93 protein-coding genes, 1 tRNA gene, 1 other RNA gene and 1 riboswitch (2 of these 96 cut by a window edge) are annotated in these 115343 nt (G+C 53.0%); of the genes, 58 read left to right on the forward strand and 37 right to left on the reverse strand.

The window, feature by feature from the left end; translation table 11 throughout:
- From ACP3PW_RS11790 to ACP3PW_RS11800, 3 genes are all read left to right on the forward strand, one after another.
- Positions 1 to 728 carry the 3' portion of a hypothetical protein gene (locus ACP3PW_RS11790; RefSeq protein WP_426416895.1) on the forward strand. Its footprint begins 685 nt before the window's first position, so the window shows 728 of its 1413 coding nt (coding positions 686-1413); its start codon lies beyond the left edge, outside the window; the stop codon is at positions 726 to 728.
- 115 nt (positions 729 to 843) lie between these two features.
- The gene (locus ACP3PW_RS11795; protein ID WP_426416896.1) at positions 844 to 2238 is read left to right on the forward strand and encodes a hypothetical protein; all 1395 of its coding nucleotides are present in this window, start codon (positions 844 to 846) and stop codon (positions 2236 to 2238) included.
- A gap of 56 nt (positions 2239 to 2294) precedes the next feature.
- Positions 2295 to 9566: a lipase family protein gene (locus ACP3PW_RS11800; protein ID WP_426416897.1), complete on the forward strand. Its 7272-nt coding sequence runs from the start codon at positions 2295 to 2297 to the stop codon at positions 9564 to 9566.
- Between the two features lie 25 nt (positions 9567 to 9591).
- On the opposite strand, the gene ACP3PW_RS11805 is transcribed toward ACP3PW_RS11800, so the two are convergent.
- Positions 9592 to 10482 (reverse strand): DMT family transporter, encoded by an 891-nt coding sequence (locus ACP3PW_RS11805; protein ID WP_426416898.1) that lies wholly within the window; start codon positions 10480 to 10482, stop codon positions 9592 to 9594.
- Positions 10483 to 10879: 397 nt separating this feature from the next.
- Positions 10880 to 11587, reverse strand: coding sequence for a sortase-associated OmpA-like protein PdsO (gene pdsO / locus ACP3PW_RS11810; protein ID WP_426416899.1), 708 nt, complete (start codon positions 11585 to 11587; stop codon positions 10880 to 10882).
- 173 nt (positions 11588 to 11760) lie between these two features.
- On the opposite strand from pdsO, the gene ACP3PW_RS11815 reads away from it, so the two are divergent.
- Positions 11761 to 12264 (forward strand): DUF2244 domain-containing protein, encoded by a 504-nt coding sequence (locus tag ACP3PW_RS11815; protein ID WP_426416900.1) that lies wholly within the window; start codon positions 11761 to 11763, stop codon positions 12262 to 12264.
- Positions 12246 to 12524, forward strand: a complete 279-nt coding sequence (locus tag ACP3PW_RS11820) for a DUF503 domain-containing protein (RefSeq protein ID WP_426416901.1) — start codon at positions 12246 to 12248, stop codon at positions 12522 to 12524. The genes ACP3PW_RS11815 and ACP3PW_RS11820 overlap by 19 nt, the downstream gene beginning before the upstream one ends.
- 31 nt (positions 12525 to 12555) lie before the next feature.
- On the opposite strand, the gene cobN is transcribed toward ACP3PW_RS11820, so the two are convergent.
- From cobN to ACP3PW_RS11865, 9 genes are all read right to left on the reverse strand, one after another.
- The gene (gene cobN / locus ACP3PW_RS11825) at positions 12556 to 16425 is read right to left on the reverse strand and encodes a cobaltochelatase subunit CobN (protein WP_426416902.1); all 3870 of its coding nucleotides are present in this window, start codon (positions 16423 to 16425) and stop codon (positions 12556 to 12558) included.
- Position 16426: 1 nt separating this feature from the next.
- Positions 16427 to 17509, reverse strand: coding sequence for a cobalamin biosynthesis protein CobW (gene cobW, locus ACP3PW_RS11830; RefSeq protein WP_426416903.1), 1083 nt, complete (start codon positions 17507 to 17509; stop codon positions 16427 to 16429).
- Positions 17510 to 17515: 6 nt separating this feature from the next.
- Positions 17516 to 18340 (reverse strand): precorrin-4 C(11)-methyltransferase, encoded by an 825-nt coding sequence (cobM, locus tag ACP3PW_RS11835; RefSeq protein WP_426416904.1) that lies wholly within the window; start codon positions 18338 to 18340, stop codon positions 17516 to 17518.
- Positions 18337 to 19137 carry a precorrin-3B C(17)-methyltransferase gene (gene cobJ, locus ACP3PW_RS11840; protein WP_426417042.1) on the reverse strand — a complete coding sequence of 267 codons (801 nt, stop codon included), beginning with the start codon at positions 19135 to 19137 and terminating at the stop codon, positions 18337 to 18339. The genes cobM and cobJ overlap by 4 nt, the downstream gene beginning before the upstream one ends.
- Positions 19138 to 19270: 133 nt before the next feature.
- Positions 19271 to 20038 (reverse strand): cobalt-precorrin 5A hydrolase, encoded by a 768-nt coding sequence (locus ACP3PW_RS11845; protein WP_426416905.1) that lies wholly within the window; start codon positions 20036 to 20038, stop codon positions 19271 to 19273.
- Complete coding sequence (cobI, locus tag ACP3PW_RS11850; protein ID WP_426416906.1) at positions 20035 to 20766, reverse strand: precorrin-2 C(20)-methyltransferase; 732 nt, start codon at positions 20764 to 20766, stop codon at positions 20035 to 20037. Before cobI ends, ACP3PW_RS11845 begins: the two co-directional genes overlap by 4 nt.
- Positions 20759 to 22093, reverse strand: a complete 1335-nt coding sequence (gene cbiE / locus ACP3PW_RS11855; protein WP_426416907.1) for a precorrin-6y C5,15-methyltransferase (decarboxylating) subunit CbiE — start codon at positions 22091 to 22093, stop codon at positions 20759 to 20761. Before cbiE ends, cobI begins: the two co-directional genes overlap by 8 nt.
- The gene (locus ACP3PW_RS11860) at positions 22093 to 22731 is read right to left on the reverse strand and encodes a precorrin-8X methylmutase (RefSeq protein WP_426416908.1); all 639 of its coding nucleotides are present in this window, start codon (positions 22729 to 22731) and stop codon (positions 22093 to 22095) included. The genes cbiE and ACP3PW_RS11860 overlap by 1 nt, the downstream gene beginning before the upstream one ends.
- A 67-nt stretch (positions 22732 to 22798) precedes the next feature.
- Positions 22799 to 23734 (reverse strand): sirohydrochlorin chelatase, encoded by a 936-nt coding sequence (locus ACP3PW_RS11865; protein ID WP_426416909.1) that lies wholly within the window; start codon positions 23732 to 23734, stop codon positions 22799 to 22801.
- Between the two features lie 75 nt (positions 23735 to 23809).
- Between ACP3PW_RS11865 and ACP3PW_RS11870 the strand changes: the two genes are divergently transcribed.
- Positions 23810 to 23956 (forward strand): hypothetical protein, encoded by a 147-nt coding sequence (locus tag ACP3PW_RS11870; protein ID WP_426416910.1) that lies wholly within the window; start codon positions 23810 to 23812, stop codon positions 23954 to 23956.
- On the opposite strand, the gene ACP3PW_RS11875 is transcribed toward ACP3PW_RS11870, so the two are convergent.
- Both ACP3PW_RS11875 and ACP3PW_RS11880 read right to left on the reverse strand, forming a co-directional pair.
- The gene (locus ACP3PW_RS11875; protein WP_426416911.1) at positions 23953 to 24705 is read right to left on the reverse strand and encodes a precorrin-6A/cobalt-precorrin-6A reductase; all 753 of its coding nucleotides are present in this window, start codon (positions 24703 to 24705) and stop codon (positions 23953 to 23955) included. The genes ACP3PW_RS11870 and ACP3PW_RS11875 overlap by 4 nt on opposite strands.
- Positions 24706 to 25797, reverse strand: coding sequence for a cobalt-precorrin-5B (C(1))-methyltransferase (locus tag ACP3PW_RS11880; RefSeq protein WP_426416912.1), 1092 nt, complete (start codon positions 25795 to 25797; stop codon positions 24706 to 24708). It abuts the gene before it with no gap.
- Between the two features lie 353 nt (positions 25798 to 26150).
- On the opposite strand from ACP3PW_RS11880, the gene ACP3PW_RS11885 reads away from it, so the two are divergent.
- Entirely contained in the window at positions 26151 to 27452 is a 1302-nt protein-coding gene (locus ACP3PW_RS11885) for a cobyrinate a,c-diamide synthase (RefSeq protein ID WP_426416913.1), read from the forward strand.
- 28 nt (positions 27453 to 27480) lie between these two features.
- On the opposite strand, the gene cobO is transcribed toward ACP3PW_RS11885, so the two are convergent.
- From cobO to ACP3PW_RS11915, 6 genes are all read right to left on the reverse strand, one after another.
- Positions 27481 to 28083: a cob(I)yrinic acid a,c-diamide adenosyltransferase gene (cobO, locus tag ACP3PW_RS11890; RefSeq protein ID WP_426416914.1), complete on the reverse strand. Its 603-nt coding sequence runs from the start codon at positions 28081 to 28083 to the stop codon at positions 27481 to 27483.
- Positions 28080 to 28853, reverse strand: a complete 774-nt coding sequence (locus ACP3PW_RS11895) for a vWA domain-containing protein (protein WP_426416915.1) — start codon at positions 28851 to 28853, stop codon at positions 28080 to 28082. Before ACP3PW_RS11895 ends, cobO begins: the two co-directional genes overlap by 4 nt.
- Positions 28775 to 29830 (reverse strand): ATP-binding protein, encoded by a 1056-nt coding sequence (locus ACP3PW_RS11900; protein ID WP_426416916.1) that lies wholly within the window; start codon positions 29828 to 29830, stop codon positions 28775 to 28777. Before ACP3PW_RS11900 ends, ACP3PW_RS11895 begins: the two co-directional genes overlap by 79 nt.
- The gene (locus tag ACP3PW_RS11905; RefSeq protein WP_426416917.1) at positions 29827 to 30582 is read right to left on the reverse strand and encodes a CbtA family protein; all 756 of its coding nucleotides are present in this window, start codon (positions 30580 to 30582) and stop codon (positions 29827 to 29829) included. The genes ACP3PW_RS11900 and ACP3PW_RS11905 overlap by 4 nt, the downstream gene beginning before the upstream one ends.
- A gap of 16 nt (positions 30583 to 30598) precedes the next feature.
- Positions 30599 to 30790 (reverse strand): CbtB domain-containing protein, encoded by a 192-nt coding sequence (locus tag ACP3PW_RS11910; protein ID WP_426416918.1) that lies wholly within the window; start codon positions 30788 to 30790, stop codon positions 30599 to 30601.
- 44 nt (positions 30791 to 30834) lie between these two features.
- A riboswitch (cobalamin riboswitch) is annotated at positions 30835 to 31020 on the reverse strand.
- A 102-nt stretch (positions 31021 to 31122) separates the two neighbouring features.
- On the reverse strand, positions 31123 to 32106 hold the full coding sequence (locus ACP3PW_RS11915) for a GlxA family transcriptional regulator (RefSeq protein WP_426416919.1): 984 nt from the start codon (positions 32104 to 32106) through the stop codon (positions 31123 to 31125).
- Positions 32107 to 32272: 166 nt separating this feature from the next.
- Between ACP3PW_RS11915 and ACP3PW_RS11920 the strand changes: the two genes are divergently transcribed.
- On the forward strand, positions 32273 to 34105 hold the full coding sequence (locus ACP3PW_RS11920; protein WP_426416920.1) for a beta-ketoacyl synthase: 1833 nt from the start codon (positions 32273 to 32275) through the stop codon (positions 34103 to 34105).
- A 77-nt stretch (positions 34106 to 34182) separates the two neighbouring features.
- Here ACP3PW_RS11920 and ACP3PW_RS11925 read toward each other — a convergent pair whose 3' ends face one another.
- Positions 34183 to 34602: a CBS domain-containing protein gene (locus tag ACP3PW_RS11925; protein WP_426416921.1), complete on the reverse strand. Its 420-nt coding sequence runs from the start codon at positions 34600 to 34602 to the stop codon at positions 34183 to 34185.
- 307 nt (positions 34603 to 34909) lie between these two features.
- On the reverse strand, positions 34910 to 35638 hold the full coding sequence (locus ACP3PW_RS11930) for a glutathione peroxidase (RefSeq protein ID WP_426416922.1): 729 nt from the start codon (positions 35636 to 35638) through the stop codon (positions 34910 to 34912).
- A 209-nt stretch (positions 35639 to 35847) separates the two neighbouring features.
- On the opposite strand from ACP3PW_RS11930, the gene ACP3PW_RS11935 reads away from it, so the two are divergent.
- The 5 genes from ACP3PW_RS11935 to ACP3PW_RS11955 all read left to right on the forward strand — a co-directional run bounded on the left by ACP3PW_RS11935 (position 35848) and on the right by ACP3PW_RS11955 (position 42083).
- On the forward strand, positions 35848 to 37128 hold the full coding sequence (locus ACP3PW_RS11935) for an efflux RND transporter periplasmic adaptor subunit (RefSeq protein WP_426416923.1): 1281 nt from the start codon (positions 35848 to 35850) through the stop codon (positions 37126 to 37128).
- Complete coding sequence (locus tag ACP3PW_RS11940; RefSeq protein ID WP_426416924.1) at positions 37125 to 40286, forward strand: efflux RND transporter permease subunit; 3162 nt, start codon at positions 37125 to 37127, stop codon at positions 40284 to 40286. The genes ACP3PW_RS11935 and ACP3PW_RS11940 overlap by 4 nt, the downstream gene beginning before the upstream one ends.
- A gap of 2 nt (positions 40287 to 40288) precedes the next feature.
- Positions 40289 to 40990 carry a Sir2 family NAD+-dependent deacetylase gene (gene cobB, locus ACP3PW_RS11945; protein WP_426416925.1) on the forward strand — a complete coding sequence of 234 codons (702 nt, stop codon included), beginning with the start codon at positions 40289 to 40291 and terminating at the stop codon, positions 40988 to 40990.
- A gap of 276 nt (positions 40991 to 41266) precedes the next feature.
- Positions 41267 to 41354: transfer RNA gene (locus ACP3PW_RS11950), tRNA-Ser, on the forward strand.
- A gap of 366 nt (positions 41355 to 41720) precedes the next feature.
- A complete protein-coding gene (locus ACP3PW_RS11955) occupies positions 41721 to 42083 on the forward strand; it encodes a hypothetical protein (protein WP_426416926.1) in 363 nt (120 codons plus the stop codon).
- A 251-nt stretch (positions 42084 to 42334) separates the two neighbouring features.
- On the opposite strand, the gene fic is transcribed toward ACP3PW_RS11955, so the two are convergent.
- On the reverse strand, positions 42335 to 43453 hold the full coding sequence (gene fic / locus ACP3PW_RS11960; protein WP_426416927.1) for a protein adenylyltransferase Fic: 1119 nt from the start codon (positions 43451 to 43453) through the stop codon (positions 42335 to 42337).
- A gap of 437 nt (positions 43454 to 43890) precedes the next feature.
- Positions 43891 to 44256, reverse strand: a complete 366-nt coding sequence (locus ACP3PW_RS11965) for a hypothetical protein (protein ID WP_426416928.1) — start codon at positions 44254 to 44256, stop codon at positions 43891 to 43893.
- On the opposite strand from ACP3PW_RS11965, the gene ACP3PW_RS11970 reads away from it, so the two are divergent.
- From ACP3PW_RS11970 to ydiJ, 7 genes are all read left to right on the forward strand, one after another.
- Entirely contained in the window at positions 44255 to 44380 is a 126-nt protein-coding gene (locus ACP3PW_RS11970) for a hypothetical protein (RefSeq protein WP_426416929.1), read from the forward strand. The genes ACP3PW_RS11965 and ACP3PW_RS11970 overlap by 2 nt on opposite strands.
- Before the next feature lie 33 nt (positions 44381 to 44413).
- Positions 44414 to 45262 carry a hypothetical protein gene (locus ACP3PW_RS11975; protein ID WP_426416930.1) on the forward strand — a complete coding sequence of 283 codons (849 nt, stop codon included), beginning with the start codon at positions 44414 to 44416 and terminating at the stop codon, positions 45260 to 45262.
- A 149-nt stretch (positions 45263 to 45411) separates the two neighbouring features.
- Complete coding sequence (locus ACP3PW_RS11980) at positions 45412 to 46596, forward strand: thiamine pyrophosphate-dependent dehydrogenase E1 component subunit alpha (RefSeq protein WP_426416931.1); 1185 nt, start codon at positions 45412 to 45414, stop codon at positions 46594 to 46596.
- The gene (locus ACP3PW_RS11985) at positions 46589 to 47566 is read left to right on the forward strand and encodes an alpha-ketoacid dehydrogenase subunit beta (RefSeq protein ID WP_426416932.1); all 978 of its coding nucleotides are present in this window, start codon (positions 46589 to 46591) and stop codon (positions 47564 to 47566) included. The genes ACP3PW_RS11980 and ACP3PW_RS11985 overlap by 8 nt, the downstream gene beginning before the upstream one ends.
- 12 nt (positions 47567 to 47578) lie before the next feature.
- A complete protein-coding gene (locus ACP3PW_RS11990; protein WP_426416933.1) occupies positions 47579 to 49186 on the forward strand; it encodes a dihydrolipoyllysine-residue acetyltransferase in 1608 nt (535 codons plus the stop codon).
- A gap of 28 nt (positions 49187 to 49214) precedes the next feature.
- Complete coding sequence (locus ACP3PW_RS11995; RefSeq protein ID WP_426416934.1) at positions 49215 to 51035, forward strand: protein kinase domain-containing protein; 1821 nt, start codon at positions 49215 to 49217, stop codon at positions 51033 to 51035.
- A gap of 123 nt (positions 51036 to 51158) precedes the next feature.
- Positions 51159 to 54209, forward strand: a complete 3051-nt coding sequence (ydiJ, locus tag ACP3PW_RS12000; RefSeq protein WP_426416935.1) for a D-2-hydroxyglutarate dehydrogenase YdiJ — start codon at positions 51159 to 51161, stop codon at positions 54207 to 54209.
- 8 nt (positions 54210 to 54217) lie between these two features.
- Here the strand turns inward: ydiJ and ACP3PW_RS12005 are convergent, their stop codons facing one another.
- From ACP3PW_RS12005 to ACP3PW_RS12015, 3 genes are all read right to left on the reverse strand, one after another.
- Positions 54218 to 55078 (reverse strand): patatin-like phospholipase family protein, encoded by an 861-nt coding sequence (locus tag ACP3PW_RS12005; RefSeq protein WP_426416936.1) that lies wholly within the window; start codon positions 55076 to 55078, stop codon positions 54218 to 54220.
- A 95-nt stretch (positions 55079 to 55173) separates the two neighbouring features.
- Positions 55174 to 57408: a bifunctional diguanylate cyclase/phosphodiesterase gene (locus tag ACP3PW_RS12010; RefSeq protein ID WP_426416937.1), complete on the reverse strand. Its 2235-nt coding sequence runs from the start codon at positions 57406 to 57408 to the stop codon at positions 55174 to 55176.
- Positions 57405 to 59681, reverse strand: a complete 2277-nt coding sequence (locus ACP3PW_RS12015; protein WP_426416938.1) for an ATP-binding protein — start codon at positions 59679 to 59681, stop codon at positions 57405 to 57407. The genes ACP3PW_RS12010 and ACP3PW_RS12015 overlap by 4 nt, the downstream gene beginning before the upstream one ends.
- Before the next feature lie 153 nt (positions 59682 to 59834).
- Between ACP3PW_RS12015 and ffs the strand changes: the two genes are divergently transcribed.
- The 5 genes from ffs to ACP3PW_RS12040 all read left to right on the forward strand — a co-directional run bounded on the left by ffs (position 59835) and on the right by ACP3PW_RS12040 (position 64462).
- Positions 59835 to 59931, forward strand: an RNA gene (gene ffs, locus ACP3PW_RS12020) — signal recognition particle sRNA small type.
- Positions 59932 to 60088: 157 nt separating this feature from the next.
- Positions 60089 to 62185, forward strand: coding sequence for a DNA polymerase III subunit gamma/tau (gene dnaX / locus ACP3PW_RS12025; RefSeq protein WP_426416939.1), 2097 nt, complete (start codon positions 60089 to 60091; stop codon positions 62183 to 62185).
- 27 nt (positions 62186 to 62212) lie between these two features.
- The gene (locus tag ACP3PW_RS12030) at positions 62213 to 62539 is read left to right on the forward strand and encodes a YbaB/EbfC family nucleoid-associated protein (RefSeq protein WP_426416940.1); all 327 of its coding nucleotides are present in this window, start codon (positions 62213 to 62215) and stop codon (positions 62537 to 62539) included.
- Positions 62540 to 62558: 19 nt separating this feature from the next.
- Positions 62559 to 63155 (forward strand): recombination mediator RecR, encoded by a 597-nt coding sequence (recR, locus tag ACP3PW_RS12035; protein WP_426416941.1) that lies wholly within the window; start codon positions 62559 to 62561, stop codon positions 63153 to 63155.
- 161 nt (positions 63156 to 63316) lie between these two features.
- Positions 63317 to 64462, forward strand: a complete 1146-nt coding sequence (locus ACP3PW_RS12040) for an acyl-CoA dehydrogenase family protein (RefSeq protein WP_426416942.1) — start codon at positions 63317 to 63319, stop codon at positions 64460 to 64462.
- Between the two features lie 20 nt (positions 64463 to 64482).
- On the opposite strand, the gene ACP3PW_RS12045 is transcribed toward ACP3PW_RS12040, so the two are convergent.
- Positions 64483 to 65556: an SMP-30/gluconolactonase/LRE family protein gene (locus ACP3PW_RS12045; RefSeq protein WP_426416943.1), complete on the reverse strand. Its 1074-nt coding sequence runs from the start codon at positions 65554 to 65556 to the stop codon at positions 64483 to 64485.
- A 135-nt stretch (positions 65557 to 65691) separates the two neighbouring features.
- Between ACP3PW_RS12045 and rnd the strand changes: the two genes are divergently transcribed.
- From rnd to ACP3PW_RS12060, 3 genes are read left to right on the forward strand one after another with little or no spacing between them, the layout of a single operon-like run.
- Positions 65692 to 66834, forward strand: a complete 1143-nt coding sequence (gene rnd / locus ACP3PW_RS12050; protein WP_426416944.1) for a ribonuclease D — start codon at positions 65692 to 65694, stop codon at positions 66832 to 66834.
- A 4-nt stretch (positions 66835 to 66838) separates the two neighbouring features.
- Positions 66839 to 67132, forward strand: a complete 294-nt coding sequence (locus ACP3PW_RS12055; protein WP_426416945.1) for a YcgL domain-containing protein — start codon at positions 66839 to 66841, stop codon at positions 67130 to 67132.
- A 10-nt stretch (positions 67133 to 67142) separates the two neighbouring features.
- The gene (locus ACP3PW_RS12060) at positions 67143 to 67592 is read left to right on the forward strand and encodes a YcgN family cysteine cluster protein (RefSeq protein WP_426416946.1); all 450 of its coding nucleotides are present in this window, start codon (positions 67143 to 67145) and stop codon (positions 67590 to 67592) included.
- On the opposite strand, the gene ACP3PW_RS12065 is transcribed toward ACP3PW_RS12060, so the two are convergent.
- Positions 67584 to 68144 carry a hypothetical protein gene (locus ACP3PW_RS12065; protein ID WP_426416947.1) on the reverse strand — a complete coding sequence of 187 codons (561 nt, stop codon included), beginning with the start codon at positions 68142 to 68144 and terminating at the stop codon, positions 67584 to 67586. The two genes, ACP3PW_RS12060 and ACP3PW_RS12065, sit on opposite strands and share 9 nt — an antisense overlap.
- A gap of 103 nt (positions 68145 to 68247) precedes the next feature.
- Positions 68248 to 70299 carry a S9 family peptidase gene (locus ACP3PW_RS12070; RefSeq protein ID WP_426416948.1) on the reverse strand — a complete coding sequence of 684 codons (2052 nt, stop codon included), beginning with the start codon at positions 70297 to 70299 and terminating at the stop codon, positions 68248 to 68250.
- Between the two features lie 66 nt (positions 70300 to 70365).
- On the opposite strand from ACP3PW_RS12070, the gene ACP3PW_RS12075 reads away from it, so the two are divergent.
- The 4 genes from ACP3PW_RS12075 (at position 70366) to ACP3PW_RS12090 (ending at position 74446) form a co-directional block, all read left to right on the forward strand.
- Positions 70366 to 70740 (forward strand): hypothetical protein, encoded by a 375-nt coding sequence (locus ACP3PW_RS12075; protein WP_426416949.1) that lies wholly within the window; start codon positions 70366 to 70368, stop codon positions 70738 to 70740.
- A gap of 183 nt (positions 70741 to 70923) precedes the next feature.
- Entirely contained in the window at positions 70924 to 71592 is a 669-nt protein-coding gene (locus tag ACP3PW_RS12080) for a YEATS-associated helix-containing protein (protein WP_426416950.1), read from the forward strand.
- Between the two features lie 115 nt (positions 71593 to 71707).
- Positions 71708 to 73648 carry a VWA domain-containing protein gene (locus tag ACP3PW_RS12085; RefSeq protein ID WP_426416951.1) on the forward strand — a complete coding sequence of 647 codons (1941 nt, stop codon included), beginning with the start codon at positions 71708 to 71710 and terminating at the stop codon, positions 73646 to 73648.
- 30 nt (positions 73649 to 73678) lie between these two features.
- Positions 73679 to 74446, forward strand: coding sequence for a class II glutamine amidotransferase (locus tag ACP3PW_RS12090; protein WP_426416952.1), 768 nt, complete (start codon positions 73679 to 73681; stop codon positions 74444 to 74446).
- Between the two features lie 87 nt (positions 74447 to 74533).
- Here ACP3PW_RS12090 and cysK read toward each other — a convergent pair whose 3' ends face one another.
- Positions 74534 to 75505, reverse strand: coding sequence for a cysteine synthase A (cysK, locus tag ACP3PW_RS12095; RefSeq protein ID WP_426416953.1), 972 nt, complete (start codon positions 75503 to 75505; stop codon positions 74534 to 74536).
- Between the two features lie 225 nt (positions 75506 to 75730).
- Here cysK and ACP3PW_RS12100 point away from each other — a divergent pair, with 225 nt between their 5' ends.
- Positions 75731 to 76582 carry an AAA family ATPase gene (locus ACP3PW_RS12100; RefSeq protein WP_426416954.1) on the forward strand — a complete coding sequence of 284 codons (852 nt, stop codon included), beginning with the start codon at positions 75731 to 75733 and terminating at the stop codon, positions 76580 to 76582.
- A 3-nt stretch (positions 76583 to 76585) separates the two neighbouring features.
- Positions 76586 to 77764 (forward strand): vWA domain-containing protein, encoded by a 1179-nt coding sequence (locus ACP3PW_RS12105; protein WP_426416955.1) that lies wholly within the window; start codon positions 76586 to 76588, stop codon positions 77762 to 77764.
- Positions 77765 to 77793: 29 nt separating this feature from the next.
- Here ACP3PW_RS12105 and ACP3PW_RS12110 read toward each other — a convergent pair whose 3' ends face one another.
- On the reverse strand, positions 77794 to 80697 hold the full coding sequence (locus ACP3PW_RS12110) for an HD domain-containing phosphohydrolase (RefSeq protein WP_426416956.1): 2904 nt from the start codon (positions 80695 to 80697) through the stop codon (positions 77794 to 77796).
- A gap of 158 nt (positions 80698 to 80855) precedes the next feature.
- Between ACP3PW_RS12110 and ACP3PW_RS12115 the strand changes: the two genes are divergently transcribed.
- Positions 80856 to 81755 carry a TIGR01777 family oxidoreductase gene (locus ACP3PW_RS12115; protein ID WP_426416957.1) on the forward strand — a complete coding sequence of 300 codons (900 nt, stop codon included), beginning with the start codon at positions 80856 to 80858 and terminating at the stop codon, positions 81753 to 81755.
- 262 nt (positions 81756 to 82017) lie between these two features.
- Here the strand turns inward: ACP3PW_RS12115 and ACP3PW_RS12120 are convergent, their stop codons facing one another.
- Positions 82018 to 82428: a PA2817 family protein gene (locus tag ACP3PW_RS12120; RefSeq protein WP_426416958.1), complete on the reverse strand. Its 411-nt coding sequence runs from the start codon at positions 82426 to 82428 to the stop codon at positions 82018 to 82020.
- A 199-nt stretch (positions 82429 to 82627) separates the two neighbouring features.
- Here ACP3PW_RS12120 and ACP3PW_RS12125 point away from each other — a divergent pair, with 199 nt between their 5' ends.
- The 3 genes from ACP3PW_RS12125 to queF are packed head-to-tail and all read left to right on the forward strand — an operon-like array spanning position 82628 to position 85164.
- The gene (locus ACP3PW_RS12125) at positions 82628 to 83557 is read left to right on the forward strand and encodes an ABC transporter ATP-binding protein (RefSeq protein WP_426416959.1); all 930 of its coding nucleotides are present in this window, start codon (positions 82628 to 82630) and stop codon (positions 83555 to 83557) included.
- Positions 83554 to 84330, forward strand: a complete 777-nt coding sequence (locus ACP3PW_RS12130; RefSeq protein ID WP_426416960.1) for an ABC transporter permease — start codon at positions 83554 to 83556, stop codon at positions 84328 to 84330. Before ACP3PW_RS12125 ends, ACP3PW_RS12130 begins: the two co-directional genes overlap by 4 nt.
- 12 nt (positions 84331 to 84342) lie before the next feature.
- Complete coding sequence (gene queF, locus ACP3PW_RS12135) at positions 84343 to 85164, forward strand: NADPH-dependent 7-cyano-7-deazaguanine reductase QueF (RefSeq protein ID WP_426416961.1); 822 nt, start codon at positions 84343 to 84345, stop codon at positions 85162 to 85164.
- 65 nt (positions 85165 to 85229) lie between these two features.
- Here the strand turns inward: queF and ACP3PW_RS12140 are convergent, their stop codons facing one another.
- On the reverse strand, positions 85230 to 86594 hold the full coding sequence (locus ACP3PW_RS12140) for an adenylate/guanylate cyclase domain-containing protein (RefSeq protein ID WP_426416962.1): 1365 nt from the start codon (positions 86592 to 86594) through the stop codon (positions 85230 to 85232).
- Positions 86595 to 86686: 92 nt separating this feature from the next.
- Positions 86687 to 87388 carry an endonuclease V gene (locus tag ACP3PW_RS12145; protein WP_426416963.1) on the reverse strand — a complete coding sequence of 234 codons (702 nt, stop codon included), beginning with the start codon at positions 87386 to 87388 and terminating at the stop codon, positions 86687 to 86689.
- 309 nt (positions 87389 to 87697) lie between these two features.
- On the opposite strand from ACP3PW_RS12145, the gene prsK reads away from it, so the two are divergent.
- The 6 genes from prsK (at position 87698) to ACP3PW_RS12175 (ending at position 97265) form a co-directional block, all read left to right on the forward strand.
- The gene (gene prsK, locus ACP3PW_RS12150; RefSeq protein WP_426416964.1) at positions 87698 to 89773 is read left to right on the forward strand and encodes an XrtA/PEP-CTERM system histidine kinase PrsK; all 2076 of its coding nucleotides are present in this window, start codon (positions 87698 to 87700) and stop codon (positions 89771 to 89773) included.
- Position 89774: 1 nt separating this feature from the next.
- Positions 89775 to 91154, forward strand: a complete 1380-nt coding sequence (gene prsR, locus ACP3PW_RS12155; RefSeq protein WP_426416965.1) for a PEP-CTERM-box response regulator transcription factor — start codon at positions 89775 to 89777, stop codon at positions 91152 to 91154.
- Positions 91151 to 93847: a tetratricopeptide repeat protein gene (locus ACP3PW_RS12160; protein ID WP_426416966.1), complete on the forward strand. Its 2697-nt coding sequence runs from the start codon at positions 91151 to 91153 to the stop codon at positions 93845 to 93847. Before prsR ends, ACP3PW_RS12160 begins: the two co-directional genes overlap by 4 nt.
- Before the next feature lie 280 nt (positions 93848 to 94127).
- The gene (locus tag ACP3PW_RS12165) at positions 94128 to 95081 is read left to right on the forward strand and encodes a sulfotransferase family protein (protein WP_426416967.1); all 954 of its coding nucleotides are present in this window, start codon (positions 94128 to 94130) and stop codon (positions 95079 to 95081) included.
- A 110-nt stretch (positions 95082 to 95191) separates the two neighbouring features.
- Positions 95192 to 96325, forward strand: a complete 1134-nt coding sequence (locus ACP3PW_RS12170; protein ID WP_426416968.1) for a hypothetical protein — start codon at positions 95192 to 95194, stop codon at positions 96323 to 96325.
- Positions 96318 to 97265, forward strand: coding sequence for a glycosyltransferase family 2 protein (locus tag ACP3PW_RS12175; RefSeq protein ID WP_426416969.1), 948 nt, complete (start codon positions 96318 to 96320; stop codon positions 97263 to 97265). The genes ACP3PW_RS12170 and ACP3PW_RS12175 overlap by 8 nt, the downstream gene beginning before the upstream one ends.
- Before the next feature lie 195 nt (positions 97266 to 97460).
- Here ACP3PW_RS12175 and ACP3PW_RS12180 read toward each other — a convergent pair whose 3' ends face one another.
- A complete protein-coding gene (locus ACP3PW_RS12180) occupies positions 97461 to 98372 on the reverse strand; it encodes a THxN family PEP-CTERM protein (RefSeq protein WP_426416970.1) in 912 nt (303 codons plus the stop codon).
- Positions 98373 to 99099: 727 nt separating this feature from the next.
- On the opposite strand from ACP3PW_RS12180, the gene ACP3PW_RS12185 reads away from it, so the two are divergent.
- Complete coding sequence (locus ACP3PW_RS12185) at positions 99100 to 99675, forward strand: hypothetical protein (protein ID WP_426416971.1); 576 nt, start codon at positions 99100 to 99102, stop codon at positions 99673 to 99675.
- 47 nt (positions 99676 to 99722) lie between these two features.
- On the opposite strand, the gene ACP3PW_RS12190 is transcribed toward ACP3PW_RS12185, so the two are convergent.
- On the reverse strand, positions 99723 to 100586 hold the full coding sequence (locus ACP3PW_RS12190; protein WP_426416972.1) for a ThiF family adenylyltransferase: 864 nt from the start codon (positions 100584 to 100586) through the stop codon (positions 99723 to 99725).
- A 15-nt stretch (positions 100587 to 100601) separates the two neighbouring features.
- A complete protein-coding gene (locus ACP3PW_RS12195; protein WP_426416973.1) occupies positions 100602 to 101381 on the reverse strand; it encodes a PEP-CTERM/exosortase system-associated acyltransferase in 780 nt (259 codons plus the stop codon).
- 190 nt (positions 101382 to 101571) lie between these two features.
- Between ACP3PW_RS12195 and ACP3PW_RS12200 the strand changes: the two genes are divergently transcribed.
- The 13 genes from ACP3PW_RS12200 to ACP3PW_RS12260 form a co-directional block, all read left to right on the forward strand.
- The gene (locus ACP3PW_RS12200; protein ID WP_426416974.1) at positions 101572 to 102222 is read left to right on the forward strand and encodes a GNAT family N-acyltransferase; all 651 of its coding nucleotides are present in this window, start codon (positions 101572 to 101574) and stop codon (positions 102220 to 102222) included.
- Positions 102223 to 102390: 168 nt separating this feature from the next.
- On the forward strand, positions 102391 to 103023 hold the full coding sequence (locus ACP3PW_RS12205; protein ID WP_426416975.1) for an XrtA/PEP-CTERM system exopolysaccharide export protein: 633 nt from the start codon (positions 102391 to 102393) through the stop codon (positions 103021 to 103023).
- 21 nt (positions 103024 to 103044) lie between these two features.
- Positions 103045 to 104598: an XrtA system polysaccharide chain length determinant gene (locus ACP3PW_RS12210; RefSeq protein ID WP_426416976.1), complete on the forward strand. Its 1554-nt coding sequence runs from the start codon at positions 103045 to 103047 to the stop codon at positions 104596 to 104598.
- A 25-nt stretch (positions 104599 to 104623) separates the two neighbouring features.
- Positions 104624 to 105607, forward strand: a complete 984-nt coding sequence (locus ACP3PW_RS12215; RefSeq protein WP_426416977.1) for an XrtA-associated tyrosine autokinase — start codon at positions 104624 to 104626, stop codon at positions 105605 to 105607.
- Positions 105594 to 107144 (forward strand): TIGR03016 family PEP-CTERM system-associated outer membrane protein, encoded by a 1551-nt coding sequence (locus ACP3PW_RS12220; protein WP_426416978.1) that lies wholly within the window; start codon positions 105594 to 105596, stop codon positions 107142 to 107144. Before ACP3PW_RS12215 ends, ACP3PW_RS12220 begins: the two co-directional genes overlap by 14 nt.
- Positions 107145 to 107156: 12 nt before the next feature.
- On the forward strand, positions 107157 to 108164 hold the full coding sequence (locus ACP3PW_RS12225; protein WP_426416979.1) for an XrtA/PEP-CTERM system-associated ATPase: 1008 nt from the start codon (positions 107157 to 107159) through the stop codon (positions 108162 to 108164).
- The gene (wecB, locus tag ACP3PW_RS12230; protein WP_426417043.1) at positions 108164 to 109270 is read left to right on the forward strand and encodes a non-hydrolyzing UDP-N-acetylglucosamine 2-epimerase; all 1107 of its coding nucleotides are present in this window, start codon (positions 108164 to 108166) and stop codon (positions 109268 to 109270) included. Before ACP3PW_RS12225 ends, wecB begins: the two co-directional genes overlap by 1 nt.
- The gene (locus tag ACP3PW_RS12235; protein WP_426416980.1) at positions 109263 to 110081 is read left to right on the forward strand and encodes an XrtA system polysaccharide deacetylase; all 819 of its coding nucleotides are present in this window, start codon (positions 109263 to 109265) and stop codon (positions 110079 to 110081) included. The genes wecB and ACP3PW_RS12235 overlap by 8 nt, the downstream gene beginning before the upstream one ends.
- Before the next feature lie 12 nt (positions 110082 to 110093).
- Positions 110094 to 111125 carry a FemAB family XrtA/PEP-CTERM system-associated protein gene (locus ACP3PW_RS12240; RefSeq protein ID WP_426416981.1) on the forward strand — a complete coding sequence of 344 codons (1032 nt, stop codon included), beginning with the start codon at positions 110094 to 110096 and terminating at the stop codon, positions 111123 to 111125.
- A 3-nt stretch (positions 111126 to 111128) separates the two neighbouring features.
- The gene (locus ACP3PW_RS12245; protein WP_426416982.1) at positions 111129 to 112337 is read left to right on the forward strand and encodes a TIGR03087 family PEP-CTERM/XrtA system glycosyltransferase; all 1209 of its coding nucleotides are present in this window, start codon (positions 111129 to 111131) and stop codon (positions 112335 to 112337) included.
- Positions 112331 to 113803, forward strand: coding sequence for an exosortase A (gene xrtA / locus ACP3PW_RS12250; RefSeq protein ID WP_426417044.1), 1473 nt, complete (start codon positions 112331 to 112333; stop codon positions 113801 to 113803). Before ACP3PW_RS12245 ends, xrtA begins: the two co-directional genes overlap by 7 nt.
- Positions 113793 to 114941 (forward strand): glycosyltransferase, encoded by a 1149-nt coding sequence (locus ACP3PW_RS12255; RefSeq protein ID WP_426416983.1) that lies wholly within the window; start codon positions 113793 to 113795, stop codon positions 114939 to 114941. The genes xrtA and ACP3PW_RS12255 overlap by 11 nt, the downstream gene beginning before the upstream one ends.
- Positions 114920 to 115343 carry the 5' portion of an XrtA/PEP-CTERM system amidotransferase gene (locus ACP3PW_RS12260; protein ID WP_426416984.1) on the forward strand. It continues 1481 nt past the right edge of the window, so the window shows 424 of its 1905 coding nt (coding positions 1-424); it begins with the start codon at positions 114920 to 114922; the stop codon falls past the right edge of the window. The genes ACP3PW_RS12255 and ACP3PW_RS12260 overlap by 22 nt, the downstream gene beginning before the upstream one ends.

The following is a 115343-nucleotide window of genomic DNA, read 5'->3' on the forward strand; positions in this document are numbered from 1 at the left end:
TCTACCATCAAGCCCGCCGTGATGAACCCTTTTACCTGACTCGGGACAAAGTGATCGATATCCCCTCATCGGTATACCAGTGGGTCTACACTCGCAATTTTGCCGAGCGCTTTGGGCTTCCGGAGCGGTGGATCGACGAGGATCTGCAAGGGGTAGAGGCGGTGGTGTATTACCGGCTCAATACCGGTGGTAAAAGCCTTATCACCAGAAAGTCATTTTTTATTCAGGGTACTCCCTATATCGATTTTATTTTTAGCAAGAAGCAGGTTGCCGTATCCTTTCCAACCACTCGGGGGGCAATAGGCCCAGCCAGACACTTGGGCTCATACCGTTACCTGTATGAAACGGACAAATCTATGTACGTTGAAAAGAGCTGGCTAAAGGATAGGACCAATATCAGCTATAGCTCTACCAAACTAAAAAGTGGTAGGCCTGTACAGGTCGGCGGGATTTTTATCTACTGGTTTGACCGAAATATCTTGGGCGACTATGCGTTGATGCGCGGAATTACCCATATGGATCCACCTCAGGAGACAACCCTGCTTAAGGTTTATACGACTGGCCGAGGGCCCTTAATAGCGCTAGATGGCCAACACTACAACATTGACCATGAGTTCTATATCCCGGGTCAGTTTACCCGCCGACTGCCTGAGTATTTAAAGCAACGAGAGATTCCTGATATGCCCCTCATCTATGGTGCTCCATTGGAATCTTTAACCAAACAATAGCGAATTCAAAAATCCAGTAACTGTTTCCAGGGAGGGAGAGGTTATGACCAGTTTAATCAGTGATCTGATGTTTTTAAGCGTCGATGTGTATAACCGGCAAAGGTAGGGGAGTGTCATGATAAAGGCTGTTTCGATAACCAAATTGAGCGTCCCTGTACTGGCTATTCTGATGCTGGGCTTTGTGAGTGCGTCTGTTATGGCAGGATATCTCGTAAAAGGAGATAGTTACGAGGAGCGCTTTGGAGGCACGGTTATCGAAGGAAAGGGTAAATTCGATATCAATGCCTGGGGTTATACCTCCGCCTTTGCTAAACGCTTTGCGATGCCGGATCGCTGGCTGGAGCCGGAGCTATCGGGGGTGGAGGGGATCGCCTTTCGAACCGAAGTCTACGCTTACGAACCCTGGCGTCCCGCCGAGTGTCTGTTTGAACTCTACCTCAAGCAGGAGACGGAGATTCCCTGGGTGGTGGGCGTTAACGAGTCCGGTCGACGCTATATCTACCCCCATTCACCTGAGCCCATTGCGCAGCTGAATCTGCTTCGTGAGGAGGACAGGCAATGGGCTAAGCGCGAGCTGGGTATCGCTGAAACCGACACCGCCGGTCGCCACCAACTGAATTGGGTGGCGGGCGATCGTGCGGTCCCGCTGCGGGTGCGCAACTACCAGCGCTCCATCGGCAAGGGGCTGGATCGCCTGCAGCTGATGTTCGACTGCCAGCAGATGCCGGACAGCGCTGGCGCGCTGGTGTTGGGGAGCTACCGTATCGCTCTTACCGAAAGCTACCTCGAGAGAGTGCGCTTCTACCACCAGGCGCGCCGTGATGAACCCTTTTACCTGACTCGGGACAAAGTGATCGATATCCCCTCATCGGTATATCAGTGGGTTTACACCCGCGATTTTGCCGAGCGTTTTGGCTTGCCGGAGCAGTGGATCGACGAGGATCTGCAGGGAGTAGAGGCGGTGGTGTATTACTGGAGGGGCCTTGAGGGTGCTACTTTTTTGCGACATCCCAACTTCCTTGTAGCTGGCAGGCCGAGGATAGATTTTATCTTTACCAAGGCCCAGGCCAGAAAAGCGTTTCCTGAGCCCCGTTCTGCCGGCGGTCCTAGCAAACACAGGGGGTCATTCCAGTTTCTTTATGAGAAGGACAAGAATCTAATTCCTAATCCTGTGCTGAAGGCTGGGGGAAGCAGCATTAGCTATCGATCATCCACCCAAGGGGGAGGAATACCTCTTCTTTGGTTTGATCGTGATTTGTTGGGTGGCTATACGCTACTGAAAGGTTCTAATCATGTCACATTGCCTAAAAAGAATAGTGTTTTTCACATCTACACAGTTGGGCGTGGTGAGCTGGTAGCGCGGGACCATAATCCCTATAGCATCGATCATAAATTTTATGTTCCCGGTAGATTTCTTAGGCGAACTAGTAATTACCATAAACATAGGGCAATACCCGATATGGAAAGAATCTACCGAAATCCTATAGAAACTATCACTAAGATTCGGTAGGAAACTGTAAGAATAATCTGTTGTTAATATTTCAGCTGTCCAAGGATGGACCAATTATGACCAGTATGATTTCTGAATTAATGCTATTAAGTGTTGATGTTTACAATCCCAAGGATATTAATGATAACTCGGTTGAAGCACCTTTAGGTTGGGACTTTATTCCCAATGTTGGTGTCGATAATTCCGGGCGAATGTATCATCAGGACAGTGGCTTCTATGCGTATGCTTTGACTCGGTCCGGTCCTGATGGTCCTGAAGCGGTGATCGCCTTCAGGGGAACTGACCAGATTTTGGGGTCGGGTACCGATATGGGGGTCGATTGGGAGCTTTCTGTTAGCAACGGTTATCATCCCCAGTTTGAACAGGCTCTGCAATTTACCCTCGATGTGTTTATGGAACTGGCCCAATCAGCGGGTAGGTCTCCGTTAGTCTATGTTACGGGACATTCCTTGGGCGGCGCACTTGCTCAGATTGTAAGCAGCGTTTTCGCTTTGCCTGGTTACACTTTTGACGCCCCCGGTGCATTATCACTTTCACAAGAATTATCATTTATCGAGGGGTTATTCCCATGGTTCAATGATAATGCACAAATTCTTAACCTTTTTTCAGCATTCACCCCAGAATTCAACAACCCCGGCGACCTCGTCAATATCTCGATTATTGGCAGCGCCATCTCCGCCGCGAGCGGCGATGTAATCGGCAGCCATTATGACCTGCTCAGTGATGAGGGATCCTCATTGGTCGGTTCAGTAGCGGAAGGGCTGGCGCAAGTAACCGGCGGTGCGGCTGGTTTGCTCGGATTGGCTGCGGTCGCCGTGGCACTGGCTCCGGCATCTACATTGGCTGTTGCGGGAGTTCTGGGTATTGATACGGTACTCAAACACAGCTCCGAAGCGATACGTAATCTGGTTGTAGGCCTGGACCAGCAGGGTCAGCTAATACCCCGGTTAGTGGAGAGCACCCACTTTCCCAACGGAATAGAGGGGTATCAGCCACCGTCTGATGGGGTGATCGGCATGCTAAAGGATGTGCTAGGAACCATCGGACAGTGGTTTACCCAGCAACTTTCACAGCAGGACGCAGTGGCGCTGTTGAACCAGTTGGATGAAACGAATTCAGGGCGAATTGGTGCTCTGGCGACACAGTATGACGTGTCGATCGATCATCTTCGTATGGCGACCCAAACAATCACCGAGAGCGAGTGGTCCGAAACACTCACCCCGTTCGCGGGTTACCACGGGGAGTTGCTTGTTACGCTGGAGCGCGCGACTGAAACAACTGGCCAACTGCTGGACCTGGAGATGCCTGGAGTCACCGCCGATGGTCACTTTACTGAACTCGCCATCGTTGGCGCCGCCAGTCTTGATTGGTCGCAAGAGGGTTATCGCATAAAGAGCGAACTGGGTAAGGATGAAGTGGCGGTTACTTTCCGCTCGGTCACTCCATTGGCGCTAGGCGGGGAATACACCACAGGGATAAACCTCGTTTACAGCCTCTATGGCCGCTCGGGTGAAAATGTCGAAGGTGAACAGACAATTTTTGCAGAAAGTTCAGCGTCGCCGTGGCATCAGCTTCCCGAGATTGATACCAGCATTGAAATTAGTGAGGACAACCCCCGAGACCTGATGGGGGATGACGCCAACAACCGACTCACCGGTGACCTCGCCGAAAACACCCTGCTGGGTTTGAGGGGAGATGATGAGCTTCTGGGCGAAGGTGGGCGGGACACCCTTATTGGTGGCTACGGGAACGATCTCCTGCAGGGAGGGGTTGGCCGGGATCTGCTGATAGGAGGCGATGGGGACGATCGCCTGATTGCGGGTTCGTTAGACAGCCTAAAAGGTGGGCAGAGTATTGATCCCGATGATCTCACGCTGGGTGACTTTCTTTCCGGCCAACAGGGTGACGATCTTCTGTTCGGAAGTGGGTACCGCGACTTTCTCGGCGGAGGCGCTGGGGATGATCTTCTCTATGGCGGTGAAGGCACCGATTACCTGATGGGGGATGGCGACTGGACGCTTGGGAATCCCGATTGGACCGTTAACGAACAACCCGGCAAGGTGAACATTGTCGGGGATATTCAATGGTCAGCTACCGCAGTGGTCGGTGGGGATGACGTTATTTGGGGCGGTGGCGGGAATGATTTTGCCTGGGGTGGTGACGGCGACGATCTGCTCTATGGCGAGGCTGGAAACGATGTTTTGATGGGGGAAGCCGGTGACGATACCTTGCTGGGAGGGATAGGTGACGATCGTTTGCTCGGTGAGGCGGGTGATGACCTTGTCGTTGGGGGGGAGGGTTTGAACCAACTCAATGGCGATGCACCCAACCTCGCGCTGGAGGAGCATGGCGATGATCTGGTTATAGGCGGGAACGATCGCGATTTGATCTGGGGCGATGGCGGCAACGATCGGCTCTATGGAAACGGAGGCGACGACCAGATCCAGGGAGACAATGCCCTTGGGGCTAGCGGCAACGACTATCTCTCCGGTGGGGCTGGGTCAGATTACCTGTTGGGGCAATTGGGAAATGATGAGCTACATGGCGATGAAGGCGACGATGCGCTAGTGGGGGGTGACGGGAATGACCGCCTTTACGGGGGTAAGGATGATGATGAACTTGAAGGTGGCGCCGGTGATGACTATCTGGAGGGGGGTAGCGGCCACGATTGGTTGATCGGTGGTGCGGGGTTTGATGTCCTGGTGGGTGGTAGTGGCCAGGATGAGCTTTCGGATACACGGGGTGGAGGGTTACTGGTCGGTGAGGGTGGCTACGATACCTACGATGTGAGATCGGGTCAGGACGCGGTTAGTATCATGGACCTTGAGGAGAATCGCCTAAAATTCGGCGACCTGAGCTACGCCCAGGGGATGAACCGGATCTCTTTGTCGCAGGGGTCGCTGCTGATCTCCATCGATGGCCGGCCGATCGCTCACCTTGCCAACTTCGACCCCAACGACGTCTATGCCGGTAGCGGTATTACCGACGTTGAGTTCAGCGACGGAACCACCATCAACTATCTGCAGCTGTTACAACTGGGTATTACCAGCGATGGCACCAGTGCCGACGATACCCTGTGGGGCACTAACGCCTTCGATCGTATGAATGGCTACGCTGGCAACGATACCCTTTATGGGTTAGAGGGTGACGACATTCTTGATGGGGGCACGGGCTCCGATCATATGGTCGGTATGACAGGTGACGACACCTATCGGGTCGATAATTTAGATGATCGTGTTGCAGAGGAGTTGGGTGAGGGTGTCGATACGGTGGAAGCCTCCATCGACTACCAGCTTACCGATCATGTCGAGCATCTGCGCCTGCTTGAAGGCGTTATCAGGGGCAGCGGGAACGCACTCGATAATATCCTGATGGGTAATCATCTTGATAATCAGCTTTATGGTGGTGCCGGTAATGACAGCCTGGTTGGCGACCAGGGTGACGACCTGCTCGACGGCGGCGCTGGCGCTGATACGTTAGCCGGTGGGGTGGGTAACGACACCTATATCGTCGATGATGCGGGCGATAGTACCCACGATGTAATGGGTGGTGGCGATGACCGAATTATGGCGACAGCGGATCATCACATGGGCAGCCATATCGAACAGCTCTCGATGTTGGGTAGCGAGTCCTTGTCGGCCTGGGGCAACGGGCAGGATAACGACATCGAAGGCAACAGTGGTGACAACAGTCTCAATGGAGGGGCGGGCAACGATCAGCTCTTCGGTGGTGCGGGTAACGATCTGCTGGACGGCGGTGCAGGCGTTGATCGCCTGGTGGGCGGCGAGGGAGACGATCGCTATCGAATAACCGACGCTCTTGACGCTGTCATTGAGCAGGTCGATGGCGGGACTGACCGAGCGGAAGTATTCGTAGAGGGCTACCGCCTGGATGCTAACCTGGAACAGCTGGAGCTGGCAGATGGGGTCTATCACGGAGTAGGCAACGAACTCGATAATCTACTGATTGGCAACGCCCTCGGTAATACCCTCGATGGCGGCCTCGGTGGGGACCTGATGCTCGGCGGTGAAGGGAATGACATCTATAGCGTAGATAATGCGGACGACCAGGTTGTCGAGCTGTTCGGCGAGGGCCAACAGGACTCGGTAATTACGACCGTCGACTATCAACTGGCAGAGAATGTGGAGAATCTTCGTGTGGCCTCTGCGGGCGGGACGAACGCAGTGGGAAACAGCCTTGCCAACCGTATCGAGGGTCATAGTGGCGATGACTCGCTGGCCGGCGGTGGGGGAAATGATCAGCTGTTTGGTTATTCGGGTAACGACCAACTCGATGGTGGCAGCGGCGACGATCTGCTCGATGGTGGTCTCGGCGTAGATCAGATGCATGGCGGCAGTGGTGACGACCGGTACAGAGTAGACAATACCCTTGACCAGGCTATTGAAGCACCGGGTGAAGGCCTTGACCGTGTCGTTGCCTCGGTGAGTTATCAACTGTCGGCAGGCATTGAGGAACTCGAACTGGTGGGGTGGAGCCCCCTGGATGGTGTCGGTAATGAGTTGAATAATCTACTGATCGGCAACGCCTACCAAAATCACCTGCAAGGATTGGCCGGGGACGATCTATTGGTCAGCAACGGCGGAGCCGATCTGCTGGAGGGCGGGGCGGGCAATGACACCTATCGGGTGCAGGGTGAGGGAGTAATCCTCCTGGAGCAACCAGACGCGGGCTACGATGAGGTGCTAAGCGAAGGAGGTCTGGTGCTGGCGGATCATGTCGAAGCGCTACGACTGGTCGGCAGCGGAGACGCTAACGGCACGGGAAATTCAGCAAACAATATGCTCAGTGGAAATGATGACCGCAATCGCCTTGAAGGCCTAGCCGGTGATGACGTTTTGAACGGCCACAGCGGCGACGACCACCTGTTAGGGGGTACTGGGGACGACCGTTTATTCGGAGGTGAAGATCCCGAGGTTGTGGAGCGGGGCGATGGTGACGAAGGGGAAGAGGGCGAGCACTGGGAGAATGAATCCTCGCAAAACCCGCCACCCCGGCAGGCCTGGAGTAACAGTGATCTGCTGGATGGCGGCGAGGGCAATGATTACCTCGATGGTGGCTCCGGTGATGATCTTTTGCTGGGTGGGTCTGGTGATGACCATCTGTTTGGTGGCGACGACGGCGGAACACTGATCAACAGCGGTGGTTCGGGTCTTGAATGGAACCCTGAATGGGACAACTGGGGCAACGAGGCTTCTGATTGGGGCGGGAGCGAAGAGGAGGCGGTATTAAGCAATAACGATCAGCTTTTTGGCGGCGCAGGGAATGACCTGCTGCAGGGTGGCAGTGGTGATGACCGGTTAGACGGTGGAGCGGGCATTGATAGCTTGTACGGCGGTGAAGGACTCGACCACCTGGATGGAGGCGATGGTATCGATCTGCTGGCCGGTGGTGATGGTGATGACACTTATATTGTTGATGGTTACCGGGTAGAACGGGTGGAGTGGGTGCAGGCTGGGGAAGATGTCAGGTTGTCGCTCAGACTCGATTGCACAACCAATTTATCTTTAACCCATGAGTGGAGTGAGAAGCCATGGAGCACAAAGGGCAACGAAGGGCTCGGTAACGGGTGGGATGCCCCGCCGCCGGGCCACGATCTGAATCAGAATGATGGCTATCCCCACTCACCGGGTAACCCGGGTGCGCGCAATAACCCAAGCCGAGGTGATGTTACCAAGAGTCAATCGCACCTTGCCGATGATCGTTGTGATGTTAATGGGAGTGAGTTTCGTAGAAGCGAACATAATGGAACCAAAAATGATATGTCATCGTTTTTTGAGTGGGCTGCAAAGTCTGGTAACCAGACTGTCACTAAGCACGACTTGGGGTATTACGATGCGCCAACACTAATACCCGTGACCCAGGAGGAGTGGGTGAGTGACTCGGTATGGGAGGAGATCGACTCCGGGTATGACCGGGTGTTTGCGTCGGTCAGTTTTGAGCTGCCAGAACATGTAGAGACCCTGACGCTGACGGGAAATGGCAATATTGATGCTACCGGCAATAGGCTTGCCAACTCGCTATGGGGTAATAGCGGCAATAATCTGATCGACGGTGGTACAGGCTCCGATGAAATGATGGGCGGTCTGGGTGACGACCGCTATCGCGTAGAAGATACGGGAGATCGTGTGGTCGAGCTGTCCGACGAGGGCACAGATTGGGTGGAAACGAGCATCGATTATACCCTGGCAAATCAGGTAGAGAATCTCCAGCTGCTGGGGGAGCATAACCTTGTCGGAGTCGGCAATGAGTTATCAAACCAACTGATCGGAAACGACGGGGATAACCGTTTGCAGGGAGGGACGGGTGATGACTACTTGCAGGGCGGACTCGGTGACGACCATCTGCAGGGCGGTACCGGAGATGACGTTTACCGCTATGGGTTGGGTGATGGGTTTGATCAGATCACCGATGAGCAAGGCCATAACCGAATTCTGTTTGGCGGTGCCATTAATGCGAACCAGGTGGTAGCGCGCCGAGATGACGCGACGGGTGATTTAACACTCCAAATTACCAACACCGCAGGTGTCGATTACCTCGGTCAGGGGTTGTGGATGAACGCGGCCAGCGCGGCATCGCTGGATGTGATCGAATTCGCAGATGGTACCCAGGCTAGCTGGAACGAGTTAAAAGCACAGGGTGTTACCCTGCGCGGAGGTAATGGTAAAGACCGTTTGCTGGGGACACGCGGTGACGATCGCCTTGAGGGTGGGCGCGGAAAAGACTGGCTGTATGGTGGTATTGGCTACGACAGGCTTATGGGAGGAGACGGTGATGATCTGTTGATAGGCGCCGAGGGTGATGACCTCCTGCGCGGTGGCACCGGAACGGACCAGCTCATCGGTGGTTGCGGCGATGACCTGCTCGAAGGTGGGGTTGGTGATGACCAGCTTGTGGGTGGCGCAGGAGACGACAGCTATCAGTTTAATCCGGGCTTTGGCCAGGACGTTCTCTATGAGATTGGGGGCGCAGACGGTGGGCATGATCGTGTGGTGTTTAGCCAAGGGATCGATCATAGCGCACTGCGCTTCGCCAATGAGGATGGTGATCTTTTGATCTCAATTCTTGAACAGCCGGACCAGTTATTGGTAAAGGGCTGGTATGACGGTGACGCTCAACCGGGAATGTTGGTTGAGCGTTTCGAAACCTCAGATGGGCGGAGCCTGCAGCATACACAGGTAGAGCAACTGGTGCATGCGATGGCCGCTATGGGGGGCACCGAGGGTGTTGGTAATCTGTTGCCGGGGTCGACAACGCCAGACCTGAGTGCAGAGATTGCTGCCGCATGGCAGGACTCTTCAGTAGCGTAAACTCAGAGTTGGCTGTTAACGTGGTTTAGTTTTTTTGAACCCTGCCCAAACGCGACTGCAGCACCACACCTGCAAGAATAAATACCAGCCCCACATAGGTGGCGGGATGAATGGTTTCGCCAACGAAGGTGGCGATAAAGTAGAGCGACAGGAAGGGGGAGAGGAAGATCAGGTTGCTGATCTTGGCGGTGTTGGTGGCGGCTTTCATCGCGCTGAGCCAGAGCACAAAGGCGAAGCCCATCTCGAATACGCCGACATAGACCGCACCGGCCAGCCCCCGCCAGTCACTTACCACTACGCTAGAGAAAATCAGGGTAGTGACGAGGATAAAGGGAAGGCTGAAACAGAAACACAGCAACAGACTCACCACTGGATCCTGGGAGTTTTTGGCGTTGAGTATCCAATAGAGCGCCCAGATGACGGTGCTGACCAGTGCCAGTGTCACCCCCAGCGGGCTATCGAACTGTAGGGCCAGCAGGTCTCCCCGGGTGGCGATCACCACCACGCCCAGATAGCTGATGACGCAGGCCAGGATCTCCCAGCGCGTTATTTTTTGCCCCAGTAGTGGAATAGAGAGCAGTGCCAGGGTAATGCCCCAGGTGTAGTTAAGGGGTTGCGCCTGCTGTGCCGGTAGCAGGTCGTAGGCCTGAAAGAGAATCAGGTAGTAGGCGAAGGGGTTGAGGATGCCGAGCGGCAGGAAGCGTCGGTAGTCGGTTTTCGCCAGTGGCATTATAAGTGAGAGTTTATTCTGTACTGCAAGAATGCCCAGCATCACAAAAATAGAACTGATGCAGGAGTAGAGCAGCAGCTGCAGTGTGTCGAGGTAGCGCAGGCTCAGTTTGAACGCCGTCGCCACGGTGGACCAGAGCAGGACAGCACCGATACCGTAGAGGTATGCCTGGCGTTGGGAGGGCATTAATACACCTTGTTGCGTCGATAAGTTTAAAACCATCGTATCGCAGTGCTTGATAGCGGGCGAGCATTTGTAGAGCGAGAGTCTTCGGCAAGATGGGAATGGGCCTCCGCCTTCGCGGAGGCGACGGAGGGGAAGAGTGCGGGGGATGAGGGGAGGAGTGCCGATTGTGCAGGAGCACAACTATCGGCCCGTACATCCTGTACAAAGCGCTACCGCCGTCCATGGCTCTCGCGCTATACGACCCACAGGGACGTGGGGAGTGCCGATTGTGCAGGAGCACAACTATCGGCCCGTACATCCTGTACATAAAAAGGGGCGCCGGAGCGCCCAATGGATAGGATCTGTAACCTGGTTTCTCTGGTTGTTGTAGCCCTCCCTGTGGTTGCTTAAGTTGTGGTTAGCGGCGGCTGGCTACTGACTCTCCCTTGCGGTCGACGCTCAGGGTGATGCTGACGCGACGATCAAGTGCCTGGATGTCGGGGTTGCCGCTGGCCAGGCTGGAGAGCTGCTTGCCGTGTGCACGACTTTGGATGCGAGCGGGCTCGATCCCCTCGTTGATGAGGTAATCCTCGACGCTGTTGGTGCGTTGCAGGGACAGCGAGTGGTTGTAAGCGTCATCGCCACGTTCGTCGGCGTAACCGTCCAGGGCAATACTCACTGCCGGATTTGTTTTCAAAAATTGCACCAGCTCAGCCAGACGCTGCCGTGTTACGTCGGGAATCTCTGTAGCGGCGGTCTGGAACATTACCTCCAGCTGCAAGCCTTCAAACTTGAGGCGTTTTTCATAGGAGGCATTGGCGACCTCAAGGGATTGCTTTTGACGTTGGGTGGAGGCGAGCTGCTGTTGCAGTTGCTGGATGCGGCGGTTTGCTTCACTTAATAGGGTTTGTTTGCTTTCCAGTTGCTCCGCTTCGTTCACTTTTTCTCCCAGGGTGTGGCCGAGACCTGCTCCGATTACGGCACCAAAAGGACCGGCGACCATTGCGCCGACCAAAACACCGCTACCGATACCCATCAGGCCCTCGCGGCTGGTTTCTTCGGCCATGGCGGCGGGGGGTAGGGTGGCGGTCATTAGCAGGCTGCTGAGTACGATGGCTTTTTTCATGATTATTCCCCTTGCTTTGGTTAGCCCTTGTGGGCTGCTGTTGATTAAGTACAGGGTCATTAAAACAACCCAATAGGGCGTGCTGATGGCACAATTCGGGCAAGATAGGGAAAGATTGTGATCAAAAATGGCATCTATACTGGAGAGGCTAACCTGACAACGGGAGCCTGATCATGGTTGCCACACGTATTACTCCGGCAAATGAGGTGCAAATTCTGCTTCGCGCCAACCAGTCTGCGAGCTGGCGGCTCAATCTGTGGGTTTGGGGTCTTGTGAGCTGTGCGGGTCTAGTGATTGCACTGGGGTTCAGCTGGGTGGGCGCACCCCTGGTGCTGCCGTTTGTGGGGGCTGAGGTGTTGGTGTTGATGGTTGCCTTCTACTCGGCGAGTCGCGCCAGCACACGGCAGCAGTTGATCCGCTTCGGCCACTCCCAACTGTTGGTGGAGAAGGGGCACGGTCGCCGTGAGGAGGTGACCGACCTGCCTCGGCAGTGGGCGAGGGTCAGGGTTGAGCAGGGCCGTTACCCGCTAGGTACGGATCGCCTCTATCTGTGTGCCATGGATAAACGTACCCCGGTGGGTGAGTTTTTGAACCAGCAGGAGGTCGAACTCCTGCAGGAGCGATTGCGCCAGCAGGGGCTAAGGATCGAGGTTCAGGGGTGCAGATCGCATTATTGACTCTGGAGTTTCAACTGCCGGGCTGTGGTTCCTTGAAGGAGAAACGCCGGCGCATTAGCGGTCTGCGGGATCGATTTGGCAAGAGTCCGCAGCTCGCGATCGCTGAATCAGCTTGGGCAGACAGTCATCAGCGCTCGCAGTGGACAGTATTAGCAATGGCCGCAACCCGAGGGCAGGTGATGCAACAGTTGGAGCAGTTGTTGGCAAGCGTACTTGAGCTGGACGCGGTGCTCTGTGAACAGCGGGTAGAGTGGCTGTAGATCCTTGGGAAAGGCCCCCCCAGGGGCGCGCCTAGCTCGACAGCTCGCGATGGTGGTCCAGCTCCAGCAGCAGATCGGTTAGCGCCTGTTGGTAGCCTTGGGTATCGCTCCATAGCCCCCTTTGTATCGCTTCGAGCAGTCGCTCCCCCATCTCTTGCAACGCGTTGGGGTTGTATTGTTGCAGGAACTCGCGGTTTTCGGTGTCGAGCAATAGGGTGTCGGTGACATTGGCGTATTGGTAGTCGTCGATCAGGTCGGTGGTGGCATCGTAGGCGAACAGGTAATCGACGGTGGCCGCCATCTCAAATCCGCCCTTGTAGCCGTGCTGGCGCATGGCGTTGATCCATTTGGGGTTAAGCACTCGTGACCGGATCACCCGATTTAGCTCCTCGTTGAGGGTGCGGGTGACCGGAGCTGCCGGGTTGGAATGGTCGCTGTGGTAGATCGCGGGCGCGTTGTCGGCCAACACGCGCACGGCGTTGCCCATGCCGCCCTGAAACTGGTAGTAGTCGTCGGAATCGAGCAGGTCGTGCTCGCGGTTATCCTGATTGTGGACCACCGCTTCCAGTGTTGAGAGGCGGTGCTCGAAAGCACCGAAGGCGTCGGTGCCCTCATCGGTCTGGCCGTAGGCGTACCCCCCCCAGTTAATGTAGGCGCGGGCCAGGTCATCGGCGCTGTCCCAGCAGCGCTCGTCGATGAGGCCTTGCAGACCGGCACCGTAAGCTCCGGGTTTGGAGCCAAATACCCGCCAGCGACTCTGTTGTTGCGCCTGCTCGGGCGTCAGGCCCTGTTGGCGCAGCATCGCTGCTTCTGCCTGGGCTTGCTGGCGAATTGGGTTGTCGTCACCGGATTCCTCATGCTCCGCCAGTGCCTGCACGGCGGCATCGAACAGGCGAATCACATTGGGGAAGGCGTCGCGGAAAAAACCGGATATGCGCAGGGTCACGTCAATTCGGGGCCGCCCCAGATGGAACGCCGGTATGATTTCAAAGCCAATCAAACGGTTGGAGCCGGTTGCCCAGCGTGGGCGCACGCCCATCAAAGCCATCGCCTGGGCGATATCGTCACCCCCGGTGCGCATGGTCGCGGTGCCCCACACCGATAGACCGATACTGCGGGGGTACTCACCGTGGTCCTGCAGGTGGCGCATCAGCAGTTGCTGGGCACTCAGCTGGGCCAGCTCCCAGGCCGCCGGCGTCGGAATGGCGCGGCTGTCTACCGAATAGAAATTACGCCCGGTGGGCAGTACATCCAGACGGCCTCGACTGGGGGCACCGCTGGGTCCCGGTGGTACAAAACGGCCACCGAGGGCGGCGATAAAGTTGGCTAGCTCGTTGGCTGGGCTGCCATCGAAGGCAGGCAGGATCCGGGTCTGGATATGGTCGAACAGCTGTCGGGTGCGCGGCAGACCTTCGTCATCCAGTTGTTTAAGGGGGGCGGCGGGCGTATCGAAATGGCGCTCTACCAATCCCAGTGCCAACAACTCCAGACGCTCCCGAGTGTCGGCTTCGGAGCGCCAGGGAGCGTCGCTCACGCGTTGCAGTAGAGCGGGTCTGAGACCGCTCCACAGGGTGGCAGCTTGTGGGTTGAGCGGGGAGAAGTCGGCGTTGTTTTCCTCCGGTCCCCGGTTCGAAAACAGGCCAAGGTCCTCGGCAAGCGTGCAGAGAATGCTTTGCTCCTCGGCGCTGTCCCCACGGGGTAGTCGAGTCAATGCGACCAGGGTTTCGCTGCGTTGAAGCCCCTCGGTGGCGGCGCCAAACAGGTGTAGGCCGTTGCGAATCTGGGCCTCTTTTAGATCGCACAGGTAGGCGTCGAGTTCGTTAAGGATCTGCTCTTCGGAAACAGGCTGTGGGTTATCCCGTTGACGCTGGGACAGCTCGCCGCTACAGGGCAGTTCGTCGAGCAGATGGGTGCTGCGTAAGCGAGAGAGTATTTTTTTTCGCAAATGTCGCTCGCGGGCTCCGTCGACGCCCATCGCCTGATAGAGTTCATCGACCAGCAGTTCGAGTTGGGCCATCTCGCCATAGATTTCGGCTCGTGCCAAAGGTGGCATCAGGTGATCGATGATCACCGCCTGCGCCCGGCGTTTAGCCTGTGCTCCCTCGCCGGGGTCGTTGACGATAAAGGGGTAGAGGTGGGGCAGGGGGCCGATGGCGATATCGGGCCAGCAGGCGGACGACAGCGCCGAGCCCTTACCCGGTAGCCACTCCAGGTTACCGTGTTTGCCGATATGGGCGATGGCGTCGATGCCGTAGTCATGACGCAACCAAAAATAGAAGGCAAGGTAGGCGTGGGGGGGGACCAGATCGGGGTCGTGATAGTTGGCGGCGATATCGATCTGGTAGCCCCGGGCGGGCTGGATGCCGACGAAGGTGTCGCCGAGGCGAATGCCCGCCACCATTATGCGCCCTTCACGGAACCTGGGATCCTGCTGCGGTGCGCCCCAGCGCTCGGCTACCGCGCTCTGGCAGCTTTCGGGAAGTTGGCTGAAATAGCGTTGGTAGTCGGCCAGCGCAAGGCTCTGCTGGCAGGGCCGTGCAGCGAGGTGTGCACTGTCATTGGTGACCCATTGCAGCAGGGTTTCAACCAGCGCGGTTCCATCGGCGGGTATATCCTGCACCGGATAGCCGCTGCCCTGCATGGCATGGAGGATGTTGAGAGTTGAGTTGGGTGTGTCGAGCCCTACGCCGTTACCGATACGACCCTCTTTGGTCGGGTAGTTCGCCAGTATCAATGCGATACGCTTATCGGCGTTGGCCTTGCTGGCAAGGGATGCCCAGCGTCGTGCCAGCTCCACCACAAAGCGTGCTCGTTCAGGGTGAAGTCGATAACGCACCGGGTCGATCTGGCAGCGCGTATTGCGGGGAGCGGTCTCCTTGAAACTGATGGCGCGGGTGATGATGCGGCCATCCATCTCCGGTAACGAGATGTTCATTGCGATATCGGTGGGGCGCAGGCCCTGGCTATGTTGCTGCCAATCCTGCTGACTGTTGCCCGCCATGATCGCCTGCAACACCGGTGCCGGGCTCTCTATCCTGGGGGTGGCATCTGAGGGTTGAGAGCTGAGGGATGCGTTGCCCTGGCTATGAATGGAAAATCCGGTGGTGTTAATGATGACCGCTACCCTTGCCTGCGCGCAAAGTCGATTAACGACCTCGAGGCACTCAGGCTCTTTGAGTGAGGTGATAGCGATCGGTAATGGATTCAGTTGATGGGAGGAGAGCTCGTTAACAAGTTCATCGAAGGCTTCCGTATTGCCGCTTTGGATGTGGGAGCGATAGAAAATAAGCAGTGCTACCGGGTAATCCGGGTGCCACTGCTGTTGCCACTCCTGTAGCGTCGGGTTGGGCTGGGTGGGGTGGTAGATAAGGCTGCGTGGAAGGGTTCGTGGCGGATTCCATTTCAGGGGCAGGGAGAAGTATTCGGCCCCCAGCAGGGCGTACAGGTTGTTGCTGTTGGCGCGTCCGCCTTCGCGCAGGAAGCGCCATATACTGTGGTAGTGGATGGAGGAAACCGTTGAGATTCGTTCCAGCTCAGGGTCCTCCTGGTCGTCGCCGGGGACCGCGATCAGTATTAGCTTGCCGGCACAGGCCTGCGCCTCCAACTGGCCCAGCAGGTAATCCCAGTAGCCACGGCCACCCAGCACGGAGACGACCACCACCCGGGCATGGTCGATAACCCGGTGGGCGTAAAGATCATAGGCTGCGGGCTTGGAGAGATAGCTGAGGTTGGCCAGTCGTAGCTCGGGAAAACTGTCAGGCAGCTGTTGGGCCGCATCGGCCAGCAGCGCAAGGGAGCTATCCTGGGCGGAGAGGATAACCAGCTCGGCAGGGTCTTGCTGCAGGTCGATGATCCCCTCTTCGTCAGAAAACCCACCGGGTTTGGCAGCCAACAGGTGCATGTCAGGCCTCGTGCAAACGCAAGCGTCGTTCGATCTGCTGTTGGTTCAAGCCTTTGCCAATCATTACGATGCGGCTGTCCCGAGCTTCGCCGGGAGTCCAGGGACGATCGAAATAGCGTTCGAAGCGTTGCCCGACCCCCTGTATCACCTGACGCATCGGTTTGCCGGCCAGCGCGACAAAGCCCTTCACTCGATAGATATTGTGTTCAGAGACAAGGGATTCGAGCTCGCGTAACAGGGCGTCGCTGTTGACCTCACCAAGGCTAAGGCTTATTGAATCAAAATGGTCGTGGGCATGGTGATGCTCGGCCCCCTCGGCGTGGTGATGATCATGATGGGTATGGCGCTGTTCGATGCCATCTTCAGATGCAGATTTCAGTCCGAGGATCAGGGATTGCTCTACCTCCCCGTTGTGAACCGGATGGCATCGAACGGCATCGCGGACCCGGGCTTGCAACTGTTGTTGCAGGGTTTCGAGTTGCGCGGAGTCCATCAGGTCCTGTTTGCTGATCAGAACCAGGTCCGCGGAGTTGAGTTGATCTTCGAGTAGCTCCTGTAAGCTGGGGTCGTGATCAAGGCTCTCATCGGCCAGTCGCTGGGCGTTTACCTGTTCCGGATTATTGGCGATGCGACCATCGGCCAGAGCCGGGCCGTCGACCACCGTAATGACTGCATCCACCGTACAGTGTAGTTTGATTTGTGGCCAATTGAACGCCTGTACCAGGGGTTTGGGCAGGGCAAGGCCGCTGGTTTCGATCAGGATGTGGTCAATCTGGTCGCGACGCGCAACCAGCGCTTCCATCACCGGCAGAAACTCCTCCTCAACGGTGCAGCAGATGCAGCCGTTGGCGAGTTCGTAGATTCCATTTTCCGGGATAGCGCTATTGGAGTTCGGGTTTTCGTCGTCGCATTCGAGCGGACAACTACGCAGTAGTTCGGCGTCTATATCCAACGCGCCAAATTCGTTAACGATCACCGCGATGCGCTTGCCGCTGGCTTGGCGCAGGATATTGGATAGCAGGGTTGTTTTACCGCTGCCAAGGAAACCGGTGACAATCGTTGCAGGGATTTTTTTCAGGTTCATAAAAATCTACTTCTCGTGTGGACGGAATCTGGAAGGAAAGTGATCGTCACGTTTTACCTGTCTGGGGCTGGCAGGTTTAACGCGGGGTCGGTAAAGGTGGGCCTGCTCTTCGCTGTAAAGCCAGGAATCGTCGAACTGACCGGGGTCGAGCACTTTGCCCACAAGGATTAAAGCCGTGCGATTGATCTTCTCGGCGCGCACCTTGTCGACGATGTCGGCCAGGGTGCCCCGGATCAATTGCTGTTCCGGCCAGCTGGTTCGGTAACACACAGCGACCGGGCAATCGACGCCGTAATGGGGGATCAACTCCTCGACAATTTTATGGATACGGGTGATCCCCAGGTGAATCGCCAGGGTCGCACGGTGGCGCGCCAGCTCCGAAAGGGATTCCTGCTCCGGCATGGGGGTTTTCCCCGCGTAGCGGGTCAATATGACGGTTTGGGAAACCCCGGAAAGAGTGAGTTCACTAGCCAGCGCGGCGGCCGAGGCGCTGGTTGAGGTGACGCCCGGGATCACCTCATAAGGTATATCCAGTCCATCAAGGCGGCGAATCTGTTCTCCGATCGCACCGTAAATTGAGGGGTCGCCGGAATGGACTCGTGCTACAGATTCGCCCCGTTGCTGGGCCGCGACGATCAACTCGATAATCTCGTCGAGGTTAAGGGGTGCGGTATCGATAACGGTGGCATCGCAATGGGCATTACCGAGTAGCTCGACGGGTACCAGCGACCCGGCATAAAGTATGACAGGGCAGCTCGCGATCAGGCGCTGCCCTTTAACCGTGATCAACTCGGGGTCGCCAGGGCCCGCACCAATAAAGTAGACGGTCATGGACGGGCCTCCGATGGGAGGGCTGTGTTGGCGTTCAATTTTTTGCGGTATCCACGGGGGGTGTAGACCCAGCGACCGTTGTCCAGCATTCGACTTTCGCTATTACCCACCAATACCAGCGTGAGCATATCGACCCGTTGAGGGTCGAGCTCGGCGAGTGTTGTGAAGCTGACCTTCTCGTCATCACGTCCCAGGTTGCGGGCGATAACGACGGGCGTTGAAGCGGGCCGGTAATCCAGCAGCACCTTTTTTGCGTGCGCCAGTTGCCAGTCCCGTTGGCGCGAAACCGGGTTGTAGAACGCGGTAACAAAATCGCCCTGACCCGCTGCATGTAAACGAGTCTCAATGGTTTCCCAAGGCGTGAGGAGGTCGGATAGGGAGATGGTACAAAAATCATGACCCAGGGGGGCACCGGCCCGAGCTGCGGCCATCTGCACGGCGGATATGCCCGGCACCACCTCAATCTGAATGTGGTTGGCTTGCTCGCTAAACTCACCCTCGAGTAGTTCGAAAACCAGTGTCGCCATGGCATAGATACCGATATCGCCGCTGGAGATCAGGGCTGTGGAGCGCCCTTCAAGGGTGAGTTTTAGTGCCAGCCGTGCGCGCTCGATCTCCTCTCCCAGAGGCAGGTCATGATGTTGCTTGCCATCACCCAAGGGCCCCAGAAGATCGAGGTAGAGGCGGTAGGCGACCCAGTCGTTGCAGGTATCGAGCGCCCGTCGCGCGGCAGGCGCAAGGTAGGCGGGGTCTCCGGGTCCAATCCCCACCAGGTATAGGCTGCAGGGCGGATCCATCGTGCTGTATCTGTCGGGGACGTTACTGTTTAGGGTATCGCTCATTATTCGCTGTCATCTATCCAAAAGGGTGATTGGGTTGCAGTCGGTAGCCGGATTCCGGACTCACATGATCGGAGTATCGGTTATTCGATCAACTGTCGTAACTACGGGCAAGTGCACAGGTTGCACGTTTGTTTTTGTGTTTGCTTATGACCAATTCGGCGGGATTACCGGTCAGCTCATTTACGCGCAGTAACGCGGCGGCCTCGGCTACGCCGTAACAGCCGACTTCGCGAAACACAATGTCGGAGCGCTCGCTCAACTGATCTTCAACGGACCTGAGTTCGGTTGCATCAAAACAGCGCAGGGGCAGGTTATGGTCAGAGCAAAATTGTAGCAGTCCCGCTTCATCGGCTTTTAGATCGATGCTCGCAACCGCCTCAATGTTATCGAGGGAGATCGCGTGTTCCCTGAGAGTCTCCTCAACCAACTCGTTAATCAATCCGGCGGGGCAGCCGCGATCACAGCCGATCCCCAGGCTATAACGGGGGTGCTGGTAATCGTTGGCGGTGGTGCAAACCAGCTGTGCGCCTGTTTGACAGGCGAGCTCGCGGCCCCATTCGTTTGCGCCACCCTCATGACCAGACAGTAGGGGGATGATCCACTGGCCGGCCTCATCCAGTACCAAAACCGGAGGGTCCTCATGTTTTGTGCGGAGCACGGGGGCGAGGGTTCGTACCGCAATGCCGGTGGCGCAGATCAGCAGCAGGCGATCGCCGCGAGTAAAGCGCTGTTGCAAGCTGGAGGTAAAATCTTGCGGTCGATGCAGATGCTCGGCGCCGGGAATAAGAGGCAGGATCCGCTGTGCCAGACGCTCGCCTGGGCCAGTAAGGCTGAGAATGCAGGTTGGCCGGCTCATCGTAAGGGGCGCTCGGGGCGGGTGATCAATAACAGAGAGAAGTAGGGGCCTGTAGTGTCCGCCATATGCCTTAGGTTTTTTTCGATACGTTGGTCTTCGTGGCCAATTCGCTCCAGATAAATACCATCATCGGTGCGCCCAGTGCGCTCAAGCAGATTGATCAGGCGTGGTAGCTGTGGCCCCGCTTTTAAAAGGGCAACACTATGAAAGCTGGCTAGGGCGTCCTCTATCTCCCGATCGGTGGAGCGCGAGCTGAGTACGGCAAGGTTCTCATCAATCAGTGCGAGGGGCGTTCCGCTTGCAGCGCTAGCGGCATTGACCGATGTAATGCCGGGAATCACCTCGCAGCGATGGGTCAATTGCAAGCGACTCTGGAGATAGATAAAGGAGCCAAAAAACAGGGGGTCTCCTTCGCACAGGAACACCGCGTTGTAGCCTTCGCCAAGATGATCCTTAATCTGTTGCGCTGCCCGATCGTATTGCTGGTTAATCAGCTGTCGATCTTTGCTCATATTGAGCACGATCGGGAGTTCCCGCTGTTGAGGATTACGCTCGGGCAGTGCCAGGGCTTCGCGGGCGATGTGACGGCTGAGTGAAAACCCCTGGGGATTTTGAATGTAAATCAGCAGCTCTGCGCTGGCGATGGCGCGTACCGCTCGAAGTGTCAGCAGGTCAGGCGCTCCTGGGCCGACACCCACACCGATGAAAACACCCTTACCGCTAGCCATGGGTGATTACCTCCGGCGGCCGCGAAGGCTTGCGGGCACAGAGCAGGAGCACCGGCGCTTTGGGACGCAGTACCAACTGGCTACCGAGGGTGTCACTGCGAGAGACCTGTAGCTGCGTCCATTCGCACTCGATATTGGTCATGGCCTCGCTAGCGGAAAACGCAAGCAGCGCCGCCCGGCTCTGTTCGGTTACTGCGCTGGCAACCAGACGACCTCCGCTATGAAGTTGTTGCCAGCAGTATGCCAGCAGGGAAAGGAGTTCGCCGTCACTGCCACCGATAAAAACGGCATGGGGTTGGGGTAGCGAATGCAGCGCAGCGGGCGCTGTACCTTCGATGATGCGAAGGTTGGCATCGACACCGAATTGGTCACGATTCTCACGCAAAAAATCGATGCGACCAGGGTGATGCTCCACCGCATAAAGTTGCCCCAGGGGGTTCCATCGCGCCCACTCCACCGCGAGGGCGCCACATCCGGCACCCACATCCCAGCCGATATCCTGGGCGCGCGGTTGCAGCAGGCTCAACGCCGCGAGTCTTACCTCGCGCTTGCTGATCATGCCCTTGCCGGGTGCCTCGCCGGTGGCAAAGCGGCGGTCATCAATGCCAGGAAACTCAGGTTGCACACCACCATCACCGAGGGTTTGCACAATGGTGACATGGAGGGGATTTACCTCAATGGCTGGGGCGTTGAGCAACAGCTCCGCGACACTAAACTGCCGTACCCGTTCCTGCTCGCTCCCCAGTGCTTCACAGACCCAAATCGTTGAACGATCGAGTTTCGCTCTATGAAGTTCGCGAGCGACCGCCTGGGGGTGGCTATGTTGGTCGGTTAACAGTGCCAGCGTGCGGCCGCAGCCTAACTTCGCCCGCAGGCGCTGCAGGGGGCGGCCATGCAAACTCACAACCTGTGCATCCTGCCAACACAACCCGAGGCGGCAGAAGGCAACCTGAATACTGGAGAGGGCCGGCAGAAATCGCAGGTGCTGGCGCGCCAGGATGCGCGACAGGAAACCACCGATACCATAAAAAAGAGGGTCCCCCGAGGCGAGCAGTACCACCCGTTCGTTGCTGTGATGTTCCAGTAGGTCGCGCAGGTCCCCAAGGGGTGTAGGGTATAGCCTGGTGACCGCTTTGAGGTTCAACTTGCTGACCCCGTTCAGGTGGCGGTCTGCGCCAAGGATCAGCTCAGCCTCCTGCAGCGCCTGTCGTGCCGGTTGACTCAGTTCAGCAGGGGTGTCGGCGCAGATACCAATAACGGTCAGTGGTGGGCCGGTCCACTCCAGCGGGTGGCTGGACGGTGCGGGTGATGAGCGCTGCGATGACATCAGTACCGCTCCGCTATTTGGATACGAGCCAGGGCATTGAGTGTTGCTACGGCCAGTGCGCTGCCGCCTCGACGTCCCAGCAGGGTGATGGTACTGACGTCGAGCCACTGCTGTGCATCCCATAGCGCCTGTTTTGACTCTTGCGCGCCGACGAAACCAACCGGCATGGCAATGATCAGCGCGGGTTTAACCTCGCCCTTGGCCAGCATTTCAAGTAGTCGAAACAGTGCCGTTGGCGCGTTGCCAATCACGATAATCGCACCCTCCATTAAGCGGGGCCAGTGCTCCAGGGCAGCCATGGTGCGGGTCTCGCCGAGGGCTTTGGCCCGTTCGCCAATACCATCCAGGTTGAGGAAACAGTGGGTCGGGTTGTCAATATAGCGGCGAGTCAGGCCATGCCGTACCATCTCCACATCGCATAGAATCGGCGCGTCAGCAGCAAGGGCCTGCAGACCCTTTTCGATCGCATTGGGCGATAACCGTAACTGCTCGACTACCCCCGGATCGCCGCAGGTATGGACCAGTCGCATAGCAACCTGCGCCTCGTCGTCAGAATAGGCCGATAGATCCGTCAGCTCCCGAATCTGGCGAAAGGATTCGCGCTCGATGGCGACGGGGTCTTTGAGATAATCGTACATGGCGCTATAGGCTACTCATCTGCTGCAAAGTCGGCTCTCCGGTATGTAGAGAACCGGTGATGGACTCTTAGTGATCGTGGCCATGGTGGTGGCCATGATCGTGGTGATGGTGGTCCTCGTCGGTACCCGCTCCCCGTACGTGGTGATGGTGCCCCTCCTGGGGCAAGCCGACCTTTTGCTCGGAGCCGATGATCTGCACGCGGTATTGGCACATTTGGCAGTTCATGTTTCCCGACCCCTTTTCTGTCTCCTCCATGCGCTCGATAAAGGTTTCCAGTACCAGGGGGTGATCATTGAGATAGGGGGCCTTGACGACATTGATCTCGGGGTGCTGTTGCTGGTATTCATCGGCGACACGATAGATCATTTTCACCAGGCGTCCGGTGAAGAGAAAATAGGGGAAAACGATCACTTGCTTGAATCCGAGGCGATGGCTGCGGGCGAGAGTGTCTTCGACCAGCGGCGTTGTAACGCCACTGTACCCGGTAACCGCCCAGCCAAACCCCATACCCTCTTCGAGAATGCGCGTGATTTTTGAAATATTTGAATTGGCATCGGCATCGGATGCACCACGGCCGATCACAACGAGCAGGGTATCCTGACGCTGGTAGTCGTCGCCGAAGGATTTTTCCGCCTCTTCAATTCGCGCCTGCGCGGCCTGGATCATCTTGGGGTGGACGCCAAGGTCGGTGCCGTAGGTGATCTCAATGCCGTCAAGTTCAGATTGCAGGGTGTTCAGCTCGCTGGGAATATCGTTCTTGGCGTGGCCGGCGGCCATCAGCATTCCGGGGATTGCGGTAATTTTTGTCGCTCCCTGACTACGCAGCACTTCGATGCCGTCGCTGATCAGGGGGCGTGCAAATTCGAGAAATCCCGTTGCGCAGAGGCGCTCGGGATAGCGTTTCTGCAGGTGCCGGGTCAACTGCTGGAACTCTTCTATCGCTTCTACGTCACGGGAACCGTGGCCTACAACGAGTAGGGCGGGTTTTGAATCTTGGGTCATAGAGGGTCACTTGGTTGCTGGCGTTGGCCCACGATTAGTGTCAATACATGGCAACGGCAGGGAGGTGGTTGGTTAATGATCGATGGATATCCTATTTTAACACTTCTGGCGGCACCGGACAGCGAGATCAGCGTTCTCGTCATGGTTGATTTTCATAACCTGATGAGCGAGGTTGCAGGCACCGTTCTGCGCTGCCTTATGACGTCAGTTTTAGCCTGCTAGAGTTGCGAGGTTAGCTCATCGAGCGAGGAAAACTCACGATCGGCCGCGACAAGGGTTGGTCGCTTAAGAAGAATCACCGGTACCTGTAGATGGGTAGCGGCCAGTAGTTTGGTGGCCATTGCTCTTCCACCACTATTTTTGCCAACCAGCAGGTCGGCGTGGTGCAGCCGCAGCATCTGCTCCTCGTGGGCGAGGGAGAAGGGGCCGATCGCCTCTATTTGGTTGAGGCGGGGATGCTCCACCTCGTTATAGATGGCGCCTCGTACCAGCCAGATTTGGTGCTTTGGGATATCCAGGTGCCGTAATGGCATCTGCCCGATTGTGAATACAGGGCGATGATAATGGCCCAGCGTCTCCCGTAACGTACTCCAGTCGTCTATCTCCTGAAAGGGGAGGTCCGGGCTGCTGCTCCATGGTGCACGTTGAAAACGCCAGCAAGGGGTGTTGGTTTGCTGGCACGCGATGACGGCATGTGTGGATATTCGGGCGGCGTAGGGGTGGGTCGCGTCGATCACCAGGGTGATCTCATTCAGGCGCAGCCAGTTTTTCAGGCCCTCGGCTCCCTTGTTGCGGTCGGTGGTTTCGGGGGAGTTGCAGTGGCGGGAGAAGCCGCCGCTGATCACCTCGCAGGGAAGCCTGGGGTAGCGCACCAGGCCAGCGATTGAATAGATCACCTGATGGCCTTTGTTGTGGAGGCTTGTGGCCAGTTTCTTGGCCTCTCCTGTGCCGCCGAGTAGCAGTATTTTCATCTAGCCCGCGCTCCCCAGCAGTTGCCCGCTGCGATCGAAGGCCCATACGTCAATGGGTGTTGTGCAGCGACTGATTCGCTGGGCTTGTTGGCGGGCGTCCTGGCAAATTTTGTCAGCAATCGGCAGTGATTCCCGTTGGCACAATTGCAGTGCGTGCAGGCTACTGTTGGCGGTGAGTATCTGCTGCTGCAAGAGGGCAGAAGCACCGATGGTTGAAGCACGGTGTGCGATGCCGGTAAGGTCAATGGTGCTGTGGCGGCTGTGAAGGTCGAGGTGGCCATCGGCGAGTTTGCTGAGTTTACCAAACCCACCTGCGATAGTGATTCGTTTTAAGGAGGTATGACGTAAATGCTTGAGCGCGGCACCGACAAAATCTCCCATCTCCACCAGCGCTATCTCATCCAGGCCTAACTGCTGCTGGATACCCTGCTCGCTGCTGCTGCCGGTACAGACAGCGATATGGTCGTATCCGTTGCTGGCCGCGACATCCATTCCCTGGTGGATGCTGGCAATATAAGCCGAGCACGAGAAGGGGCGCACGATGCCGGTGGTACCCAGAATGGACAGCCCCCCGACGATGCCAAGCCGAGGATTCATGGTTTTAGTGGCGAGCTTGGCTCCGTTTTCAACTCCGATTTCCACAGCAAAACCGCCACCAAACCCGTGTTTGAGGGCCAGCTGTTCGAGGTGTTCCGAGATCATGCGGCGGGGAACGGGGTTAATCGCGGGCTCGCCTTCGGGCACAGGGAGCCCCGCCCGGGTAACCGTTCCTACCCCTTCGCCTGCGATAAAATGAGTGCCGGGAAGGTCCAGTAGCTGGACGCGACTATAGAGGGTTGCACCGTGGGTGACGTCGGGGTCGTCACCCGCATCTTTGATGGTCGCAACTTCGGCGCGGCCATCGTCGAGAAGGCGTTGACGTATCAGGGGCAGTAGAACTTTTTTCCCTTTTGGGAGCGTGATCTCCAGCTCGGAGTTCAGGGTGTCTCCGAGCAGGATACTGGCCGCTGCCAGCGCAGTAACCGTGGCGCAGGCACCGGTGGTATATCCGTGACGAAGCGGGCGCGCACCTTCGGAGCTTTCTTCCCTCATGATCTCCCTGACCCGCAGACGAATGAACTCGTTGATCCGCCTGCGACTGTGTGGTTTAGGTCATCAGTCTACAGCTTTTATGGCAAGCTGTACCAGAGAACCCATCCCATTTTGCTGCAGGGGCGGGCAAGGAGTGGGGTGCTGGTGGCGGAGGTTTCATGGCTGAATGGCTGAACCTGTAGGCGATGCTCTTTTGCGGCACCGATTACGGGGCCGTCGCGGGATACAGGTTGCTGCATCGGCTTGTCGCTGTTATCGTTTTTCCGGTTTTACTCTTTGCTTTTCGATCTCACCATCACTGCGCTTTAGGTCGCTTCGGTAAACCACTGACCGCGCTTGATCTGGAATACTCCATGCCTGTTTATTGTCCCGCTATATTGATTGCCGCTCCTGCCTCGAATCAGGGCAAAACCACAGTCACTGCCGCGCTGGCGCGTTTGCACTCTAATCAGGGGCGGCGGGTACGGGTATTTAAAGCGGGACCGGATTACCTTGATCCCATGATTCATGAGCAGGCCTCACGCAATCCGGTTGATAGCCTTGATTTGTGGATGGTTGGGCCACAGCGGTGTCGTGAACTGCTGTATGAAGCCGCTCAGGTGAGCGACCTGATTATCATCGAATGTGGAATGGGACTTTATGACGGTACCCCCTCCAGCGCAGATTTAGCGCGGGAATTTGGCGTGCCGGTATTGGCGGTTATAGATGCCCGCTCCATGGCCCAGACCTTTGGCGCCCTGGCCTATGGGCTGGCGAATTATCAGCGAGACCTCCCCTTTGCCGGAGTATTGGCAAACCGGGTCGGTAGTGACAACCATAATCAGATGTTGCAAAGCAGCCTGCCCGAGGGGATGCACTATTTCGGGGGCATTCCGCGGGATGAACGCATGCAGTTGCCATCGCGGCATTTGGGGCTGGTGCAGGCCTCTGAGGTCGCCGAACTGGAGCAGATGCTGGAGCAGGGCGCGGCCGTGCTGGAGGAGGCCGGTATTACCCGCCTGCCGGAAGCGGTCGAATTCTCAGCACCCGAATCGACCTGGAGTATTGATAAGCGCATCGACGGGCTGCGCATAGGATTGGCCTGTGATGCCGCGTTTAGCTTCATCTACCCCCGAAATCGAAGCTGTCTGGAGGTCATGGGGGCAGAGTTGGTGGAGTTTTCCCCCCTGTCTGATGCCGGGGTGCCCGAAGTGGATGCGCTCTGGTTCCCCGGTGGCTATCCCGAATTGCATATCGAAGCCTTGGGGGAAAACAGTTCGATGCTGCGTTCGGTGGCAAACTTTTGTGACAGTGGAAAACCGGTGTTAGCCGAGTGCGGAGGGATGCTCTATTTGACTCGGACCCTTTCGCGGGATGAGGTATCGGCACAGCTGTGTAACGTACTCCCTGCCGACGCGCGGTTGGAAAAACGTTTGCAGGGGTTGGGGTTGCAATATGTCGATTGGCCTGAGGGGCAGCTTCGTGGGCACACGTTCCACCACTCCTCGATGAATGACCATGGGTTATGCCGGTTGAGTCAGGCGGTGCGGCAAAAGAACGGTCAGCCCGGTGAGTGGTTCTATCAGTACAAGGGGTTACGAGCCTCCTACCTGCATCTCTATTTTGAGTCTGCACCAGGTACCATCGCGACATTCTTCTCAACGCCGCATCCGTAAGGGGGCGACGTGACGCTGCGCCGGGCGGTTACCACTCAATCCCGGGCTGGGCCTTTACGCCAGCTCGGAAAGCGTGTTTTTCGTCCTGCACGATGCTAATGGTGTCGGCTATTTCCGCAATTTCCCGCGCCAATGTTCGTCCGGTAATGATCACGCTCATATGACGTGGGCGTTTTTGTAGCGCCTCCACCACCCGCTTTACATCAAGATATTTGTACTTGAACAGGTAGGTGATCTCATCAAAAACAAGGAGTTGGTAACTCTCGTCCTGCAGCATGGTTTCAGCAATAGCCCAGGCTTTTTCAGCCGCCTCGATATCCTGCGCGCGGTTTTGGGTTTCCCAGGTAAATCCGGTACCCATGACATGGAAATCGACCCCGGGGTGCTGGCCAAAAAAAAGTTGCTCGCCGGTTTCGATGCGCCCCTTGATAAACTGAACCACACCACATTTCTGTTTGTGTCCCAGCGCTCTGGCCATGGTTCCAAACGCAGAGCTGCTCTTTCCCTTACCGTTGCCTTTTAGTGCGATCAGAACGCCGCGCTCCTCCTGAGCCTGTTCGATTCGCGCGTCGACGACCTCTTTAAGGCGCGCCATTTTGCGTTGGTGTTTGTCGTCAATGGTATCGCTCATGCTTCGCTCCAGTCGCTGAGTTGTTTAATGTGAAGGTGGCGTGCACCCAGTTGTTGAGCCAGCAGGGCGCCTCTGTTAAGGCGCACGGGGCCCGACTCCGTATCGATCAGGGTGATCGGTATGTGAGCCTTGAGGTCTGCGATCGAATCCAGGCTTTTGCAGTCTGAAATCAGGTAGAGGTGCTGACTCTCACCCGGGCGCTTGCGCGCTTCCCGAGTGAGCAGTTGTAACCCCGTTGTGAGGGCATTGCGCAGTGGCGTGCCGCCGCCGGCGGGCAGGTTACGGAGCAGGGGAAGAATCCTCTTTGGGGGCCGCCCCGGCGGTAATAATGTATGCACCTGCTGGTTACCAAATTGGATGATTGCCGTGCGATGGCGGTGCTGGTAGCTGGCGTTAACCAATCCCTCGACTACACCCAGGGATTGTTGCAGGTTCTGTTGGTGCAAGGTAGAGCCGGAACTGTCGAGTAAAATCAGGTTAAGGGTGGGCTGTCGTGGGCGTCGAGGTTTGTGGATGAGATGTTTTAGCCGTTGCCGGGTTCGATTATCGGGGTGAGAAAGTGTCGCATACCAGTCAACACAGTTGCCCTGTTGAGTATTGCTTCTGGGATCGGGCTGACCGGTCTGTGCTGTACCACGTTGGATTCGGGTACCTGAACGTTGACCGCTATCGGAGATCGACCCGGGTGTGTCTAGTTTTTTTTTTCGGCAACCGGATCCAGCCGTCTGCGGTATCCTGGGTTCAGGGGCCGAGGGGGGATCTCTCCCCAATCACCGTTTCCTTTTCCGGCCGCTGGCCCGTTTGAATCGGCGCCTGTGGCGGGAGGGGAGGTGCTGTCGCTAGCGCCCTGATGTTGGGTATCTGCCGCGGGTGGCGGTGGGGGTGCCTTGTGGTCCGTCTCGTGGCGTTCACGGTGGGTAAGCACCAGTGAGTGGACCGCCTCAATATGTTGTCGCTTAACGCTTGGGTCTCCCTGCCATGCGGCGCAGGCGCGAGCGGCACGATGGAAGGTTATGTCGGCTCGTAGACCGTCGACCCTTGCTTCGGAGCAGCGGCGGGCGATCTCCTGTTGTTGCGATAGGGGTACTTCGATGCCATCAAGGTTGTTTTTTGCCTGATCAATTTTTTGAATCAGCGCATCCTGTCGGGATCGGTATTGCTCTACAAATCCTGCCGGATTGTCGTCGAAGGCGATGCGTTGCCTAACGATTTCCATTCGGGTTTGCGGATCGTAGCTCGCGTCGAGCTTAACATTGAGTCCGAAACGGTCGAGGAGTTGTGGGCGCAGTTCTCCCTCGTCGGGGTTCATGGTGCCGATCAACGTGAAGCGTGCACTGTGTTGATGGGATATGCCGTCGCGTTCTACATGGTTGATTCCAGAGGCTGCGGCATCGAGAAGAAGGTCGACGAGATGATCGGGCAGTAGATTGACTTCATCGACGTAGAGAACCCCTTCATCGGCTTTGCCCAGTAACCCGGGCTGGAATACCACCTGATTATCATTCAGGACCTGTTGCAGGTTGAGCGTCCCTACCAGCTGCTCTTCGCTGGCCCCCAACGGAAGATTAACGAAATGTTCGTCACTGCCCAAAAGGTCGGCGAGGCCCCGGGCGAGGGTGCTCTTAGCGCTTCCTCGCGGGCCGGAGATGAGGACGCCGCCCAGGCGCGGGTCAATCGTGCACAATAACAGCGCCAGCTTTAGTGGCTCCTGTCCGACGATTGCGCTGAACGGGAAGCGGGTGTTCATGCGGGCCCTTGGAGCTGTTCGTCGAGGGGAGCACGGGAGATCAACCCGCAGCAGAGAGCCCCAAGGAGTAGCCAGTAAAGGGCGTTGGTGATCCCTGTCGCCCATATAAATTGCTGGTGAATTGCGGTTAGCGCTTGAACCGCTGCTGGGTCAGGGTGCACAAAGTGAGGACCCTCCATCTGGGGAGCACCCACCAGGTGGGGTAAGAGCAAGGGCAGTAGCCCCAGGGTTTTCCACTTCAGGGGCGCGAGGGCAATGATGGCCAGCGCCACCGCCGTAGAACTGGCACAAAATACCCACCAAACCTGGCGCGCCTCCAGCTCAGCGGCGACCATTCCGGGTATCTCGGGGGGTAAGCCGAGGGAGGGCGCTGCAAAAAAAACCAGAAAGCCCGCCCCACCCCAACTTAATCCGGCTAAAAAGCTAACGCGTTGCCAGCGCCCCGCGATCTGGCCGGTACGAATAGCTGCAATCAGCAGCAGGGCAAACCCAAACGCGGCCATTGTGTTGGATATCAAGGTGAAGAGGTGTCGCTCGAAACCGTCGTCCGGCGCCCAGGCTGCGCCGTGGTGGTCGTGCTGGGCGGTAGCGCTTTGCTGGTTACTGTGGATGCTGACGGGCTCGGCGATTTCGTATTGCTCTGCCTCCAGTATCAGTGGGGTAACCCCCAGCTGCTGTATCAGGGTGAGCAGCAAACCGGCAATAACTGCCGCAGCCAGTGACTGGAAAACAGTCTGGCGGAAAAGATTCATGGATTAATTCTCCGAATCAGTGACAGGGGAAAACGTGGGAGTGGCGGCTGTCATGAGCGGCGTTGTGGGCGGTGGCCATAGGCAGGAAGCCAACCGCATAAAGTACGGTAGAACCCAGTAACAGGGCGCCTAACAGCTGGCGCAGGGCGTGGGTACGCACGGTAGTGCGAGGGACTTCGATGGCGGCGGTTTCGATCTTTGTATGCATAGTGTACTCCGTGCTTGCACCCGAGCAGTCAGTAGGATTAAGAGTAGTCGTGATTGTTGCAGGCCGGTATCCGGGCTTACGAGCGCTATTACGCCTCAATTCTTTCCCGCGTGTGGCAGGAAGTGGGGCGTTGCGCTTGATTACCGTTGCGGGGACAGCCCAGGCTGTATCAATAGCGATATCCTGATTCCCGTTTAACCTGTTAAGGCACCTGTAAGCCGCCTACGGTACTCCAGTCCAGCGGGTTTTTGAAGGGGATAGGTCGATGATATTGAGAATTATTCATGGTTTGCTGAGAAGGATGCCTATTGTCCCTCCCAGCTTGGGTGTGGCTAAAGGGAGAACAGTTTGCTGCGCACGCTGCGCCGGAAATCGCTGGGGGTCATTCGCTCCTGACGTTTAAAGCTGCGGGCAAAGTAGGCATCGTCGTTAAATCCGCAGGCCTCGGAGATGGCATGAATACCCAGATCCGTTTGGCGTAATAACTCTTTGGCAGCTTCAATGCGAAGTCGGAGCAGGTATTGATGGGCACTGAGTCCGGTCGCAGCCCTGAACCTGCGGTTGAAGGTACGTAAGCTCATATCGGCTTGAGCCGCCATCTGTGCACTGTTGAGCACTTTGTGGTGATTGTCCTGTAACCATTGCTGTACGCGAATGATGGCTTCATCGGGGTGGTTGCGTGCATCGCTGAAGGAGTAGTAAATCTGATCGTAGGATTTCCGGATTTCCCGTGAGAACTGCTGTTCTACCCGGGAGGCGATATCCCGGTCGTACAGCATCTCGATGATATGCACCATCAGGTCCGCGACGGAGTTGACGCTACCGGCGCAGTAGATCCGGTTTGCCTCGGTAATAAAGTGATCCCGTTGCAGGTGAACCCTGGGGTAACGATTTTCAAAGCGATCAAAATAGTACCAATGGGTGGTAGCGGGCTGGTTGTCGAGCAAGCCACTCTCGGCCACCAGGCAGACACCGGTGCCGGCGACGCATAGCACGGCTCCTTTTTTATGCAGGGTTTTGAGCCACTGGATCAGGACCTCATTAGCGCGGAGTATAGGAACCGGATTGCGCCATAGGGCGGGCACCAGTACCAGGTCGCAACGGGCAACCTGGTCAATGGTAGTATCGGGCAAAATACGCAATCCGCCGGCCATCTCGATGGCAGAGGTGGTGACGGCCGCGACGTTAATGGCCAGCTCTGTGTGCGGCGTGCGGGACAGGTGACGATAGCTGTCGGCGGCGTGCAGCATCTCCATGGGCAATGAGACGCTGGTCCCGAGCATATGTTCAATGGCGACGACGGTGACCTGTGGCATAGGTAGACTCTGTGAGCTGTTTATCACTAGTGGCCTATAATTACTATAATTTGGCCGATTAGTACAATCGCGATGGCTGGCGCGATATTAAACTACAGGCCAAAACCACTTTTCGTTTATGGCGCTGAGTCCAGCCATGCAACGCTGCACCCCGAAGGAGAGAACCTTGGTCAAATTGCCCGTCATTATTGGCATGGGAGGTATCGGCCCCGCAGGCCGTACATCCTGTCATCACGCCTACCGCAGAATGGTGATTGAGAAACTGTCTGCGGCAGACGCCGAGACGACGACCCGGGCGCTGGCCCAGCTGATGGGAAAGAGCGATAACGAAACCGACTCGGAGCAGATTCTTCGTGGCACCCTGGTTCGCAAATTGGAAAACAATCTGTTTGATCCCGATTCGATCCCGCTGCATAAAGCCTTTGGTGCAAATGAGGGCTCGTCCCTGTTGGTGAACAAGAAGCGGGTGGGCAGTCCTATTCCAGCCCATTGGGATGTGAGTGAGCATGACACTACCTCGATGCGGATTGACCTGAAGGATAGCCAGCCACTGCTGGTGCCGATTACCCGTCGCTCCACCGTAAACTCCGCCGGCCAGCTTCCTTCCGGGTTTGATCCCTCATCCCTATACCAGTCGCGCAATCACCCGCGAGGATTGCAGATGAGTCTCTACGGCGCATCGGATGCTATCTCATCGCTGGGGTTTGACTGGGAGCGCGTCAAACAGAGCGTCGCACCAGACCAGATCGCGGTCTATGCTGGCAGCGGTATGGCCCAGCTGGATTACAATGGTGTGGGTGGCATGATGCAGGCGCGCTTGCTTGGAAAGCGCGTGACCTCCAAGCAGTGCCCTCTGGGTTTTGCCGAGATGCCCGCCGATTTTATCAACGCTTACGTTCTGGGTAGTGTTGGGGCGACCGGCACCAATATGGGAGCCTGTGCCACGTTTCTCTACAACCTCAACCAGGGGATGGAAGATATTCGCAGCGGGCGCCGCCGCATTGTCCTGGTGGGTAACTCCGAGGCGCCTTTGGTGCCCGAAGTGTTTGAGGGGTATAGCACTATGGGAGCGCTGGCCAGCGATGATGAACTGCGCGCGCTGGACGGACTCTCCCCCGAAGAGGTATTGAATCATCGCCGTGCCTGTCGCCCGTTTTCGGGTAACTGCGGATTTACCCTGGCCGAATCGGCCCAGTTTTTTGTGATTTGTGACGATGAATTAGCTCTGGAGCTCGGAGCCAATATTTATGGCTCGGTGGCAGATATATTTGTTAATGCCGATGGAGTTAAAAAATCGATCTCGGGTCCTGGCCTCGGAAACTACATCACCGTCGCCAAGGCGATGGCGGTTGTGCGCTCGATTGTGGGTGATAAGGGTTTGAAGCGCAGCTTTGTTCAGGCTCATGGTACCGGGACGCCGCAAAATCGAATTACCGAGTCCCATATTCTGAATGAAGCGGCTCGGGTGTTTGGTATTCAGGGCTTGCCGGTGACGGCGATAAAATCTTACGTCGGGCACTCCATTGCGGCTGCCGCCGGTGATCAGCTGGCTGCAACCCTGGGTACCTGGCAATACGGTGTGATACCCGGTATCACCACCATCGACCACCTAGCCGATGATGTTTACAAGGATCAGTTGCGCTTTTTGATGCAGCACGAAGAGGTGAACGCCGAGGCGATGGATGTAGCCTTCTTGAACTCCAAGGGCTTTGGTGGCAATAACGCGACGGGCGCTATTCTGGCACCCCACGTAACCCGCGATATTCTACTTAAGCGCCACGGCAAGGAAGCGATGACAAACTACCAAAAACTGAATGAGCAAACCCAGGAGCGTCAGGCCGACTATGACGCGGCCTGCATCAAGGGCGAAACCCGTCCCATTTATCGATTCGGCGAAGGGGTTTTGGGGGGAGAGGATATCGAGTTCAACCGCAAAGAGTTGCGGATTCCCGGTTATGCCAAGCCCGTCGACCTGGACCTGGGTAACCCCTACGAGTAGACCTACGCCGACTGTCCGCGAGACTAGAAAGACCGGCTATAGCCGGTCTTTCGGGTTTTGGTAGGGTGTTCGCAGGATCAGGAGTTATGCCAGCAGCCTTTGCCGTTTTCATTTAGTGCGCGCAGGATGTCAGAGCGGGTGATTAATCCTTGCAGCTGGCCGTTATGTACCACGGGGTAAACTTTGGGTTTGTCTTCGAGCATTCTTGATGCGACATCGATGATGTCATCGTCGGGGGAGACCGTGAGTACATCGGAGCGCATCACTTCGTTTACCCGTGCTTTTTGATCGCAGTAGTAGGATTCGTTCACAACTGCCCGGATGCAGTCCTGCTCGGAAACCCATCCAACCACCTTGTGCTGATCATCGACCACAGGCAAACCAGGAACATGCTCCTTGGTTAATCGCTCAACTACAACGCCAAGGTCCGTTCCACAGGCAATGGGTGGATGATTCCTGGTCATGTAATCCGAGACTCGTATTGAAGGCCTATTCATAGTCGTTGTTCCTTGCTGTTAACGGCATGGGAAACGGTACTAACATTGCTGTACCCTGTCGTTATTAAGTTTAGACCATTGTGCTGATGCGAAGAGTTTCCTGTAAGGGCTGTGATTAGGGTCAAGCTGCAGGCCCATAACCCGGGCCGTGTGACAGCATCGCGGGGGCAGCAGGAAGCTTATCGTTGAGGCTCCACAGAGCGGGATCTAGCGCCTTCTTAATGGCCGGGTAACGGGCGGTGTCTGCTACCACCGCCACACTTTACTGAGTATTTGCAGGTGCCCGTTTGCGCGGGCACCGATTAACCTAGGATAGATAGGCCTCCAGCTCATCAGCGCTACCGATCAGCTTGCCGCCGATAAACACCTGGGGAACCGTCCCGGCTCCGGTGGTCGCGCGCAAGGAGCGGGTGGTGATCTCATTGCCGAGCTCTATCTGTTCGTAGGAGTAGCCCCTGTCTTCGAGCAATGCTTTGGCTCTTGCGCAGTGCGGGCATCCTGGTTTGGTAAACAGGGTTACAAACTCTGGCACCTTTGCGGTGGGATTGAGGTAATTAAGCAGCGTATCTGCGTCGGATACCTCAAAAGGATCGCCGGGCTGATCGGGCTCGATGAACATCTTTTCGATGACGCCGTCGCGCACCAGCATGGAGTAACGCCAGCTGCGTTTGCCAAACCCTAGCTCTGCCTTGTTAACCAGCATCCCCATACCCTCGCTGAAATCTCCGTTGCCATCGGGGATAAAACGAATATTCTCGGCGTGTTGCACGGCTTGCCACTCGTTCATGACAAAGGTGTCATTGACTGAAAGGCAGATAATCTCATCGATCCCGTTCTCCGCGAAGACACCGGCGAGCTCGTTGTAGCGCGGCAGATGGGTGGAGCTGCAGGTGGGTGTGAATGCCCCGGGAAGGGCAAAGACGATCACATTTTTTCCTTTAAACAGCGCCTCACTGGTGACCTGTTTCCACTCATTATTCTCCCTCAGGGTAAAGGTAACCTGAGGTACGGACTGGCCTTCGCGATGTTTGAACATAATGATCTCCTGATAAGTAATCTGTAATGTTGCATCAAGTATTGCCCAAGATTATGAATTCATAAAATTAAATAATTATCTATAACTAATAGATAAAACTAATGATCAATAGTGGCTCCGTCACTCTATAAGAGACTTCTCTCGAACCTATCTTTGAGTATGATGGTTTGGCCATAAGGATTGTCGCTTCTATTACTGGATGAGATGAAATGAGTGATATCACAGGGAACAAAGTCTCCGCCGTGCGCCGTTGGGTCTGGCCTTTACTGATCGTACTGGCTACCTCTCTGGTAGTGGCAGCGCTAAAGCTGGGGGGGACTCGTAGTGAGCGGCAGGCCGGGGGCACACCTGTGCCGTTGGTGGCTACCCAGATCGTCAAGCCCGATAGCTATCGCCCCCGCCTGCAGCTTTATGGTCGTATTGAATCTCCCAGTCGAGTTGTGCTGAGCGCCCCCATAACGGCATTTGTCGGTACCGTAATCGCGAGGGAGGGCGCTAAGGTCAATAAGGGAGACCTGTTGGTTGCCCTGGATCCTCGTGATGCGGAGTTGGCGCTACAGCAATCCCAGGCACAGCTATTAGATGTAAAGGCACGAATTAGTGCCGAGCACACCCGGCATCGTTCAGAGCAGGAGACGTTGAAGCGGGAACGCCAGCTGTTGGATATTTCCAGGCGGGGCGTGGAACGCCAGCAGTCCCTGCAAAGCCGCAATATGAGCTCCAAAACCCAGCTCGATGAGGCCCTGCGCAGTGAGGCGCTGCAGGCGCTGGCGGTTACTCGAATTGAATTAAATCTATCCGACCACCAAAATCGCCTGGCGCAGTTACAGGCCCAGGAAGATCGCTCCGCGGCGGCGGTGCGACAAGCGGAGCTGGATCTTTCGCGAGCGAGGGTGACCGCACCATTTTTCGCGCGGGTGATCTCGGTTTCGGTCGCCCGTGGCGCACGGGTTAAATCCGGGGATGCTTTGGTTTCGCTGTTTGATGTCAGTCAACTGGAAGTTCGCGCCCAGATTCCCGGTCGCTACCTGGCGGGATTACGTCAATATCTGTTGGAGGGTGAAGCTATTACCGGACGCCTGCGCCTCGATGGGGTCACCACGAACGTCACTCTGGATCGCTTGGCGGCGTCTGTAGCGGGTGGCAGAGGCGGTGTCGATGCGCTGTTTAGTCTCTCCCCTACGGAGGCAAGCTTTATGGAGATCGGGCGCACGGTGGTGATTGATATCGACTTGCCGGCGCAGGAGGGCCTGATTGCGGTCCCCGCGCAGGCAATTTATGGAGATCGCAGGCTATATAGAGTCAATAGTGATCAGCTGCTTGAATCCGTAGAGATCGACAAAGTGGGGGAGTGGCAGGATGAAAGTGGTGAGTGGGTGCTGATTCGGGCGCCCCGGTTAAAGTCTGGAGAGCGCGTGATGATTACTCAGCTTCCAGGAGCGGTGAGTGGATTGAAGGTCTCTTCAGCCCCTATCGGAGCCACTAAATGAGTAAGCCGAAAGCAGAGGAGGCACAACGGGGCTTTCTTTCACTTTTTGCCAGCCACCGTGTGGCATCAAATCTATTAATGGGTTTGATTATTCTCGCCGGGCTGTGGGCGTTGCAACGGCTGAATACGCAGTTTTTCCCGGAGTTTGAAGTCGACCTGATTACCGTTAACGTTGTCTGGAGTGGAGCGAGTGCAGAGGATGTGGAGCGTGCCATTACCATTCCGGTTGAACGGGAGCTCAAGGGCATTAACGGGATTGAAAAAAACTTCGCCAAATCCAGTTCGGGAATCAGCAGTTTTCGCCTTGAGGTGGACCCCGATAGCGAAATGGGTTTGGTGCTCGATGATGTTAAGCAGGCGATCGACTCGGTAACCAATTTGCCGGAGGACGCGGAAGAGCCGGTGGTGCAAAAACTGACTCGTTACGAGTCGGTCGCCAAAGTGCTGGTGACCGGAACCGACACCCTGGCGGAACTGGTGCCGCTGGTGTATCGGTTGGAACGGGAGCTACTCGCACTGGGCGTGCGTAAGGTGAACTTCACCGGTATGCCCGAAGAGGAGATCGCGATCCAGATCGCTCCGCAAGAGCTGCACGACCTTGGGTTGACGCTGGAGGAGGTTGCCAATTTTGTGCGCCAGCGCAGCCGTGATCTGCCAGCGGGAACCGCGGGGCGCAAGGAGGGTTCGCGTATGGTGCGTAGCCTTGGTCAGGAACGTAGCGTCGGTGGTTTTGAATCCTTGCCCCTGCTGGTGCAGGAAAATGGTGTGTTGGTGCGCCTTGGCGATGTGGCCCATATCGAGCGGCGATCCCAGGATGGCGAAAGTTACATCACCTATAAAGGGAAGCCTGCTATTCAGATGTCCCTGATGCGGGCCAAAAAAGATGACACCCTTAAATCGGCACGGCTGATGAACCAGTGGCTGGAGCAAAAGCGCTCGGAGCTGCCCGATACGATCTCGTTACTGGTTTACGATGAGAGTTGGACCTATCTGAAAGATCGAATTGACCTGCTGCTCAAAAACGGCCTGGGCGGGTTGGTTCTGGTTATCGGCATTCTGTTCCTGTTTCTCAATGTACGGGTGGCCTGGTGGGTGACGGTGGGAATCCCAATCTCCTTTCTGGCGGCGCTGGCCGTGCTGTATCTTATCGGGGGGAGTATCAACCTGATCAGCCTGTTTGGCTTGATCATGACCCTCGGCATTATCGTCGATGATGCGATCGTGGTGGGTGAGAACACTCTCGCGCGTTTGCAAGATGGTGATACGCCACTTCATGCGTCAGTTAGCGGTGCCCGCCGTATGTTTGCCCCTGTGGTCGCCTCCTCCATGACGACGATAGCTGCCTTCTTGCCGTTACTGATGATAGGCGGCAATATCGGTAATATCCTGATTGATATTCCAACCGTGGTGATCTGCGTCATCGTCGCCTCACTGGTGGAGTGCTTCCTGATCTTACCTGGCCACCTGCGCCATAGCTTAAAGAGTGAAGGTGAGCCGGGGAGGTGGCGGAAATCGTTTGATGAGCGTTTTGAGCGGTTTCGTGAGGAGCGGTTTAGAGGGTGGGTGCAACGTTTTATCGAGCATCGAACGACGACAATTACCGCTGCTTTTGCGCTCTTTGTATTGAGTGTTTCACTGCTCTCTACGGGTTGGATCAAGTTTACTTTTTTTCCTACCATCGATAGCACCGTTGTGAATGCCAGTGTGCAGTTCAGTGTGGGCACATCGGAGAGCGAGGTTAATGAGTTTCTGGACTATCTTGAAGAGAAACTATTTGAAGCAGATGCCGCATTGGGTGGTGGCCTTGTGGTGCATGCGATCTCCATGCACAAGCAGGGGCTGATCAATGACTTCAGTGGCCTGTTCGACAGTGGTGATGAGTTTGGCGCGCTTAAGGTCGAGATCCTGTCTGCCGATTCGAGGGAGCTGACCAACCAGCAGATCATTGATGCCTGGCGCTCGCGTATCCAGCTCCCCCCCGGCATAGAAAAGTTCTCTATCGCCCAGCAACAAGCGGGTCCTCCGGGCAAACCGATTGAGATAAAACTGGTCGGAGGCGATGTGGGGAGTTTGAAGGAGGCCTCGCTCGCGTTGCAGGCTGACCTGAGCGGGTACCTTGGAGTCAGTAACGTAGATGATGACTTACCCTATGGGCGCGAGCAGATTATCTATCGTCTTAAACCCGCCGCCCAAGCCCTGGGGCTAACCCTGCAGGGCGTGGGGCGCCAGCTACGCTCAGCGCTTGATGGCCAGTTGGTGCAGGTGTTTCACGATGCGAATGCCGAGGTGGAGGTTCGTGTGGTGCTGCCCGATGTTGAGCGGGACTACCTGAACCGACTGCGCCAGATGCCTTTTATTATGCCCAATGGCCGCACAGAGCTGCTGGATAACGTGGTGGAGTTCTCAAGTCGGCAGGGTATCGACAGTTTGAATCGCGTAGATGGAGAGCTTGCGGTGCTGGTGACCGCTGATGTTGATGAGAACACCGGAAATGCGGATGAAATCATCGCTCAGTTGCAGGAGAGTACCTTTGCCAAGCTGGTCGATCGTTATGGCGTCAGAATTGAGTTCGAAGGGCGTAGCGCGGAGCAGCAGGAGACCATCGCCGATATGTTAAGCGGCCTGGTGTTGGCACTACTGCTGATCTATATCATCCTGGCCTGGGTATTTTCATCGTACTCCTGGCCCATTGCGGTGATGCTGGCTATTCCGTTTGGTATCACCGGGGCGATATTTGGCCACCTGTTTATGGGGCTGGATATGACGATTCTCTCCCTGTTTGGTGTCTTTGGGTTAACGGGTATCGTGATTAACGACTCGATTGTCCTTATCAGTTTTTATCACGAGCTGCGCGAGAAGGGGTGGACCATTACTGATGCGATTGTGGAGGCCGCCTGCAAGCGGCTTCGGGCCGTCCTGTTGACCTCCTTAACCACAATTGCCGGTTTAACTCCGATCCTGTTCGAGACCTCTCTGCAAGCTCAGTTCTTGATACCGATGGCGACATCCATCGTGTTCGGGCTCGCCTTTGGTACTCTGCTGATTCTATTGGTGATTCCGGCACAGCTCATTGTTATTGAAAGCCTGACGGCAAAGTTTCGGGCCCATCGGCATATGCACAAAGTAGAGTCACTCTCTGCACGGAATGAGGGGGGATAGGGATGCAGTATCGATCGGTGGTGGTTCTGACCGGGGCGGGTATCTCTGCGGAGTCGGGGATTCGTACTTTTCGGGCGTCCGACGGCTTGTGGGAAGATCACCCTATTGAGGAGGTTGCTACCCCGCAAGGGTTTGCTGCTAATCCCGAGCTGGTGCAATCATTTTACAACCAGCGCCGTCAGCAGCTGTTGAGCGGGGAGGTGCTGCCTAACCCGGCTCATCTGGCGCTGGCGCAATTCGAGGCTAAATTTGACGGAGAGTTTTTGCTGGTCACCCAAAATGTTGACGACCTGCACGAGCGTGCCGGAAGTCGTGCGCTGTTGCATATGCATGGAGAATTACTTAAGGCGCGGTGTCAGCATAGTGGGCGGGTGCGAGAGCAGACAACGGCGCTGGCCGTTGATGAGTGCTGTGATTGCTGTGGGGAGAAAGGAACACTGCGGCCCCACATCGTTTGGTTCAATGAAATGCCGTTTTATATGGAGGAGATCTATAACGCTTTGGAGCGCTGTGACCTCTTCGTTGCGATCGGCACTTCGGGCAATGTCTATCCCGCGGCGGGTTTTTTTGATGAGGCCCAGCGTCACGGAGCCCATACCGTGGAGCTTAATCTGGAGCCATCGAAAGTAGCCAGCGGCTTTGCCGAGCGTCGAAATGGGCCTGCTAGTGAGTTGGTACCGGAGTTTTTTTCACGCCTCGCCTAAAGGCCCCGGGAAACGTCGTTGTTTAAAAATTGAGCGTCTGGGGTGATTGTTCTGACTACGGTTTGCCTTTGAATGGGAGTTGTTATAGAGTAGCGCCCGCTGTTGTCGGAGCACTCGTAGCTGTTCCCGCGACGGCCCTGTGGTGAGGTGTCCGAGTGGCTGACTCGATGGTTTTCAGAGAGATCGGCAGCAAAGCTGACGACCCGCCAGGGCGAGCACGCAGGAGTGCGCTCCTGAATTGATTAGAGATCAGTTAAAGCGCACAGATTAAAATTTGGTGAGGTGTCCGAGTGGCTGAAGGAGCACGCCTGGAAAGTGTGTGTACGGCAACGTACCGAGGGTTCGAATCCCTCCCTCACCGCCATATTAAACAAAAATGCCCGGCCTTGTGCCGGGCATTTTTGTTTATGGTGTTAGGGCAGGCAAGAGAAGCCTCGCGGTTCGACCAATGCAGCGCATTGGAAACGAGCCACGGTAGTGGCGAAGCCCCGCAGGGGGCAATACAGCCTTAGGGCTGTATTGATTCATCCCTCCCAACGATACCTCCAAAATGCCGTTCCCCTGTATTGTGCCGGGCATTTTTGTTTATGGTGTTAGGGCGGGTCAGAGAAGCCTCGCGGTTCGACCAATGCAGCGCATTGGAAACGAGCCACGGTAGTGGCGAAGCCCCGCAGGGGGCAATACAGCCTTAGGGCTGTATTGATTCATCCCTCCCAACGATACCTCCAAAATGCCGTTTCCCTGTATCGTGCCGGGCATTTTTGTTTATGGTGTTAGGGAAGGTAAGACAAGCCTCGCGGCTATCGATAACCTTGAAGAAGTCGCTTTCGAAGGCAAGGTGATTGTCCATCTACCCCACGATCCTGATTGGGGGGAAGGGTCGGGTCTTACGAGTGCAGTACTAACCGACCCCACATGGCTTGATCTTTGTGTTGTTGCCAACGACTTCATCGACATTGCTGATGACCGCCTTGGGACGGATTTAAAGGATACGGTAATTACTGGTGTCACCGATGGCATCACGTATGTGGCAATGGTGTTCAGTCGTGTGATCCATGTGAAGCCCAGGCGATACCTCGGTATCACGGCATAAATACTCCAGACATAGCCCCTACGACCGGAGTATCACCATGGCAGCAACACAAATCACCAAGAAAACGTTTTCAATGCCGATCCATATTGCCGACCGGCTGGACGAAGCTGCTCGGCATATCGGGTACAGCCAATCGAATATGGTCGTACAGCAATATCTGGCCGATGCACGATTACACCTAAGTCTCGTCGCAGAAAGTCTTCTTCGTAGGTGGTTTCAAATAAGTCTTGCTCTTCCATGCTAATCCCTTATCAAGAACTCATTAATTTATAGGGCTGGACTTCGTTACTATCCCCGGTGATTAACCGGACTAACTTCGGATGAATAAACAGCCGTTCTCTACCTACCTGCTGTTCCGTTAACACCCCGACACTTACCAGCTTCTTCAAATACTCAGAAGCCGTCTGCCGTTTAGCTATATCCGCTTCCACCAAATTACTGATACGGCAATAAGGCTGCTCGAAAATAACGTCTATTAGTTCGCGGCTATAAATCTTTGGCAGCTGTTCTCGCACGTAATCGGCGGTATGGTCGGCCAGATCACGGATGCTAATAATTTTCTGTGTTGTCCATTGGGCCGTGCTTTCGACCGCTTCAAGCATATACAGCAACCAGGCCTCCCAGGCCTGCTCGCGGGTCACGGCCAGAAGGCCGCTATAGTACAGGCCTTTGTTGGCTATGATGTAACGGCTTAAGTACAAGATCGGCAGGGTCAGTAATTCCTCCTGTACCAAGTACAGAATGTTTAAGATTCTACCCGTGCGGCCATTACCATCAGTAAAGGGATGAATCGCCTCAAATTGATAGTGCATCACGGCCATGCGAATCAGCGGGTCTAATTCTGGCTGCTCATTCAGAAACTTCTCCCAATTGCTCAGCAGGTCTCGCAGAACCTTTTCACCAGCGGGGGGCGTACTGATTATTTCACCTGTACTGTCGTTGGCCAGAGCTGTGCCCGGTACTTTACGCACTGTCATATCGACACCTTTAATCTGGCTACAGATAGACTCAGCCATATTGGTGTTAATAGGACGCTGCGCTAGTGTCTGCCAACCTTCATACAAAGCACTTCGATACTGAAGTGCTTCTTTGGTGGCGGGATCTGCATGGGCATCATCACTGCCGACAAACTGAAAGAGCTTGTCAGTAGTAGTAACGATATTTTCGATTTCTGAACTGTCTTTGGCTTCCAATAGTGGCAAGGTGTTAATTAACATCGCCTGATTGGGGATTAACTCTGCTGCCTGTTTAAGCTCAGCAAGGGCTACCCGAGCAGAAATACACTGTTTTAGTACAGCCTTGGTTTCCAGCTCGATGCCTGGAGGCAATAAAGGAAGCTCGTTATACGGCTTTTCAGGGTGCCAGCTCATATGTTTATAAATTCTAGTTTTATCGACATATTGAGAGTTTGTGTCGATAGCATCGACACGTCAAGGGTTTGTGTCGATATTTCTTTAAAATACAAACATATGGAGCAGTTGGCTACGCAATTTAGCGTAAAAATTGGTAGGCAGCTGATTGACAGGGAATAAACAGTGATTTTTCTATTTAGGAACACTGCAAGGAACACTGCAAGGAACACTGCAAGGAACACCGATATATCCACCTTGCCATATAAGACATATAAATCAATTAGTTATGTGTTCAGTTCTACTGCCTCCCTCCTTGTTCCGGGCATTTATGTTTATGGTGTTAGGGAAGGTAAGAGAACCCTCGCGGTTCGACCAATGCAGCGCATTGGAAACGGGCCACGCTAGTGGCGAAGCTCTGCAGGGGGCAATGCATCCTAAAGGCATAACAGGGCGCTTCAGGTTTTGGCTAGCCAGTTTTGTGCGTCCGTCAGGGTGTCGAAAATCTGTGTATCCACTCCTCTGATAACACAAACTTTTTGCAGGTGTATGTAATGCGCTTCGTCCTTCCCTTGGGTGCGAACAATCGCCATCCGTTTGCATTTAGGCACATCATTTCGAAATTCGGCTGCCAGGGTGTCGATCTCTAGAAAGGGGATGCTGCTGATATCCGCCAGCCGGTAATCGACCAAGGCTTTTTCGCACTGTTGGTAAAGGGGAAGAGACTCGGCCCGGGCCTGGTATATCTCCTCTGCGCGCAGGGGACCTGTTTGAACCACGAGGACGTAGCTTTGGTCGTTGGAAAGCTTTAGGTGGGTCGGCATGTGTGAGGCCTGGCTACGAAGGTTTATGGCGTTACTGGCGGCCACTTACTGGCTGTTGCTGGTGCTTGAGGTCGTCAGCCAGGGTAGCAGGGAGCTGGTTGAAAAGTCTCCTGAGCACAACTAGCTTAAAGAGGTAAGCTTTCAGGGGCAACGGGCTATGCGGGCGGCCATTATACTTTTACTGTTGTTATGTGCTTGGCCACTTCAGGCCGATTCACAAACCGTGCAGTGGGCTCGTACCGGTTATCCCCCGTTCTTTATTCTTTCCGGGCATGAGGCGGGTCAGGGCAGCGTTGATCGTTTGGTCGAGCACTATATGCAGCGGTTGCCCCAATACAGCCATCTATTGCTTGAAGCTAGCCTGCAAAGAGCGTTTCGGGAGATGCAGCGCGGTCTCCCGGTATGCCATGCCTCTCTGGTTGTGAGTGAGGAGAGGAAACAGTTTATGGATTTCAGCGAAGCTAATCAGGTTCAGTTTGCCAACGGGTTGGTTATTCTGGGGAGCCGCCGTAGCCTGTTCGAGCCCTTTATGGATGACGAGGGTTACCTGGATTTCTCCAGCCTTGTTACCCAAAGCACAACCAGTATTCAGCGGGTGGAAGGGCGCTCCTACTCACCCGAGATCGATTTGGCGCTGAAGAGCCATTCGGCGGTACCGTTTCAGGTTGAGAAGGGTGTTAACCGCAATGCGGTCTCCATGCTCCGACTATTATCCGGTTTCGTTGATGGTTGGCTGGCGCGCCCCGAAGAGGCTCTGTATCAGGCGCGTCTCATGGGGCGCGGGGACGAAATAGCATTTATCCCTATACGTCAGGCCCGTGAGTTTTCCCTGGCCCGGGTGGGGTGCGCTAAAGGTGAGTGGAATAAGGAGTTTTTTCAACAGCTCAATGCGGTTATTCGAGACTCCAGGGGTGAGCCGGCCCAAATTCGCGCTTATCAGCGCTGGTTGCCACAGAGCTTGTGGAAGAAACACGCTGATCTCACCCGTCAGCAATTTACGCCCTGACTCTAGCGCCTCCTGCCCGGGTTTACGTTTACGTCAAAGTAGAGTACAAATGGCACAGGTTACCCTACCGGGTACCGACTATCCTTACTAAAGCGCAGCCCTCATAAGGGGCGTAAGTGCAACTGTCTAAAAACAACAACGAGGCAGCTATGAGTACCCCCAACCGAGAACGGGTCGTCTACCGACCTGAATTTGTCCGTGGCGATGAGTTCGAGATATCCACCTTTAAACTGATCCAGCAGGATGGGAGCCCGTTTGACGGGGCTGAGTTACCTGCATTGGAACAAGCCAAAGCCCTCAAAATTTACCACGCTATGGTTCGCACCCGGGTGCTGGACGAGCGTATGTTGGCGGCCCAGCGCCAGGGGCGCCTCAGTTTTTATATGCAATCTACCGGTGAGGAGGCGACCACAGTCGGTTTTGCCGCGGCGCTGGAAGATGAGGATATGATCATGGCCCAGTATCGAGAGCAGGGCGCACTGGTCTATCGGGGGTTCAGCCTCGATGAATTTATGAATCAGTTGTTTAGTAATGAGCTCGACTACGGTAAAGGGCGACAGATGCCGATCCATTACGGTTCTGCCAAGTTGCACTACATGACGATCTCTTCACCTCTGGCGACCCAGATTCCCCAAGCCACCGGCTATGCCTACGGCCAGAAACTGGCAGGGGAAAAGCGCTGTACGGTGACGGTCTTTGGAGAGGGTGCTGCCTCTGAGGGGGATTTTCATGCAGCGCTGAATATGGCTTCGGTATTGAAAGTGCCGGTGATCTTTCTCTGCCGTAATAACGGTTACGCGATCTCCACGCCATCGAGCGAACAGTTCGCGGCCGATGGTATTGCGCCGCGCGCGCTGGGGTATCGGATGCATGCCATCAGGGTCGACGGCAACGACCTGCTGGCTGTCTACCAGGCAATGCTTGAGGCGAGGAAGCTTGCAGTAGAGCATAACGAGCCGGTGCTGGTCGAGGCGATGAGCTATCGTCTGGCGGCTCACTCCTCATCCGATGATCCCTCGGGTTACCGCTCCAAAAAGGAGGAGGCCAGGTGGCGGGAAAAGGACCCGTTGGCTCGCTTTCGCAACTGGCTGGTCAATCAGCAATGGTGGAGTGAAAAGCAGGACGAAACCCTGTTTGCGGAAGAGCGGGAGCTTGTGTTGCGCACGATGAAAGCAGCAGAACAGCGTCCGGTGTGTAAATTGGATGGTCTTATTACCGATGTTTATGACGAACCCACGCCGATGTTAAAGCAGCAACTCGAGGCGCTTAAAACCCATATACGCAAGTACCCGGAAGCCTATCCCAAGACAGCAGGGAGGCTTGATCATGATTAAGATGAACCTGTTACAGGCGGTGAACAACGCGCTCGATATTGCCATGGCGGACAACGATAAGGTGATCTGTTTTGGCGAAGACGTTGGCAGTTTCGGCGGCGTTTTTCGCGCCACCAGCAATCTGCAAGAGCGCTATGGAAGAGATCGCTGCTTTAATACCCCTCTCGTGGAACAAGGCATAATCGGCTTCGCTAATGGGCTAGCCGCACAGGGCTCGGTACCCGTAGCGGAAATTCAGTTTGCAGATTATATCTTTCCGGCCTTTGATCAGATCGTCAACGAGTCGGCCAAGTTTCGTTACCGGTCGGGGAACCTGTTCAATGTAGGGGGGCTGACCATTCGCACGCCTTATGGGGGAGGGATCGCCGGGGGGCTTTATCACTCCCAGTCACCGGAAGCCTACTTTGCTCATACGCCGGGCCTCAAGGTGGTCGTACCCCGTAATCCTCACCAGGCCAAGGGACTCCTGCTGGCCGCGATTCGTGATCCAAATCCGGTTATCTTTTTTGAACCCAAGCGAATTTACCGCGCCTCGGTGGGCCAGGTGCCGGAGGAGGACTATCAGTTACCGCTGGGCCAGGCAGACATTGTCCGTGAGGGCAGCGATATAACGCTATTGGCCTGGGGTGCACAGGTGGAGATCGCCGAACAGGCGATGGAGATGGCGGAGCATCAGGGTGTGTCCTGCGAGCTGATCGACCTGCGCACCATTGCGCCTTGGGATGTTGATACGGTTGCCGCCTCGGTGACAAAGACGGGGCGCCTGTTGATTACCCATGAGGCCCCGCTTACGGGCGGATTTGCCGGGGAGATCGCAGCGACGATTCAGCAGCACTGCTTTCTCTATCTGGAGTCTCCGATATCAAGGGTTACCGGGCTCGATACCCCTTATCCATTAGCCCACGAAAAGGAGTACATCCCGGATCACCTTAAGGTGTACGAAGCGCTAATGGCCAGTGTCCAATTTTAGGGAGTATTAAACATGAGTCAGGATTTTATACTGCCCGATATTGGAGAGGGTATTGTTGAGTGTGAGTTGGTTGAGTGGCTGGTCGCCGAGGGTGACCAGATAGTGGAGGACCAACCAATAGCCGATGTTATGACCGATAAAGCGCTGGTGCAGATCCCGGCGCCTTTTTCGGGTCGAATCACCAAGCTCTATTACCAGCAGGGAGAGATTGCCAAGGTTCACGCACCTTTGTTTGCGGTAGAAATTAAGGACGGTGACGGTGATGGCGAGGTTATTGCCGATAAAGCCCCTGCCTTACCGGCTTCTGCCCCGGCGCCAGAGCCCACCACCGCGCCAGCCACAGGGGCTGCAGAGGAGGCATTTTTGTTGCCCGATATCGGCGAGGGGATCGTTGAATGCGAGGTGGTCGAGTGGTTGGTCAACGAGGGGGATCGGGTAACGGAGGATCAACCCTTGGTGGACTTGATGACCGATAAGGCCCTGGTGCAAATTCCTGCCCATAAAGCGGGTGTCATTACCCGTCTTCACTATAAGCAGGGAGAGATTGCCAAGGTCCACCAGGCACTGTTTTCCATGCGCGCCGATGATGCTGGCGAGGTGATCGTTACACCGGGTGGGGTACCCCCTCAGACCGGGGACGTCTCGACTTCTCGGGTTACAACCCCGTCGGCAGTAAAAGCGGGCAAGGCTCTGGCAAGCCCGGCGGTACGACGTATAGCTCGCGAGCACCAACTGGATCTATCCACCATCGCCGGTAGTGGTCGCGAGGGGAGAGTGTTAAAGGAGGATCTTCTACGATACTTGGGACAGTTGGCCCCCGTAAAAGCCGATACCGTGGAAAAAGCTGTTCAGGCAGAAGCAGAAACCACTTCCCGGTCGACGGCTATACCCCTGTTGCAGGAAGCTCTGCTCGATGGGCTAAAGGTTGAGCCCATTCGCGGTGTACGCGCGGCAATGGCACGGCAGATGACGCTGGCAGCGTCGACTATCCCCCATTTCACCTATGGCGAAGAGATCGATGTCACCGAGCTATTGGCGCTTAGGGCGCAGCTCAAACCCCGTGCCGAGGCGCAGGGAATCCGCCTTACCCTGATGCCCTTCATTATGAAGGCGTTGGCAATGGCCATCGATCAGTACCCGGTTCTCAACAGCCGAGTCAATGACGACTGTACCGAGATTCACTATCTTTCCCACTGCAATATCGGCATGGCGGTGGACTCTAAAGTCGGGCTGTTGGTGCCCAATATCAAGCGAGTAGAGACCCTGAGCCTGTTGGAGATCGCCGCAGAGGTGCAGCGTATTACGGCGGCAGCTCGCGAGGGGAGGGTGGCACAGCAGGACTTGCAAGGCGGCACCATCAGTATCTCAAATATCGGCGCGTTGGGCGGCACCTATACGGTGCCGGTGATTAATGCCCCCGAAGTTGCCATCGTCGCGTTGGGGAAAACCCAGCGCTTGCCCCGCTTCAATGAGGCGGGTGACGTTGTTGCGCGTTCGCTGATGAATGTCAGCTGGTCCGGCGACCACCGAGTAATCGATGGGGGGACCATTGCTCGCTTTAATGCACTGTGGCAATCCTATTTGGAACATCCCGCCACGATGTTACTGGAACTGAGTTGATGCCTCGTAAAGGTTCTAGAGACGATTGATGAATAAGCCGGACCTGCAGCGCTTTTATATTCCGGAGGAGCAGTCGATCTATCTGCTCAGCCAGAATGATGCCCGTAAACTGAAAAACTGGGTGAGCCTTTGTCAGGAGCAACTGGAGCAGTTGGGGTATCGAGAGATCGAGTTGATCGGTAAAGGTGCCTTTGGGTTCGTATTTGGGGGTGTGGCTCCTGACCAGCGTCGGCTGGTGTTTAAATTCTCTCGTATCACCTTGCCCCAGCATGTGCAGGATCGCCTCGAAGAGGAGTCCTACATGCTGGGGCAGGTGGATCATAGCCATGTACCGTCACTGATCGCATTCCAGCGCATACGCCGGCAGGCGATCCTGGTGATGGAGCGAGCTCCCGGAATCGACCTGGAAAAGCTTTCGTTGCAGGAGGGCAGGCTTACACCCCGGCGTGTGGTGGACTTTGCGCGCCAGCTACATGGCATTCTATTGGAGCTGCGTGGAGGTTCTGTAAAGAGTGATCGTGTGGTAGTGCACGGAGATATCAAACCCTCCAACGTTGTGTTTGACCCCAGCACCGAGCGTGTGGCCCTCATAGATTGGGGGTCTTCGGTGTTCGCCCAGCTCGATGAGCATCAGCAGTATGTTTCCAACAGCGTTATGGAGCTGATGTCGGGCGACCTTCACAATAGCAATGCCCGCTTGGGAGATGTCTATTTCATCGGTCCGGAGCAGTTAGGCGGGGGCTTGTCGAGTCCGCGTTTTGATGAACAGGGGTTGGCCGCCACACTTTATGCGATGGCGTCAGGGCAATCCTGTCGTTTCGGCTATCGTGCGATACCGCCAACGTCGCTGGGGCTGCCGGTGGAGTTTGCCCGGGTTCTGGCGGGGATGCTCGATGGTGATGTGCAGCAACGGGCTCAGGCGGGTGATTATTTTATGCGCAATATGCCCGCAATGGCGCGTACCCTGATGATCGATCTGCCGGCTCAGCCGGAGCCTCACCTGATCCCTATTTGGGTTCATCACCGTGAGCAGGAGATCGATACGGTCGTGTACAGCTCCCGCAAGGCGTTCCTGAAGGAGGAGGGTGCCGAGGCGGTTGTGCGGGATATCGATGATGTGCAGTTTGATCGTTATTATAAGAACTTTTTGCAAGGGATGGGCGACACTGAAAAGGCTTTTCTGGCTGCGGTCGGACGGCTTGGAAAGTACCCGGTTGTGGGGGGGCTCGCGGTGCGCTGGGAAGCCGATGGTGTCTATATCGATTCATCATTGAATTTGCATGACGAGCACTTAAGGGAGTCTTTTAGCGTATCGGTCAATAATATGGTCACGCTGGCACGCACTATCTATCGCCAGGGAGTTTTTAAAAGCTGCCTCTTCGACGCTCGCAGAACCCTGCACATTGACCGAGATTCTCTCCACGACCCCTTCGTTCCCGATGCGGATATGGTGATCCCTTACGAAGTGGCAGCGACTCCAGAGCTGGAGGATGGCAGTCGGGAACACTCCTACTTTGAAGATGGCAAGGACCCGGAGGAGAATCTGGTACTGCCGAGGGAGATTGTATTGCGCATTGCCCGACTCAACCGGATTTATCACACGGGCCTGATTATCTTCGAAAGTCTGGAAACCCACCTCAAGGTGCATAGTTATTTCAAACTGCTTGACCCCTCCCAAGAGGCATTGTTCAAGCGTTACCTCAATGAAATTCTACAAGCAGTACCCCGTATTACCGGGCTGGGTATCTCCGGCTTTATGAAAATGCCGTACAAGGATACGCGCCAGTTCACCCATATCGATCGACTTCCTGAACGCTTTTATCCTCGGGACCCTCGCGGCGAGCCATAAAATCGGCCTGCCTGTTCGGAATCGGGAAAAAGCCCCGAATCCCCTCTCCGTAATTGAGTTAGCCGCCTTTTTACCGCATTATTGCCCGTCCCAATAGGTACGATTCCACGTGGCAGGACTCCGATGATCCCCCGTATTGCAGAGATCAACGATACCCAACAGCACTACCTCCAGTTCATTGAAACCCTGAAAAGCAGGGGTTTTTCAGGTGATCTCAACGCCGATTATGGCAACCGGGTAGTGCTATCGACGGACAACAGCATCTACCAGATTCTTCCTCAGGGCGTACTTTACCCCTGTAGCGTCGAAGATCTGGTGCTGATCGCGTCCCTAAGCAATGAAACAGATTTTCAGGATATCGTACTAAGCCCTCGGGGGGGCGGCACCGGCACTAATGGGCAGTCCCTCAGCGATGGATTACTGGTGGATATTTCCCGCCATATGAACCAGATTCTGGAGATTAACGTCGAAGAGCGTTGGGCGCGAGTTCAAACCGGAGTCGTGAAGGACCAGCTAAACGCTGCGTTAAAACCCTATGGCCTCTTTTTTGCGCCGGAACTTTCCACCAGCAACCGGGCCACCATTGGCGGTATGGTCAATACCGACGCGAGTGGGCAGGGATCCTGTATGTACGGCAAAACCCGGGATCATGTCATGGCGCTTAAGTCGGTCTTGCTGGATGGCTCCGTGATGGAATCAACACCGGTTAATTCTGCAACCCTGCAAGCCAGTGCCGAATCGGCCTCTCTTGAGGGGCAGATCTACAGCGAACTGGATCGTCTTCACAGTACCCACCAAGCCCTTATTGAAGAGCGCTTTCCCAAGTTGAATCGGTGCCTGACAGGCTATGACCTGGCCCATGTGCGCACGCCTGCAGGACTATTTGACCTCAACTCCATACTTTGTGGTTCCGAAGGTACCCTGGCATTTATTGCCGAGGCGAAGCTCAACCTGCTGCCGATTCCCAAGTGCGTGGCGTTGGTGAACCTGTGTTATTCCAGTTTTGAGGATGCTCTGCGTGATGCACAGGACCTGATGCAGGCCAACCCGACGTCGATCGAGACCGTTGACTCCAAAGTGTTGGAGTTGGCGATGGGGGATATCGTATGGGATACCGTTAGTGAATTTTTTCCGCCCCAGCACGGACGTTCGATTCAGGGTATCAACCTTGTGGAATACACCGCTGATGACGACGAGGAGCTACGCCAAAAAGTGTTGGGGTTGCAACAGCGCTTGTCGAAAGCAGCCGGTGATCAAGGCAAGGCGTTCTCCCATACCGTGGCCTGGGGACATGATGCGATTCAGCGTATCTGGGCCATGAGAAAAAAATCCGTTGGCTTGTTGGGTAACGCCGAAGGCGAAAAGCGCCCGATCCCCTTTGTTGAAGACACGGCGGTACCGCCAGAGAACCTCGCCGATTTTATTATGGAGTTTCGTGCGCTGCTTGATGAGCGCCAGTTGCAATATGGCATGTTTGGCCATGTAGATGCGGGTGTTCTGCATGTACGGCCCGCAATTGATATGAAGGATCCTGCCCAGGAGAAGCTGATTCGAGAAGTGACCGATGGGGTGGTCAAGCTAACTAAAAAGTACAAAGGGCTGCTTTGGGGTGAGCACGGTAAGGGGTTGCGATCAGAGTATGCTCCCGAGCTATTCGGCGACGAGCTGTATGCTGTTATGCGCCAGATCAAAGCCATATTTGATCCCCGTAACCAGCTTAATCCGGGCAAAATCTGTACGCCAAGTACCGTTGATTCCCAGCTGATGCGCATCGATGAGGTCCCGACTCGCGGCCAATATGACCGTCAAATTGAGTCTGACGCTCGCGAGCACTTTCAGGCGGCGATGTACTGTAATGGCAATGGCGCCTGCTATAACTATGACCCCGATGATGCAATGTGCCCCTCCTGGAAAGGGACCCGGGAGCGCACCCAGTCTCCGAAAGGGCGGGCCTCGCTGGTTCGGGAGTGGGTACGGCTGATGCAACAGCAGGGGGTTGATCTTCCCGCGGAAGCTCAGCAGCACCGCAGCAGAGGATGGGTCCGTTCCATACCGGCGCGCATTGTAAATACCACTGGCAAGCGCCGTGGGGAGTACGATTTTTCCCATGAAGTGCACGAGTCAATGAAGGGCTGCCTTGCCTGTAAGAGTTGCGTTGGTCAGTGCCCTATTAAAGTAAATGTTCCTCAGTTTCGTTCTCGATTTCTTGAACTGTACTACGGTCGTTACCTGCGTCCACTAAAAGACTATTTTGTCGGTGCACTGGAGTTTATGATTCCAGCCCTGAGCCGCTTCCCGGCTCCGTACAACTGGGCGATGAACAACAGCCTTATGCAGGCTTTGATGAAAAAAATGACCGGCATGGTTGATAGCCCGATTATTTGTCGTAACAGTTTGCGCAATGCGCTTAACGAACGGGGCATGGGATTTTGCTCGGTTAAACACTTGCAGGAGCTGGACACTGCCACACTCGAACGCACAGTGGTTATTGTACAGGATGCGTTTACCAGCTATTTCGAAACGCCACTGGTGATTGATCTGATCGATCTTCTAGCGGAGCTGGGTTTCCATGTTGAGGTGGCACCCTTTGTTCCCAATGGCAAGCCGTTACATGTCCACGGGTTTTTGGGCGCGTTTGATAAAGTTGCCCATGATAGCGCAGAGTCCCTTAACGCCATTGAGACTCTGGGAGTTCCACTGGTCGGTATAGATCCCTCAATGACGCTTACCTACAGGCAGGAATATGCCGAGGTGATGGAACAGTGGCCCAGGGTAGCGTTGCTACAAGAGTGGTTAGCCACTCAACATGAGTTGTTATCAACGCGGCGCATGGACTCTGGCCCTGCTTTCAAGTTGATGGCTCACTGCAGCGAGCGTACCTCGGCGGCGCCCTCTATCAAAGCCTGGCAAAGGGTGTTCTCGGCTCTGGGGCAAACCCTTGAGGTGCCCTCTTTGGGGTGTTGCGGCATGGCGGGTACCTATGGCCACGAGTCGGATAACGTTGAGACCTCCAGAGAGATATATAGCCAGAGCTGGCAGCGCATGGTTGAAGCGTCACCTGCCAGTGAGCTGCTGGCGACTGGCTACTCCTGTCGCAGCCAGGTTAAACGAGTCGATGGAGTCGGCCTTCAACATCCGGCCCAGGCCCTGTTGGCGTTGTTGCGGCAGCAGTGAAATTGAGCCTACTGGCTAGCGTCAGTGAGCTGGGGGCTGGGGTGTAATGAGGTGCTGCCAAGGCTTCGGGCTTTTTGTGGCACCACATTCAGGGTGGTGTCATAACCCATTTCGTAAAGTTTTAATTTGTCTGCACGGGTCAATCGAAACTCTACCGGTGAGTAGTGCTCGGTATCGACGATGATCGTGGAGTGCCAGAATGCATCGTTGATGTACTCTCGGGAGAGGGTGGTCATAAAGGTGCGAATCAGCATCGACATATACTCTTTAATCGGTATGAGGCTACTGATCCGTTGTTGAGTTTGCTGCCTGCTACGCATGCGGAAACACAGTACGGGGGTACCATCCTGCGCCCAATCTCTGTGCAGTGCATCTTCCGAGAGAATGCTGCCATCAACCAGGACATGGTCTTCGAAATGTTTGAAGCTAAAAATTAGCGGGATTGAGATAGAAAAACGAACCGCCCGTGATACGGCCAGATCCGGCGTGTTGATGCGATTAAAGATAACCGGTTGGCTGGAGGCCACATCAGTAGCCACGATATGAAGATCCAGCGGCAGGTCACGAAAGCGTACCCCCGCGAGTTCATCGTCCAGCCACTGCTCGAATTCGTCCCCTGAAGATAGACCGCCCGCTTTAATCAAGCGTATCAGGGATTGGCCACGAAAACGTTGGAAGTCGATATCAAGGGCAAGTTGTTTGATCTCTTTTAACGAGCGTCCAGTCGCGTAGAAAGAGGAGACAATACTTCCTCCAGAAACACCGACCAGGTGATTAAAGTTGATATCAAGCTCCGACAGCGCTTGAAGGATGCCTACGTGAGCGGGGAGTCTTGTCCCGCCACCCGCCACCCGCCAGAATGGGAACAATGGTAGTGCCGCTATCGATCAAGGTTAATCCCTCATGCTGCCTTGTCTGAGTGTATGCGGCACGAGGGTCGAGTATTATACTATTCCGCTATTAGTTAGCTGGCTGAACCCTCGGGCATCTCGAAGCACTGGATCTGTTCGGCAGGCAGGGGTTTGGCATAAAAATAGCCCTGGGCTTCGTCACAGCCGAGTTTCTTTAGTACTAGCTCATGGGCCTTGGTTTCCACACCCTCGGCCAGTACGCTCAGATTAAGTTCGTGTCCCATCCCAACGATCATTGCGGCGATGCTCGCATCCTCAGCTCGGGAGTCGATATGTGTGATAAACGCTCGGTCGATTTTTAAACGATCCAGCGGCAAGCTTTGTAAATAACTGAGGGAGGAGTATCCGGTCCCAAAATCATCAATCGCTATCTGGATTCCTGCGGCCCTGAGCTGGTTCAGCTTGCCCGTTAGAACTCGGGAGTCGGACATGATGATCGATTCTGTAAGCTCCAACTCCAGATCTGAGGGGTTAATGCCTGTCTGCTCAACCACGGCAATGACGGTTTTAACAAAATCGGGTTCCTGGAATTGGCGCATGGAGACGTTAACCGCCATGCGAATGGCTCCTGTTGAGGTTTGCTTCCAGGCCATCTGCTGCTTGCAGGCTTGGGTTAATACCCACAGGCCGATCTGAACGATTAAACCGGAATCTTCTGCCGCCGGAATAAAATCATTCGGATACACCTGGGTGCCATCGGGTTTGCACCAGCGGATCAGTGCTTCTACACCCTCAAGGCGTCCACCCTCCAGGTTTATTTGGGGTTGAAATAACAGGTACAGCTCGTCGTTATCGATGGCTACTCTTAGCTCGTTAATAGTATCGAGCCGAGTCCGGAGATCGCGAGTCATATCCTCCTTAAAGCAGGTGTAGCCACCGCGCAGATGCTGCTTGGTGTTTTTGAGTGCGATACCTGCATTTCGAAATAGCAGCTCGGATTCATCGCCGTCAATACGAGCAAGGCTGGCTCCAAGAGACAGACTGATAGGGATGTGATTTTTTTCAATGACAACCGCTTCGACAAACTTTGAGAGGATGGTTTGCAAGGTCTGTTCGATCTGCTTCTCTGTGCGATAAGGGACAATTAATCCAAACAGGTCGCCTCCGAGGCGGGCAAGCATCTCATTGCTTGGGCAACAGCTATTGAGCATTCGCCCGATGGTTCTGAGAGCTTCATTGCCGATATCGCCCCCAAGACCATCGTTGACTGCCTGAAAATTATCAACGTCGGCAATAATGACCATGAATTGTAAGTCGGAGTGCCTTAGCCGGTCATCGATCCTGTTCAGGAAGGAAACCCGGTTTGGCAAATTGGTCAACTGATCATGGAAGGCCAGGGATTCAATGCGTTCAAACATCTGTGCGTTGTCAAAGCCGATGGCGATGTTGACACAAAAGACCTCCAATAGCTGTCGGTCAATATCTGCCAGCGGAGACGGGGTTGTTATATGAACCGCAATCTTATCCCGTGAGGGGAGCTCCAGATATAGTACTGTACGGTCGTCGTAGAAACATGACTGTTCTTGCTCGAGGGCGGTTTCAATATCCCTGCACAGTCGCAGGTCTTTCATGGTAAGCAGGGGGCGGCCGACAAAGTCTGAATATTGACCTGCGGCGGCGAGAATATTCATCTGGCTCTGATGGAGCAGGGTGTTGGTATGGGCGCAAATGACCCCTTCAGCCTTCACCTGCAACAAGCTGCATATCTGCGTTAACACTCCTGTGGCAAACTGCTTGATAGCCCGAAAGGCAAAGAGACTGGAAGACGACTGGACAATCAGTTCCAGACCCTCGCGGCTGGCTTCTATAGTCTGAATCTGCTGATAGGAGCGCAGCGCCGAGGTGAGGGTGGTAAACAGCCGTGTTTGCGTTAGCTCTGATTTTGCCTTGTAGTCATTGATGTCATAACGTTGGATAACTTCTACTTCCGGTGCATAACCGGGCTGTCCGGTACGAAGAATGATTCGAACAGCGCCGTTGTTCATCTCTTCACGGATTACAGGAACCAGCTTCAGACCTGCATCTTCGGACTCCATGACGACGTCGAGGAAAATGCAGGCAATATCGGTCTCATCGTCGAGGATCTCTCGGGCCTCGCGGGCGGTGTAGGCGCTGATGATCTCAAGCGGACGATCATTGAAGTTGAAGTCGGTGAGTGCAAAGCGGGTAGCCTGATGCATCTGTTGTTCATCGTCGACAACGAGTATTTTCCACGGCGGTTGGCTGCTATCAACAGCGGTAGGCTCCGTTTCATCCACGAATACTAGAAGGTCATCATTGGCTGTCATGCGTTCTCTCGGGTGGTGACAGGGGCTTTCAGCGGTAATGATAGTTCGAACAGGGTTCCTTTGCCGAGCTCACTACTCACACGAATCGTGCCCCCCAGAATGTTATTGGTAATATTGTAGACGATGTTGAGGCCCAACCCGGTGCCCCCCTCTCCCATGCGAGTGGTGTAAAAGGGGTCGAATATGCGTGCCAAATGCTCTTCGCTAATGCCTTTGCCTGTGTCCCTGAATTGTATCAGGGCGCGTTGCTGGGGCTCGTCCAGATCAGCCGTGAGTTCCATCGTACCCGGGTTTTTATCGTCAAACGCGTGAATCAGGGCGTTGGTGACGAAATTGGTAATGATCTGTCCCAGGGGGCCAGGGTAGCTATCCATAACAATACTGTCGTTGATGTTCTCTTGCAGGCTGTGTTGGGTGTGCTTGAACTTGGGGCCAAGGGTAGAGAGGACCTCATTGATGACGATATGAAGATTGAAAACTCGCCGTTGGGAGCTTGTCTGGTCAGCTGCTACCTGTTTGAAATCCTGAATTAGGTGCGCGGCGTTGCCAAGTGAGCTGTTGAGCAGCACCGTTGCCTCATCGACCTCGCGGATAAACTGCTCAAAATCTGATTTGCGCAGTGTCCCGCCTGAAATAGCATCCTTGATTTTCGGGAGCCTGTCTTTTAGCGAAGAGGCGACCGTCACTCCTATGCCCACTGGCGTATTGATTTCGTGGGCGATACCCGCTACTAGGCTGCCTAATGACGCCAATTTTTCAGACTGTACGAGGCTGGATTGTGCGATGCGTAACTCCCCGAGTGCCTGTTCTGCATCGTCTTTGGCCCGGCGGATCTCATTTTGGGCCCGGGCCCGTGCGGTTATGTCGGTCATTGCCCAGATGTTGCGGTCTGCCAGCTGCAGCAGGCGTGTTTCTATCAGTATCTGTTTGCCGTTCTTACGTTGCAGTTGAGCCTCGATAGGGCCAACGACCTGCCCCGAAACCGTTTCTTCATGAGCAAGTTTTTGCAGTGCGGAGGGTTCCTCGGTTTCAGATAAAACCCGGTTATCTGCCAGCCACTGGGTATAGTTTCCGATATCCTCTCTTTTGTAGCCGAACAGGCGACTGAACTCGGCATTGACCATCTCTAGATCATGGTTTTTGTTCGTGATTGCAAGAGCGAAGGGAAGGTTTCTGATTGTTATTTCGAATCGTTCAGCCGACTTTGCGATTTCACGCTCCGCCTCTTTGTGAGGTGTAATATCGGTAAAGGTAAAGACACCCCGTTCCTCGAGTCGAAAATAGCGTAGTTCTATGATTCGGGTTCTACCCTGAGTATCTTTTATATCACGAATTAGGGGGTCGGTAAGGCGCCCGGTTTTGTTTGCATGCGCGACATGAATGGCCATGAGCGCGACACTCTCTTCGCGATACATTTCGTCTGGAAACGCCAGTGTGACCCAGCCGTCGAGACTCTCGCCGTCCCAGCTTGAGTACCCCAGCTGCTGTTTAAATGCAGAGTTGGAAACAATGACGCGGCGTTCGTTTGTCACCACAGCAAGAGCAAAGGGAAGATTCTGTATGGTGGTTTCAAACTCCCTTGACGCTTGCAAGATGGCTCTTTCGGATTCCTGCTGGCTGATGAGCCCGGAATTGTATTCGCGTATCAGCTGCCCCAACTCATCGTTGGTGTCCCAGTCGACCGCTTGGCGTAATCCGGTTTCGCGAAAGGTTTTGATAGAGTCGGAGAAGCGCGTCATGGGGCGCAAAATGGTAACCCGGAACCCCCAAAAGATGCTGGCGCTTATGACAATCAGCATTAGGAGTATTTGTCCGCCGAGGATACCGATGCTTTGTAGCAATACATTGAAATCTGCGTGGATGTTGAAGGCAACCCGGAGAGTGCCTAGTCGGTGTTCTCCCTGTAGATCCCTGAATACGATGGGTTGTAACAGGGTGATAATATCCTTTTCCTGCTGGCAATTTCCGTATACCGGGTAATCTTCAAAGCCGAGTACGTCAACCAGTTGTAGGCAGGTTAAGCGTTGCTCGTTCTTAATGGTTTCCAGTATCGCCAATACCGATGACTCTTCAAGGTTCCACAGAGGACGTGAAAGAAGTTCGGCATCCCGTTCGGCAAGTTTCTGCGCGTAGCCTTGGTTGGTCTCCTCGAGCAACAATTTTTGGTTGAGTAAAACAAAGCCTAAAAATACCAGCCCTACGACGATGGAGGGGGGGAGTGCCAGCAGCAAAAACTTTACAGATAAAGGGCGACTGTTATACCAGCGCATCATAGATTGGGTCTCTGGTTTATTTCTGGAGGAGGCCGACACATTTGACTATGGCAATGAAAGCCCACTATGTAAATATCCAGCCTTGCATTGCATAGGAAAATTAGGGACAATTCGCCGCGCTCGGGCAATCGTCCGGCTTTTTGTGGTAGCCCTTGTTGGTCCCCCCGCAATGAATCGCTGTAAACTCCGCCAGGCCCGGAAGGGAGCAACGGTAGCAGCATATTCATGTGCCGGGGTGTGGCTGGCAGGGGTTGCCTCCATTTTTCCTCCTCCTTTTTCTGACCTGCTGCATTGAGTCACCCTTATGGCCTCGAGAGGATTTTCCACGGCTCAGCGGGGGATAGGTGCAATCCCGTGGCATCTTGGTTAGCATACCTGCTTTGCATGATGCAGGTGATCTATACAGCATGAGCTATCAGGTTCTGGCCCGAAAATGGCGGCCGCGGATATTTCGGGAAATGGTGGGGCAAACCCACGTCCTCCAGGCATTAATTAACGCCTTGGATCACGATCGCCTGCACCACGCCTACCTGTTTACGGGGACCCGAGGGGTGGGAAAGACCACGATCGCCCGCATCCTTGCCAAATGCCTGAACTGCGAATCCGGCATTAGCTCAGAACCCTGTGGCCAGTGCGGGTCATGTCGAGAGATCGATGAAGGGAGGTTTGTCGACCTGATCGAGGTGGATGCCGCGTCACGCACCAAGGTTGAGGATACCCGGGAGCTGTTAGACAACGTTCAGTACGCCCCAACAAGGGGGCGCTATAAGGTGTACCTGATTGACGAGGTGCACATGCTCTCTACCCACAGTTTTAACGCCCTGTTAAAAACCCTTGAAGAACCGCCCCCCCATGTGAAATTTCTGCTGGCAACCACTGATCCGCAGAAATTACCGGTCACCATTCTTTCCCGCTGTCTGCAGTTCAACCTTAAAAATATGTCCCCTGAGCGTGTGGTAACTCACCTCCAACACGTGCTTGAGCAGGAAGTTATCCCATTTGAGGAGGCTGCTTTATGGCAGCTTGGACGAGCCGCCGATGGCAGCATGCGTGATGCGTTGAGTCTTACAGATCAGGCGATTGCCTATGGTGGGGGGCGCATTACCGAGCTGGAGGTCAGTGCCATGCTCGGCACTATCGATCAGTCCCAGGTCTATCAGATCCTCGAAGCGCTGGTTAGCGGCCGTGTTGCCGATACGCTGGCTGCAACCGCCAATCTTGCGGAGTTTTCCCCCGATTTCTCGAAGGTTTTGGCAGATATGCTCTCCGTATTGCACCGCATGGCCCTGGCGCAGGTGTTACCGGATGCCGTGGACAACAGTCAGGGGGATCGCGACAGGGTGATTGACCTTGCGGGAAGATTGACTGCGGAGGATCTGCATCTGTTTTATCAGGTCGCTTTGATTGGCCGCAAAGACCTTTCCCTTGCTCCCGACCCCCGTGCAGGGTTTGAAATGGTGTTGTTGCGCATGTTGGCGTTTAAGCCCCAGGGTACCCCCGATCCTGCAACGGAACGGCTTATCGACGAAGGGACTCAGGTCGGGGAGCTCAACGCCGGCAGCGCGTCGACGGCGGACTCCTCCGGTGCACCTTTAGCAGAAACACCGGCCGAAGCTGGGGCTGCCGATACGGTCGACATTGATCCTCCCGGGGGGGCGGCACCGGTACAGGAAGAATCAGGGTTGCAGGAGGGCACGGCTGGCGTAAAAAAGCCGTTAGCGACTGCTGAGGTAACCCTGACCCCGGCAGCCCATCCTGTTCCTGCCGCTCCCGTTGCGGAGCCTGTGAGTGAAACTGGATCAGACACCCTTGTTGATGCCTATGAGGCTGAGCAAGCGTACCAGCAGTACATGGAAAATTCCCACCTGATGGACTCTGACGAGTCATCCTCAGCAGCCTCTGCGGGGGAGCCGAGTAATGACGAGGTGGCGTCAGGGGCGGTGGACAGTTCGGGGAGTTCCCAGCAAGCTACCGTAGCGGTTGTGAACGGGGAGAGTGATGGAGTCCTGGAGAATGCCGCTGCCGCTACGATAACTACTCAACCAGCCACCGATGACACTGCGCCCGACAACCGTCAAGGCGCGGGACCTGTGGCGTTAGCTAGAAAAACCCCGCTCGAAAGTTTTGCTCCGTTGGATTGGTCGCAGGGTTATAAAGCGTTTGGCTTGTCCGGGGTTACCCTCAGTATTGCGACTCACCTGGAGTTTTGTTCGGTCTCCGAGAGTACCGTGTTGATGCGGATTGCCCCGGAAAATGCCACCTTGCTGAATTCGACCCATGAGGGGCGAGTTGAACAAGCGATGCGTGATTATTTCGCATTGCCTCTTAAATTGGAGATTGAGCGGGGGCCGACAACGGCAGAAACGCCTGCGCAATATCTGCAGCGAAATGCCGCCGAACGATTAGCCAGGGCTCAGCAGGTGATCCATGGAGACCCCAATGTAAAGGCAATATTGGAACAGTTTTCTGCTACAATCGTCGACGATTCCATTCAGCCGATTTAGTATCGGCATAGCGTGTTTGAGGTAGTTATGATGAAAGGCGGTATGGGCAATTTGATGAAGCAAGCCCAGAAAATGCAGGAGCAGATGCAAAAGGCCCAGGAAGAGTTGGCCAGTGCCGAAGTAACCGGAGAATCCGGTGCTGGACTGGTTAAAGTCGTGATGACGGGTCGGCATGATGTGAAAAGGGTAGAGCTGGATGACAGCTTGCTGCAGGAAGAGAAAGATATTTTAGAAGACTTGCTGGCGGCTGCGGTAAACGATGCGGTTCGCAAGGTCGAAAAAAACACCCAGGAAAAGATGTCGGCTGTTACCGGCGGCATGAATTTACCCGGCGGCATGAAAATGCCCTTCTAGGCACTACCCTGGAACCCTGATGTCCTTCAGTCCACTGATTAACGAGTTAATCGATTCGCTACGTTGCTTGCCCGGTGTAGGTCCTAAGTCTGCACAGCGGATGGCACTTCACCTGCTAGAGCGTGACCGTAAAGGTGCTTCACGCTTGTCTGCTGTGTTGCAAGACGCAGTAGAGGGAGTCGGCCGCTGCATTCAGTGCCGTACCCTTTGCGAGACCCAAAGCTGCTCGATCTGTAGCAATACCGCGAGGCAGCGGCAGCAGCTTTGTGTGGTTGAGACCCCATCCGACGTGCTGGCGATCGAGCAGGCCGGAGGTTATCGTGGGCTCTATTTCGTATTAATGGGACATCTGTCCCCGATTGACGGGATTGGTCCGGCAGAGATCGGGCTGGATCAACTCACCCAGCGCCTCGATGACGAATCCATCGATGAGGTCATTCTGGCGACCAACCCAACCGTCGAGGGTGAGGCGACCGCACACTATATTGCGACACAGGTCCAACGAAGAGGGATTCAGGTGTCCCGAATCGCCCACGGTGTGCCCCTGGGGGGAGAGTTGGAGTTTGTTGATGGTGGGACACTGGCCCACGCTTTCCGCGGCCGTATGGTTATTTAGAACCCTGGCTGGTCGGGCTTCCTGCGCCCCGCACCCGCTTTGTCGCCCTCCGTTATAACGCCCAATCACTGGTGACAGGTATTCCTGCGCCCCCTTGCTTTCTGCTAGTTGCAAAACCAAGCAAGCGCTTGGTAGTATGTTTTCACGCATAAGGAGCAACCATGAGCGACCTGCAAGAGTATTTTGGCGAGTCCCAGCAGATGATTCGGGCAACGGTTCGAAAGTTTATCGAACGGGAGGTGGCGCCTTTTATTGACCAGTGGGAGGAAGCCGAGGAGTTCCCGCTTGAGATCTATCGTAAAGCCGGCGCATTGGGGATTCTCGGGGTCGGTTATCCAGAGGAGTTCGGTGGAACCGGAGGCGATCTGTTCGATAAGGTGGCGGCCAGTGAGGAGATAATGCGTGCCGGATCCGGTGGTTTCGCTGCGGGTCTGGGTTCACTGGATATTGGGCTGCCTCCGGTCGTCAAGTGGGGCAGTCAGGATCTCAAGGAGCGTATTGTGCCGCCCGTGTTGGCGGGAGAGAAGGTGATGGCACTTGCGATTACCGAGCCTAGTGGTGGCTCGGATGTGGCCAATCTAAAAACACGAGCAGTACGAGATGGTGAGTATTTCAAAGTTAATGGTTCTAAAACGTTCATCACCAGTGGTGTTCGTGCTGATTTTTGCACGGTTGCCGTCCGCACGGGAGCCGAGGGTTACGGTGGCATCAGTCTGTTGCTGGTCGAAAAAGGAACGCCGGGTTTCAGCGTGGGCCGTAAACTTAAAAAAGGCTGTTGGTGGGCTTCTGATACCGCCGAACTCTTTTTTGACGATTGCATGGTTCCGGCAGCAAATTTGATCGGCGCTGAGAATCAGGGGTTCTATGCCATTATGTCCAACTTCCAGTCGGAACGCTTGCAGTTGGCGATCATGGCAAATATGACCTCCGAATTGGCGCTCGGTGCGAGCCTTGACTATGTGCGTGAGCGAGAAGCCTTTGGCCGACCGATAGGCCGTTTTCAGGTCATTAAGCACAAGTTAGCGGATATGGCGACACAGCTGGAGGCGAGCCGGGCGTTTACCTACCGTCAGGCGGCACGTATGAATGCAGGCCAAACGGTGATTAAGGAGATCTCCATGGCGAAAAACTTCTCCACCGATGTCAGTGACAAGATCACCTACGAGGCGGTGCAGATCTTTGGCGGTTACGGTTTGATGCGCGAGTCTTTGGTTGAGCGGTTGTACCGGGATAACCGAATTCTCTCCATTGGCGGTGGAACTCGGGAAATTATGAACGAGATCATCAGCAAGCAGATGGGGCTGTAGATCTCGCCAATATCCGCTTTTTACTCCAATTTTAAGCGCCCAATTCGGTCGTTGTGGAGACTGCCCAAATAGAGGCTTCCGTTGTGCTCCTCGGCTGAAGTGATCATCTGCAGGTGTTCGCCGCTGGGGTCATGGAGGCTGCGCACAATCTTACCCTGTTCGTTCAGGGCGAGGACGTAGCCATAGGTCTCGGGCTTTGGCCACAGGAATGGGGGCAGCTTCGCGATCAGGTTTTTAATCCAGGGGTGCTCGTGCATGCGATCCACACTGGTTTTTCTGGGCGTCGCCAGCGCTACCCAGAAGGTTCCTTTACGGTTACCCGATACCCCGTCGGGAAGGCCTGGCAGGTTGTCGATAAAGAGCTCCTGTGTGCCCGCTTTGGGGCCGCGCAGCCAGTACCGCTGAATGCGGTAACGATAGGTTTCGTTAACCAGAACGAAATCTTCGGAGCTGGAGAGCGCCACACCGTTGGCGAAATAGAGGCTTTCCATCAATACCCGGGTCTTTTGGGTGTTGGGGTCGTACGCTAATAAACGTCCCCAGGGTCTCGCTTCCAGTAAATCCAGTGCGTAATCGGGCTGGTTAAAACGACTACTGGCGTCGCTGAAATAGATGGTGCCATCGCTGGCGATATCGAGATCGTCGGTGAAGGCGAAAGGCGTTCCCTCCGCTTCGGTCGTGAGCACGCTTACAGTCCCTGATGGGCTGATGCTTAGTAGGCCCTGCCATGCATCGCACACAACAAGGTTTCCCTGTTTGTCGAAGTGAAGCCCCAGGGGGCGAGCAGGTTTGCCGTTCAGGGTCAGGTCAACGAACAGTTCCGTTTTACCGTCTGCTATGCGCAGAATTTTTCCATCCATAGTGCCGCCGTAGATCCTTCCCAGATGATCGACGGCAACATCTTCTGCTCCAATCATCTCCCCCCGCGCCAGCAACTCAGCCTCTTTAAGGTGCAGGTTAGGAGTCAGTACGCCAACGGCTTCCGGGGCCTGTTGGGGCTTGTAGGGCAGTGCGTCTATTGGGGATGGAGAAATAATTAGAAGAGCTGCTGGCAGGCAAAATAGCAGTATCAGGAGGATTAGGTGCTTTTTCATGGGGATCCCGTAGCCGCAGTGGTGGGCTTCGTTGTTATTGTTATAGGGCAATGCAGGTTTGATTATGCCTAATATGACTAAATATCCACAGCCAAATGCGTATAATAGCCCGCTCATTTCTGAACTGACTCTATTATGACCGCAACGATGCCCGATCCTATGTGGATCAACACCGATCTACACCTCGCCGAGGCTGCCGAAGGCTGGATGAGATCTGATGCGATAGCGGTAGATACTGAATTTGTACGCACCCAAACTTTCTATGCGGACCCAGGGCTGATACAGGTCAGTGATGGGGAGCAGGTCTGGCTCGTAGATCCCATCGCGATTGCTGATTTCGCACCCTTGGCGCGTCTCTTTACTGATCGCAGCGTGGTTAAGGTATTTCACTCCTGTAGTGAGGATCTTGAGTTGCTTATGCGACTCGTTGGTGTTGCTCCTCGCCCCCTATTTGATAGCCAACTGGGTGCGGCATTTGTCGGTTTGGGATTCTCTATGGGTTATCAGCGACTGGTAGCAGAGTTACTGGGGCTTGACCTGCCTAAAGATGAAACCCGCTCTAATTGGTGTCATCGTCCGTTAACCCCCTCCCAGCTGCATTATGCTGCGCTGGATGTGTATTACTTGATGCAAGTCTATCGGGTGCTGGTTGATCGCCTGGAGGGCTCAGCAAAATTGGACTGGGTTCTGGAGGAGGGTGATTCTCTGGCCAGTGGTGCCGAAAAACCGGTTGTTATTGAAGAGTACTTTCGGCAGGTGAAGGTGGCCTGGAAGCTATTTCCCGATCAATTAGCGGTTTTGAGGTCACTCTGTACCTGGAGAGAAGGGCGCGCACGGGAGAGGAATTTACCTCGGGGGCGAGTGGTACGTGATTCGGTGTTGTGGGATATAGCGAAGTACCTTCCTACTACGATTAGCCAGCTAAAACGAATTCCTGAGTTCCCCCCATCCCTGGCCCAGCGTGAAGGGGAGTTTCTATTGGGTTTGATCAAAGGTGCCTTGGATGACAAGGAGGCTTTTCCCGCGAGATTGCCCTTCCCGTTGCCCCCGGCCAGCAAGCCGGTCGTCAAGCGCATACGGGAAATAGCGCAACAAGAAGCCAGGAACTTGAGCATTGAGCCGGAATTGTTGATCAAGAAAAAACAGATCGATGCGCTTTTGCAGGGGGCCCTCAAGCCGGAGCAGAAATTTGAACTACCTCCCTCTTTGGAGGGCTGGCGGGCTGAAGCCTACGCCAGCGCGATGGTCGATACCCTAAATAAGGAATTCAAGAGCTAAGCCAATGAAACTGATTACTTCAATCTATAAAAGCACGAAGAAAGATGAGATGTATCTCTACGTGGAGAAAGCAAAGGGTTTGACGGCGGTACCCGAAAAACTACTGGAGTTGTTCGGGACTCCGGTACATGTGATGGATATGTTGCTGCGTGAGGAGCGACCCTTGGCAAGAGCGGATGTCAAGCGGGTGATGGAAGAGGTACAGAGTAAAGGGTTTCATCTGCAAATGCCTCCCCAGAAAGATGAGTACCTGATTGAGCTGCCCGATGAGCTGTTGACCATGAACGATCCCCTGTAGGCCGATAACTATGGCACAAAAGGTCCAGCCCTTCTGGCAACGGAAATCTCTCGGTGATATGTCCCGTGAGGAGTGGGAGTCGCTATGCGATGGCTGTGGGCGCTGCTGCTTGCAGAAATTGCAGGATGAAGAGGACGATCAGGTCTACTACACGCGGGTTGTATGCCGTTATATGACCGAGAATTGCCGTTGCAGCGTCTATGAGACGCGTAACGAGAAAGTTCCTACCTGTGTCTGGCTTAAGCCCGAGGATGTAGAGAATTTCTTTTGGCTGCCTAATACTTGCGCTTACCGGTTGATCTCCGAAGGTAAGGCGCTCGACTGGTGGCACCCGCTGGTATCCGGTGATCCCGAAACAGTACATAGCGCCGGTATTTCGGTACGGGGCAAAACAGTATCCGACGGGGATCTGCCTGAGGAGCAGTGGGAGGAGCAGATCATCAACTGGTGCTCAGAATGACCATTTGAAGCCGACCTCCAGACTATCCATTTGGTAGTCAGAGCGAATGCTTATGGAGGAATCGTTGTCCAGGCAGCTTTCCAGTTGGAACTTCTGGCGCAAGGTGGCACGGGAGCAATCTCCGAAGCGGTAGCGAGTGGCACTCTTGAGAAATTTGATCGAATCCTCAACCGCGTCAAACATGCCAATGGCATCCAGGCCTGCAGAAACTGCCCCGAAGGTTGCCTTGCGCAGTGCTTTATCAGGGTTGTCAGCGACCTCGTAAAGACTTTTTCCGACGCTGTTGAACATCGCGTTGGCATCCTGCTCGTCGCGAAATTTAAAATCCGGGCTGGACGCTAAGGAGAAAAGGTTCTCTCTTGAGTATGGATGCTGGCCGGCACTGTAATCTTCGCCGGGATAGGTTCTGGGTTGAGGAGGCAGGGAAAAATCAAACTCCTGCGCGGTTGCCTGCAAGGCGGGGAACAGTAGGGCGATGAACACTGTCCGAGTAACGACCGTAATGGCTCGGTCAATGCCGGTGATAGTACAGAGCTTGAAGGCTACTCCCATAGCTACCCCTCCGAAATAGGGACGTTAACTAACTGAGTGTTCCTACCCTAAGGTAAGCAGCTGTTAAGGGGGGTGTCCAGCGCTTGTTTTATAGGACTTTCATCTAAATGTTTGATAATACTAATTTTTTTATCAGGTAAGCCTGTTCAAAGACTATTTCGCGATAAGCTTGATAGCGGCCCGACACGCCACCGTGGCCTGCGTTCATGTTGGTTTTCAGCAGAATTTGATTGGGGCTATGGGCGTTGTGACGCAGTGTGGCAACCCACTTGGCAGCCTCCCAATAAGGGACGCGTGTGTCCTCTAGCGAAGTGGTCACCAACAGGTTGGGGTATGGTTGGTGGCAGACCTGGGTGATTGGATCGTAGCTGGCGATATAGGCGTAAGCGTTCTGATTGTTTGGATCTCCCCATTCGTCGTATTCCGTTTGGGTCAGGGGCAGGTTTGGATCACACATGGTGGCGAGGATGTCGACAAAGGGAACGTCAACCACTGCCGCCTGACAGAGTCCGGGTGCCATATTCAAAACCGCCCCGATCAGCAGTCCCCCTGCGCTGCCGCCGCTGATAGCCAGCTGTCCGTTGGTGGTAATGCCTTGCTTGATGAGGTGCTGGGCGCAATCGATAAAGTCTTCGAAACTGCGTTTTTTAGCTAGCCTGCGCCCCTGGTGATACCAGCCCTCACCCAGGCAGCCGCCGCCCCGTACGTGGGCAATGGCGAACAGAAACCCCCTGTCGAGAAGGTTGAGGCGAGCGTGTGAAAACCAGGGGTCAAGGGGATCTCCATAGGCCCCGTAGGCGTAAAGCAGCAGCGGAGCGGGTTTTAGAAAACTGTTTTTTCTGCCAACCACACTGATGGGAACCTGAGTGCCATCCCGGGTTGTACAGATGATCCGTTGGCTCAGGTAGTCATCGGGGTCATAGCTGCCTAGCACAGGGGTTTCTTTCAAAAGGGTTCTCTGGCCACTGACCAAATCGATATCCCACAGACTTGCAGGGCGAGTGAGGGACTCGTAGCGAACCCTCAAACACGAGGATTCGGCGTCGATATTGTCGATACAATCCAGGGAGCGGCATTCATCGGCAAAGCCGAGCCATTGCGTGGCTTTGCTTTGGCGATGTAAAACCCGCAGTCGAGGCTGGCCCTGAAAGCGTTCGCTAACAACAAGGTAGTCCGCAAGCGGCTCAATACCCTCAATTGTGATGTCTGGATCATGTTGCAGCAGGGCCACCCAGGCGCTTTCATCGAAGTCATCCTCGATCGCTTCATAGAGGGAGAAGTTAACCCCCTCACGATTGCTCTTGATGAGAAAGTGATTGCGGTGATGATCGACGCTGTATTCGTGATCTGGGCGGCGAGGGGAGAAGCACTGAATGGGTCCTGGGTCCGTGCTGCTAATAGCGCCATACCAGACCTCGCTTGTGGTTTTGCTACAGCTCTCGATAATCAGGTAACGATCCGACTTAGTCCGGTATGCGTGGAGAAAAAAGCGCTCGTCCTGCTCGGTATAAACCAGCCTATCGCTGCTCTGGGGTTGCCCTAAAAGGTGACTGAGGAGTTGCCAGGGGCGCTGCCTCTCATCCAGTCGGGTGTAGTAGAATCCTTTGCTGTCCATGCTCCAGACTAGGTTGCCGCTTGCCTGGCCCAGGTGTTGTTCCAGGGTCTTTCCACTGTCTATCTCAGCCACACGAATGTCGTAGGATTCATCCCCCTGTGTGTCTATGGCATAGGCAAGCAGGCGTTGATCGGGGCTTACTTCGAAGTCCACAAGTTCGAAGAATTCATGCTCGCTGGCGAGGATGTTTTCATCCAGAAGTAGTTGTTCCTCGCCGCTCTTGAGGTGTCTCCTCCAATGCTGGGCGTACTCTTCCCCCTCGGTCGTGCGGCTGAAGTATTCATAATCCTGCCACGCCCATGGCACGGTTAGGTCGCTCTCCTGGATTCGCGACAACAGCTCTTCATAGAGCTGCTGCTGCATCGCTTCGGTATCGCTCATCTGTGTCTGGGTATAGCGATTTTCGGCCTCAAGGTGGGCAATAACCTCGGCACTATCTCGATCTTCCAGCCATTGATAATGGTCGACAGGTGCTCCGTGGGGGTGCTGGCGCCGATGTGGGTGCCGTCGTGTCAGGGGAGGGGTAGGTGATGCGGTCATTTGATGACTTGTTCCGATAATTTCAATACTATACGGCCGCAAACAGAGCAATTGAGAGCGGGCGCAATGGATCAACAGTATTACCTATGGGCATGGAGTGTCTACTGGCTGGCAGCATCGGGCTGTCTGCTCGTATGGTATCGAATCACCCGGCCTATTGGTTCGCGGATGATTAAAATTTTTTTCAGGGCCTCAGCCTGGATAGTGCTTTGCACTCCGTGGCCCCAAAGTGATGCTGGCCAAACCCTCTCTCCTGCATTCTTCACCATGCTATTCGATGGGCTTTCTTATGGGCCGGAGTCGATGCTAAGAACCGCGCCGGTGTTGATAGGTTTGGGGGCCCTGTTGGTGGTATTGCTTCTGGTTGACGGGTTCTTCTATAACGCCAAATCACAACGCCTCCCGAGCGGTGGTTCGGCGGAAGGAACTACAAGCACCTGAACCACGTTGTAGCCTCGGTGGCTTTATTGAGTGTTTGCTCGAGATTCATGTTATAACTCATTGTTTGAATGGAAAAACTAGCGCTCACTGCTATACATAGGTGAGGGCTTTGGATCGATAAACTTGGCTTCTGGTGGCGTCGGGAGTGTCTGCTACCACAAGCCTGAGCGTAGTGAGGTTGCAATGGATAATCATTTCTTTGTTCTGGCGGCAGTAATGCTGGTCGCAGGCGCGTTTGGCGGCACTGTAAACTATTACCTGAGTGGGCGTCAGGAGGAGAAAGGTAACAGCTGGATTCGTCCGGTTGTGCTGGGTATCGGTGCCTCTTTTCTGGTGCCCGTCGTGCTGGATGTGCTGTCGATCAAGCTTGTTATTGAAAGTGCAGGGGACCCATCAAAGCTGTTAATTTTTACCAGTATTTGCCTGATCGCAGCGATATCGTCACGTTATCTGGTGGGCTCGCTGGGCGATAAGGTGGCAGAGGAGGCTAAACGTGCGTCAATGCGAGTCGATGAGCTTCTGGTTGAGTTGCGTAATTTGCAAGATGAGATCGCCCCACTGATCGAAACTGAAACAGAAACCGAAGGAGTTGGAGCGGGTGCTGTTGCCGAAGAGGTTAACTCGGCAGAACTCGATGTAACCAGTAGTAAGGTGTTGAAAACCCTTGCTAGCGGCCGCTTTATTTTTCGCTCTATCTCGGGACTCTGCACCGATAGCAGTGCCGATGAAACAACGCTGCGCCAGACCTTATCGGTATTGATAGTAAAAGGGTTGGCCGGTCGTAGCCGAGGTCCCAAAGGCGAGCGGTGGTATGTGACCGAGCGCGGCCGCCGAGTTTTGGAAATCCAGTAAACCGGGGTGCCTGAAAACCCTGGGCAGGGGCGGGGTAGACCGCCTTTGCAAGCTTGTTACTCGTTAACAGGCAGGTAGTATTATTGGTTCGTAATGGCTAAAGGGAGAGTGCCAGGTGATTGCATCAGTATCCAATAGGGTCAAGTGGGTGGCGTCGCTGATGCTGTTGGTATGGGCCGGGATCTCCTGGGCCGCGCCGGCTAACGATGTTCGCATGTTGATCGATATCTCCGGCAGCATGAAGGCTAATGACCCCAATAATCTGCGGGTTCCTGCGGTCGAATTGATGACCGATCTACTGCCTGACGGAGCAAAAGCGGGTGTCTGGACCTTCGGCCAGGAGGTCAATATGTTGGTTCCCTATGGCCCGGTTAACCCGCAATGGCGACAGCGGGCGCGAGACGAGATAAAGAAGATCAACTCCGTAGGTCTCTACACCAATATTGGTGCGGTACTGGACAAAGCCAGCTTCGATCGCAATGATGCCGCGAGCGATAGCCCTCGAAACCTGATCATGCTGACCGATGGCATGGTCGATATTTCCAAGGACCGAGCTGAGGATGAGGCGGAGAAGCAACGTATTTTAAATCAACAGTTACCGCAGCTGGCCCAAAGCGGTTATCAGTTGCACACCATTGCGTTGTCCGAAAAGTCCGATCGCGAGTTGCTGGAAACCCTGGCGATAGAAAGTGGGGGGCTTTCATCACAAGCGGGAACGGCTGACGAACTGACAAAGCTGTTTTTGAAAGCACTGGAACAGTCGGCACCCGCCGATGAAGTGCCGCTAAAGGACAACCGGTTCCTGATTGATTCCTCCGTCGATGAATTCACCCTGTTGGCATTTAAAAGTCACCCCGACGATAAGGTTCAACTGCAGTCACCCTCGGAGGCGATTATTGATCGTAATAACCCTGGTGAGGGGGTGCGCTGGCATGCGGCTGCGAGTTACGAACTGATAACCATCCCCCAGCCTTATGAGGGGGAATGGCGCCTGTTATCGGAAGAGGCACCGGAGAATCGGGTCAGCGTGGTTAGCGACCTGAAAATGGAGGTCTCTCGCCTGGCATCAAACGCGTATCTGGGGGAACGGCTCGACCTGCAGGCAAGCTTTTTGGAAGCAGGGAGCCCCATGACCGATGCGGGGTTTCTGGCTCTGATCAAAACGACTGTCGAGATCAGGGATGGGGAAAACGAACTGGTGTCGCGTCTGGATGCTCCCAGGATGGATGCTGCCCAGGGTGGATTTGGATTTACCTTGCCCTCGTTTCCAGAGGCTGGTAGCTATGAAATTAGTGTTCAGGCCGATGGCGAGACCTTTAAACGAGAGATGCGGCAACAGGTCTCGGTTCGCGAGCCTTTTCAGTTCAGCGCTGACCTGATTAGCGGGCAAGGGCCGGACCGTTTCGACGTGCGGGTGATACCTCGCACACAATCTATCGATCGGGCCGCCTCCGAGGTGTTTGCCCGAATCCGAAAGCCTGACGGTACCAAGCAGTTGCGGGGCGTTGAGTTGGATGCTGATGGGCGTAAGTGGAGCTTCCCTATCGAAGCCCTGACCCGGGGCGAGTACCAGGTTTCTCTCAAGGTTTCCGCAGTCACCAGTGGGGGCAAACAGTTTGATGTAAAAGCTGATCCTTTGGTATTGCGGTACCCAGAGGGGGGCTCGGTTAAAACCGATGGGGTGGCTGATTTAGAGTCTGAAGATGTTCCCGCACCAATCGTGACGGAGCCTCCAGTGGCCAATGAACCTGCGTCCCCGGAAGCAGAGCAGCCACTACCTCCTCCCGTTGAGCCCCAGAGCAAGCTCGAGGAGGCTCCGGTCGCTCCTGAGACTCCGAAGCAGGAAGCGCAAGAAGAAGCGAAGGAGGAGGATCAAAAAGAGGTCGAAGAGGAGGTGCCTGAAGAGGAGTCGAGGCTTTGGCTTTATATCGCTTTGGGTTTGGGTAATCTGTTGGTAATAGCCGGACTGGTTTTCGTGTATCTCAAATTTATCCGGGACCCCAAGCCCGCTCCTGAGCCTGAGGCGGATGATGATGAAGATGATGACGAACGGTGATAAATAGCCGTTGCAAATTTGGGTTAGCGAATGTGTGAATTGCTGGGCATGAGTGCCAATGTGCCAACCGATATCTGTTTTAGTTTTACAGGGTTGATGGAGCGTGGCGGAAAGACCGGACCCCATGCCGATGGGTGGGGGATTGTCTTTTACGAGGGTGCTGCTGTGCGTGAATTTCGTGATCCCACACCGAGCTGTCACTCTGAAATTGCCCAGCTTGTGAGTCAGTATCCCATCAAGAGCTGTAATGTTATTAGTCACATTCGGCAAGCGAACTCCGGGCGGATCTGCCTCGAAAATACGCATCCCTTTGTACGGGAGCTTTGGGGGCGCCAGTGGACATTTGCCCACAACGGTCAACTCAAGGGTGTGAAGAAACTGCCCCTGGGGTGTTATCAACCCGTGGGCACTACCGACAGTGAACACGCATTTTGTTGGTTGTTGGGGGAGATCAGGTCACGTTTTCCAAAGCCCCCAAAAAGACAGCAGACCCTATGGCGAGAGATTAAGCGTCTCTGTGATCAGTTGGGTGCGATGGGCGTCTTTAATATGCTGTTTAGCGATGCACGGCAACTTTATTGCTACTGTAGTACGAAGCTGTGCTGGATAACTCGCAAAGCGCCTTTTACGGAGGCGGTGCTCAGGGATGCGGAGTTAAGTGTCGATTTCAGTCATGAAACGACCCCGGACGATATCGTCACGGTGATCGCGACCTCTCCGCTTACAGAAAACGAGCAGTGGAAACAGATGAATAAGGGTGAGTTCAGAGTGTTTAGGGACGGGATTCTTCTGCAGTAACGCCTGTTGTTTTCGGTGGACGTGGATCCTCTACGGGATGTGAGGAGCAAGGCTCTGTCGTCGACGGAGCCTTGCTTTTTTAAGCCATCACTGTACCGACTCGTTGTCGCTGAACATGCCCTCGAATAGCGCGGTTGACAGGTAACGCTCCCCTGAGTCGGGCAACATAACGACGATAGTTTTGCCTGCGTTTTCCTCTCGCTCAGCCGCTTTAATAGCGGCAGCTGCGGCGGCCCCCGAGGAGATACCCGCTAAAATTCCCTCCTCTTTCATCAAGCGGCGAGCCGTCGCGATCGCTTCGTCGTTGTCAATCTGTTCCACCTCATCGACCATCTCAAGATCCAGGTTCGCTGGCACAAAGCCTGCGCCGATTCCCTGTATTTTATGGGGGGAGGGGGTGAGTTCTTCGTTGGCGATGGTTTGGCTAATTACTGGTGAATCGGTGGGTTCGACCGCAATGCTGGTGATCTCTTTTCCTTGAGTGATTTTTATATAGCGAGAGATACCCGTTAGAGTGCCTCCTGTGCCAACCCCTGCCACCAGGATATCGATATCGCCGTCGCTATCTTGCCAGATTTCGGGCCCTGTGGTCGTTTCGTGGATAGCGGGATTCGCCGGGTTGGTAAACTGCCCGGGCATAAAGAAGTGGTCGGGCCGACTCGCCACGAGCTCTTCCGCTTTGGCTATCGCTCCTTTCATACCCTTGGCAGGTTCGGTCAATACAATGTTGGCTCCCAGCGCTTTCATTACCTTGCGGCGTTCAATGCTCATGGATGAGGGCATTGTGAGGGTTATTTTGTAGCCTCTGGATGCGGCGACAAAACAGAGCGCGATACCGGTGTTGCCGCTTGTGGGTTCCACAATTTCCATGCCGGGTTTAAGCTCGCCAGATTTTTCCGCTTCCCAGATCATGTTTGCGCCGATCCGGCATTTTACGCTGCCTGCGGGGTTTCGGCTTTCCAGTTTTGCGTAAATTCTGGCATTCGGGGCAAGCCGGGCGAGCCTGACTAATGGGGTTTTTCCAATGGTGAGAGAGTTGTCCTCGTATAGCGTGCTCATCGGCAGGATCCTGAGTTTTTGTAGGAAAGGATTAGAGGATTATCACTATAGTTCAGGTTCATAAAATTACATATCTGATTATTTTGTTTGTAAATAACCGTTAGTTATAACGCTTGAGGCCTAGTTGATGTGTCAACTACTCTTCGATAGAGTGGCGCGATCGAAATAGTTATCATCAACGATAACAGAGAACCACAACCAGACTCGCCGGACGAGGTAATAGAGATGAAATTTGATAGTACCCGGGAATATGTGGCCACCGATGATCTAAAAATGGCGGTAAACGCCGCGATCACGTTGCAGCGGCCCCTTTTGGTTAAAGGTGAGCCGGGTACCGGCAAGACCATGCTTGCAGAGCAGGTAGCTGAGTCCTTGGGATACCGCCTGATTCAGTGGAATATCAAGTCCACCACCAAAGCCCAACAGGGTTTGTACGAGTACGATGCGGTCTCCCGCTTGCGGGACTCCCAGTTGGGGGACGACCGGGTTCACGATATCAGCAACTACATAGTTAAGGGGAAGCTCTGGGAGGCGTTTGAAGCCGATGAGCAGGTGGTATTGTTGATTGACGAAATTGACAAGGCCGATATCGAGTTTCCCAATGACCTGTTGCAGGAACTCGATCGCATGGAGTTTTTTGTCTACGAGTTGCAAAAAATGGTTAAGGCGGTGAAACGGCCGGTCATAATTATTACCAGTAATAACGAGAAGGAGTTGCCTGACGCCTTCTTACGCCGCTGTTTTTTCCATTACATCTCATTTCCCGATCGTGAAACAATGAGTTCGATCGTCGACGTTCACTACCCGGGTCTGGCCGACAATCTCGTCAAGGAGGCACTGGAAGTGTTTTTTGATGTGCGTCAGGTTCCGGGTATGAAGAAAAAACCCTCCACATCGGAGCTGATCGACTGGATCAAGTTATTGATGGCTGATGATGTGGGCGCAAGGCTGCTACAGGAGCGTGATCCAACCAAAGCGATTCCCCCCCTGTGCGGTGCATTGGTTAAGAACGAGCAGGATGTGCAGTTACTGGAACGCCTCGCTTTTATGACCCGCCGACAGGGGCGCCAAGGTTAGACCATGTTGCTCGATTTTTTTTCTGAAGTTCGTGCTGCCAGGGTTCCCGCCACCTTGAAGGAGCTGCTCGACCTGATGGAAGCCCTGAAACAGGGGGTTGTGTTTGCAAACGTCGACCAGTTTTATTTTCTGGCTCGAACCTGCCTGGTAAAAGATGAAAAGCATTTTGACAAGTTTGATCGTGCATTTAGCGCCTATTTTGATGGCTTGGAAAATATTGATGATCTTTTGAAATCGATGATCCCTGAGGAGTGGTTACGGAAGGAGTTCGAAAAATATCTTACCGAAGAGGAGAAGGCGAAGATAGAATCTCTCGGTGGCCTCGATAAGCTATTGGAGGAGTTTAAGAAGCGCCTTGAAGAGCAGAAAGAAAGACATCAGGGAGGGAATCGATGGATTGGGACGGGTGGAACTTCGCCCTTTGGTGCCTATGGCTACAATCCGGAAGGGGTGCGCATTGGCCAGGAAGGAGGACGTAACCAGAGCGCAGCCAAGGTATGGGATCAACGCAGCTTTCGTAATCTGGATGAAGACGTTGAGCTGGGTACCCGAAACATCAAAATGGCGCTACGCCGCTTGCGTAAATTTGCCCGCGACGGTGCCGCCGATCAGCTGGACATTGACGATACGGTTGCCTCTACCGCGCGCAATGGTGGTTGGCTGGATTTGAAGCTTGTTCCTGAACGTCACAATGCGGTCAAAGTGCTTCTGTTTATTGATATCGGTGGCACCATGGACTCCCATGTGCGTATCTGCGAAGAGCTTTTTTCGGCGTGCAAAACAGAGTTTAAGCATCTCGAGTTTTTCTATTTTCATAACTGTATTTACGAAAGTGTTTGGCGCGATAATTTGCGGAGAATGAGTGAGCGCACCTCCACCTGGGATCTTCTGCACACATTTGGCAGCGACTATAAGGTGATCTTCGTAGGTGATGCTTCAATGGCTCCCTATGAGGTAAGTCATGTAGGGGGGAGTGTAGAGCACTGGAACGAGGAGCCCGGAGCTATCTGGTTACAGCGGTTCAGGGAGAAATTCAGTAAAGTTATCTGGCTGAACCCCCATACCCCCGACAGTTGGGACTATACGCATTCAACCCAGATGATCAAACAGCTGGTTGAAGAGAAGATGTACCCCCTAACTGTCAAAGGCCTTGAAGAGGGTATGCGCTACCTCAGCAAGTAGTGACTTTTCCCAGCTTAAGTATGCTGGCATCAGTGGGTATCTACCTGATCGATCTGCTCCGGCTCTAAAAACTTTTGTGCATAGCGTAACGGGATACCGCTGCGTATAAACAGGTCGAATAGATCCGCATCTATATGTTGGTCTTTGGCCATGAACCCCATAATTTTTATCGCTTCGCTGAGGGTTTTCGGGGTTTTATAGGGGCGGTCCGAGGCGGTCAATGCTTCAAAAATATCCGCTATGGCCATGGCGCGCGCGCTGATTGAGAGTTGCTCTTTAATCAGCTTTTTCGGGTAGCCAGTACCATCCATTTTTTCATGGTGGCCTCCTGCGATCGACGGCACGGATCGTAGATGTTTCGGATAGGGTAGTTTCTCTAACATGACGATTGTCTGCACGATATGATCGTTAATCATATAGCGTTCTTCGTCGTTCAGTGTCCCTTTAGCGACGGATAGGTTATAGAGTTCGCCCCGATTGTATTTATGCTCTGGAGTATCGATTTTGAATCCATAGGCGTTGTCGGGTGAGATACTGTCTTCGATGCGACGGGTTATCAGGTGCTCAGGTTTATCATCAAGCAACTTTTCTGTAGCGGGCAATGGCTGCGCGTCGGAGCCAGATTTGCGCTGCAGCTCCTCCCAGGAGACACCTAATCGATCGTCCAGGGTGCGCAGCCATGAGCGCTGGGCAATTTTTTGTAACCGCAACTGGCGCTCTTCTGACATGAACTCACCGCCTTGGTTGCACTCAGCAATAAAACTGAACTCTTCATCCAGCGTGGCAAGTTCGGCATCTCGTTGCTGACCCAGTTGCCGCGGATCACCCCCCTCGTTAACTCCAACCCAATAGTTTATCTGTGCGTCGCGTTTAAGTACTTCAAAACGCATACGCACTTCGTGGATTCGATCGCATAGCGTTTCGAGTTTGGTTGCTTTATCTACCACGTACTCAGGGGTCGTTACCTTGCCACAGTCATGTAGCCATGAGGCTATATCCAGTGCTTCCCATTCATCGTCGCTCAATTGATAGTGGCTGAAGGTCTCCTGACTGGACTCATGGGCGGCCTCGCAGATCATGCGAGTCAATTCAGGCACCCGTTGGCAGTGGCCGCCGGTATAGGGAGATTTGGCGTCGATGGCACCCGCGATGAGTTTGATAAAGGCGTCAAGCAACTGTTTTTGCATCTGCTGGAGTTGCCGGCTCTCCAGAGATACGGCGGCAAATCCGGATAGGGCGTCAACAAATGCCAGCTGGTGAGCATCGGTGGCGCTCGGTGCACTCTCATCGATGGGAAATAGCAAACAAAGCAGGCCAAAGTTTTGTTGCTGCCTGTCGCGAAGCGGTAACGCGATCATTTTAATCTGCTCGGCTCCGACCAGCGAAGGAAGTGAGGGCAGGGTAGTATCTGCCGCGCTGAGGGTTATGTCGCTCGGGCGACTGAGTTTGAGGGCGGCAACCAGGGGATTATCTTCACTCTCCAGAGCTATTTCTGGCAGGCTGTGATCGTTGAAGCGACCCTCGCTATAGAGGATAGAGGGAGTCATCGCTTTCTCATCGTCGTCGAGCAAGTAAAGCAATGCCCCCTGGGCATGGGCGACTTCGCAGGTTTCTTTTAGCATTCGGCCTTGCAGCGCTTCCAGGTCTTTCTCCCTGGCCAGGGAGTCGATTAGTGCGAGGAATCGAGAGATGGTGTCGCTCATTAAGTGAGTCGCTTCGGAGAGATCGTCCACCTCTTTGATCATTGATTGCACCCGAGCCCTTGGGTCAAAATCCATATTGCTCACCGCTTTGGCGTGCTCTGCGAGTCGGTTGAGAGGGATGGATATGCGTTTGGAAAGTAGCCAGGCCAGGGGCAATGCCAAAAAAATCAAAAGCGCGGTGATACGCAACGTATCCCAGCGAATCGCATAGGCGTCTGAGAACAGTTCATGCTTAGGGGCGATCACGATCATTCTCAGATCGAGGCCGCTAACGCTGGGAAGGACCTGTACGTTGCCCGTCCAGTCGACTCCATTGCGTTCAAATGCGACCTGCCCCGGAGCAAGCTTTTCGGGTGTGTCGAACCATGCTAAGGCGGGGCTTCCCAGTTGGGTCACGGTTGACATGCTAACTGCGTCGTCGCTGCTCTTTTGAACCATTTGCCGTGAATCACGATAGGCAAGCACCGTACCTGAGCGGCTAACAACGGCGATCTCGGATGTGGGGGTGAACTGTTGAGCCGCCAGGGTGGATGACAGTTGGTTCAGGGTCACATCAGCAGCAATTACTGCTGTATTACCCGGAAGGGAGAGAGCCATATTGATGCCCACTTCGCGCATAAAAAAGAACAGGTAGGGTTCCGTTCGTATCATTTCCTTGCGGTTTATGGCTTCCTGGTACCATGTTCGTGTGCGTGGGTCATAGCCGCTGTAGGGCTCGATGGTTTGGCTGAGCAGCTGGTACTCTTTGTCAAAGTAGATCCGTGTGAAAACGGAGTCTTTACCGGCGTAATCGATGTGATCCACCATTAGGAACGCATTGATCGGCGTGTTGAAACGTTTTTTTAAAGACTCCGTGACCCCCCGTAATATGAAGTAATCGCCATCATCATACCCAATTTGCAAACCTGAGATTGCGGGATGATCCAGCTGGGGTTGGTGGAGTACGGGGATATGGGTTAGCCGGCCTTCAAGACTGTTCTCGGCCTCCAAATTACTAAAACGAAGTAGGGATAGGCTGTTGCCGACGGGGTTGTAGGTCAGCTTGATCTCTTGAATAACCTGTTCGGCGATCTGGCGCGACAGCTGACTGGAGGCGTTATAGATAATGTCACTGCTACGCGAGTAGTTGTACCACGCCAGTGTGGTGCCAAGAACCGCAATAAGACTGACGATAAGCGTTGCTATTTGCACCTGAATGGGAAAGCGGATGACCTGTTGCTTCTGTGTCATAGCTTTAACCCTTTATATTCCATTTCTCGCGTCCTTATGATGCTGGCGAAGATTTCGCCTATCCATAGCGGCAAGCAGGTAGTTACTCAATGCCTTGCTATAGTCTAACAGAGGATAATCAGAGTGTGATTTTTGAAACCGACACTGCGGAGCAGAGCATGAAAAAATCGTTATTGGTTACCGGTGGTACCGGGTGTATTGGCTATCAGTTGCTGCCTACGCTTGTCGAGGCCGGTTATCAGCTTTGGGTACTAACACGCAGACCAGTGGACGCCCTTAACACCTTGGGCGGTAGAATTCACTACGTGAATGATTTAAGCGAAGTTGGGGAGGTGGGTGGCGTTATCAATCTCGCCGGAGAGGGAATCGTGGATGCGCGCTGGAGCGAGTCGCGTAAACAGGCTTTGCTCGACAGCCGTATTGGCGTTACCGAGCATCTGCTTGAGTGGATCGCCAGTCTTGAAAAAACGCCTGAAGTACTGATCAGTGGTTCGGCTGTGGGCTATTACGGGTATCAGGATTCAAGTGATGAGCTGGATGAGAGCGCACCGGGTCAGCAGGACTTTGCATCGACTCTATGCCAGCGTTGGGAAGCCGCCGCCGCTCGTGCCACAGACCTCGGTGTTCGTGTATGCCTGTTGCGTACCGGCGTGGTATTAGCGTCTAACGGGGGGGCGCTGGCACGTATGTTGGTGCCTTTTAAATTGGGACTGGGTGGCCCCATCGCAAGCGGTGAGCAGATGATTTCATGGATTCAAAGGGAGGATTTGGTGGCGATTATTCTTTTTTTGCTCCACAGCAAAGAGCTTACTGGAGCCTTTAATGCAACCGCTCCAAGCCCTGTCACGAATCGTTGTTTTAGCGAGTCGCTTGCGAAAGTCCTGGGGCGGCCCTGCTGGTTGCCAGTACCGGGCTACGCCATGCGAATGCTGCTGGGAGACGCTGCGGATCTGTTGGTTAAGGGGCAGTCCGTCGTCCCGAAGCGGTTGTTACAGCTGGGATTTGAATTCCGTTATCCTCAAATATCAGACGCCATAGCGCACTCGTTAGGGGAGTGAAGCTGTGAGCAGCGTTAAGCTTTGCCGGGTGTCGTTTCAGGAATATGGTCGTATTCCTGGAGCTGGCCACTCCTCCAAAGAGTAGCCCCATGACCCTGAAGAGATATCAGTTAACCAGCGGCTAGTCGGCGACGATGAGTGACCCGACTGCGGGCTAGAAGGGGCGCTACTCTATGGTGTATTTCAGCTAACCATGCAGCCCGGCTAGCCGGGCGGTTGTGGTGTCGCTCAGTGCCCCGGTCTGTGGTAATCGAGCGAGCGCTTAATGGAGGCCGTTGGGTTGGCTGGTCAATTGCTGGCGCGTAGCTACCCAGTCGAACGCCGTGTTCGATTCGAGTGAGCGGTGATAGAGCTCTTCAAGTTGCTGGTATACCGCAACCTCTTCATCCGGCATCCAGTGCAGGCAGTCCCCACCGAGGAACCATAAAAGGTCCCGGCTCACCAGCGGCGTCAGTTGGGGGAAGTTGGCGATTAAGTGACTAACCAGCTGCTGGGCGCTGAAGAGGGCGCTCTCCTCTCCCTTTTCCAGTTCGGGTAGTAGAAGCTCAAGCTTTTCCAGTAAGGGGTTCTCTCGAAATTCTGGCAGCGTGTCGCTTTCTATCAGTTGCGTTAACTGCCGGTGGAGCTGCTGCAGCAGTTGGAGTCGGTAACTGGAGGGGGTGAATAGGGTCATGTAGGGCCTGATCTTGAGTTTTAGTGGCGGCATTATAGAGCGCAGGGGAGATGATGTCAGGGGGATGGTGCCGCAATGATTCTTCTTTAGGTATAATCTGCGGCCCTCGTCGTTTCTTTATTAATCTTGAAAAAGCTGATGGGGCAGGTAAGTGCCGGAAGTCTCCGGCAGATGTTTTTTGCGGAGAGATGACACTTGCATGAGTGATGCACTGGTAATAACGGGGTTGGAAAAAACCTACGCGAATGGGTTTGAAGCGCTGAAAGGGATCGATTTTCGAGTCAAAGAGGGGGACTTCTTTGCATTGCTAGGGCCCAATGGAGCCGGTAAGTCCACAACCATTGGCATCATTTCCTCTCTTGTGACGAAAAGTGCAGGTCAGGTGACTATCTTTGGTCAGGATCTGGACAAGAACCTGAGCCTGGCGAAGCAATATCTTGGGGTTGTCCCCCAGGAGTTTAATTTCAACCAGTTCGAAAAACCGATGGATATCCTGATTACCCAAGCCGGTTATTACGGGATCCCGCGGGCTCGTGCACGTGAACGAGCAGAATACTATCTCAAAAAATTAGGGATTTGGGATAAGCGCGATAGCCAGTCACGGCTTCTTTCAGGGGGTATGAAGCGGCGCTTGATGATCGCCCGTGCGCTGATTCACAAACCCAAGCTCCTGATTCTCGATGAGCCCACGGCTGGGGTTGATATCGAGCTGAGACGCAGTATGTGGGCATTTCTTAAAGATATTAATACTTCTGAGGGGGTAACCATTATTCTCACCACCCACTACCTTGAAGAGGCCGAGCAGCTGTGCCGCCATATCGCCATCATCGACAAAGGGTGTCTGGTAGAGAATACCTCGATGAAGAAACTGCTGGGTAAGCTAAATGTTGAGACGTTTATCCTCGATAGCCGTAACCCCTTACCGGAAACCCTGGTTGTACAGGGCTTTGGCGTCCGGACTCTGGATGAGTTCACGCTGGAAGTTGAAATGGACAGGAGTCAGAATATGAACGACCTGTTTTCGGCTCTTCAGGCGCAAGGGGTGGAGGTTTCCAGTATGCGCAACCGTTCCAACCGCCTCGAGGAGCTATTTGTATCCCTGGTGGAAAAGCAGGAGGGGTTGCTATGAAACCTGCAGACGCCTGGATCGCTTTTATCACCATCGCCATCAAAGAGGTACGGCGTTTTCTTCGTATCTGGCCGCAGACCCTACTGCCACCGGCCATCACCATGGTGCTTTATTTCGTTATTTTTGGCAGCGTGATCGGCTCTCGTATTGGTGAAATGGGCGGCTTTAGCTATATGGAGTATGTGGTACCGGGGCTGATTATGATGTCGGTTATTACCAACTCCTATGGCAACGTTGCATCCTCGTTTTACAGCAATAAGTTCCAGCGCAGTGTGGAAGAGATCCTGGTTTCCCCGGTGCCCGATTACCTGATGTTGGCGGGCTTCGTCAGTGGAGGTGTCATTCGCGGGTTGCTGGTGGGGACCATAGTGACCCTGCTGTCCCTGAACTTCACCAGCCTGCCGATGCACAGTGTTGGAATCACCATGGTTGCGGTCATATTGACCTCTGTGCTGTTTTCGCTGGGAGGGTTTATCAACGCGCTCTATGCCAACAGCTTCGACGATATCTCGATCATTCCGACGTTTGTCCTTACCCCCCTGACCTATCTGGGCGGGGTGTTCTATTCGGTTAACGTATTACCCGATTTTTGGGCAGGGCTTTCTCACCTGAACCCGATACTCTATATGGTGAATACTTTTCGTTACGGTATTTTGGGTTACTCTGATGGTGTGCCTGTGCTTGAAGCGCTATCCTTTCTCAGTTTACTGACGGTTATAGCGTTTTGTTTTACGCTGTTTTTGTTGCGTCGCGGTACCGGCTTACGACACTAGGAGGCTCTCCGAATGAGCAACGACCTTCACCGTTCCCCTCTGGGGAAGATCTCCCAGTATGTCTGTGAATATAGCCCTGAGCTTTTGCACCCCATCCCACGGGAGGGGAATCGCTCCACCCTGGGCCTGGGAGGGGGGCTGCCGTTTGTCGGGGTTGATATCTGGAACGCCTATGAACTCTCGTGGCTGAACCTAAAGGGAAAGCCCCAGGTTGCCATAGCTCGATTCAGTATCCCCTGTGATTCGGCCAATATTATCGAGTCGAAGTCCTTTAAACTTTATTTGAACTCCTTTAATCAAACCCGTATAGGAGACCGGGCCAGTGTTCAGGCCCTGTTGGAAAGAGATCTTTCTGCGGCCGCGGGCGCGCCGGTAGAGGCGCTTATCATGGGCCACCATGAGGTGACCGAGGCTGGATTGAGCCTCCCCCCAGGGGTTTGTATCGATCAGCTTGATGTCTCTATAGACCATTACGATACCGACGCGAGCCTGTTGCAAGTAGTAGAGGGCGTTGCAGATGAGACGCTGTACAGCCGGCTGCTGAAATCCAATTGTCCGGTTACGGGTCAGCCAGACTGGGGGACACTGGTCATTAGGTATCAGGGTCAGCGTCTTTGTCACGAGTCGCTGCTTAAGTACATCGTATCATTTCGTCAACACAGTGATTTCCACGAGCACTGTGTTGAACGAGTTTTCCTCGATATTAAAACGGTGACTCAGGCACGGGTGCTGGAGGTGAGTGCTCGTTACGTGCGGCGCGGCGGATTGGATATTAACCCCTGTCGGGCACTTGCACCCGCAGCATTTAACAATCTTCGCCTGGCAAACCAGTAAGGTCCCCTGTTAAATTGGCCCACTCCGGTCAGAGGTAAGGCATTCGAGCGGTTACAGGGATGCGCTTAGAGGATGACCCGCTCTTTGAGTTTTCGGGCAGCGGTTTGTAGCGCTTGTACAACCCGCTCCTTGTCGTAACTCTTGACCTTCTCGGTATCGAGATACATGGAGAAACCATCTATCTGGTGCTCGATAAAGCTTTGATCTGCACCCAGATCCTTGCGGAAATCCACAACTTGGTAGGTCGGCACGGGGCGACTGAAGCCTTTAACCTCCAGTGCACCTTTGTCGCGGCACATGATGACGTCTTTGATCATGGAGTAGGTTTCGTAGGAGGTAAGTATTTGACCCGGCTCTGCGTTGCTCTCAAGGCGACTGGCTAAATTCACCTCCTTACCGATAATGGTGTAATCCATGCGGCTAGCGGCGCCAAAATTACCGACAGTACAAAAACCGGTATTGATGCCCATGCGAATTTGCAGCGGTTTTTGGATTCCCTGGCTTAGCCAACGCTGACGCAGAACCTTCATGTGCTTGCGCATTGCAATGGCCATGGATACCGCCGCCAGGGCATCCCGTTTGGCACCGCCGCTTTTGCTGTCACCAAAAAAGACCATGATGGCATCGCCCACGAATTTGTCGATGGTGCCCCCATACTTCAGGGCGATATTCGACATTTCGGTCAGGTAGTTATTGAGGAGTTCAGTCAGCTCCTCGGACTCCATCTCCTCGGAAAGCGCGGTAAATCCCTTGATATCGCTAAAAAATACGGTCAGGCGTTTTCGCTGGGTCTCTATGTTGCCCTCCTGATCCCCAGAAAACAGAGATTCCCAGACCGCAGGAGAGAGGTAGCGGCTCAGTTTACTCATCAAGCGGATGTGCCTTTGCTTCTCCTCCCTGAGCTGTGCCTCGCTGGAGTCCAGTTTGCGTTTCCGCTGGTAGATCTCCTTTCCAATCACTGCCAGATAGAGGCCCGCGCTGATAGCCGTGACGATAAGGCAAAACAGTGGTGCAGCTAGGTTGATCTCCGGTTGTAACAGAAAGAAGGTGATGGCGGTGCTGGAGACCAGGAAAAGGCAGAGGTAGGGGAGATTGCGGGCTCCCGAATAGGTGAGGTTATTGAGTAGGGTCAGCATCAGCAGAATTAAACTGGGAGCTGGCATAAATCCCCAGGCGGCGATCAGTCCACCGATATTGATGCCGTCAAGGCTCGCCGCAACGTTGCTTTCGCGAAACCGGGCGAGCGCTGAGAGTTTGAACAGAAGCGGGTATACGAGTAGATAGGGAATAAGCCAAACCAGCTCATGTGGCACGGCTTTTCCGTAATAGGCCGCGGCCAGCGTTGTAGTGGCTGTGAGGTAGATCAGGAAACGAGAGTAAAAAGCCGGTGTTTCCCCGGAATCTGAAGAGTGTTTGTTATTTTCAGACATACGAATAACGGTCAGCTTCTAATGGCATAGCGGACTATAGTAATTCCCTTCTGATTCTAGCGCTAGCCCTGAGTGATCGATTCAGGCCGCATCTACCCAAGCGCTTTAGATGGATTGAATTGACTGAGCTGGGATATGGGCTGAGGGGTCAGCAGCTCCAGCATATCTGCGTTTTCGAGCGTCGTTGGAACCGCTTGTAGTGAGCACAGGAGGGCTTGCTTTAAGCTGATACGGTGAGCCTGAGATACATAGATAGGCGGGAGATCCCTATGCAGCCTAAGCAGCGCACCGTGTATACCCGATGAGGTCTTTAATGGAACCCAGCTACCACGCTTGGGTTTCATCTTTCTCGTGACCGCGGCATCAGGAGCCCCTCGCCAGCCAATAGTGGGGGTGTTACACATTAGGCCTATATGGCTGGCGAGGCCAAAGCGATGCTTGCCTGTGACGCCGCGGCCATCGCAAATGATAAGGTCGGGTGCCTGCTCAAGCGCCTCCAGAGCTCGAAGCACGACGGGAGCTTTGCGAAATGAAAGCAGGCCGGGTAATGCCGGAAAGTCCAGTCTCAAAGTAGCGCTATGGCGCTCAACGACTTTGAACTCCGGGAGCCGAAACAGGGTTACGTTGGCGGTACTGTATTCATCGTCGAGATTATAAAGAAGCTGTGCCCTGGCAATATAGGTGATATTTTCCAGTGCCTCATTGTCTTCAACGATCCACGCGCTAAGACTCTTCTGAATGGCAGAAGCCTGAGTTTCAGTGATATTCCAAGGGTGTAGGGCGTTTATCTTCATGATAGGCGTATATTCCTAGAAGGCATAATATAACCAGTCTCCCTCCCTCTGGGAAGATCTTTGTCCGTTGCATCAATGTCGATAACCGGGAAATCCACCCTCTCCACCTCAGGAAAGCGAATCGGTCGATAATCGCATTTTGCGATATCTAATTTTTACTAAGTTGAATTTGGAATACATTTGATTGAGACCGTTAAAAAAATCGACAGGTTTTGATTCGCTGCATAGACTAAACAGTGCCGTTTTCTCGGCATATTAGGACTGCAACCCTCGAAACTGCCGATGCAGATAAGAAGGGCCGGAGTTAAAATGGACTTTATCATCCAGGTCAGCTATGGGTCGCTGGCTGCTGTCTATTCAGTTCTTCTGCTGCTGACGTTTTACCGGGTTAGCGGAGAACTCGTGTGGCACTTTAGAGGGTTATGCCTGGCATCTATCCTTTGGGTCACTGTTGTCTGTTACGCAGCGATTAGCCCCGATTGGTTGTTCTCCGATACCTGGTTTTTTGAAAGTACCCGAAATCTGCTTCTAGGGCTTTTGCTGCTGCGTTTATGGCAGCTACGGGTGTCCTGGCCTCGCTGGGTAATCCTGGCTGTGCTGGTATCGTTGATGTTTATCGATTTGGTGGGCCCTGCGCGGATAGCTGTACAGCAATTTACGGGCACTGATCCACGTTTGCCCGGGCACCTTGTCGTTACCATCCTTTTACTTTCGATGCTCGAGCAAGTTTACGCAGGTGTTGATAACGAACGCCGCTGGGCAGTTAAGTATTTCTTTCTGGGTTTGCTAGCGCTGCTGTTGTTTGACCTGTTTCTCTACGCCGAAGCGGTATTGTACCAACATCTGAATGACGCGCTGCTCGCAGCCCGTGGGATTGCCAACCTGTTGGTGGTGCCGCTGTTTTTACTGGCCGGCGTGCGCAATCCCCATTGGGACGCCAAACTTGTGGTATCTCATCAGGCGGCGTTCCGTACGGTATCCCTTTTACTGGTTGGGGGGTATCTGTTGGCGGTCGCCATCGCGGGGTTTTATGTACGGGATTTTGGTGGGCGGTGGGGAGACCTATTACTCCTGCTGGTGGTGTTCTTTGCAGCAATGATTTTGTTTATGTTGATGAGCTCGGGGCAGGTAAGGTCGGCACTGTCGGTATTGATAGCAAAGAATTTCTTCCGCTTAAAATATGACTACCGTGAACAGTGGATTAGGGCGACCCGAGCGCTTGATAAAGAAACGGACGGGGACAATTTGCAAGACCGGTGCTTAAAAGTATTGTGCGATCCGATGGATAGTCGTGGGGCGTTGATATGGAGGCGGTCTGATCATCGGTCTGATAAAAAGGCGTTTGTAGCCTGTGGCTTCTGGAACATGTTACGAAGCAGGTACGAGGCAGAATCTTTAACACCCAGTGCCATCACCTTCATGGAAAAGGAGGGTTGGGTAATTGATCTGGAGGAGTATCGATCTTTTCCTGACCGCTATCCTGCGAGCCTTGATCTTGGGTTTTTGGCGGAAGACCAGGATCTGTGGCTAGTGATTCCTCTTATTCGGGAAGTAGAGATATTTGCAGTAGTGGTGTTAGCAACACCTCGTTCAATGCGTGATATTGGATGGGAAGATCATGATTTTATCAAGCTTCTGGCGCAGCAGGTGGCCAGTTATCTATCCCTTGCTGATGCACATAATGAACTTGCTAAAGCAAAACAGTTTGAAGCCTTTAATCGCGTTTCTGCTTTTGTGGTACACGACCTAAAAAATATCAATGCGCAGCTTAGATTGTTGGTAAGTAATATGGCGCTGCACCGTACTAACCCGGAATTTATTGATGACTGTGTTGAGACCATTAATCACTCTGTTTCCAAAATGGATCGTATGTTGTCCCACCTTAATGGTGACAAAGCAGGTGAACGAGCAGTGGGGACCCTCTCTTTTGGCTCCCAGGTGCGAGCAATAGCTCATCGCTTTTCCAGTGCCTGCAAGGTTTTTGATGTGTCGGGGGACTCGACACTGCCGGAACTTCTTCTGGATGAGCAACGGTTTTCATCCGCGGTAGAAAATATTGTCAAAAATGCGGTTGAGTCAGCGGGAGGGGCGGGGGAGGTTAAAGTCGAGTTTGGTCTTGATACTTCGAGCCTTAGGCCTTTTGTAACGGTGTCGGATAATGGTCCCGGTTTGAGCGAGGAGTTTATCGAAAAGTCGCTATTTCAACCTTTTCAAACTACGAAGGGTAATGCAGGTATGGGCATAGGACTGTTCGATGCCAGGGAATATATGAAAAGTATCGGTGGAGATATTGTCTTGAAAAATCGTGATGAGGGGTGGACGCGGTTTACATTACGTTTTCCTCCGCTTGACGCTATAGAAAACCATGCAATAGCAGGAGGCTAAGATGACGCCAGGGAAGCGAGTTCTTCTGGTTGTAGAAGATGACCCGGGGTTGCAAAAACAACTGAAGTGGTCGTTAGGCGACTACGATATTCGAGTCGCGGCAGACTCGGACTCTGCGTTAGCCCAGCTGCGCCGAGAGGAGCCCGCTGTCGTTACTCTTGATTTGGGGTTACCCCCAGACCCGGCTAATGCATCTCAGGGGCTTGCGCTATTGGTCCGCATTCTTGCAGAACGCCCATCTACAAAGATGATTGTTGTGACGGGCAACGATGATCGTGAGAATGCGGTTAAAGCCGTAGCGATGGGGGCCTATGACTATTATCAGAAACCAATTGATATAGATGAACTGAAACTGATAATCGACAGGGCTTATCGGCTCTATGATCTTGAGGAGGAAAATAGAAAACTTCAACAAAATGTTGTCTCTGAGCCTTTGCGTGGTGTCATCGCTTGCTCTGATAAGATGCAGCAGGTTACCCGAATCATTGAGAAAGTTGCTCCTTCTGAGATAAGCGTTCTGCTACTGGGGGAAAGCGGTACCGGCAAGGAGGTGTTGGCTAAAGCGCTGCACAGCTTAAGTGGGCGCAAAGGTCGGTTTGTTGCGGTTAACTGCGCAGCCATTCCTGAAACACTACTTGAAAGCGAACTCTTTGGCCATGAACGAGGCGCCTTTACCGGTGCGGTGAAGCAAACTATTGGGAAAATAGAATACGCAAGCGGAGGTACCTTTTTCCTTGATGAAATAGGTGATCTACCAACGGCGCTGCAAACAAAGATTTTGCGCTTTCTTCAAGAAAGAACCATTGAGCGAATAGGGGGGCGCGGTGAGCTTCCGGTGGATGTTCGAGTTGTGTGCGCGACACACCAAAATCTCAGTCAGCAGATAGAGGAGGGTTTGTTCCGAAGTGATCTCTATTACCGCATAAGTGAAATGAGTATCGAAATTCCGCCACTACGTTCACGAGATGGAGATTCGGTTGTTATTGCCAGTGCCTTGATAGAAAAGCAGCGCGATGGCGCAAAGAAGTGCCCGGTACTTAGCGATGAGGCAATAATGGCGATTGAAAAATATCAGTGGCCAGGGAATATACGTGAGCTTGAAAATAGAATTAAACGGGCACTGATAATGGCGGAAAATGGTCGAATTACCCCCGTTGACCTACAGCTTGACGAACCAGATAAAGGTTCTTTGCTGCCGTTTAATCTTAAATCTTTAAGAGAGAAAACCGAAAAGGAAGTGATTACACGGGCGATTGGATATACCGATAATAATATTTCAAAGGCGGCAGAGCTTTTAGGTGTGACGCGACCCACACTGTATTCGCTCATGCATAAGTATGGAATTATGGGCTCAAAAAAAATGGAGATGGGTGATTCATGAACTTCGCACGGGGATTAGTACGATACAGCGTTATTGTCGCTTTTTTAACATCGCCTCCAGCTTTTTCAAAAGACTATTTACAAAGTGCCAAGGATTATCTTGATGATGGGGACAGATCATCGGCTATTATCGAGTTGAAAAACTATTTGAAAGAGGCTCCCGAGTCACTTGAGGCGCGGGAGCTACTGGCCGCGACCGAGTTGTCTACGGGGGATGTCGATGCCGCCATCGGCGTCTACGAATCAATAGAGCGCTCGGGTGATCTGGATCTCGACAAAATTGTCGAGTTGGCTAATCTATACCTTGTTAGACGTGAGCCAGAAAAAGCGTTGGCACTCCTTGCTTCACACAAAGGGCTTGTCGAAAGCTCCGCTCCTGCTCTTTTAGCAAAAGGAAATGCTTTTTTAGCCCAGGCAATGATGGCCGACGCTCGAGATTCATTTAACGCCTCAGGCAGTATTGAATCCTCAGCTGAGGCAACTATCGGGCTCGCAAAAATATGGGTAGCGGAAAAGGATACAGAAAAAGCAAAAAAACTTCTTGATGGTCTCCCAGAAAACGATAGTGATAACGTTGAGGGTCAATTATTACGTGCGCAGATCTATTACATTGAAGCACGTTATTCTGACGCCGTTAAGATTTTTGAAAAGCTGGAAGAGAAAGGCGTTGGTGGAACGCTCGTAAAAAATAGAAAAGCAGATGCACTAATGGCTGCAGGTGAGGTTGAGTCTGCGGAAAAAACCTTGTTAGAAATTGTTAACAGTGAACCGGATAATGTGCAGGCAAACTTTAATCTCGGGAGGGTATCTCTTTCACGTCAGGAGTTTCCAAAGGCTCGAGAATACTTTGAGAAAGTTCTTTCCAGAGTGCCCAATCACTTACCCTCAATGTATATGCTATCTATTGCGCACTATCAGTTGGGTGCGAAGAATCAAGCTCGGGATATGCTAAACAGGTATATTCAGGAGTATCCAAAAAATGGAACGGCCAGAGCCTTGCTGGCTACGATTATGCTCGAACAGGAGGCGTTTGAATCTGTTATTGCCTTGTTAGAGCCTCAGGGGCAGGTTGGAGGAGCGAGCGAGTCGGATGGAGATGAACTCGGACCAATGGAAAATGTACTCCTGGGTAAAGCCTATATGGGGTTGAATGACACCGAAAGGGGCATAGGTTATCTGGAAAAATCTAAGGTGGCCGCCGCCAATAATTTGGAAATTGAAGGCTATTTGGCTGCCGCGTACCTTAAAATCGGTGACGTGGCGGGTGCAGCGGTTTCCTCTGATCGGCTGGCAGCAGGCGATCGTCCTACAGTTGACGTTGATAAACGATTAACCCGTTTTTATCTGCAACGGGGTGAAATTGAGTTGGCCGATGCGCTCATAAAGAGCCGCATCAAACAATTTCCTGGGATCAGTGGCTACTGGTACCTGAGCGGGGAATTGCTGGAGGTTCGGCAGCTGTATGGGGAAGCACGTGAGCAGTATCAGCGGGTAATTGAGGAGTCCCCCCAAGACTCTCCTGCGATCATCGGCATATCAAGAACGCTGGCAAAACAAGGCGATACTGCGGCCGCTATCAAGTTCTTGCAACCCTATCTTAACAAAAATCCTGATACCCGGGTATCGATCTATTATGCAGGATTGCAGGATTCCCAGGGCAACCGGGAGCAAGCGGAAGATGTGCTTTTGAAGGCTCAACCCGGTGAGGGGGATAATGCTGAGGTGAGCTTAGCGCTTGCAGCCTTTTACCTTGGGAAGGGCGAACTTGATAAGGCGGCGATTAATGCGGGACGAGCCCTGAATAGAGAGCCAGATAGTATTTTGGCTAACCAGCTAATGCTTCAGATCGCCCTCAGTCGAAATGAAAATCACAATGTCGATCACTATTTTTCACGCTTATTGGCGATTAGTGAGCCTCGCCTGCCGTTATTAAAGAGTTACCTGAGTTGGTTGGCTGGACAACAAGAGTTTACAAGAGCGTTAGACGTGATAACCACCTACCAGTCCCGGTTTGATCAGGACGAATACTCTGAATTGATGCTGTTTAAATTCAGACTTTTGGCTGAAAGCGGTGATTTGTCATCCGCTGATAGGGTTCTGTTTGATCTAGAAACAGTGCACCCGGATAACTCTTCGATAATAGTCGCAAGAGCCCAGTTGTTATCGCGTATGAAGCGTTTCGATGATGCCTTTAGTCATCTCGCTGAAGCGTACGAGCGGACCGGAGACAGCCGATTCGTGTCTGCAATGCTGTCGGTGGGGAATGGGCATGATTTCCCGAATCAGGTTCTTGATCTCCATCTCAATGTGCTTTCAAAGGAACCTGACAATATCGTAATCAATAACAACACTGCTTGGTTGCTTATGAAGCGAGATGATCCGTCATCTGAAATCTATGCAAAAAAGGCCTATGAGCTTGATCCGGTGAATCCGGAGATACTGGATACGCTTGGCTGGGTATTAGTAAATCTAGGTAAGCTCGAAAAAGGGCTCGCGTATTTGCGCGATGCTCATAATGCGCTTCCTGAGAACCCTGATGTCGCGTATCACTATGCTTCAGCTTCAGCTAAGGCCGGTAAAACTCGAGATGCTCAAGAGGCTCTTGCAAAGATTCTTGCCCAACCAGGGGCTTTCGAAGAGCGTAAGAATGCCGAAGACCTTATGGAAAGAATTGAAAGCGGTGAAGCTAATTAGAGTTTTGGGTATCAGAAGGGGCGTGAACAAGTCCACAGTGCTCTCTGCGGGCTTTGGAACGGCCGGGCCTCTAAATGGCAGGCCAGCCAACGAGTGTGTTGTGGTTTACCCGGACAGGAAAGATAAATGTTGCATAGCATACCCTTCATTGGCCTCAGTAAGGGTAGATGGCGACGTAAGCCTTATGGAGAGGTCTTTTCTATGCCGCTAATCTTCGCGCTCTGTGGGCACTATATGGTTAAGGAGCTTGTTCGCGAGCTCCTTAACAAAGGATGACGAAATGCGATCTGGTGAGCTACAGCTAAAAGTAGAAAAGACGCTTGCATTCTACCGAAATTCGATTCTTTATCAGTTGCGCGGGTGGCGAGCTAATGTGTTGCCGGTTTACCCTGATCGCCCTGTTTTTGTAATAGGTTGCTCAAGGGCAGGGACTACTCTGGTCTACAAGACGCTGAGCTTGTCAAATGGATTGGGAACCCTGAATCGAGAGACTCATGACCTATGGGCGCAATTACACAGCCTGGATTCGCGAAATTGGGAGAGTCACTGTCTGTTCAAGCACGATGCAGTAAAAAAGGATGAACGTTTTATCTCCAACTATTTTTACTCAAGGACGGGTAAGTTGCGATTTGTTGACAAGAATAACCAGAACGGCCTTTGTGTAGACTATCTTAATGCATTGTTTCCGCAAGCTCTGTTTGTCTACGTTACCCGCAACCCAGGAGACAATATACACTCACTTATTGAAGGTTGGAGAAGGGCAGACGAGTACGCTACCTGGTCAGACAACCTACCGGCTACTGTCGATATTGATGGGGGGATGTTTTCTCGGTGGTGTTTTTTCCTCTTTCCCGGTTGGAGGGAGTACGTGGACAGTCCGATTGAGGCGGTGTGTGCGGAACAGTTTCGTTCAATCAATAAATCTATTCTCAGTAGTTCCCGGAAAATAACCCAAGACCGTTTTTTTCGAATTGAGTATGAGAGGATTCTGGAGGACCCAGTTGACAGCTTCCGTGGACTCTATGATTTTTGTGGAGTGCCTTTTACCGAGGAGTTAAAAACACATTCCCAAACTGTTTTGCAACACCCTTACAATGCATTCTCGGCAATTAAGCGCAACAAATGGCTCGACTCCGACAATGTTAAGCGCATCAAGTCGGTGTTGCCCAGAGTTGAAGAGGTGGCTAAAGCTATGGGGTATGAACCTGCGGATTACATGAGGTCCGAGGTTTGAGTGTTCTTTGGACATCCCTAGGGTTCTTTATAATTGTCGGGTGGGGGCTTTGCGTACTGGTTGTTTGGTGGCGATACGGCCCGATACTCCGCGCTATTTTTCGAGAACCGGTGCTAAATGCACCTCTATTTATTCTGGAAAGCGATGACTGGGGGGCGGGGGATCACCAGCAGTCACAAAGCCTTGGAAAAATAAATACGATGCTGAAGGCATGCCTATTGGCTGATGGTGGCAATCCTGTTATGACCCTGGGTGTAACCCTTTTGGCACCGAGGGTGTCGGTAAAGGATAGTCACTGTGTAATAGAAACCGTTTCACTGGCAGCACCGGAGAGCCAGAAAACACTCATATCGCTACTGGAAGTTCAGCGTGAAGGGTTGATGCCACTCCAACTCCATGGGCGATTACACTTTAATACTGACTGCCTACAAAGCTATATGGATAGCCAATTTAAAGATGAAACCAGGGCGGAAAATAACCCAGTGGAGCTGGGTAAATCGATACCGATCGAAGTTTTTCCCGCAGAAGTTCAGTCCCGGTGGTGTTCCGCTGAGTCAGATGCAGAGCGTCAAGCCATGGATGAGGTGTTAGAGCACAAGGATGTTTTTGGTATGATGCCTTCGGTTGCGGTGCCACCCACGTTTGTATGGAATGATGAGGTAGAAGCAGGGTGGCTAAAGGGAGGAATAACAACCTTGATGACCCCGGGACATCGCTCTGTCGAGCGCGATGGCGATCACTTTGTACGTGACAGACGTGATATCGCGAATGGCGATTTGACGGCATCCGGGCTGCTTTGCCTGGTACGCAACGGCTATTTTGAACCCTATAAAGGAGTCGGGGTTAATCAATGCCTGCAGATGGTTGAGCACGCCATCGCCTGCGGTCGTCCTGCAATTATAGAAACCCATCGCTGGAACTATATACATCCAGATCTTTCAGTTCGGGAGCGCTGTTATTCCGAGTTGGCGTCGCTGCTAAGGATCGTTGTGGAACGCTATCCGGCGGTTGCCTCGGTAAGCTCAGAAGTGCTCGCAGATCGATACCGATCCAACCCTCGACCCGCAGCCTCAAGGGAGGAGAGTTATTTTATCCTTCCCCTTTGGAAGCGAATTCCAGCCTGGCAAGCCCGGTTGGATGGGAGTGAAATTCCCAAGTTATTTAGATGGGTTACTGGCATAGCGGCAATTCTGTGGATCGGCAGGCAGTTACTGGTATTGAATGCTGGGTTCAAGCATGAATAGGCCTCCGCGTATATCGGTTGTTGTGCCGGTCTATAATGGTGAAAAAACGTTGGCCAGGGCGTTGGACTCCCTAATCGAGCAAGACGTTTCGCCCTACGAGGTTATCGTGGTGGATGATGGGTCTACCGATGGAAGCGCTGCTGTTGCGGCCCGATATGGCGAGCGCATAAGCTTGATTCAGCAGGATAACCTAGGTGTTTCCGTTGCTCGTAACAGGGGGGTTGCCCATGCCAGTGGAGACTGGTTAGCATTTCTCGATGCGGATGATTGGTACTATCCCCATAGACTTAGCTGTCACGCAGAGCTAATTCAGAGATACCCAAAACTGGACCTTCTTAGTGGAAATTTTCACTACGTCTACGAAGATGGCTCTTCGCAGGAGAATATTGATGCGCTCGATTGGGGGGGGGAGCTGCGAAACTCAGCTGAAGGCGCCATGGTGCTTATCGATAAACACCTGCGTAGGAAATATGCGGGACAGCATGTTGGCGATACCCACACCTTGACCCTGCGCCGAGATCTGTTCCTTCGTGTTGGGGGATACCCTGAAGGGGTTGCCATAGCAGAGGATATGAGTCTGCTTTTAAGGGCGCTGGATCACTCAGCGTGGCAGGCGGTAGTGCTTACACCGCTCGCGGCCTATTGTGTGCATTCAACGAGCGCAATACGGCGCCGTCCACTGGCTTCCCAGCGCCTGGCGTTGGAGACCTATCGCGATCTTTTAGGGAGCTATCAGTTTCAGCGGCAGGAGGTTCTATTGGGTGCCGGTGATGCGTTGCGAAGAGCGCGCCTCGATCTCTCTTATGCATTACTAAGCAACCGTCACTATCCCGCCGCGGTTATCAATCAGGTCAATGGACTGCTCAGTGACCCTGGAATTTTTTTGCGCAAGGTTCGCGATCTGTTGTCAGTACTGCGAGGCCGGTCTGCTTCGGCTTGAAGCGAAACGAAGACGCCTACGAAATGGAATCATTGCTTGGCCTCAGGGGCGTGTAAAGCTCCTCAACACGCGGGCACATTCCTGGATGAGATGGATGCCAATTTGGCCTCTCGGTTTTTCCAAAAACAAAGAGCCCCGAAGGGCTCTGTGCTGGTAACTATCCCTGTTACCGGGATTAGATGCTTTTACTAACTCCTAAGCGGCACGCTTACGCTTCAAACCGCCCATGGCCAACAACCCTAGAGCCATCAGTGCCAATACACCGGGCTCCGGGATTGTGCGCAGGTGGTCGATACGGAAGGCGGCCTGGAACTGGTTGACAACGCCCTCAGCGGTTACCATTCCGAGGCAATTTACGTCGGCGCCAGCCTCTTCACAGGCTTCGTCAGATAGAGGAACCAAACCCTCGCCAGTATCGGTGTTTTGCAGGAATATTGAGGCTGCATATAACTCCATTTCATCTTCGTCCCCAAATGTAAACAGTTGGAAGAAAGAGAGAGTGTCGGGGTTAAAGCCGGCACCGGCAACGTTGAGAACAAACACGTCACCGCAACCGTTTTCATTAACTGGTACCCCTTCAGGACATAGCCCATTGCCGTCACCGGGATCCAGATTGTCCCAGAAATTAGGCGTTTCGATAAATTCGATTGCGAAGGTTAAAGGCGGCGCACTGAAACTGTCACCATCCCCGGCTGTGGCGGGTGGGATGGGCAGCTCCGGATCCAGAGTAAGAACATCGAGAAGCGTAGCGCTGGTTAATGTGTCGCCAGTAATTACGAAGTTGTTATGGGTATAGATAGAGGTATCTACGGTAGCACCTCCGGTTTGAACCGAACCGGAATTGGTACCGGCATTATCGATGAAGAGCGAACTCTGCTGCAGAGTCGGATTTTCCCCATTGTTATTGAAGGGGTTACCCCATGCCAAATTGGTCGATCCACCCAACAGAGAGTTAGGCACGGTACCCGTGACCCCGGCATTAAACTCAGTGAAGCTGCTATTCAGCGTGTAGTTCCAGTCGGTGACAACAATTGCACTGGCCGTAGGCGACAGCAATAACGGTGCGGTCAGGCAAGCAGCGGTTAATAAGCGTTTTGCAGTAAACATGATCATTCCCTCGCTAAAAGATCCAATCCCAATCGCGGTTCAAATGGCTTTAAAGCTGTTGAACACCCAATTTAAATCACGACTTGCTTGCCTATATAGCAAAGAGCTGGCCAATTCCTGTTCTAGCCTCCTAACCTATTGGTTAAATTGAATAAATAATACTCTGCTATACTCATCGCTCCGATCTGTTTAACGAATTTTTAGAAAGGTGTAAATCCTGCTGACAGCTGCTGGTGCTGCGGAGGAGGCACTATTTTATAGGGAGGGTTATGTGGTGGAACCTTCGAGCCCTTTAAAGGCCCTGGTTGGTATTGCGAGCCGTTATCCGTCGGCAGATAACTCCCAACCTCTCCAGTTTCAGATCTCCGGTGAGGAAATTGGAATAAGTTATTCGCCGCTTAGGTGTAATTCAGAGGCTTATTTCGGACCCGGCTCTCATGCGGTTGAATTAAGCCTCGGTTGTGCGATAGAAAGCCTTCGTATTGTTGCCAAAAATCTTGACACTCCCTGCTCCGTTAGAACGGCGGAGGGCAGGGTTATCTGCACCTTCCCCGGCATTAGTGATCTGAGTGTTGGGCCGCTCGCTGAAGCTTCGATTTTACGGCGCCATACAAATCGGGGTCCTTTTCTCCGTGAGCCGCTGGATAACGCCACTGTGCAGGCTATATCTGCACAGGTGGAGGGGCCGCTCATTGCCCGGTATTGGGCGACATCGGGTGCAAATGATTTGATCGAGCAAATTCAACAGGCTTCCTCTTTACGTTTCCGCTCGCCAGATCTGGTTCGCTTTTTGGCATCCTCTTTACGATATACGCCGGAAGAGGCCGCAAATGGCGACGGTTTGGATGTTGAAACGCTCTGTTTGCCCCCGGGAGGGGGCGCAATACTGGGTATGAGTACATCGAGTTACTGGCTGCCCAAACTTAATCATTTAGGCTTTCATCGGGTGTTAGCGTTGTTTGAAGGCGTGATGCTTAAGCAATCAGCAGGCCTAATTACGATTTCCGGAGGTGAGCTAGAGACCGATGCCCGGGCAGCGGGCCAATTAATGATGCGTCTGTGGGTGGAGCTTAATGCGGCAGGGTTAGGGGTGCACCCCTATTATGTTGTCACCGATCAATTGGTTCGGCGACGTCTTGGCAAGGTGAGTCAGGAACTTGAGGAGGAGGTTAAGGCCCTGGATGAGGGGGTGGTTGAGGCTGTTGGGGGCGCACTGCATATGGTGTTGCGAGTAGGGTACCCGAAGAACGACGTCTGTCGCTCTCAGCGCTTACCTTTAGGGCAGGTTGTTGAGGAGTTATAGGGTTTACAGTCAGTCACTCTTTCTGCGGTGGCCGCCTACCTGGGATCCTATGGGGTGCTGAGAAATGCTTGCCTGACTTTGTGCATAACGAACCGGGTTAGGGGGTTTCGGTAGCCCCCGGGTCGCCACGTGTGGTTAACCCTGTTGATAAATGGATCGTACTGAAGCCCGTGGGGCGCGGCCAGTACCCGGCCCCTGCCGGTAAGAATTTTAAGCGCCTGAGTAGCAGCGACGCCGGCACACATTTCGCAGCCCATTATGGTAGAGGGGCCTTTTCTCGCTTCAAGATCAACACGTGAAGGGTCAACTAGATAGGATGCGTGGGCCATGGAGGGAGCGAGACCAACAAAAAATCGTAATGATTTTTCGGTTTCAGATTGGCCTTTAAATCCAAAATACTGCTCGAAGCTTGTACGTTTTGGCATAAAAACCAGCGTGGCGGCGCCTGTCCCCAAAGGTGCCGCAGTAACTGCGGGGATATGGTGCTGATAACAATGGTGAAATACCAGCTCGCGTGCGTCGAAGGCAAAAAAATCCAACCCATCTATATAGAGATCCACCTTCAAAAAAAAGTGTTCGAGATTGTGTCGGTTGACGCCTTCATCAAACACCTTGATGTCGAGTTCGGGGTTAATATCCAGCGCCATCGATCGTAAGGTGTCCGCTTTTTTCTTGCCGTAGGTGCTGGTGCGGGCTCCCGCTTGTCGGTTTGTATTCTCTACTCCAAACTCGTCAAAATCGGCAATATGAAAGTGGCCTATACCCAGTCGAACCAATGTAAGAAGATGAGCACCACCAACGCCTCCCATGCCGGCGATTGCCACCCGGGTATCTCTTAGTACGCTTTGCTCCTCTTCGGTTATCCAGCCTATGTTGCGGGAAAAAGCTGAAGCGTAGTCGAATGAATTCATAAACGAATTGTCTTCCTAGGCGAAGTTAGCGCGCGGAAATATTGATTTTTTACTCGATGGAGCCGCCAGTTGCTGAAAAACGGAATCCCGTATCGACCCGTAAAGTTCTGCCATCTCCGTGGTTAGGTGGCAAGTGAGATCCTCTTTGGGAATAAAGTACAGCGCGCGTTCACCATGGTAATCCATAATATCGCTGCCTTGTTGAAACATTACACCAAAGCGCAATAAGTGGCGTGCCAGGCGGGGTTCCATCATCGCAAAAACGTAGTCGATACTTGCCAGGTCAACGATCGCCATCCCCGCGAGATAAAGCCCCATCGCGATGTGCGGAAAATGTCGTTTTTCTTCAGCGGTCGCCTGAGGGGCTCGAGCGGGAAGGGGGATAGCCGCTGTGGATTCGTCTTTTCTGCGTCGGAAAGAGGAGGGGACGGCCAAGCGGGAGGCTTCTCCATAGGAGACTGTATTTAAAATCGCGAGATCAAACTGATCCTTGGATATATGCTGGGCGCAATATTTCTCAAAAGGAGCCATTTGAGCCGAATCTACAGGATCTGGAATAACCAGTCGCACACAGCCAGCTGGAGTATTGGTTCGGTTGTGATAAATAAGACTATGAATAGAGTAACGATCGAAATCATCACGCTCAACTTCCTCTGGCGACGAATCCTCCCACCCAAATTCACGTGCGAACACATCGTAACGGATGCGGAAAACCTCGGTTTGGAGCTCGGGAGTTAACGCGAGTGCCACCCTGAAATAGCTGTTGAACTCTTCGCAGATGGACATTTTAGCCATTTCGCTACTCCGTTATTAAATCCAAACAACCTTATTAGTGAATGATCTAAAAGGGTGCGCACTAAGTCACGTAGTCAATAACTAAAGGATGGTACTCTGACATTTGACGTACCTATTCAAGGAGAATAGCACAGGGAACTGTAAAAACTGGGGGCGGTTAGGTTAATTGGCTTAGGCTATTGGGGAAACAATGAACAATCGGTTATATGAGGTGTTCGTAGCAGATACCGAATTTGCTAAAACTATAAACTACCACGTGAGGTATCAGGTCTATTGCGAGCAAAAGCAATATGAAAGCCCATGTGATGAGTTTATAGACCAGGAGCGCGATGAGTGGGACGAACGCTCGGTACATTTTATTGTTCGTGATCAGCTCAGTGGTGAGTGGTGTGCTGCACTCAGGCTTGTCAAACCCGTCACCGGATTGCAATTACCGCTGGAAAATATCAGTAAAATTAATGAGGAGTGTATAAGGGGAAAACGTCATCAGGCGGTTGAACTCTCCCGCCTCTGTAAACCGAAATCGGGGTCTTATGAAAGTCTGGGAAAACGGACGGACGGAGAAGTTATTCAAGCGTTGGTCTCATCGGTTGCCAGATACTGCCACGATCACGGATACGATGAGTTGTTTTGCCTTACATCCCCCTCAATTGTTCGCCTGATGCCAAGGCGCTGGAAGCTAAATGCGGTTGGTCCTGCAGCAGAGCACCGAGGCCTTAGGCGGCCTTACTGGCTGGATATTGACAGTATTTTAGATTTTTGTGACGAAAAAATGCCAGATGTAGGCTATAGGAATTTTTCCTGCGCGTTTGGCGGAAATGCCATGGCATCGGTATTTTGATCGCGTTTTAGAATAAAAATAATTTGTATACTTCTTATTGTTGAGTGAAGAGCGTAAACGCACTTTATATTCAAAAGTTTCCGTAAAAAAGCCGCATAAAAATTGCTGACTTCCGAATTGGGTATATAATTTTTTCTTAGCATCCAGCATCTAACGGAGTAGATCGAGATGATAAGAAGAAATAGCCAACTTTTTGGCGTGGTGCTTTTCCTGTCCCTAGCGGCATGTAATTCGAATCCTCATCCTCCTTTGGATTCGGCAACGCTTTATGAGCCGATTACCACATCGCCTGCGGACTATCGTTATTTGATCGGTCCAGGAGATGATCTGGAAGTTTTCGTTTGGCGAAATCCAGAGGTATCGACAACCGTTACGGTTCGCCCTGACGGATTCATCACCACTCCTTTAGTAGAGGATGTCCCTGTCAGCGGTAAAACGCCGACAGAGGTTGCGCGTCTTCTGGAAAAGGAGCTATCCGCGTTTATACGAGACCCTCTGGTAACCGTGATGACTCAGGATCACCTGGGACCGTTTAGTGAGCAGGTTCGCATTGTCGGTGAAGCGGAAACACCTGAATTCTTACCCTATGTCGAAGATATGACCCTGCTTGACGTCATGATTGCCGTTGATGGGCTTACTGATTTTGCGGACGGGAATCGCGCAAGCATCGTGCGGGTGTCGGGCGGTGAGCAACGACAATACGGTGTTCGCCTGGATGACCTGATTAAGGACGGTGATATCTCCGCGAACGTAAATATGTTGCCTGGCGATATTCTTATCATCCCAGAAACATTTTTCTAAGCTTGTCGCCAGGAGCACGTTATGCAGGAAACACTCGACCTGCTGGTTAACTATGCTCGCGAATTTAAGCGGCGCCAGTGGTTCATTCTCATGTTAAGTGGTGCCCTTTGCCTGCTCGGTTGGTATGGGGTATCTCATGTGCCGGATAAATTCGAGGCAAATGCCAAGGTTTATATTGATACCCAAAGTATCTTGAGACCACTACTCAGTGGTTTAACGGTGCAGGCCAACACAAAGCAGCAGGTAACGCTACTGGTCAAAACATTATTGAGTAAGCCTAACGTAGAGCGGCTGCTAAAAATGGCAGATTTGGATGCAGGAACGAAAACCGAGCTGCAGTATAAAGATCTGGTACGTAGCCTTCAGAAGGAGATAACCTTAACGAAAGAGAGGCGCGACAATATTTTTTCCATCCGCTACATGAGTTCTGATAAACAGGTTGCAAAAAGAGTGGTGGACTCCGTGCTGACCCTCTTTATGGAAAGTTCTGTTGGCGAAAACCGGGAAGATACGATTAACGCCAAACGCTTTATCGATCAGCAGTTGGTCGAGTATGAAAACAGGCTGAAATCTAGCGAAGTAGAATTGATGAATTTTAAGAAGAAGCATCTAGGTATGATGCCATCCGACGGTGTTGATTATTATCAGAGGCTACAAGCGGCAAGTAGAAAGCTTGAAGAAGCCAGGCTACTACTTCAAGAGCTGGAGAGCGAAAGAGAATCTGTGGAGGACCAATTGGCCGGAATGCAAGAGGGAACGAGCATGAGGGTAACACCGTCAACCTATGTGTCTCCCTCTATTTCGACGAGATACGATGTTCGCGTTGCCAAACTTGAATCCCAGCTGGATGAGTTGCTGTTAAAGTACACAAAAAATCACCCCGATGTAAGGAATATGGAAGAACAGCTGGCAGTACTCGTTACAGCGCAAGAAAAAGAGCGGAAAGCCGCGATGAGGCACCAGCCTAAAGTCGTTCAGGGAGGTGCCGCCGGAGTCATCGGCGGGGTGGATTTGCACAACCACCTTAAGCTCGCGTTATCAGATCTAAACACCAAGATCGCCTCAATGGCTATCCGTCTAACTGCTTATGAGAAGGAGGAGCAGGAGCTCAAAGTTCTTGTTGATACCATCCCGGATATTGAAGTTCAGCTTGGTGAGTTGAATAGAGACTATGGAATTACAAAAAAACGCTATAACGAACTACTGGCACGTAGAGAGTCTGTAGAGATATCGCGCAAAGCATCTCAGGATACAGATGATTTGCAGTTTAAAGTCATTGAACCCCCTGCGGTATCAGATAAACCGAGTTGGCCTAATAGAACGATGCTTTTTTCATTTGTGCTGCCTGCATCTATCGGTGTTACATCGAGTCTGGCGCTGCTCCTGATTATTATTAACCCCCGAGTCATGTCTGCCAAATATGGGGCTGAAATAAGCGGGTACCCGGTAATCGGAAGCGTATCAATGGTCAGAAGCGCGGATGATATTCGTAAGGGAAGGTTTTTTCAGGCCCTCTTTTTTCTTCTTTTTGCGGCCTTAGTATTGGCTAACGTAATCGTCGCTATTAACCAGTAAGTTTTTGACCCTGGAAACTGGATGTATGGATACCATAGAGAAAGCATTACGCAAGGGCTCCGAAGGTAAAACACAATCTGCTACTTTGCCGCTATCAGAAGATTGCGGTATGCCCAAAGTTGAAGATGGCACGGTTGAAAAATCTGTGTCAGGAGTCGGGTTGTCATCAAAAAACAAAAATGTTGAATACCCAAGAAATAAGCATGCCGAAACGAGGGCTGTTGTACCCGGAGGTGCTGGCGGGATTAGTAGTGGTGATGATGTCGCTATATCTTCTGACAGCAAGATGGGAGATTTTATTACCATTAAAAATGAGCTATTAAAATCAAAAAACATTATGGTTCCTAGTGAAGATCGGTCTCTAATTAAAGAGCAGTATCGACATCTGAAGCGTTCTATACTTGGTAAGGCTTTTGGTAGTGATAATGCGGTCAAGCGTAAATTGTCGAATTTGGTAATGGTGACAAGCGCCAGCCCTCGGGAAGGAAAAACATTTACCACCTTGAATCTGGCCTTGAGTATAGCGCTTGAACAGGATAGAAAAATCTTGTTAGTCGATGCTGATGTGGTACAGCCGTCGATAAACTCAGTGCTCGAAATTGATTCATCGCTGGGCATTGTTGACTATTTAAATAGTGATGAGATCGAATTCGAAAATATTCTTCATAAAACCAGTGTTGACAACTTATCACTAGTCCTGGCTGGGAGTAGACACCATCTAACAAATGAATTGCTCGCCAGTGAAAGTATGAGGGCTCTGATGAATGAGCTCTCAACACGTTATCCCGACCGGATTGTAATGTTGGACACTCCACCTTTGTGTCTTACAACAGAGGCGGCAATTTTGGCGTCCCTGGTTGGTCAGGTTATCGTGGTAGTCGAGGAGGGTACAACAACCCAGAGACGCCTTAAAGAAGCGCTTGGGTTAATTGGTGATCATCCAGACGTTAGTTTGCTCATGAACAAATGCAGTTCTGCCAAGGAAGGTAGTTATTATGGATACTACTAGGCTGGAATGTTATTTCTCCCCAGAAGGATCTCTATCTAAATCCAAAGTGGTATTGCTACGAAGCAGAATTGCCTTTTTGGCAACAGTTTTTCTCGTGTCAATGCTTGATGCCGATCAAGCGAATGCGAACCGTTGGGATTTTACGCCTAGCCTGGCAGCTGATCTTGCCTACTCAGATAATGTCGACCTAACAAATACAAATGAAAAAGATGATTGGGTGCTACAGATTCGTCCTGCACTTGAGTTTTCCAAGCGCGCTGGAAGAATAGACGTAGGTGGACGTTACAGCCTTCAGCGAGCGCAGTACCTGAATGAGACGGATAATAACGATACTTATCATCAGTTAAGAAGTGGGCTGAAAGCCGAACTAGTAAGAAATAATTTGTTCTTTAACGCCTCTGCCAATGCACGGCAAAGCTTGGTTGATTTTGGGCGCCCGGGGAGCTCAGACAATATCAGTGGATCAGATAACCGGGCGACAGTAATAGATTACGAGCTAGAACCGGTTTACAAAGCCAACTTCGCCAACAAAGCTAATTTTACAGCGAAGTACCGCTATAGCTCGGTACTCTACGATGGCAATTCTGGTAGGGGGTCTGACAGTAGCCAGTATGGCTACACTCTGACGTTGAACAGCGATAATAATAGCCGCGACTATTTTTGGGTGCTTACTACCAGGGAGGAGACGACTGACTACGATTCTGATAACGATACAAAGGTTACCGATAGCTGGGCGCGTGTTGGGTATTTTTTGACCAGAAGGCTCAATGTTAATGGCACCTATGGGTACGAAAAGCAAAATAACGATCAGGATAATCTTCGTGATGATCCGGATGGTAGCTACTGGTCAGTTGGTTTTCGCTGGGAACCTAGCGACACATCTTCGGTAAGTGCCTCGATGGGTGAACGCTATTATGGCGACAGTTATAGCCTTGATATTTCACAAAGGCACCGCCGTAACACCTTTACACTGGGATATAGCGATCTTCAAACAAGCACGAGAGACCAGTTTATATCTTCACCTAATGGATTTATATGTCCGGAAGGGACCGATCTTTCTGGATGTCGACCTGTTGATGACGCCTTGCCGATCGGATTGCAGATCGGTGTTGGGGAGGTTTTGGTCGGTGATAATGCGATTGATACCGGAATAAATGATCAGGTGTTTGTGTCCAAAACCTGGCGATTTGGATACGCCTACGCGTATCAGAAAAGTAGAGTCAATATTACCGGGTTCCACCAGAAAAGAGAGTATCAAACAGTATTAGGAGAAGAAAAGAGTACGGGTGGAACTACGTCTTATACGCTAACGCATAATCCGAGGTTATCATCCAGTTTTTCCTATGGGCATACAAAAGACCAGCTTTTTGATGGTGAGGAATATCGTACAAATCGTTTTAGCTACAGGGTTGTAAGGAATCTTGATCCTGATACAGATGCTAATTTCCGAGTTTCACATAGCCGCCGTACAGGAGATATTTCTACCTCGGAGTACAAAGAGATACGTTTTGTCGTAGGTGTTTTACGGAATTTTTAAAAGGCCAGGGATATGTACGAAAAGTACTACGGTTTCACAAGTAAACCCTTTCAACTTAGCCCGGATCCGAGGTTCTATTTCAGTAGCCGGGGGCATAGCAGGGCAATGTCTTACCTGCGCTATGGGCTTGGACAATGTGATGGTTTTATTATTATTACCGGCGGAGTAGGCACCGGTAAAACTACGTTAATCAAGATGCTATTTTCTGATCTCGATCAGGAACAGATTGTTGCCGCCAACATTGTGACGACTAACGTGGAGTCAGAAGACTTGATGAGGATGGTGTCCTCGGCGTTTAGTTTACCAACGGAAGGTTTAACAAAGGCAGATCTGTTGCGTCAGTTTGAAGCCTTTTTGCTCGCGTGCGACTCCCATGGACGTAGGGTGTTATTGGTTATTGACGAAGCCCAGAATCTACCGAAATCCTCGCTAGAAGAGCTCCGCATGCTTTCAAATTTTCAGATTAGTAACCGCCCTTTATTACAGAGCTTTTTGCTTGGACAGGAAGAGTTTAGAGATACGCTCCAGTCTGACGGGCTTGAACAGTTGCGGCAAAGAGTAATTGCTTCCTGTCACCTGGCCGCTTTAGATCGTGAAGAAACAGGGAACTACATAAATCACCGTCTTACGTTCGTTGGTTGGAGCGACAACCCCTTTATTGAAGAGGGTGCTTACCATGCCATATACGATTTTACCGATGGAGTGCCCCGTAGAATCAATGTGTTTTGCGACCGACTCTTGCTCTACACCTACCTCGAAGAGCTTTCCGAGATCAATGAAGCTGTCGTTAAGGCGGTCGCTGATGAAATGAGTGCGGAAATAACCCATACGCGAACAGACAGGGGAGCATCTAGAGAGATTAGCGCGGAAATGACAAAAAAATTGGCCGATATAGAGGAGGCGGTCGAAAATGTGAAGTTTACAACGGAGTCTTTAGAGGCAGCATTTGCTTCGCGTATGGGTACACTGAAGAAGCTGATTCTTAGTATTGATAATCTGGCCAAGCAGAGGTCCGAGTGATGCATATTGTTCATGTGGTAGGAGCTCGCCCAAACTTCGTTAAGATGGCGCCTTTGTTCCAAGAGATTGCCGCAATAACTGGAGTGCGACAAACAATTTTACACACAGGGCAACATTTCGATCCGGAAATGTATCAGATTTTTTTTGATCAGTTCGGCCTTCCCCAACCGGATATTCAACTTGGAATTACCGGGGGCAGCGTTAATGATCAACTATCGCGCATGGTCGGGGCCATGGATCCTATTTTTGGATCGATGAGTGGCGCTGTTGTTGTCGTCTATGGCGATGTGACTTCAACCCTGGCCGCCGCCCTTGTAGCTGTTCGCTACTCTCATTTTTTGGTCCATGTCGAAGCAGGTCTACGAAGTTTTGATACCACCATGCCAGAGGAGATTAACCGGATGGTGGTGGATCGCTTGGCCAACCGTTTGTATGTCACGGAAAAATCGGGACTTGAACATTTAGCTAATGAAGGTGTAGATCCAGATAAGGTTGTTTTTGCCGGAAATATAATGATTGATTCGTTATACCGCTATATTGAACAAACACCTTCAGCTGAAACGATTGAGCCTAGAATCGCCGGGAGTAAAAATTATGGTGTTCTCACGCTCCACCGGCCTGGAAATGTTGATTTTGAAGGCCGGCTCCATGCTGTTATGGAGGGTATCTCCTCAGTAGCCAGGGATTTTCCAGTTGTGTTTCCTCTGCATCCTCGAACCCGGGAACGATGCAAAGCGTTTGGTATAGACCTGGATTCTATCCCGGGTCTTATTGTGCGCGAGCCCATGAGCTATATAGATATGCTATCTATCGTAAAGGGAGCGACTGTTGTTTTGACTGATTCCGGCGGATTACAAGAGGAGACCGCGGCCTTATCCATACCCTGCGTTACGATTCGCGATAATACGGAACGGCCAGTAACAATTTTATGCGGAGCTAATCGGTTAGTAAAACCCAACAAGGGTGCAATCATAAAGGGCGTGGAGGAGGCATTAAAACCCGGGAGGAAGATGTCTATTCCGCCTCTTTGGGATGGGAGGACTGCGAATCGAATAGCTAACGATTTGGTCAGCCAGGTTACGAACTCGGAGGAAGCCTGTGCTTAATGCAATGACCGTAGATGTTGAGGAGTATTTTCAAGTATCTGCGTTTTCAGATGTTGTTAAGCGAAGTGAGTGGCCGAACTACGAAAGCCGCGTGCGTGAGAGTATGGATCGCATTCTCGGTCTATTTGAATCCCATGATATGAAAGCGACGTTTTTTATCTTGGGGTGGATCGCGCGCCAACATCCGCAATTGGTTAAGCAGATCCACCGGCAGGGTCATGAGGTGGCGAGCCATGGAATGTATCATGAGCGGGTGACAGAACTTACCTCCCAGCAGTTTTCTACTGACCTTATCGATTCTCGTATGCTGCTAGAAGATATCACAGGAGCACAGGTAAAAGGATATAGAGCCCCGTCATTTTCCCTACCTCTTACGACCCAATCCTATGAAATTTTGGCAGACGCAGGATACCGTTATAGTTCGAGTGTGTACCCGATAAAACATGATCACTATGGAGAACCAAACGCGGAACGATTTAACTTCGAAGGCGGTAGCGGTGTTCTTGAGGTGCCAATCAGTACCCTAAGAATATTGGGAAGAAATTTCCCTGCCGGTGGGGGAGGTTTTTTTCGTTTGCTTCCCTATCACTATCATAAGATGGGGTTTTCGAGATTAAACAAGGTTGAGGGAAAGGCGGGTGTTTTCTATATGCACCCCTGGGAAATTGATGCGGAACAGCCACGGCCTATTGGGATTTCAGCAAAAGGACGTTTTCGCCATTACCTAAATTTAAAAAAAACCTATGGTCGATTGGCCCGTTTGCTTGATGACTATGTCTGGTCAAGTATTGAACAGGTTTACCAGTTTTAGACGGAGGCAAGGATGAGTCTCGTAATTGAAGAGGTCAGGGGAACACTCGCAAGGAGTGAGTGGAACGATTATGTTGATCAGCATGATAACGCTACAATTTTTCATCGCTATGAATGGGGCGAGGCGGTAGTCGCTACCTACGGTGGAGAGTACGTTTATATAGTCGCCAGGGAAGATGGGATTATACGAGGCGTGCTTCCCCTGGGAAGAAGCAGAAGCTTACTGTTCGGCGACTACCTGTGCTCGGTACCTTTTGGGGTTTATGGAGGAATTGTCGCCGATAATGAGAAAGTAGCAGAAGAAATCGACAGCTATGCATGCCGTCTTGCAGACGGCATGGGTGTCGATTATCTGGAAGTTAGAAATAGAGTATCTACAGGGTATGACAGACCTGATAGAGATATTTACGTTACATTCCACAAGAATATTTGTAGCGATGCGGAAGAAAACTTTAAATCGATTCCAAGAAAACAAAGAGCAGTTGTTAGAAAGGGAATTAAACTGGGTCTTTCTTTTTCAATATCAAAGGATGTCGACACTTTTTATCGTCTCTATTCTGAAAGCGTCAGGAATCTTGGTACGCCGGTTTTTTCAAAGGATTTGTTTAGGAATATTTTACGTTTTTTTCCCGATAAAAGTTTTATCCTAACCATATTCAATGGCGATACTCCTCTTTGCTCGGTACTCAGCCTTCTTTATAAAAAAGACGTGCTGCCATACTACGGAGGTGGTGGTGGAGCTGCCCGCTCATTACATGGTAATGATTTCATGTATTGGAAGCTAATGGAGTGGGCGTGTAACACAGGGTATACAGGATTCGATTTTGGTCGAAGTAAAGTAGGTACGGGGTCTTGTTCTTTTAAAAAGAACTGGGGGTTTGAATCGACACCGCTGTCTTATGAATACTATCTGGTTCGTAAAAAGGAAGTTCCTGATAAGTCACCCCTTAACCCAAGAATGAAGCCACTTATTGAAGTGTGGAAGCGTATGCCTCTTTCATTCACCAATACCGTAGGACCATACGTATCAAGATCTTTGGGGTAATAAATGGAATCAGTTATTTTTGCGGTCCACCGAATTCCATATCCACCCAACAAAGGTGACAAAATTCGATCATTTCAGATGCTCAAGGCGTTGAGCAAAAGGTTTCGCGTAAAGCTCTTCTGTTATGTCGATGATTACCGTGATCTTGAGTATACGGACCGACTTTCCGAGTATACCGATGAGGTCTATTTTGAGCTGCTGCCCCGTTGGAAGGTTTTTTTACGCGCGGTTAAAGCATTTATTCTGCACCAGTCAATCACAGAAGCTGTGTATTTTTCGAATAGCATGATGTCGGCTATTAATCATTCAATTGAAACTAATAATATACGCTCGGTTATTGCCTTCTCTTCGTCTATGGGTCAGTACCTACCGTATGGAAGTAACGATAGGTTTCAAACGTTTATAGATTATGTCGATGTTGACTCCTTAAAGTGGCGCGATTACGGGAAAAGGGCAAGTATTCCAATGCGGTGGGTTTATAAACGCGAGGCTAAGCTGCTTGGGGATCTAGAAAATACTTTGCACAAGCGCGCCACTATAGGATCATTTGTGACGGATGCTGAGCGAGAGCTATTTTACTCCGAGTTAGGCATACGGCCACAGTCTTTAAAAGTGATTGGGAATGGAGTTGATATCAACTTTTTCGACCCTGAGGGTAACTATCCATCACCCTACAAAGCGCTAGGTATAAGCGATGTGGACGCAATCTGTTTCGTCGGTGCAATGGATTATTATGCGAATGAAGACGCTGTAATCTGGTTTATGAAGGACGTGCTTCCACTGATTCTAAAGAAACGGCCTGAGTGCTGTTTTTTGGTGGTTGGAAGAGATCCAAGCGACCGGCTTAGGCGTTTGGCAATTTCCACACCCGGTGTTCTAGTAACGGGTGCAGTGGCCGATGTCAGGCCCTACCTCAAGTATTGTGCATTGGTTGTAGCTCCTCTACGGATTGCAAGAGGGATGCAGAACAAGGTGCTTGAAGCGTTGGCGATGAATAAGCAGGTCCTTGCAACAACCGTGGCTGCGGAAGGCGTGGATATTGACGGTGATGCCAACTGCCTGCATTCCTGTGCGTCCTCCGGTGAGATGGCGGAAGCGGCCTTGCTTTATCTATCTCAGGGGACTGTCGGTGTTGAAGCACGCAAACAGGTGGTGAAACATTATGCATGGGCCCCCCAGATGGAGAAGTTTCTGGATTTGGTGAAATGTTAGGGTTTGGCCGGCATCCATGGGCTAGCGCGGTATCGATATACGGCTCAGGCCTTATTGTCATAGCGGTTGGCTACATGGAAACGATAGCCGAAATGGTTTCAATCTGGAATCGATCCGGTACATTTAACCACTGTTTTATTATTCTTCCCATTTCACTATTTTTGATCTACAGGAAAAAATCCCAACTTAGAGCTCTTTCTCCTCGACCGTCGGCTATTGGGTTCTCGATTTTGGCGCTTTTGGTTCTTGTTTGGACCATATCTTCCATCGTAGAGGTTCAGGTTTTACAGCAGTTCTCCGTTGTCATGATGCTGTCTGCACTGTGCCTTGCTGTAATGGGATGGGCGGTTGTTAAAACAATACTCTTTCCCCTTGGTTACACTCTATTTATGGTTCCTTTTGGTGAGTTTCTAATTGAGCCAATGATGAATCTAACCGCATCGTTCACCGTCACAACCATTGCGGCGCTGGGAATTCCGATATTTGTCGAAGGCCTCTTTTTTGAGCTTCCGACAGGACGTTGGTCAGTCGTCGAAGGGTGCTCCGGGGTTCGATACCTGATTGCCTCGGTGGCCCTTGGAACCCTATATGCTTACCTCAACTACCATTCATATAAAAAACGTGTGACATTCGTTCTTGCGTCTATAGCGCTACCTATTGTGGGTAATTGGTTAAGGGCGTCCGGAATTGTCATGTTGGGGCATTTTAGTGGAATGAGGCTGGCGGTAGGAGTCGATCACCTTCTCTATGGGTGGGTGTTCTTTGGAATATTAATGTTGCTTCTTTTCGCTGTCGGGAGCCGGTGGCGAGATTCCGAAGAAGAGGTTTTCATTGGTCAGGTAGGTGGCTCAAATTATCCTTTAGTGAGCGGGTTGGCAGTACCTATTATGTTGCTTGCGATTGTAACTTGGTCTGGTTCGTCAACGGAACGCGATGCATTTTCAGGCCGCATTGATTTGAGAGCGAATTATCAGGGGGCGGTGCTGGATGTGGATACACGTCACCCCCCGTTTGAGCCAAATTTTCAAAGAGCTGATGCCGTTGCTAGTTTCAGTGTAAAGACACAGTTGTTAACGGGCCAGTTACTCGCTTATTGGTACGGATATAGTCCGGACTCCCTAAAACTGGTTACATCTACAAACCGCGTGGTGGCACAAAAAGATCCTCGCTGGCGATCTATACCAACTGCTGAGAAAGGTGACAGTTGTCCATTGAATAACCTGTCAATCGTTGAATCAAACACTGAGCGTTACTATGTTGTGTCCTGGTACCTTATTGATGGAGCGCCGGTTTGTAACCCGGTAACCGCGAAACTAAAGCAGCTGTTGTCCCGTCTTGGGGGCGCTAAGGAGCAGGGTGGGCACGTAGTTCTGGTGATGGATGCCAGTAAAGTAGAAATAGACCTTCAGGCACTGGCTGACCTCGTCAGCGGATTGACTCTTGACGGGGTTATGTATGCGAACTGAATCGGCAAACCCCGAGGTTGTAGTGCATATTATCTATCGCTTGGCTACAGGCGGGCTGGAAAATGGTCTGGTCAATATTATAAAGCAGACTCAGGGCGCGAGGTTCAAGCATGTAGTGATCGTCTTGTCGACGGCCGATGATTTTCAGCATCGGCTTCCAGCAGAGGTTCCTGTTATCGTTCTCAATAAATCAAACGGTAATGATTTCTCACTCTACTGGAAAATATACCGGTTAATCGGCCAGCATAGGCCCACGGTTTTCCATACCAGAAACCTGTCTTGTATTGAATATCAGGTTATCGCATTTGTGTTAAGAGTTCCCAGAAGAGTCCATAGCGATCATGGTTGGGATGTCGAGGATCCTCAAGGAGAGGCGCTAAAACCTGCATTGATACGCAGGATTTTCTCTAGCTTTTCATCCCATTACGTTGTCTTATCAAAGCAAGCCCAGGAGTATGCTTTGTCGCGCGTAAAAGTTCCTCCCAACAAACTTTTTCGTATTTGTAATGGAGTGGATTCCAGCCGGTTTCGTCCCGTTTCTTCGCCCGGTGGACGAATTAAAAAGAGATTTGTCATCGGGACAGTTTCCAGACTTGAGCCCATTAAAGGGGTGATATCCATCATTATGATCGCAAGCCTACTTCGCGATAATTGCAAAGGGTCCGAAATTCGCTACGAATTTGTGATCGTTGGTGATGGTGCCCTGAGGTCGGAACTTGAGCGTTTGGTTGTTAGCCTTAGCCTGACGCAATGGGTTTCTTTTACTGGCGAGTCCTCGGAACCTGCTGATTGGTACCCTAAGTTCGATATTTTTCTCCTCACCTCCAATGCGGAGGGCATTTCAAATACGGTGTTAGAGGCCATGGCCTGCGGGTTGCCTATTATTGCGACCGATGTTGGGGGGAATACGGAACTCGTAGAGGAGGGTGTTAATGGTTATCTGTTTTCAGTAGGTGATATCGACGGCATGGCTGGGCAAATAGAGGACTATGCTAATGATAGTGGGAAAAGAACCGATCACGGTAAGAGCAGCCGGGCTCGTGCCCTGGAGTATTTTTCAATCGATGGAATGACTAGCAGTTATACGCAACTCTACAGGGAAGGGGAGTGTCCTCAATGTGCGGTATTTCAGGAGTAGTTAAAAAAACTCGACCGGCCAGGCTCGATATTGATCGCGTCACCCGGATGACGAACCGGCTGCATCATAGGGGCCCGGATGGATCGGGTATTTTTCATAATGAAAACATCGTTTTTGGTCATAGACGCCTATCGATTCTGGATCTGGAAAATGGGGCTCAACCTCTAGTCAGTGATGATGATAATTTTGTACTTACCTACAATGGAGAGATCTACAATTATCGCGAGCTTCGCCATGAATTGATTGAGTTGGGTTGTCAGTTTCATAGTGACTGCGATACTGAGGTTCTGCTTAGGGCGTGGCAACAGTGGAGTGTGGATTCCATATCACGCTTTAGGGGTATGTTTTCCTTTGCGGTATGGGACAGAACCCAGGGAACTTGTTATCTCGTAAGGGACCGCC

Source organism: Aestuariirhabdus sp. LZHN29, from assembly GCF_049985285.1.
Taxonomy (GTDB): domain Bacteria; phylum Pseudomonadota; class Gammaproteobacteria; order Pseudomonadales; family Aestuariirhabdaceae; genus Aestuariirhabdus.

Excerpts from the sequence above, each read along its gene's own strand:
- ACP3PW_RS11900 (WP_426416916.1), bottom strand. The coding sequence starts at position 29,830 with ATGAACACCCGCTTCCCGTTCAGCGCAATCGTCGGACAGGAGCCACTA.
- ACP3PW_RS11910 (WP_426416918.1), bottom strand. The coding sequence starts at position 30,790 with ATGCATACAAAGATCGAAACCGCCGCCATCGAAGTCCCTCGCACTACC.
- ACP3PW_RS12130 (WP_426416960.1), top strand. The coding sequence starts at position 83,554 with ATGAAACCTGCAGACGCCTGGATCGCTTTTATCACCATCGCCATCAAA.
- cobW (WP_426416903.1), bottom strand. The coding sequence starts at position 17,509 with ATGAACCTGAAAAAAATCCCTGCAACGATTGTCACCGGTTTCCTTGGC.
- ACP3PW_RS11955 (WP_426416926.1), top strand. The coding sequence starts at position 41,721 with ATGCCGTTTCCCTGTATCGTGCCGGGCATTTTTGTTTATGGTGTTAGG.
- ACP3PW_RS11880 (WP_426416912.1), bottom strand. The coding sequence starts at position 25,797 with ATGAGGGAAGAAAGCTCCGAAGGTGCGCGCCCGCTTCGTCACGGATAT.
- ACP3PW_RS12090 (WP_426416952.1), top strand. The coding sequence starts at position 73,679 with ATGTGTGAATTGCTGGGCATGAGTGCCAATGTGCCAACCGATATCTGT.
- ACP3PW_RS11990 (WP_426416933.1), top strand. The coding sequence starts at position 47,579 with ATGAGTCAGGATTTTATACTGCCCGATATTGGAGAGGGTATTGTTGAG.
- ACP3PW_RS11865 (WP_426416909.1), bottom strand. The coding sequence starts at position 23,734 with ATGACCCAAGATTCAAAACCCGCCCTACTCGTTGTAGGCCACGGTTCC.
- ACP3PW_RS11980 (WP_426416931.1), top strand. The coding sequence starts at position 45,412 with ATGAGTACCCCCAACCGAGAACGGGTCGTCTACCGACCTGAATTTGTC.
- cobN (WP_426416902.1), bottom strand. The coding sequence starts at position 16,425 with ATGCACCTGTTGGCTGCCAAACCCGGTGGGTTTTCTGACGAAGAGGGG.
- ACP3PW_RS11915 (WP_426416919.1), bottom strand. The coding sequence starts at position 32,106 with ATGCCACAGGTCACCGTCGTCGCCATTGAACATATGCTCGGGACCAGC.
- ydiJ (WP_426416935.1), top strand. The coding sequence starts at position 51,159 with ATGATCCCCCGTATTGCAGAGATCAACGATACCCAACAGCACTACCTC.
- ACP3PW_RS12070 (WP_426416948.1), bottom strand. The coding sequence starts at position 70,299 with ATGACCGCATCACCTACCCCTCCCCTGACACGACGGCACCCACATCGG.
- cobI (WP_426416906.1), bottom strand. The coding sequence starts at position 20,766 with ATGGCTAGCGGTAAGGGTGTTTTCATCGGTGTGGGTGTCGGCCCAGGA.
- dnaX (WP_426416939.1), top strand. The coding sequence starts at position 60,089 with ATGAGCTATCAGGTTCTGGCCCGAAAATGGCGGCCGCGGATATTTCGG.
- ACP3PW_RS12040 (WP_426416942.1), top strand. The coding sequence starts at position 63,317 with ATGAGCGACCTGCAAGAGTATTTTGGCGAGTCCCAGCAGATGATTCGG.
- ACP3PW_RS11995 (WP_426416934.1), top strand. The coding sequence starts at position 49,215 with ATGAATAAGCCGGACCTGCAGCGCTTTTATATTCCGGAGGAGCAGTCG.
- cobJ (WP_426417042.1), bottom strand. The coding sequence starts at position 19,137 with ATGGATCCGCCCTGCAGCCTATACCTGGTGGGGATTGGACCCGGAGAC.
- ACP3PW_RS12255 (WP_426416983.1), top strand. The coding sequence starts at position 113,793 with ATGCGAACTGAATCGGCAAACCCCGAGGTTGTAGTGCATATTATCTAT.
- ACP3PW_RS11930 (WP_426416922.1), bottom strand. The coding sequence starts at position 35,638 with ATGTTCAAACATCGCGAAGGCCAGTCCGTACCTCAGGTTACCTTTACC.
- prsR (WP_426416965.1), top strand. The coding sequence starts at position 89,775 with ATGACGCCAGGGAAGCGAGTTCTTCTGGTTGTAGAAGATGACCCGGGG.
- ACP3PW_RS12075 (WP_426416949.1), top strand. The coding sequence starts at position 70,366 with ATGGATCAACAGTATTACCTATGGGCATGGAGTGTCTACTGGCTGGCA.
- ACP3PW_RS12210 (WP_426416976.1), top strand. The coding sequence starts at position 103,045 with ATGCAGGAAACACTCGACCTGCTGGTTAACTATGCTCGCGAATTTAAG.
- ACP3PW_RS12060 (WP_426416946.1), top strand. The coding sequence starts at position 67,143 with ATGGCACAAAAGGTCCAGCCCTTCTGGCAACGGAAATCTCTCGGTGAT.
- ACP3PW_RS12045 (WP_426416943.1), bottom strand. The coding sequence starts at position 65,556 with ATGAAAAAGCACCTAATCCTCCTGATACTGCTATTTTGCCTGCCAGCA.
- ACP3PW_RS12010 (WP_426416937.1), bottom strand. The coding sequence starts at position 57,408 with ATGACAGCCAATGATGACCTTCTAGTATTCGTGGATGAAACGGAGCCT.
- ACP3PW_RS12110 (WP_426416956.1), bottom strand. The coding sequence starts at position 80,697 with ATGACACAGAAGCAACAGGTCATCCGCTTTCCCATTCAGGTGCAAATA.
- ACP3PW_RS11985 (WP_426416932.1), top strand. The coding sequence starts at position 46,589 with ATGATTAAGATGAACCTGTTACAGGCGGTGAACAACGCGCTCGATATT.
- rnd (WP_426416944.1), top strand. The coding sequence starts at position 65,692 with ATGACCGCAACGATGCCCGATCCTATGTGGATCAACACCGATCTACAC.
- ACP3PW_RS11935 (WP_426416923.1), top strand. The coding sequence starts at position 35,848 with ATGAGTGATATCACAGGGAACAAAGTCTCCGCCGTGCGCCGTTGGGTC.
- ACP3PW_RS12160 (WP_426416966.1), top strand. The coding sequence starts at position 91,151 with ATGAACTTCGCACGGGGATTAGTACGATACAGCGTTATTGTCGCTTTT.
- ACP3PW_RS12220 (WP_426416978.1), top strand. The coding sequence starts at position 105,594 with ATGGATACTACTAGGCTGGAATGTTATTTCTCCCCAGAAGGATCTCTA.
- fic (WP_426416927.1), bottom strand. The coding sequence starts at position 43,453 with ATGAGCTGGCACCCTGAAAAGCCGTATAACGAGCTTCCTTTATTGCCT.
- recR (WP_426416941.1), top strand. The coding sequence starts at position 62,559 with ATGTCCTTCAGTCCACTGATTAACGAGTTAATCGATTCGCTACGTTGC.
- queF (WP_426416961.1), top strand. The coding sequence starts at position 84,343 with ATGAGCAACGACCTTCACCGTTCCCCTCTGGGGAAGATCTCCCAGTAT.
- prsK (WP_426416964.1), top strand. The coding sequence starts at position 87,698 with ATGGACTTTATCATCCAGGTCAGCTATGGGTCGCTGGCTGCTGTCTAT.
- ACP3PW_RS11795 (WP_426416896.1), top strand. The coding sequence starts at position 844 with ATGATAAAGGCTGTTTCGATAACCAAATTGAGCGTCCCTGTACTGGCT.
- ACP3PW_RS12200 (WP_426416974.1), top strand. The coding sequence starts at position 101,572 with ATGAACAATCGGTTATATGAGGTGTTCGTAGCAGATACCGAATTTGCT.
- ACP3PW_RS12240 (WP_426416981.1), top strand. The coding sequence starts at position 110,094 with ATGAGTCTCGTAATTGAAGAGGTCAGGGGAACACTCGCAAGGAGTGAG.
- ACP3PW_RS12165 (WP_426416967.1), top strand. The coding sequence starts at position 94,128 with ATGCGATCTGGTGAGCTACAGCTAAAAGTAGAAAAGACGCTTGCATTC.
- ACP3PW_RS11885 (WP_426416913.1), top strand. The coding sequence starts at position 26,151 with ATGCCTGTTTATTGTCCCGCTATATTGATTGCCGCTCCTGCCTCGAAT.
- ACP3PW_RS12225 (WP_426416979.1), top strand. The coding sequence starts at position 107,157 with ATGTACGAAAAGTACTACGGTTTCACAAGTAAACCCTTTCAACTTAGC.
- cobO (WP_426416914.1), bottom strand. The coding sequence starts at position 28,083 with ATGAGCGATACCATTGACGACAAACACCAACGCAAAATGGCGCGCCTT.
- ACP3PW_RS12125 (WP_426416959.1), top strand. The coding sequence starts at position 82,628 with ATGAGTGATGCACTGGTAATAACGGGGTTGGAAAAAACCTACGCGAAT.
- ACP3PW_RS11845 (WP_426416905.1), bottom strand. The coding sequence starts at position 20,038 with ATGAGCCGGCCAACCTGCATTCTCAGCCTTACTGGCCCAGGCGAGCGT.
- ACP3PW_RS12175 (WP_426416969.1), top strand. The coding sequence starts at position 96,318 with ATGAATAGGCCTCCGCGTATATCGGTTGTTGTGCCGGTCTATAATGGT.
- ACP3PW_RS12105 (WP_426416955.1), top strand. The coding sequence starts at position 76,586 with ATGTTGCTCGATTTTTTTTCTGAAGTTCGTGCTGCCAGGGTTCCCGCC.
- ACP3PW_RS12140 (WP_426416962.1), bottom strand. The coding sequence starts at position 86,594 with ATGTCTGAAAATAACAAACACTCTTCAGATTCCGGGGAAACACCGGCT.
- cobB (WP_426416925.1), top strand. The coding sequence starts at position 40,289 with ATGCAGTATCGATCGGTGGTGGTTCTGACCGGGGCGGGTATCTCTGCG.
- cbiE (WP_426416907.1), bottom strand. The coding sequence starts at position 22,093 with ATGTCATCGCAGCGCTCATCACCCGCACCGTCCAGCCACCCGCTGGAG.
- ACP3PW_RS12030 (WP_426416940.1), top strand. The coding sequence starts at position 62,213 with ATGATGAAAGGCGGTATGGGCAATTTGATGAAGCAAGCCCAGAAAATG.
- ACP3PW_RS12205 (WP_426416975.1), top strand. The coding sequence starts at position 102,391 with ATGATAAGAAGAAATAGCCAACTTTTTGGCGTGGTGCTTTTCCTGTCC.
- ACP3PW_RS11800 (WP_426416897.1), top strand. The coding sequence starts at position 2,295 with ATGACCAGTATGATTTCTGAATTAATGCTATTAAGTGTTGATGTTTAC.
- ACP3PW_RS11870 (WP_426416910.1), top strand. The coding sequence starts at position 23,810 with ATGATCGATGGATATCCTATTTTAACACTTCTGGCGGCACCGGACAGC.
- ACP3PW_RS11970 (WP_426416929.1), top strand. The coding sequence starts at position 44,255 with ATGTGTGAGGCCTGGCTACGAAGGTTTATGGCGTTACTGGCGGCCACT.
- ACP3PW_RS12100 (WP_426416954.1), top strand. The coding sequence starts at position 75,731 with ATGAAATTTGATAGTACCCGGGAATATGTGGCCACCGATGATCTAAAA.
- pdsO (WP_426416899.1), bottom strand. The coding sequence starts at position 11,587 with ATGAAAAAAGCCATCGTACTCAGCAGCCTGCTAATGACCGCCACCCTA.
- ACP3PW_RS12065 (WP_426416947.1), bottom strand. The coding sequence starts at position 68,144 with ATGGGAGTAGCCTTCAAGCTCTGTACTATCACCGGCATTGACCGAGCC.
- ACP3PW_RS11975 (WP_426416930.1), top strand. The coding sequence starts at position 44,414 with ATGCGGGCGGCCATTATACTTTTACTGTTGTTATGTGCTTGGCCACTT.
- ACP3PW_RS12080 (WP_426416950.1), top strand. The coding sequence starts at position 70,924 with ATGGATAATCATTTCTTTGTTCTGGCGGCAGTAATGCTGGTCGCAGGC.
- ACP3PW_RS11925 (WP_426416921.1), bottom strand. The coding sequence starts at position 34,602 with ATGAATAGGCCTTCAATACGAGTCTCGGATTACATGACCAGGAATCAT.
- ACP3PW_RS11905 (WP_426416917.1), bottom strand. The coding sequence starts at position 30,582 with ATGAATCTTTTCCGCCAGACTGTTTTCCAGTCACTGGCTGCGGCAGTT.
- wecB (WP_426417043.1), top strand. The coding sequence starts at position 108,164 with ATGCATATTGTTCATGTGGTAGGAGCTCGCCCAAACTTCGTTAAGATG.
- ACP3PW_RS11875 (WP_426416911.1), bottom strand. The coding sequence starts at position 24,705 with ATGAAAATACTGCTACTCGGCGGCACAGGAGAGGCCAAGAAACTGGCC.
- xrtA (WP_426417044.1), top strand. The coding sequence starts at position 112,331 with ATGTTAGGGTTTGGCCGGCATCCATGGGCTAGCGCGGTATCGATATAC.
- ACP3PW_RS12015 (WP_426416938.1), bottom strand. The coding sequence starts at position 59,681 with ATGATGCGCTGGTATAACAGTCGCCCTTTATCTGTAAAGTTTTTGCTG.
- cysK (WP_426416953.1), bottom strand. The coding sequence starts at position 75,505 with ATGAGCACGCTATACGAGGACAACTCTCTCACCATTGGAAAAACCCCA.
- ACP3PW_RS11965 (WP_426416928.1), bottom strand. The coding sequence starts at position 44,256 with ATGCCGACCCACCTAAAGCTTTCCAACGACCAAAGCTACGTCCTCGTG.
- ACP3PW_RS12190 (WP_426416972.1), bottom strand. The coding sequence starts at position 100,586 with ATGAATTCATTCGACTACGCTTCAGCTTTTTCCCGCAACATAGGCTGG.
- ACP3PW_RS11860 (WP_426416908.1), bottom strand. The coding sequence starts at position 22,731 with ATGTACGATTATCTCAAAGACCCCGTCGCCATCGAGCGCGAATCCTTT.
- ACP3PW_RS12055 (WP_426416945.1), top strand. The coding sequence starts at position 66,839 with ATGAAACTGATTACTTCAATCTATAAAAGCACGAAGAAAGATGAGATG.
- ACP3PW_RS12120 (WP_426416958.1), bottom strand. The coding sequence starts at position 82,428 with ATGACCCTATTCACCCCCTCCAGTTACCGACTCCAACTGCTGCAGCAG.
- ACP3PW_RS12215 (WP_426416977.1), top strand. The coding sequence starts at position 104,624 with ATGGATACCATAGAGAAAGCATTACGCAAGGGCTCCGAAGGTAAAACA.
- ACP3PW_RS12245 (WP_426416982.1), top strand. The coding sequence starts at position 111,129 with ATGGAATCAGTTATTTTTGCGGTCCACCGAATTCCATATCCACCCAAC.
- ACP3PW_RS11940 (WP_426416924.1), top strand. The coding sequence starts at position 37,125 with ATGAGTAAGCCGAAAGCAGAGGAGGCACAACGGGGCTTTCTTTCACTT.
- ACP3PW_RS12180 (WP_426416970.1), bottom strand. The coding sequence starts at position 98,372 with ATGTTTACTGCAAAACGCTTATTAACCGCTGCTTGCCTGACCGCACCG.
- ACP3PW_RS12115 (WP_426416957.1), top strand. The coding sequence starts at position 80,856 with ATGAAAAAATCGTTATTGGTTACCGGTGGTACCGGGTGTATTGGCTAT.
- ACP3PW_RS12195 (WP_426416973.1), bottom strand. The coding sequence starts at position 101,381 with ATGGCTAAAATGTCCATCTGCGAAGAGTTCAACAGCTATTTCAGGGTG.
- cobM (WP_426416904.1), bottom strand. The coding sequence starts at position 18,340 with ATGACCGTCTACTTTATTGGTGCGGGCCCTGGCGACCCCGAGTTGATC.
- ACP3PW_RS11805 (WP_426416898.1), bottom strand. The coding sequence starts at position 10,482 with ATGCCCTCCCAACGCCAGGCATACCTCTACGGTATCGGTGCTGTCCTG.
- ACP3PW_RS12145 (WP_426416963.1), bottom strand. The coding sequence starts at position 87,388 with ATGAAGATAAACGCCCTACACCCTTGGAATATCACTGAAACTCAGGCT.
- ACP3PW_RS11815 (WP_426416900.1), top strand. The coding sequence starts at position 11,761 with ATGGTTGCCACACGTATTACTCCGGCAAATGAGGTGCAAATTCTGCTT.